Raw genomic sequence first — 81,028 nt, forward strand, 5'->3', positions numbered from 1 at the left:
AAGCTGGAATTGAAGAGCAAAATGCAGAAGTAGAAGAATTTATCGTGGATGAAATCATTACCTTTAAAGATGAAGAGACAGGTAGTGAAATCATTTTAATGCCAGCAGATTCTTATCAAATCACTACAATGGTTGATTATAATACGAAAGTATTAGGTACGCAAAATGCTAGTTTAGATAAATTAGAAGATTTTAAATCTGAAATTGCTTCCGCAAGAACTTTTAGTTTTTTACATGAGTTAGAAGCTCTTTTAGATCATGATTTAATTAAAGGTGGAGATTTAAATAATGCTATTGTATATGTAGATCAAGAGATTTCTGAAGATACAATGGTGAAATTAAAGAAAGCTTTTAATAAAGAAGATATTAGTGTAAAACCTAATGGAATCTTAGATAACTTAGATTTACGTTGGACAAATGAAGCTGCACGTCACAAATTATTAGATGTAATTGGTGATTTAGCTTTAATTGGAATAAAAATTAGAGGTAAAGTTATTGCAAACAAACCAGGACACGGAATAAATACGAAGTTTGCAAAAGAAATGGCAAAGAAAATCAAGATGGCAAAAAGAAATTACGTGCCAAAATATGATTTAAATCAGCCACCATTAATGGATATCCACCAAATTATGGATATTTTACCTCACAGACAACCATTTTTACTAATTGATAAAGTATTAGAGTTGTCAGATACACATGTTGTAGCAATGAAAAATGTTACAATGAATGAAGAGTTCTTTAGAGGTCATTTCCCAGGAGCACCAGTTATGCCAGGAGTTTTACAAGTTGAAGCTATGGCACAATGTGGAGGAATCTTAGTATTAAGTACAGTTCCTGATCCAGAGAATTACTTAACATATTTCATGAAAATGGATAATGTGAAGTTTAAACAAAAAGTATTACCAGGAGATACTCTAGTTTTCAAAGCAGACTTAATTACTCCAATTCGTAGAGGAATTTGTCATATGAAAGCAGTAGGGTATGCAAATAATAAAGTAGTTGTCGAGGCTGAATTAATGGCTCAGATATCTAAAATTAAATAAAGAAAGAAATGAATCAGCCATTAGCATATGTTCATCCGGGAGCAAAAATTGCAACGAATGTAGTAGTAGAACCATTTACTACAATACATAATAATGTAGAAATAGGGTCAGGAACATGGATAGGCTCTAATGTTACTATTATGGAAGGTGCTCGAATTGGTAAAAATTGTAGAATTTTTCCAGGAGCAGTTATTTCTGCAATACCACAGGATTTGAAGTTTGAAGATGAAGAGTCACTTGCAATAATTGGAGATAATACTACGATTAGAGAATGTGTTACAATTAATAGAGGAACAAATGCTTCAGGTAAGACAGTTGTTGGAGAAAATTGTTTAATTATGGCTACAGCTCACATAGCTCATGATTGTGTTATAGGAGATAATGCTATTATTGTAAATGGAGTTGCATTAGCAGGACATGTAGTTGTTGGAAAACACGCTATTATTGGAGGATTAGCAGCAGTACATCAATTTATTCACATTGGTGAACACGCTATGATTTCAGGAGGTTCTCTTGTAAGAAAAGATGTGCCACCTTTTACTAAAGCAGCAAAAGATCCATTATCATTTGTAGGGATTAATTCTATAGGATTAAGACGAAGAGGTTTTTCAACTGAAAAGATTCGTGAAATTCAAAATATTTATAGAATTTTATATCAAAGTAAATATAATAACACACAGGCTCTTGAGAAAGTTGAAGCTGAAATGCCTGCTTCTTCAGAAAGAGATCAAATTATAACTTTCATTAGAAATTCTCAGAGAGGAATTATGAAAGGATATATTGGAAATAATTAATTAAATTAAAAAAACTTAAAATAAGATTATGGCTACTACGTCGGATATTAGAAATGGATTATGTATTAAATTTAACCACGATACATATAAGATTGTTGAATTTCAACACGTAAAACCAGGAAAAGGACCAGCTTTCGTTCGTACTAAATTAAAAAGTTTAACATCAGGAAAAGTAATTGATAATACTTTTTCAGCAGGTCATAAAATTGATGAGGTAAGAGTAGAAACTCGTAAATATCAGTATTTATATGCTGAAGGAGATACTTTTAACTTCATGAATGTAGAAGATTATAATCAAATTACTTTAGAGAAAACAGCTTTAGATGCTCCTCAATTATTAAAAGAAGGAGAAGTTGTAACTGTAATTGTTAGATCTGAAGACGAATTACCATTAGCTGTGGATATGCCTCAGTCTGTAATTTTAGAAGTTACACACACTGAGCCAGGAGTAAAAGGAAATACTGCTACAAATGCTACAAAACCAGCAACTGTTGAAACTGGAGCAAGAGTAAACGTTCCTTTATTCATCAATGAAGGAGATAAAATTAAGATTGAAACTGCAAAAGGTACTTACCAAGAGCGTATCAAACAATAAAACTTCTTTTGTTTTATGAAATTTAAAGAAGTACAAACTTTAGAAAAGATAGCCTCAATTATTGAGGCTTCTTTCGTTGGTGATGCATCCTTTCCTGTAGAAGGAATGAATGAAATTCATGTTGTAGAACCAGGGGATATCGTATTTGTGGATCATCCAAAATATTATGATAAAGCTTTAAATTCTGCTGCAACAATTGTTTTAATCAACAAAGAAGTAGAATGTCCTGAAGGAAAAGCACTTTTAGTTTCAGATGATCCTTTCCGTGATTTTAATAAACTTACCAAACATTTTAATCCATTCATTGCTGCAACTGCTGCGGTAGCTGAGTCTGCTCAGATTGGAGAAAACACAGTTATTCAACCAAATGTTTTTATTGGGAACAATGTGAAAATTGGAGAAAACTGTTTGATTCATCCTAATGTTACTATTTATGACGATGCTGTTATTGGAGATAATGTTACAATTCATGCAGGAACTGTTCTAGGTAGTGATGCTTTTTATTATAAAAATCGTCCTACTGGATTTGATAAATTAGTATCTGGAGGAAATGTTGTTATTGAAGATAATGTAGATATCGGAGCTGCTTGTACAATTGACAGAGGAGTTACTGCAAGTACTACAATTATGGAAGGAACTAAGATTGATAATCAAGTTCAAATTGGACATGATACCATTATTGGTAAAAAATGTTTAATTGCCTCTCAGTGTGGAATTGCTGGATGTACAGTTTTAGAAGATGAAGTTGTACTTTGGGGACAAGTAGGAGTTGTTAGTGGAATCCGAATTGGGAAAGGAGCTGTTTTATTAGCTCAAGCTGGAGTTTCTAAGTCCATTAAAGGAGGTGTCGTTTATAACGGTACACCTGCTAGAGAATCTAGACAATACTTAAAAGAACAAGTTGTTGTAAAACAATTAGTGAAAAATAAATAAAAAAAAGAGGCTGTTTTAAAGATTACAGTCTCTTTTTTTAATTGCTATATCTTCGATTTTTAAAATATTTTAGTCTAAATTATAAAGTAAAAAGATACTTTTGTGAAAAATAAATTTTTAAGATGAAAGAAAATAAAGAAGTACAGGAGTATTTAGACAAAGCACCTAATAATTTTAAAGAGATTCTACTTAGTTTAAGAGAATTAATCTCGAAAGAGGTAGAAAATGCAGAAGAAAACTATAAATGGAGTAGACCTGTTTATACTAAAGAAAAGGATGTTTGTTATTTAACTTACACAAAAAAACATGTAACTTTTGGTTTCTTTGAGTTTGAAAAAATAAAAACAAATATATCTTTAATAGAAGGTACAGGGAAATCTATGCGACATATAAAGCTTAAAAATTTATCTGACATAGAAGATTTTCAAATCAAAAAAATATTAAAAGAATTGATTTCATAAAACAGAAAGCATCTTTTTAGGATGCTTTTTTGTTTAAATAAAACCTTTTTCTAGAATTTTCGATTACAAACTCTAAAGTATAACTTGATGTATTGTATTTATCAAGATCAATTGTAATTTTATTATATCCTTTAATATAGATGTATAAAACTTCAATTGAAGTGTCAGTATCTCCTATATCTTTGGTTTCTATTTGTTTTATTTTATCCCATGAGAAAAAATCATATTCTTTAATAAAAATACCTTTATCATTTATAATTATTTGAACAGAAGAATCGAATTTTAATTTTCTATAATAAATAATAGAAATTAAACCCAATACAGAACTTGAACTTAAAATTACTTTAAGAATAAAACTATAATTCAAGTTAGAAATAAAATTTAAAATCACAATACACACAATTACTGGTATTAGATAGATGTTTGATTTTGCGAAGTATATTTTAGTTTCTAAAGGTGCTTTTTCGTTAACTTCTATTGGGTGCTTTTTTATTTTTTCCTTATTTCTTATTAAATTTTCAAGGATTAATTTTTCTTTTTTAGTTTTGATTTCAAGCTTTTCAGAAAAACTTCCTCTTTTAGGTATAATCTTATGTTTAAGAGCTTTTTCTTCTAGTTCTTTAATGTTGTCAATATTTGAAAATGCCCAAATTTTCCATTTTGTAATGATGAAATAATAATACAATAACGAATTAAATATGGTTAAAAATCCTCCTATAATGTAAGTCCATTCTGGTAAATTATTTGTATTTATAAAGATTGAAACTAAAATAAATGTTATAATTCCAATTATTGATGATGTAACATTAACTTGATAAAACCCTTTTTTTATAGCTTGGTCAATAGTAATTTTATTTTTCATTTTATTTATTGATAAAATCTTCAACTTTTATAGTTAATTCAATTCCATAGTAATTACAATTTTCAAACATAGCATTTTTTAGTTGACAATCTTTAAATTCAATACTTTCAATGGAACAATTTTGAAACTTTACATTTTCTAGATTACTATTTTCAAAATCACAACATTTTAAATTACATCCTTTAAAAATAGAATTGTTAAAATTGCAATTTTGAAAAACAGTGGAGTGAAACCATGAATTCTCAATTCGTATATTTTCAAAAATTAAATTATTGATTTCACTTTCTTCCATATCTAGATCACAGAATAAATGTTGACCTGAATTGTATTTATTTTCAAGAAATTTCATTTTAAATTTATTTCCTGTTTATTTCATAACAAACACAATTTTCAATTTTTGGAAAATCTTTCAATTTAGAATGTTTGAATTCTAAAATTTTTTGCATGCCAATTTTTTCCATAACAGCAATTGAAGGTTTGTTTATCATTGGAGCAGTAGAAATGATTTTCTCTAATTCTAAAACATCAAAAGCATACTCCAAACAGCGTTTTGCACCTTCTGTAGCATAACCTTTATTCCAATATTTTTTATCTAAACGCCAACCAATATCCGTGCAAGGAGTAAATTCAGCTTCATAATCTTGATAACATAAGCCAATAAATCCAATAAAATTCCCAGTTTCTAATTCATCCACAGCGAAATAGCAATAATTTCTCTCCTTATACATTTTCTGCATTCTCTGGATAAAATTTTGTGTTTGTTCAAAAGTTACTGTTGCAGGAAAAAATCGCATTACTTCGGAATCAGAATTAATTTCAACCATTTTTTTAATATCTGAATCTATCCAATTTCTAAAACCTAATCTTTTAGAATGAAAATCGTATTTAGAGTTGTAATTCATTATTTATTATAATTTTGTTAGCAAATATAATTATATAAGAAAAAGTAGTGTTAAATATAAATTATTTGATATCAAATATATTTTAATACAAATAAAAGAAAAAGATTGAAAAATGGAAGAAATTAAGTTTTATGCTGAAAATCAGCAATGGGGAGAATTTTCAAATTTCTCTTTATATCCAATAAAATGGAAAGGAAAAGTTTGGAAGACTTCAGAGCATTATTTTCAAGCTCAAAAATTTGAGGATAAAAAATATCAAGAAAAGATTAGAAATGCTATTTCACCAATGAAAGCTGCGGAATTAGGAAGAACACGAAAAGTGAAAATTCGAAGAAATTGGGATAAAATCAAAGATAATGTGATGTATGAAATAGTTTTTGCAAAGTTTTCTCAACATGAGGACTTGAAAGAAATTTTACTTTCTACAGGAGATTCTAAAATTATTGAACATACAGAAAATGACTCTTATTGGGGAGATGGAGGAGATGGTTCTGGAAAAAATAAACTAGGAAAGATTTTAATGAAAATTCGTGAAAATTTGAAGTAAAAAAATAAACCAGTATTTAAATATAAAAATACTGGTTCAAAATATCATCTATTCTTCAATATGAGTTATTTCGATTTTTTCAATTTTTACAGCATTCTTATTAGGTTTAATAACATAACCAAGTTTTATAGAAAGTATTTCAATAAATGAAGCGCCAAGGAAAATAATTTGTGAAATATAGTAAACCCAAACCATAATCAGAGCTAAAACACTCGCAGTTCCAAATGCTGAGGTTACATTACTGTGCCCTAAATAAAATCCAATACCAATTTTACCAACCATAAAAAATACTGCTGTGAAAATTCCACCGTAAATAGCAATTTTCCATTTTATTATTGCATCACCAAGGAATTTGAACATAATAGCAAAAACTAAAACCAGTACTATTGGAGAAATTAATTGTTCAATAATTAGAATTTTTCTCAAATATTTTGGAAGATGTTCTATAAAACTAGTCAGAATACCTCCCAGAGCTGTACTTACCAAAATGATAAAAAACAAGCTGATTAGAACTATAATAGAACCAAAATGAAGTAGAATATAATTTAGAATACTATTTTTTGGCTTCGATTTGATGCTCCAAATACTATTAAAAGAATTATGAATTTGAGAAAACAAACCTGAAGCACTCAGAGCAAGTGTTACAAATCCGATAATTGCATTTAGAATGTTATTATGAGAAGTTTGTTGATTTTTAATGAAATCTTGAATTTGTAAAGAAGCTTTTTCACCTAAAGTATTTTGAAGTTGTTCAAATATTTCTCCGTTTACAGCTTTTTCTCCAAAGAATATTCCTAGTACAGATGAAATAATCATTATCATCGGAATTAAAGAAAAAACAGAATAATAAGCTAGAGAAGCTCCTTTTTGAAACGTATCATTGTTTAAAAAATGCTGAAAAACATCTTTTATTAATTTTTTCATTTGCTAAATATTTTGGTCGAGCAAAATACGAAAAATAAGCGTTTTTCTTTAATTAACAGAAATATTAAATTTAATCACATTTTTTATATAAAAAAACCTCCAAATTATTATTGAAGGTTTTGATTTATATATTTTTAAAAAGATTAGAAATTAATGACTTCTCCATCTTCTGGAATTATAATTTCTACATTTTCTTCTTTTGCTTTATTTCTCATCATATCTCTTGTAGTCATACAATGATCTAAGGATTCCATATGAACAGTAATAATTTTTGCATTTGGTGCTTTTTTTGCAACTTTTACTGTCGCCTCTTCATCCATTAAAATTTTATATTCACCCATGAAAACTGCTCCACCAGAATTTGTGACTATAATATCAGGATTAAATTTTTCAACAGTTCCTTCAACCACATCATCCCATAAACAATCACCAATAATATAAATAGTCGGTTCATCTTTAGCTTGTAAAACAAAACCTGAAACCACACCTAATTTATCCAATAGTGCTTCTGGCCCGTGTACACCATTAGTTCTACTTATTGTGATTCCATCAAAATCCATAACACTATCTATTTCATGAACATTTTTAAAACCAGCATCTTTTACCATTTTTTCATCACTTGGTTGCGTAAAAAAAGAAAGAGTTTTATTTAAAACTTCCATTGCTTTTGGATCAAAATGATCTGGATGCGGATGTGTCAAGAAAATAGCATCAATACCTTCAGTAATTTCTTCAATTGGCATTGGTAAATCAACGGTTGGATTTAGATTTTCATCTGGTTTTACAAAAGACATAAAACTATTTACAGATGAAAACATCGGATCAATTAACAATGTTTTCCCTGCATAATTGATCTTTAAAGTCGCATTTCTAATTAACTGTATACTAGTGTTTTTCATGATTAATTGTTTTCTTTAAATTAAGATTTAATATTTAAATATCTATAATGCAAAGTTTTAAAAAAGTCCTAATTTGATGCTTACCAATTAATTTCTTAAAAATACCAATTTGATAATTATACTAGAATAAACCTTAATTAACCTCATCAATTTCAAAAGAAATAATAGAAATATTGTCCGTAATAATATGAAATAAAATAGGGTTACAACAATTCTCGCAATCTTCAATATAAGATTGATCTTTAATAGAAAGGTCTACAAGAATGGAAACATTTTCCCAGCAATATGGGCATTGAAAAAAATATTCTACCATGAGATGAAATTTTAATTTGGTTTAAAAATAAAGCTATATCAATAATATTTTAAATTATAAAATTAAAGTTAAAAGTTTTATTATCAATTTATTAAGTTTTATTTTAGAATAGTAAATTTCTGAGGATGAAGGCATATTTAATTTTGTTTTTTGTGGTGATGTTGTGGGGTTTAAATTTTCATTTTGGGAAAATTATGCTTCAAGACGTAAATTTTATTGAAGCCGGATTTTGGAGATATATTTTTGGAGTTCTAGCCTTACTATTTTTTACTATTAAAAAACTTCCCACTTTATATACTATCAAAAAGAAATTTTGGGTCATTTTAGGTATTGGTGCTTTTGGTATTTTTGGTTATAATCTTTTTTTCTTTTTAAGTTTAATAAAAGGGTCAGCGATGAATGCTGCTTTAATTATCAGTTTGAATCCTGCAGTAACACTTATTCTTTCAACCATTTTTCTTAAAACAAAACTTCGATTTAATCATATAATTGGTGTTATCATTGCCTTTTCTGGAGCTTTTTATCTAATCTTAAAAGGAGATATAAATAATCTTAGCAATATTCATTTTACAATTAGCGACATTTATATTTCAATAGCTTGTGTCATTTTTGCTAGTTATCATGTTTCTGTTAAAAAATACGCAGTTGATATTCCAAATAAGCATTTTACACTTCTGACAAATTTCGTTTGTTTATTGGTGCTTATTGTAGTTTTACCATTTTATGGTGAAAATTTTACGTTCCCCTATAAATTTTCTTTTTGGTATTCAGCGGTAGGAATAGGAGTAGTGGGAACTGCAATTACTTATTATTTATGGAATTATGGAATCGAATTGGCCGGAGCAGATAAAGCTGGTATTTTCTTGAATTTCATACCTCTTTCAACAGCTTTTTTCGGAATATTTTTTCATGAAAAATTATATGAATATCATTTAGTCAGTGGGTTAATTATTCTTGGAGGTTTATTAATTATGAATATTAAGCTCAGAAAAAGAAAAAACTTAAGACAAAAAATAAAAGTTTAAACTCAAATTTCTTCTAAATAAATTAAGCTTATGTGTGGAATTACAGGATTTTGGAAATCAAAAGTGTTTGAAGGAAATGAAAGGAATACGATTCAGAAAATGACAGAAACTTTACATCATCGAGGACCAGATGGAAATGGTTTTTTTGTAGATGATCAGAGTAAAATAGCAATGGGACATGCTAGACTTTCAATTATTGATTTGCATTCTGGAGAACAACCAATTTATAGCAATGATAAAAATTTGATTCTTACAGTTAATGGAGAATTTTATGATTATAAAAGAATTCGTGTGAATTTAAAATTAGAAGGTTTTGATTTTACAACGAAAAGTGATAGTGAAATTGCTTTGCCACTTTATAGAAAAAATGGTTTAGATTTTTTAAAAGATTTAAGAGGAGAATTTGCTTTTGCTTTATTTGATAAAAAAGAAGAAAAATTAATTTTGGTTCGAGATCGTTTTGGTGTAAAACCTTTGTTTTACCATATTAACGAAAAAGGAATTTATTGGGCTTCAGAAATGAAAACGCTTTTTGAAAACCCCGATATTTCTGCGGAATTTGATGATGAAGCTGTTCTACATCAATTAATGCAAACCATGGTACCAGGAACAACTCCTTATAAAAATATTCAAGCTCTAGAACCTGGACATATGTTAATAATTCAGAAGAAAAATGATTCTTTTGAAATTAAAAACAAAAAGTATTGGGATTTAGATTTTCCAAGAGAAAAAGACAGAGATTTAAGTAAAAGTGAACAATATCACATCAAAAGAGTTCAGGAAGAATTGGTAGAAGCTGTTTCACTTCGTTTGGAAGCAGATGTTCCTGTGGGTTGTTATCTTTCAGGAGGAATTGATAGTTGTGCTATGCTTGGATTGTCGTCTTATATTCAACAATCGCCAATAAAAGCTTTTACGATTAGTTTTGATAATCAAAATTACGATGAGACAAAAATTGCTGATGAAATGTCGAAATCTGTAAATGCAGATCAAGAACATATTATTTTAAAAGCCGAAGATTTATACGAAGATAATTATATAAAAACTCTCTGGTATTCCGAACGAACTTTTTATAACACATTGGGAGTTGCAAAATGGCATATGAGTAAACGTGTGAAAGAATGTGGTTATAGAGCTGTGATTACAGGAGAAGGTTCTGATGAATTGTTTGGAGGTTATGCACAATTTAAGCGAGATATGTTTTTACATTCAAATGATGCTCATAAGAAAGAATTTATGCAAAAAATGGATAGTTCCAATAAAATTTTTAAAGGAGCAATTCTTTCTGATGAAGATGTTCATCATCCGTATATGGATTCTGTTTTAGGATTTACTCCTTCATGGATTCAGCCTTGGGTGCAAACATTGCATTTGGTTGAGCCTTTATTGAGTCAAGATTATTTATATAGAATTAAGGATTATGATCCGATAATTGGAATAACAGATAAAATTGATACTTCTGAAACAAAAGGAAGACATGTTTTAGATATTGCACAGTATACTTGGAGTAAAACGATGTTGGAATGTCAGATTTTAAATTGGGGAGGAGATAGAGTAGATATGGCAAATTCTATGGAATCTCGTCCAGCATTTTTAGATCATCATTTGGCTGAAATGGCAAAAGAAATTCCACCAGAAATGAGGATTAAAGGAAATATAGAAAAATGGGTGTTAAGAGAAGCTGTTAAAAATGTAATTCCAGAAGTTTTATACAAAAGAGAAAAGTTTGCTTTTATGGCACCACCAGCACATACAGATTTAAAAAAGAAAGCAGAATTATTTCAGCTAATTAATGAGTTTTTAGATGAAAAAACAATCAAAGAAGTAGGTGTTTTTGATGTGAAAAAACTTCAGAATTTTATTCTTCAATATAAAAATGATCATGATCCCGTTTCTTTAGTTCGAAAAGATGCTTTAATCAATCATATTTTAGGATTACATATTTTATATAGAATGTTTGTGAAAAAAGAGGTTTTGTTTTAAAATAAAAAACTGTTTCAAATGAATGAAACAGTTTTTTAAATATAAATTATAATTCGTTAGAATCTTCTTTTTGTCCGTTTTGCATCAAGAAAGATTTTAAGAATCCGTCAATGTCTCCATTCATTACAGCATCTACATTTCCAGTTTCGTGTCCAGTACGAACATCTTTCACCAATTTATAAGGATGCATAACATAGTTTCGAATTTGAGAACCGAAATCAATTTTCATTTTTCCAGCTTCGATTTCACTACGCATTTCTCTCTGTTTTTGTAACTCAATCTCATAAAGTTGAGATTTCAGAAGTTTCATCGCTTTTTCACGATTTTCAAGCTGCGAACGAGTTTCAGAGTTATGAATAATGATTCCAGTAGGGTGGTGGGTAAGAATTGCTTTTGTTTCAATTTTATTTACACCTTGCCCTCCAGCACCTCCTGAACGAGCAAATTGCCAAGAAATATCTGCTGGATTAATATCAATTTCAATACTTTCATCTGCTAAAGGATAAACATAAACAGAAGCAAAAGAAGTATGTCTTTTCGCATTGGAATCAAAAGGAGAAATACGAACTAAACGATGCACACCGTTTTCACCTTTTAAATAACCAAAAGCAAATTCACCATCAAATTCAAGAGTTACTGTTTTTACTCCAGCAGTATCTCCTTCTTGGTAGTTTAGCTCTTTTACTTTAAATCCATTTTTCTCTCCCCACATAATGTACATACGCATTAACATCGAAGCCCAGTCGCAACTTTCAGTTCCACCAGCCCCAGCAGTAATTTGTAGTACAGCACTTAAACTATCACCTTCCTCAGAAAGCATATTTCTAAACTCTAAATCTTCTAGCGATTTTAAAGTATCATCATATTGTGTTTGAATTTCTTCTTCTTCTACATCACCCTCTTTATAAAAGTCATATAAAACAGCTAAATCTTCCAAAGAGGATTTAACAGCTTCATAGTCAGTAACCCATTTTTTCTTAGAACGAAGCTCTTTCATAAAAGCTTCTGCCTCCTTCGGATTGTTCCAAAATTCAGGGTTTGCAGTTCTTTCTTCATCATTCGATATTTCGATTAATTTTTTGTCAATTTCAAGGTAAGTTTTTAACTTGCCAACTCGTTCTTGTATTTTCTGTATGTTTTCGTTTGTAATCATAAGAATTGTATAGAACTACAAAAATAACTTTTCATAACGATATTATGCAAATAAATTTAATAAGTGACACTGTCACAAAACCAACTTCTGAAATGTTGCAAGTAATGATGCAAGCAGAAGTAGGAGATGATGTATTTAAAGCAGATCCTTCTGTAAATCAATTAGAAGAAAAAATAGCTAAAATGTTTGGAATGGAAGCTGCTTTGTTTTTTCCTTCAGGAACTATGGCAAATCAGGTTGCAATAAAAATTCATACACAGCCAGGAGATCAAGTTATTTGTGATAAATGGGCGCATATTTATAATTTTGAAGGAGGAGGAGTTGCATTCAATTCAGGTGTAACTTGTGCATTGATTGATGGAGATAGAGGAATGTTTACGGTAGAACAAGTTGCAGAAAAACTTCATAATGATGGAAATATTCATTTACCACAAACTGCACTTGTTGCAATAGAAAATACTACTAACAAAGGAGGTGGAGCTTGTTGGGATCTAAAAGAAATTGAGAAAATCAAAGCTTTTTGTGATGAAAATGATTTACCATTACACTTAGATGGAGCAAGACTTTTTAATGCAATTGTTGCTACAGGAGAATCTCCAAAAACTTTCGGGAAATTATTTGATACAATTTCTGTTTGTTTATCAAAAGGATTAGGAGCTCCAGTTGGTTCTTTATTATTGGGGACTAAAAAAGATATTCAAAGAGCACTTCGTATTCGAAAACTATTTGGTGGAGGAATGCGTCAAGCTGGATATTTAGCAGCAGCGGCAATTTATGCTTTAGATAATCATGTAGAAAGATTAAAAATAGATCATGATAGAGCAAAGCAAATTGGAGAAGCTTTAGCCAAAAATCCTTTAATCAAAAAAGTAGAACCAGTTGAGACTAATATTGTAATTTTCTATGTAAATGATTCTATCTCGGATAAAGATTTTACAAAAAAGCTAGAAGATGAAGGAATCCTAATCGCTTCTATGGGGGAAGGAAAATTACGAATTGTAACACATTTAGATATAACTGAAGAAATGTTTAACAGAATTATATCTATTATAGAAAATCTTAAATAAAAATTATGAGAAATGATATAGCAACATTCGGAGGAGGGTGTTTTTGGTGTCTAGATGCCTATTTTAGACAAATAAAAGGAATTGAAACAGTAGTTTCTGGATATGGTGGAGGAAATATTATAAATCCTGCCTATAGAGAGGTTTGTCAAGGAACAACTGGACATGCTGAGGTAGTGCAATTAACTTTTGATACTTCAATAATTTCATATCAGGATTTATTAGAAATCTTTTTTGAGATGCATGATCCTACTACATTAAATCAGCAAGGATATGATAAAGGAACTCAATATCGTTCTGTGATTTTTTATCATAATGAAGAACAAAAAAAGGAAGCTGAAAATTATATTCAAAAATTAACTGGAGAAAAAGTTTTTGAAGACCCAATTGTAACAGAAGTTTCTCCATTTAAAAATTTCTTTAATGCTGAAAATATGCATCAAGATTTTTACGAGTTAAATCCGGAAGTGAAGTATTGTCAACTGATAATAAGTCCGAAAATGGAAAAGCTTAAAAAGAAGTTTGATGGTAAATTGAAATAAAGTTTATTTTATAAAATATATTTTAAAAGGCTTTTTCAATTTGAAAAAGCCTTTTATTTTTCTTCTTTCTTTCCTCTATCATTTATATACTTTCCTACAATTACAGCAGTAATTATTACCATATAAAACTGACCTGATAATCCTAATAACATTGTCGCCTTTTGAGCTATAGTAGTTGAAGGAACAATATCTCCATAACCTATTGTTAGTAAAGTTATAAAACTAAAATAAAGTAAATCTTCAGCACTAGAAGCTGCATTGTTGGCAGTAATAACTACAGCGTCAAAAGAGTTTGGGTTGTAAATTTCTAAAATTAGAAAAATAAAAAAACCGACTAAACCTAATGAAATGTACCCACTCATTACACCTAGTATAACATTTTTACTTACAGTTTGTTCGTTCCAGATTTGTCGTATAATTTCTATAGTAAAGAATGAATAGATTAAAAAGAAAATCAATAAACTAGACAAACCTTCACCACGTTCATCATCTTCAAAGAAATTATTAATAAATAAAAACAAAACGACAAACCAGAGTAAATAAAATATTTTTGCTCCTCTTTTTTGTCTTGCAATTAGATTAATTCCAGAAATAAGGTTTAATAAGAAAAATAAAGTAGTAAGTTGATGAGAATTTCCTGTTTGAGATGGGAAAAATAAATTACTGAATAAGCTTAATATGATTGTGAAAAAATAAATTTCATATCTATATTGTAATAACCAGTGATTTAATGCTTTTAAAATTTTCATATTCAAATATAAAAAAACACTCTAATTAAATAGAATTAGAGTGTTTTAATTTTATTCTTCTTTATAATGAACTTTATATAATATACTATAAAGTGATGGAATGAATACTAGCGTAATAATTGTTCCGAAAAGTAAACCAACCATAATAGTAACAGCCATTGGTTCCCACATAGCTCCTCCACCTAAATAAAGCGGGATAAGACCAAGAACCGTTGTAAACGCAGTAAGAAGAATTGGTCTAAACCTTTGTAAACAAGCTTCTACAATTGCTTTTTGAGCTTCTAAGCCATTTGCTAATTCTATTTCAATTCTATCAATTAATACAATGGCATTATTAATTACAATTCCTGCTAGAGAAATTACTCCTAAGAAAGCCATAAATCCAAAACTTGATCTGAAAACGATTAATCCAATTACAACTCCAATAATTCCAAGAGGAATAGTTGTTAATACCATAAAAGTTTTACGGAATGAATTAAACTGAATAATTAACAGAATTAAAATAATAAACCCAGAAAGAGGAAGGTATTTTACTACAGCTCCCATATTTTCAGCAGTATTTTTAGCATCTCCTCCTAATTGATACGAATATCCATTTGGCCAAGTTTTAGTCTGTTCTTTTAGCCAAGGAGTTACAGTTTCCATAATTGCAGCAGCATTTGCTGTTTCTGTAATTTCAGATTGTACATTAATAGTTCTATTTAAATCTAAACGTTTAATTTTTGCATATTGCCATTCTGGAACTATGGAAGCAACTTCTAAAAGCGGAACACTTTTTCCAGAATTTTGCGCATAAACATTAAGAGTTTCTAATAGAGACAAAGATAATTCTTGCCCTTCATTACTTCTCATAATAATTGGGATAGAAGTATTTTCTTCTCTATATTCTCCTGTTTGATATCCATCTAAAACTGTTTGTAATGAAGTAGCAATATCTTGGTTTGTAATACCAGCTCTTTGTGCTTTGTTTTGATCAATATCAATTACAAACTTTTTACTTTGTGGACCCCAATCATCTTTTACGTTTTTAGTTCCGTTAATAGAAACTAATTTATCTTTAATTGTCTCTGAAATTCTTGCTAATTCATCTGGATTTTCTCCTGAAACTTTAATTTCAATAGGAGTTCCACCTCCACCAGCTCCAAGAGGACCTACTTTAATATCAGCATTTGGATAAGCATAATAGCAATATCTATCTAATTTTTCAATTAAATTGAAGTTTTCTTCAAAACTAGAAGTGTTTACAAGCATGTGCGCATAACTTGAGTTTGCTTCATCTGGTGAATAACCTAAATCATAAGATTCTGGACCTTGACCAACAAATGAAGACCAACTTGTAATTCCTTTTTTACGAGAATCATTTACAAGAAGTGAGTCAATCATGTATTGCTCTAATTCTTTAACTATTTCTTCTGTTCTTTCAATTTTAGTTCCTAAAGGTAAATTAATATCTACAGTTATTAGATTTCTATCACTATCTGGGAAGAAAATGAAAGGGATTTTTGTGAATCCAACTAATGAAAGGAAAAATAGAACTACAATCGAAATAATCACTTTCCATTTATTCTTAAGAGCTAAAATGATATAAGTATTGTAATATTTTTTCAATGCTCCAATAAATTTATCAAAGAAACTCTCTTTAGCATCTTTTTTTATTTTGATAAATAAATAACAAAATAAAGCAACTACTGTAAGTGCTATAATCCAAGATGAAAGTAAAGCAATTGTGATAACCACGAAAATTGGCCCTACAATATCTCCCATTGTAGATTCTGCTAGGAAGAATGATAAGAATGCAGCAGAAGTTGTTAATGTTGAAATCAATAAAGGAATTATTAATTCAGAACTAGATGAAATTGCAGCGTCTTTTGCAGACATTCCATCTTCCATTTTTACAATGATGGATTCACTTACCACAATGGCGTTATCCACCATCATACCCAGAGCCATAATAAGTGCAGCTAAAGTAACCTGATTTAGACCTATATTGATTAATCCCATAATCATTAATGTCATGATAGTTACAATTGGAATCAAACTAGCAATGATCATTCCTGTTCTAAACCCAAGGAAGATTAACATTACAGCTAATACAATCACGATAGATTGTACAAGATTACTCATGAAATCACTAATCTTATCTTGAATATAAGTATCAATTGAAGAAACTCTGACTATATCCAAACCAATAGGAAGTTTATCTAAATTAGTTTCAATCAACTGATTTACACTTTCTCCAAGTTTAATTACATTTGCTCCTTCTTTTAATGAAATGTGTAATGATATAGCATTTTTTCCATCAACTGTTACAATTTGGCTAGGAGGAGTGATATATCCTCTAGTTATTTTGGTAATGTCTTCTAAGTTTACAACAACACTACCATCACCAACAGGAATTAATGTTTTTCTGATATCATTTACAGAATTAAAATTTCCAGTTGGCTCTAAAATAATTCGTTCATCTTCAACATTGATTTGACCTCCTGAACTTAAAATATTTGTACTTTGAATGATGCTTTGAAGTTTATTGGAAGTTAACCCATACTCTTTCAATTTTGCATTATCAAATTCAATAAAAACTCTTTCTTCTTGAGAACCGCCAAGCTCAACTTTTGCAGCATCAGGTAATTTAATTAGTTCATCTCTTAAATCATCAGCATAATCCTTCATTTCTGCATAAGAAATACCATCACTTACTAAACCTAACGAAATACCGTAAACGACACCAACATCATCATCTTTTAATTGAGGGTTAACACCTTGTGGTAAATCATTTAAATCAGCTAGTTTTCTTCTAAGACGATCCCAGACAGCTTGTAGTTTTTCTGGTTTTACTTCGTCTTTTAGAGTAACTGACACTACAGAAAGCCCAGTTCTAGAAGTACTTGAAACTTCTTTTAATTCTGGTAATTCTTGTGATACTTTTTCAATTTTATCTGTAACAAGTTCTTCAACTCTTTGAGGGCTAGCCCCAGGAAAAGAGGAAACTACAGTTGCAACACGTACTGTATATGGAGGCATACTATCTCTAGAAAGAGATTGATAAAGTACAAGCCCCATAATTATTATGGTGAAAAGAACCGTAAATGTGATTCTATTTCTATCTATTGAAAATTTTGTAATATTCATAAGCTTGAATAATTTTAGTCAAGTAAAACTTTTTGACCATTAAGTAATGTTTGTAATCCTGCTGTAGCGATTTTATCTCCAAGTTTTAATCCGCTCTTGATTTCAAAACCTTCAGCAGTTAACTCTCCAATTTGGATATATTTCTTTTCTGCTATTCCAGTTTTATCATCATCTGATTTAATTAAGAAAACAAAATTCCCTTGTCCATCTTTACCAACAGCATTAATTGGAACTACCAAAACATTTCTATCTGTATTTGTTTCAAAGTCAAAAGTTACTTTTGCAACCATTCCAGATTTAATATCTTTTACAGGATCTAAAATTTTTACTTTAATTGGATAAGTAGAAGTATTTTGATCAATAGCTGGTGTTATTTGAGAAACAACTCCATTGAAAACTAATCCTTCTAAAGATGGAAATGAAATAGATACTTCCATATTCATTTGCATTTTGTTAATTACATTTTCTGGAATTCCTAAACGTACTTCCATATCACCACCTGCATTTAATACTGCAATTAATTTTCCAGCGCTTACAGTTTCATCTTTTTCAGCTTCTTCAGAAATAATAGTTCCATCAAAAGGAGCATAAATAGAAGCATAACTAATTTGTTTCTTTTGAATATCTACACTTCTAAGTGCAGATTGATAGTTTGCTTTTGCACTAGCGTATCCATTTTTAGCATTTTCATATTCACTTAATGAAGTTGTTCCTTTTTCATAAAGTGTACGAGTTCTATCAAGAGTAGATTTTGCTGTATTCAACGCAGATTTAGAGCTGTTAAGAGAAGCTACTGCTTGCTCATAAGCTAATGTTGTTTCAGCATTATCAAGTTTTGCTAAAAGTTCTCCTTTTTTAACCTTTTGACCAGATTTTAAATTATAATAAGTTATAATTCCTGAAATACGGAAACTTAAATTTACTTCTTTATTATTTCTAGCAACACCATCAAATGTTCTAGTTCTTTCACCTCCAATAAATCCAATTTCGGTGAATTTTACAGGTCGAACTCTTTGTTCTGTCTGAACTTTTTCATCATTACCGCAAGAAGTAAAAGTGAAAATTAGTCCTAATAATATGATAAATATTGATTTTTTCATTTTTTAATTATTTTGTTAGATAGTCTTCGATTCTTTTGAATAATTCGTTGTTTTCTTCTTTTGAATGTAATAAGATATAATAACTAATTAATCTTTCTAATTGAATTGAACTTAAAAGATAGTTATATGTAGCATTTGCTTCTGCTTGTTGTGCTTGAATATAGTTTTGCTGAGCATCAATCAAAGTTGGAATTGGAATTGCTCCATTTGTATAAGCAATTTGGTTTAATTCTAAATTTTCTCTAGCAGATTCAGTAGCAACATGAGTTAACTCAATATTTGCAATTTGATTAATAATATCTGTAACAACAGTATTTACATTTTGATTGATAGTAAGTACAGTATTATCTCTATTTATTGATAATTGCTCTAATTGAACTTTTGTTTTTTGTCTATTTAAATCTCTTTGCGTTCTATCAAAAATTGGTAACGTAACATTAACAGCTACATTATAATTATTAGTAGGGATAACAAATCCAGGAGGAGGAGTAGAACCTTTTCCACTTCTATCAATATCATAATTATACTCTGCTTGTAATCCGAATGTAGGAAGGAATTTTGATCTTTGATATAAACTAGCATTTCTTTCGGAAGCTTTAATGTTATAATCTAAAGATTTTAACTCTGGTGCATTTTTTAAAGCTTCCTCTACGATGAAATCCACAAATTTTTTGCGTGATATAGGGTCGTCTAAAATACCTTCTAATTGTTTGTATTCATAAGACTTAAATAAACCTTTACCAAAATCAGCATCAGAAATATCTAATTCTGTTTCTATTGGAAGATTTAAAACTTGATTCAGTGCAAAAACAGCTTGTTTTAAAGTATTTTGCGCAGTAATTAAATTTAAAGTACTTGTTGCAATCTGACTTTTCCAACGAAGAACATCAGTTTTACTACTTTGTCCTGCATTATAATTTTGCTCAGCAATTTGTAAATTCTTTCTTGTTAGTTTTAAATTTTCATTATTAATATTTACAGTTTTTCTTGCAATTAAAACATTAAAATAAGCTTGACTTGCTTGAAAAACAGCATCTAATTCAGAAGAATTAAATGTCTCTTTTTGGGCTTTTAATAAATATTTTTGAATTTTAATTCCTGCAGATGCTTGCTCAGAAAAAATAACTTGTTCTAATGTGAATTTACCAGAAGTGTAAAATTCGGGATTTTGACCTTGTGTGTTTTCAGCTAATTTAGGATCTAAATAAACACTATTTGCAGAAGCAGAAGCTTTCGGGAAATAATTTGAAATGGCTAAATCCACCTCTTTGTCTTGAATATCAATATCTTTTGAACTTGCTTTTAAAGAAAGATTTTCATTAATTGCACGCTGCATGATTTTTAATAAATTATACTTTTCTCCAGTTTCAAAAGAATCTAATTCTCCATATAAATTTGCTTTTGCTAAAGTTGTATATTTAAGGGAAAGATTAATTTTTGAAGCAGTTTCTACATTAATTGTTGGTTCAGAATTAAAGTTTAAAAGTACAGGCAGATTAGATGGATCTGTACCATCCACTATAGATTCAATATCTAGAGATAATCTTCTGTAAATTTGCTCTGCATTTTCTTCTGTAGAATCTGACATTAAAATTCCATGCTCAATTCCATTCCTTCCTGTAGAAGCAAAAGAAGGTAATTTTCTTTCAATTAATAAATCTGCAATCTCTGAAATTTCATTGTCAGAAAGATAATAACCACCTGTAAGATAAACTGCGTCAATTCCAGAGTGATTTTTAATTTGATTTAAAATATCATCACCGTTCGAATATGACATCAATTCATAAGTCGAATTTGTGTTTTTAAAATATTCATCTAATACTTTTCTTATTGGTAAGATATCAGAAACTTCTTTTTCTACAAGAATACCAATTTTTTTAAAAGGATAAACTTCATGAAAAGTAGTTAAATCTCTTTTATAAGATTGTGGAAGAATAAGATAAGTTAGATTATGAACACCAGATGTGGCTTTTTTTTCAGAAACATCAATGAAGTCTTCATTTACCATACCAAATATAATGGTTGGTTTAGCATAATCTTCTTTTAAATACAAAAGGTAGTTATTAATAAGACCAGAAACGATAATGATGTCTACTTCAGGATTATTTACTAAGCTTTCATAATTTTTCTCGGCTTTATTCCAATCAAAATTATTCTGTAAACTATACTTATCATCAAAAATGATATTTGCATCATTGCCCACTACGGCTTTTACTTCTTTCTCAAACTTAGAAATATGTTCCTGAGAATCTCTTGTAGTTGTATCACTTAAAAAACCAATAGTGATATTTTTCTTTCTTTGAGCATAACTTGTAGTGAAGATACTCAATAAAAGAGTTAAAATAAAGAGTGATTTGAAATTCATTTTCATAAAATTAGTTATAGTATTTAGTCGTAAGTTAATTATTTTTCTTAAAATTTATTTAACATATCTCAAGCTTATCTGAAAAAAATAACTGTTTTCAGGTTTTAAATCTATATCTCCTTTTGTGAAAGTAGACCAAGAGATTTTTTTAGCTAAAGTATATCCAGTAAATAAATTGATCTTTAAATCTTTGTAAATGCTTCTTTCATAACTTGGCCCAAAATTTACTCGAGTATAATTTAAATTATCTAAAACGGTTTCTTTTGTACTTATATTAAACTGGCTACCATTAATTGCAGCTAATAGACCTACAGTATTATTTTTATTAAACTGATAAAATTCTCCAATTATACCAGGGAAAATAACAACTGTTTTCCATTTGTTTTTTACGTAAGTTAATTGTAAAATTGGGACAACAAGAGGCTGTCCAAATCTTGTATTATAACTTAATCCAAATCCATAATTCAAGTTTTTACTAACTTGTTTTGTTGCAATCGCAGATGCTTGAAGAATGAAATCATCAGATTTTAATTCTCCATTGAAGTCAGAAGCAAGAGTTGGTGAAACAAGCGCAGTTATGGTCCAATCTTTTTTTAATCTTTTAACCAAGCCTAAGTTATAACTAATAGAATAATAGTTTTCAGAAGTTTCATTAGTAAAAGTAGTATTGAAATTATAAACAGGTTTCATGTTTACGTATGAAATTCCATTAATAAGGATTGTTTTTTTGTCTTTAGAAACAATTGGATAATTAAAGTTTATCCTATATTCTTCAATTCTGATTTTATCATCTTTAACTTGTGAAAAGTCAGATTTTATTTTTGCTCTTGAAAAATTAGTATAGCTGACACGAAATAATTCAAATTCATTAAGTTTCTGTTGAGAAAAAACAGAAGTACAAAATAAAATTAATAAAAGGGTGATTGTTTTTTTCATTATATTTGATATTATGACGCAAAAGTATTAAAATATTTAAAAAATTACATGATATTTATCAAAAGCACAAAAATAGTATTGTAAATTTATGTTAAATTACGGATATAATAAAAAATGAAAAACATTGATACTCTTTAAAGTAAGTTTAAAAATCTAATTTTTGTCTTATAAATTGATTTACTGTTTTTAACGCTTTTTTATGATTATTGTTTTTCCAATCAGAATTTTTAGAAATAATTAAACCATCATAATTATCAATTTTTAAATCATCATTGTTATTAGTTATTTCTTGATAAAAACTTACAATTTCTTCGGATTTATTGTTTTTTGTGTTTGTCTGAATAAGGATAGGAGGAAGTAGCTTACAACAATTTTCGGAAATTTTTATGTTTGAATTACTTGAGTATGGAGATGAAATAATTAGAGCTCCAGGACTTTCATTTTTAGAATTGATAAGGTTTACCACCGAATTAAAAGCAATTTCACTACCTTTCCCAATACCATAAAAAACGATATCATTCAATTTATAGCCATCATCTAATAAATACTTTGTTATATTCAAAGAATTGTAAACTGAGTTTCTAGAAGTATCATAATTTTGTTTAATACAAATAATTCTCATTTTAGTTTTATGAGCTAAAGGAATGACGTTTTTTAAAGAAGAAAAAATGTTTTGATCTCCATGCACATAGATAATAGCTTTTTTATTATCCAACCATTTATGAGGTCTTACTTCAAGGATTTTTGTATCATATATATGATTTACAGAAATTTCAGGTTTATATAAATCTAGATAATTACGATTAATACCTAAACTTTTATGCACATAACTCTCCTTGAAAATAATTCTTTTAGGAATATTTTTAAAAGGTAAGTTCTCGATATTAGTTGGAATCAAATGATTGCTATTTACGATAGAACTCGTTCTTGAATTCATCACTATAACTTTCTCTGAAGAATTTTTGCAGCCTATAAGTAGTAATGTCAATACTATAATAAATGTAGTTTTTAAATCCATATCATCTTCTCTAAAAAACATTAATAAAAACAACATAAAATCGATTGTTAATAATTCAAATAAAACATGTTAAGAACATTGTTAATAAGTTTGATTATTAGCTTGATTTTCTATTATGAAATTACGAAATTTATTTCTAATATGTAAGAAATTGCTATAAAACTCTTAAAAATAATAATATATGATTGTTAATTTTTAATTCCTTTAATCTAAATATTGAGCTTGTTTTTATTAAGTATTTTTCAAATTTATGTTATAATAATGATAAATAAGATTTAAAAGTTAAAATATTGAATATTATGTATTTAACTGTTTAAGCTCTTTTTTGAAATAATATTATGTTTAATAGAAAAATAGTTTTTTACTTATTTTTAGAAAACTTTATAAACAATTTTAGTACTCAAATTTGATTTTGTCAAATTCATTTAATTGATGGAGTAGTAATGTTTTTTATTCACATTATTATTGAAAAAATATTAGTTATGTAATTGTGGTTATCTTGCTTAAGTGTAAGATAATCAATTGGTTAAAACTGTAATTTTAATCTAATTTTTTGGATGAAATAGTTTTTTTTCGTACTTTGAATAGAGAAAAATAAACCAAAAAAACCATTCATTATGATAAGACAAATAAACAGTTACAGAAAAGACACTTTAGTTTATGAAGTGAATAATTTACCTACAAATAATGACCTCATTAGAATAAAAAATGCTATACTACACAAAGAAAAAATGCATGAAAGTGTAAATCTTTTTTTTAGAATAAATTCAAAAGACTCGTTAATTTTAAGGTATTTAGAGAAATTCAAAATGGATTTAAATAAAATAGATATTATTAATAAAGTAGTTTATATAACTAAAAGAAACTCTTCTAAGATTTCAAATAACTCAATAGCTATTTTTGCTGAAAAGTATTTTAATGAAAAAGAAGTGAATAAAGCTTGGAAATGGGTAGAAAGTGAATAAAAACTAATTATATAAAATTTGAAATCTAAATCAGACACATCTACTATAAAAACGACTTTAGGATATTTATTTGGAATTTTATCAACACTTTTTTGGGCTGGTAATTTTATCGTTGCTAAAGAAGTTCAAGAAGTCATTAACCCCCTTGTATTAAATTATTCTCGATGGCTAGTCGCTTTTGTAGCAATCACACCTTTTAGTTTTCATCTTTTCACAAAAAAGAATTTCAATTTAATAAAATCAGATTTCAAGACTTTATTAATAATTTCTATAACAGGAGTTTCTATATTAAATTCCCTTATTTATTTAGCAAGCCAATCAACATCTGCTATAAATCTATCGTTGATTGAAACATTTTATCCTATTTTTTTAATTATTCTTTCTATAATATTTTTAAAGTATAAAATCAAATTTGTTGGTTTTGTAGGAGTAATTATCACAATCATTGGTATTGCTATTCTTATCTCCAATGGATCCATTGAAAATATTATTAAATTAAAATTCAAAATTGGTGACATATATATGTTACTTGCTTCTTTTTCTTTTGCGATTTATACTATCTTTTTAAAACGTAAAAATCCCGAAATTACAAACCATCTGGTGATTTATGTTACCATAGTGATTGGACTTTTAGTCATGACACCTTTTTATTTTTTAGTGGATAGTGAAGAACGAAATCTTGTCTTCGATGAAAAATACCTTTATTATATATTATATATAGGAATCGCTGCATCTCTTTTAGGATATTATCTTTGGGTAAAAGCCATAGAGTTTATCGGAATTATTAAAACGTCATTACTTTATTATTTAATTCCTGTTTTCAGTAGTTTATTGGCAAATATTATTCTTCATGAAAAAATTACTTTAATTGATTTGGTAAGTATGGTTTTAATTATTTCTGGTGTTTATATTTCAACAAGAAATAAAATGATCAATGAAAATAAAGAATAAAATTTGCTCTAGAATAAATTAAAAAATCAATAAAAAAAGACTTTGATTTCGATTTTCAATAAAGAATATTTAATAAATTTTGATAAAAATGTAAATAATTCATTTTGTTCCATTATTTCATTATTAATAAAAAAATCTTTTCAATTCATTTTGTAAAATGAATTCACATTAAAAATAACATATCTACAACACATTAAACTTATCATTGATTTTACGAAAAATCGTCTATTTGATAGGCTTTTTACCCCTAAAAAATGAAAATTTAATATTAATTTTGCTGAAACATTTAGAGTACGATTTACATGGAGTTAAGACATATTTCAGATTTACAAAAGATAGTAGATTTACACCCAGAAAAAAAGAAATTAGTGTTATGTGCAGCTGGTGATGAGCATGCTTTAGGAGCTGTTATCGAAGCATATAATAAAGGGTTAATCGATCCTATCTTAGTTGGAAAAAAACTAGATATTGAAAAAACCGCTAAGGTTTTCAATTTTGACTTATCAAATGTAACAACGCACTACGAAAGAGATATTCAAGCAATTGTAAAAAGATCTGTAAGCTTAGTTACAACTGGAGAAGCAGATATCTTAATGAAAGGAAAACTTTCTACAAAAGAATTACTTTCGGGTGTTTTAAATAAAGATTGGGGATTAAAGACAAAACGTTTCCTTTCACACTTCGCAATTTTCGAAATTCCAGAATATCATAAATTATTAGGAGTTACGGATGTAGCTTTCAACATTGTTCCTGATTTACAAGCAAAAATTGAAATTGTAAACAATGCAGTAGGATTTGCTAGAAAATTAGGTGTTGAAAAACCAACTGTTGCAGCTTTAGCAGCAGTAGAAATGGTAAACCAAAAAATGCCTGCTACAACAGATGCCGCTTTACTTTCAATTATGCAAAGAAGAGGGCAAATCAAAAACTGTATTATCGATGGACCTTTAGCTTTTGATAATGCAATTAGTTTTGAAAGTAAAGAATCAAAAGGATTAGGAGGGCCAGTTGCAGGTAACGCAGATATTTTATTAGTTCCAAATATTGAAGCAGGAAATATGCTTTATAAATCATTTGTATTCTTTGCAAATGCAAAATTATGTGGTATCGTATTAGGAGCACCGTTCCCAATCGTACTTACATCAAGAGCAGATTCAGAAGAAACTAAGTTTAACAGTATTTTATTAGCAGCAGCTTCAACATCAAAATTATAATGGAAAATAAAGGTATTTTAGTAATAAATCCAGGTTCAACTTCTACTAAAATTGGAGTTTTTGAAAATGATCAATTAGTTTTTGAAAAAAACATTCATCATAACAATGAAGAAATTGAACAATTAAACACAATTGAAGATCAAATTTCTTTTAGAAAAAATATTATTTTTTCAGTTTTAAAGGAAAACAATTATGATGTAAACAATCTTGCTTTAATCATGGCAAGAGGTGGACTTTTAAAACCTGTTTTATCTGGAGTTTATCATGTAAATGAAACAATGTTACACGATTTAAAACATGCTCCAAAATTTCATGCAAGTAATTTAGCTGGATTAATAGCTAATGAGATTGCTGAAAAACAAAACATCAAAGCATATATCGCAGATCCTGTGGTTGTAGATGAACTTTCAAACTTAGCTCGTTTTACTGGTCATCCAGAATTTTCTAGAATTTCTATTTTTCATGCTTTAAACCAAAAAGCTGTAGCTAGAAAATATGCTGCTTCTATTGATAAAAAATATGAAGATTTAAACTTAATTGTTACGCATATTGGAGGTGGAATCACAGTTGGTGCTCACGAAAAAGGAAAAGTGATTGATGTAAATCAAGGTTATGATGGTGAAGGGCCTTTCTCACCTGAAAGATCTGGAACTGTACCTTCTGGAGATTTAATCAAAAAAGCTTTCAGCGGTGAGTATACTGAAAAAGAAATGCATGAAATGATTGTTGGTAAAGGAGGAGTTTCAGCTTACCTTGGAACAAACAACATGATTGAAGTAGAAAATAGAGTAGAAGCTGGTGATGAAAAAGCTACAGAGGTTTTAGAAGCAATGTGTTACCAGATTTCTAAAACTATCGGAAGTATGGCAGTTGCATTAAAAGGTAATGTAGATGCAATTTTAATTACTGGAGGTGTTGCTCATAGTGATTTTGTTACTGCAAAAATTGAAGAATACACAAAGTTTATTGCTCCAAATTCTGTTTTTCCAGGAGAAGATGAATTAGAAGCTTTAGCATATAATGGTAGTTTAATTCTTCAAAACTCAATTGAAATTAATACATATCAATAAAAATATTAGAATTCTAAGAATTTAGAATTGAAGATTTTCATTTAAGGTTATAGCTCATTTGTACCATATTGGCTTTGGTGCAAATGAGCTTTCTTTTTTTGTTTAATTTTTCTTTTTAATAAAATCTGCGAGATATTTTGCATCTTTAGCAACTCCACCTAAGGTTGCAGATCCTCGTGTATGCATCCAAGGAAGTCCTATAAAGTACAATCCTTCCATATTACTTACACCTCTAAAATTATTTGGATATCCTTTATCATCTAAATCTAAACCTTCAATCCATTTAAAATTTGGTTTATATCCTGTTGCCCAAATAATATTTTTGATTGTAGAAATTTTTCCTTGTTCAAAAATAATTTCTTTACTATTCGCATCATTTGTTCTACCTTTAGACGTAACATTTTTTCTAGATAAAATTTCTTTCACATCTGTTCCAATTACCGGTTGAGGTAATGAACTAATTTTTTTTCCGATCCAACTATATTTAGTGAAACTTAAAAAACCAATTAAGGTGAACCACCACCAAAGTGTTTTTCCTAAAAATTGTTGAGGTATTGTTTTTACATTTGTATTACCTGAAAAATAGACATTTCTTGAGCTATCTCTTGAAACTTCATCTAAAATTTGATAACCTGAATCTCCTGCACCAACAACTAAAGTATCTCCCTCTTTAAGTTGATGCACCCCTTTATAATAATTACTATGCATTTGAAAAACATCTTTTGATATTTTAGTATGGCATGCAGGTGTAAAAGGAATATGAAATGGTCCTGTTGCTATAATAACATTTTTGGCTTCAAAAATTTTAGCATCAGATTTAATAAGATATTTGTCTCCAGATTTTGAGACAGCTGTTATCAAAGTGTTTAATTCAAGTGGAATATCAAATTTCTTCACATACTTTTTAAAATATTCACTTACTTCGAACTTTGTTGGATAATGACCTTTTGGAGCATCAAATTTTAGTCCTGGTAAATGATTGTATTCTGTTGGTGTAAATAATTTTAACGAATTCCATCTATTTAACCAAGAAGCACCTATTTCTTTTTCACCATCAATAACAATAAACTTTTTATTCATTTGTTTTAAATGATAAGCCATTGCTAATCCTGCTTGTGCTCCACCTATGATAACATAATCTAACATTAATCTTAATTTTAGTTTGAAGCCTGCAAAGGTACTTACAAAAACTCTATTAGCTTGTAAGTTTTATTAGTTATTTTTAAATATTTAAGAAATTAATGAAAAATGTTATTATAAATACAATATGTCTTTTAAAACTTTTCAATTTATGATATATTACTCTTTTGTTAATAATAATATTTTTTGCACTTTTTTAGAAAATAGAATAACTCAAAGCATAGTAAATTGCCATTAAACCTGAAAAAATAGCACTTGCCAAAAATCTATAGGTAAGTTTGATTTTGTTTTGAATTAAATAATTCGCCAAAAGTGAAAGTGGAATATTTCCAAGAAAAGAATAAAATCCGATTAAAAATAAATGCCAAGTTACATCTTGAATTTTTCCACTAAATAATTCTATAAAAAACAAATGTCTCGTAATCCATAAAGGATTAAAATAAGCAATAGCTAGTAAAGTTTTAAAAATTGTTGTTTTTCTTTCTGAAAAGTTTTTAGTTTTTTTTTCAATCCATGCAAAATAATTTGGAATTTCGGCTGCATACAAAGTTGCACCTATAAACATAATTCCAAAAAATCGCAACCATGAAAAGTTATCTAAAATCAAAGCTGCGATAGAATCTCCAATGCTATAAACCAAAGCACCACGAACAATATTATATTTTGTGTAAATTACTTTGATGGATTTTTTTGTTTTAAAGGTTCATATAAACTCATCAGTACTTTTTCTGGTGTAAAAGGCGAATGAAATTTTAAATCATAATTATTATTAAAACTTTCAATAGCATTTTGAATCGCAAAATAAATCCCAATTCCATACATCAAAGGAGGCTCTCCTACAGCTTTTGATTTATAAATTGCTGCCGAATCATTTTCTGTTTCTAGAGCTTTTACTTTTATTTCTTTTGGAATTGAAAACAAATCGGGGATTTTATAAGTTGAAAGACTATTTGAAAGTAATCGTCCGTTTCCATTATAAGAAATTTCTTCTGAAGTCATCCATCCAATTCCTTGTACCAAACCACCTTCAATTTGACCTAAATCCACATCTTCGTTCATAGATTTTCCAAAATCATGAACAATATGGACTTTATCAATTTCATAAATTCCTCGTAAACAATCTACTGTAACTACAGAAATTGCTGTTCCATAAACATGGTAAGAAAACGGATGTCCTTTTTCTTTTTCTCTGTCGAAATTAATTTCTGGAGTAATATAATGTCCTTTTTCAGATAATTGCGCTCTTTCTTTTAAAGCTAATTCAATCAAATCTTCCCAGACAATAGATTTTTGTTTACCTTTAATTTCATTGCTTTCAAAAAATAAATCTTCTTCTTTTTCATCAAGATGATTTGCCGCTATTTTCTTCAAACGATCTTTAATCAAATTACATGCTTGTAGTAACGCTTTTCCATTTAAATCTGTAGTAGAACTTGCAGCAGAAGGCGAAGTATTTGCAACTCTCGTTGTGTTTGTGGATTCAATTTTAATTTTTGAAGTATTTAAACCAAATTCTTTTGCAGCAATCTGAACAATTTTAGTATTCACACCTTGTCCCATTTCAACAGCTCCAGTACTAATTCCAACACTTCCATCTTGATAAATATGAAGTAAAGCTCGTGCTTGATTCATAGAAATAACAGTGAAAGAAATTCCAAAAGCAATAGGCATAATGGAAATTCCTTTTTTGAAATATTTTTCTTTTTGATTAAAATTCTCAACTTCTTTTTTCAACGAATCAAAATCAAAAGTTTTTGTAGCAATATCCCAGCATTTTTTAGTTTCTACTTTTTTAGCTTTTTGTCCATAATAAAACGAATCGTTTTCTTGAATTAAATTTTTATACTGAATTTTTTCTTTAGAAACTCCAATTTCATTTGCTGCTTTTGCAATAGCACTTTCTATCACAAACATTCCCTGAGGCCCTCCAAAACCTCTAAAAGCTGTATTTGGAGGTAAATTTGTTTTACAACTATAAACACTGGTTTTTACATTTTCTATAAAATAACTATTTGTAGCATGAAACATTGTTCTTTCTGCTACAGCCAAAGATAAATCTGTTGCAGCACCTGAATTTTGTAGATATTTTGCTTCAAAAGCTTTTATTTTTAAATCTTTTGTAAGTCCAATTTTAAAAGTAGATTCATACGGATGTCTTTTTCCTGTCATGTATAAATCATCGTGTCGATTTAATATAATTTTTACTGGAATTTTCAGATGTTGAACAGCAACAGCAGCCATCGTGGACCAAGCAGTTGCCTGATCTTCTTTTCCACCAAAACCACCACCAAGTCTTTGCACGTCTACTTCAATTTTGTGCATCGGGATTCCTAAAACTCTAGAAACAATAACTTGAATATTTGTAGGTGCTTGTGTAGAAGCAAATATTTTTAATCCATCATTTTCCTGTGGAATAACATAACAACCTTGAGTTTCTAAATATAAGTGTTCTTGTCCGTTAGAAAATGTTTTTCCTTCAAAAATAAAATCACAATTCTCAAAAGCTTCCTTAGTATTTCCTGAACAAAAATGACGAGGTTTTCCTAAAATCATATTTTTTTCATAAGCTTCACTTGCGGTTGTGATTGCTTCCTCTTCTTCAATATTTATTTCAATTAAATTTCTTGCTTGTCTGCCCAAAAATTCACTTTCTGCTACAATCAGAGCAATAGGTTGTCCACAAAATTCGACTTCATCTTTTGCCCATAATTCTTCATCTTGAACAACTTTTCCTATTTGATTTTCACCAGAAATATCTTTATAAGTAAAAATTCGAACAACACCTTCTGCTTTTTCAGCTTTAGAATAATCAATAGAAATAATTTTTCCTTTTGCAACAGATGAGGCAAATACAATTCCATGAAGTGTATCGCTTCTTGTAATCATGTCATCTATATAAATTGATTTTCCAGTAACATGTGTCCAACTATCTTTGTTTTTCATGAAAATAGATTTTAAAAAATGAAAGGAGTTAAAGTCATAAAATGAATTTTGACTAATTGTTTTGCTAATAATCTTTTATAATCAGAACTTCCTCGCACATCGGAAATTGGTGCAATCTCTTGATCAAGTATTTCTAAAGCTTCTTCAAAAAGTGAAAAAGTAAGTTCTTTATTTAGTAAAAAATCAATTGTCTTTTTTGTGTAAAATGGAACCGGAGCAACACCACCTATACTTAAATGTATTTCTTTTATGAATTTGTTTTCCAATTCAATTTGCATCGCAGAATTTACACTTGCAATATCTAAATGTGTTCTCTTGGAAACTTTTTCAAAATGAAAATCAATTGGTTTTTTAGAAATCGGAAAAGAAATGAAAGTAATTATTTCTTTTGGAAGTAAATCCAAGGTTTTGTATCCTAAATAAAAATCTTTTAGAAGAATTTCTCTTTTATTATTTGGAGATTTAATGGTAAGTTTTGCATGAAGAGCAAGTAGGATAATTACAACATCTGCAATAGGAGAGGCGTTTACAATATTTCCTCCAATTGTTCCCATATTTCGGATAGGAGCAGAGGATATTTTTTTAAAGTAAACTTCTAAACTTGGAAAAAGTTCTTGTAATTGTTCGTTTTCCAAAAGTTCACTCATTGTCGTTTTCGCATCTAAAATACAGTGATTATTTTCAAATTGGATTTTTTCAGAATTTTCAAAATGTGTAATTAAATGCAGATCATTTTTCTTCAAATTATCTGCTTGTTGCACATATAAATCAGTTCCGCTTGCAACAATTTTATATTTATGAGTGGATTCTTTTTTAATTTTCGGAATTTCACTTAGTTTTTCTGGAATTTCTTTTAAATATCCTGGAACAAAACCTTTTGAAATTAATTCTTCCAAACTTGTTGTCGAAGTAGTTTTTTCTTCAATTGCATCCGCAGCTTTTTCTATAGATTTATACCCAGTACATCTACAAATATTTCCGCTAATGCTATCTAAAACAGTAGAAAGTTTATGTGAATTATGTTGTGGTTTTTGCAAAACATATCCAGAAAGAGAAACCACAAACCCTGGAGTGCAAAAACCACACTGAGTTCCTTGATGATTTACCATTTCTTGCTGTGCAATATTCAAAGAATTTTCTGGAGTTAAACCTTCAATAGTCAAAACATGTTTTCCATGAACATTTCCGAGTGGAGAAAGGCAAGAAGTGATATTATGATATTGAACTTGATCATTTTTTAATTCTCCAATCAAAACGGTGCAAGCTCCACAATCTCCTTCTCTACATCCTATTTTTGTTCCTTTTAAGTTTTGATTTTCTCGTATAAAATCTAGAAGTGTTTCTCCAATAAAAGTATCTGTTTCAATTTTTTTATTATTCAAAATAAATGAAATCATAAATTGTTTTTGTTTGATTATTAAAGGCTCATTTAAAATAATCAAACTATTTGTCAATTCAAAAAGAAGAAGTAGAAAAGTGTTTTTTCAAAAAAGATGTGAATGAAATTATTTGAAAATAATTATCTTCGAAAAATAAAATAATGATAATATGAATCTGAAGTTTTTAAGTGCTTTATTATTTGTCTTGATATTTATGATAAGTTGGTCAATTTTATATTTCTTTTTTGATCAAATACATAATAATTTTAAAGGAGCAATTTCTGGAGTTATAGCAATAATATTTGCTCCAAAAATAATAAAAGCAGAATCGCAATCTGGAAGAGTTATACAAATAAAATGGATATTTTTGAGTAAAGTAATCAGTCTGAAAAAATAAAAAACCTAAACCAATTAAGGTTTAGGCTTGAAATCATTAATTACTTACAATTATGATAAATATCTTTTAAGGTCTACTTCTGCAATTTGATAATGAGATTCATGTTTTACAACTTCTCCATTTTTGATAATCAACATTTGCGGAGATTGATGAATTACATGAAAAATTTCAGCAATTGCGTTTGAAACACTTCTGTGTTGTAATAAATCTAAATAATAAAAATCTGCTTCTTTATAATCAGATATCGACCTTTCAAATTGTCTTAACACTCCACGGCTCACACCACATCTTGTACTGTGTTTAAAAATAACTACAGGTTTTTCTTTCGAAATTTCCTTAATTTCATCCAAGGTTTTTAAATCTCTTAATTCTTTCCAAGGCGAAGGTTTATTTTCTCCCGCATTATTAGTATCTGTACTTTTAAATATATTTTTTAAAATTCCCATTTTTTTAGTTTAATATCTTGGTCGACAAAAGTATTCAAAAATTACAGAACATTACGTTTAGGTTAAATTAAAGTATGTTCAATTATTTATTAAAGTTTTAGTAATCGTTTAAATTATTTGTTTGTTGTGATAAACTTAAAGTGTTATGTGGTTTTGGTAATTTAAGACGGTTTTTTTTGTTGAATAATAGAATATTAATTTTTCTTTAGGAGTTTAAAATAATTAAAAATAGTACTTTAAATAAGGATATTTTAAACGTTATATTTTTTTTGATTATAAAATGAATATGAGGTTTTTAGTATGTAAGATTTTGATTTTTTAAAGATTTATTTCATGAAAAATAAAAGAATTAATACCGATTTACCCCTAAAGTTTGATGTACATTCGAAAGAAAAAAACAAGTTTAAGAAGAATCAATTATTTCTTTTAGAGAAAATAAAAGAGAATAAAGAAATATTAAAAAGTCTTATAAATCAACATGTTTTTAGTTGTAATCAGTTTGATAGAGATATTCTTTTACAATTATTTAGACTTTCTATTTTACATGAATTATATCCAGAGAAATTCATAAATATTTTAAATGATAAAATTCTGATTTCTGCTTTTTATGAGCCAAGTACCCGTACAAGACTTTCTTTTGAAAGTTGTTGGAATCGCCTAGGAGGAAATGTAATTTCTATCACAGATGTCAAAACTACCGGAATTGGAAAAGGTGAGAGTTATTCTGATATTGCTACTATGATGAATAATTATGGAGATTGTGTTGTTTTAAGAGATGCAGATTTTAGTGTGATTATTAAAATGATGGGAGTTTCAAATATTCCTATCATAAATGCAGGGAATGGGTTATACGAGCATCCGACGCAAGCTTTGGCAGATTTGTATGCGATTTTTAAATGGAGACCAGATTTAATTGAAAAAGAAGTCGAGAATCCAATTCATCTTTGTTTAATCGGAGTTCCTTCAAGAATGCGTACCGTACGAAGTTTATTAAAACTCTTAGCGAATTTCCCTTCAGCGTTTAATAAAATCACCATAATTGTGAATATTCATGAAACTAATATTTTTTCGGATCATCAATATGAAGAATTAACGGAAAAAGGATTAAAAATAGAAGTCAAAAATGATTTAAATACTGTTTTGCCAAAAGCAGATTTAATATATATAAATACCATTACCTGGGAAGATGATTCGATGAAGGAATATGGCGCTAATTTTAAATTATCCATAGAATCTCCTTTAAAAAAAGGTGCAAAAATTATGCATCCTTTAGCTAGAAAAGGGGAGTTGTCAATCGATTTGGATCATACATCTTATAATCATTATTTTGTTCAAGCGAAAGGAGCAGTTAGTGTTCGGTGCGCATTATTGAGTTGTGTAATGAATGTAGCTTTTTAACTAAGATCAAAAAAATAGTAAAAAACCTTATTCATTTTAAGTATAAGGATTTCGTTTTTTTATAGAATTAAAATTCAATAAATGATAGAAAACTACTCTTGAATATTTAGGTTTTTTAATAATATTTCCTTTGGAAAATCAACAGCAAGTTCTGTAGAGATTTTACCATTATTCTTACCTATTGCAACCAAAAAATGAAAATAAAATTTTTCATCTTTTTCAAGCGGAGGGACATTCATCTTTAAACCTGAATCTACAATATCTGTAAAAGTCTGATACAAAAGTTCTCCATTATCTAGTTTTTTATAATCTAATTTATCTTTAAACCTTTTTGGAATCCAATCTTCATTTATTGCTCTATTTTTCATTACCTCACAATCTTCTGTACCGATATTTAAAGTGAATTCATCATTTTCAAAACAATAGGAATCTAAATGTTGTCCGCAATCTGGTCCAGAATAAATTCCTTCGGTATTTTTATCAATTAAACATTTAAAATCAAGTTTTTCATTTGAATGATTTATTTTCCAAATTCTAAAAATCCACCCTTTTGAATCCAAAATCTTAAAATCAGTCAAATCCATCCAATCCTTGATTTCTTGAAATGCGATAATTTCAATTTTATGTGCTTTTGTATGAATTAAAAAACGGTTTTCCTTTTTCTCAATTTTAATGTTGATCTCAGAAATAGAAAGGAAAACTCTTCCGAGTATTGTTTGAAATGAATCTATAGGTTTCATCATAATTGTAAAGAAACTTTAATTAAAAAGCAGCTTATAATTTATCTTTTGAATTTTTCCACCAATCTAACCATCTGTTTTTGGCAGTTTCAAAATCAACAATATAAATGATTTCATTTTCTATATAAAATTGCACTTCATGATCTAGGGGCTGTAAATAATATCCTCTAAATTGTATATCATTATTAATCAGATCATTTAAAAGATAGGAATGAGTAGAAGATCCATTATACTCTGTAGAGTTTGGATCATCTATAGATATGAATTCATAAGAAGGACTATTGTAAAAGTAATTATCATAAACAGTTTGCTCTATTTGGATATTATGAGGAAAAAGAATCTTGATTTTTTTTAAGTAGTTTATGTAAAAATATTTGTAAAAAGAATCATTTTCCAACTTGATACTTTTAGGTGATTTAAAATGAAACACTTTCTTACCAATAAAATCGGGGATATTTTGATGATTAAATGGATTATTTTTGATATCATATCTAAACAAAGCATTTACTAGATGCCAATCTTTTGATTTAGTAGTTTTTAATTTTTTTACAATGTATTCTATATCTACATCCCATGAATCTTTGACTAATAAATCCAAAATTGAATGTAATAAACTCTCATTTTTCTCAATTTCGAAAAGAAACAAAAGTGCATTTCTTGCTTTTTCATTTTTAAAGTCAAAAGGAAAAGCAATATTTTCGTTTCCAATTAAATTCAAAGTATAAATAACACCTAGTTTAGCCTCATGTTTTTTTGTTTGTTTATAAAAATTTAGCAGAGGTTCAATTGCTTTTTCTTCATAATTTGCAATTGAAAACATTAAATCAGTATAACCGATATAATATCCTTTACCTGTAAATTCAAATTTCCAATCTTTTTCAAATTTATAGATTAGGTCATTTAAACTTGTAATTGTATCTAACTTTGCTTTCTCAGAATCTCCCTCAAATAATTTATGATGTTTTATAGATTTTAAATATTCATTTTGATCATCAGAAATTTGAGAAAAAATGGCAGAGAAATTAAATAAGCATAAAATAAATAATAAATTTTTCATAGAATAGTTTTTGCTAATTTAATATTCTTCTTCTAATCTCTCTAATACTTTCTTAAAAAACAAAACTGCATCATTAACATTATTCACTTCAACTTTAATTTTTGCATTTTTCCAAAAAGATAGTTTTTCTGCAAGCTTAGCTTCTATAAATATTTTATTATCAAAAGCAGCAAAAGAAATTAATTTCTCTGAATGTAATTCATCTTTTTCAATAATAATCAAATGATTCATAGAGGTATGTCCAAAGAAAGTTCTTGAAGGAAATTCTTCATTGATTTTTTCAATCAAATCAAGCATAAGTTGATTCGAACTATTAGTCCTTTCATTATCCTCTTCTGATATTTTATAAAATTCTTTAAAAGATATTTGATTCTGAAATGTAGCTTTTATTAATGGCATTTTTTTGTTTTATGATTTAATAAAAAGATGAATTTGATCCATCAAAATGTTTTTTGAGTGCTTCAAATTCATCCAATTATAAAAAGAATTATTAATTGATTTTTCTTCAATTTGTCCATTTTTTATTTTAAACAAATGTGGAAACCTTTGATATTCTTCGAAATTATAAAAAGCTTGTGAAATAAATTCTTTATCAAAAGAAGAATCAATTTCTTTTCCATTCAAATAAATAATCTCCACATTTTTTGGTAAAAAAGGAATCAGATTCTTTTCAATATAATTCTTAGAATCTTTCCTGTTATTATAGCAAAAGAAACTTTTTCCTTCTAACTCTTTTAAATTATTAGAATACTTTTCTACGAAAGTTTGTTGTGAATTTGGATTAGATTCAAACAAATCAATAAAATAAAAGATAATTAAAATTGGAAGAGAGGAAATAATAATGAATACAATCAAGATAAATGTTAATTTTTTTTTTCATTTTACTTGTTATTTAATCTAAATTGTCCATTATTTTTTTTACATATAACTCATAACCTTTTAGAATCCTATGTAGTTTTTGTCCCATAAATAGCATATTATAAGCATAATCAACTTTTTTAAAAATATCTAAATTTGAAGGCTCAGATATTCTAATTTTCATTATGAAATTTTCACCCTTTTCATTAGTCTCTGTATTAAAATTTAAATGTTCATTTGAAAAATGTATAAATCCACTCGTATTTGAATATATTAGTCTAAATCCAGGATATAGTAGGTTAAGTTTCTCAGAAAGATAAAAATCAGTCATTTTATTTCCTTCAACATCTTTAATAGAATTTAAACGTACATTATTTGTGATTTTATTATAAAAATCTACTTTGTCATTAACAAGAGCTAATGCATATGCTCTCATACAACAATCAGCTTGTAATCGAATTAGGTTATTTGCTGTAATCCAGTTATTATTATCTACTAAAGTTCTAAAACCTCTATTTAATTCAATTGCTCTATGAATGATTGAAAAAATGTAATGACTAGGTTTAGCAAATACTTTTTCCTTTGTTTCTAATTCAAAAATAGAAGTAGCAATTTTATTTAAATTATTACTGTTTTTGTCAATTGCTTCATAAATTAAATTTAAATCTTCAATTGTTACATTTTTATTAATCTCTTGTTTATTCATAATTTTTTAAAAATTTTATTTTTATTAGTCTTTCTACAACCTCGGATCCACCATTTCACTTTCCATAGCTAAAATTCCGAAAACTCTTTCATGTGTTTTTCTTAAAGGTTGTTTTCTTACAAAATGTTTTAAAGCATCTATTCCCAAAGAAAATTCTTTTCTGGCTAAAGTTCTCTTTTTGGTCAAACCTCTATTTTTTAAACGTTTTAAGTTTTCTTGCAAATCATATTCTGGCCCGTAAATGATTCTCAAATATTCTTTTCCTCTACACTTTATAGCAGGTTGTAAAAACTCATTTTTATGATAAGCGATAAAATCTAAAGGTTTTACCACAAATCCTTCTCCTTTTTTATTGGTCAAATCTTCCCACCAAGCAATTGCTTTTTCAATATCTTCTTCCTTTGAGGTATCTACAATTTGGAATTTTGTTTTCAGCATAATTTTCGGATCCGCATGACAAATTTTCGCAATAGCTTTCATGTGCCACAAATGTGTTTTGTCATCATAGGTTTTTCCTTCTGTTGCCAAAATATGAAACGGAGCCAATTTAAAATCATCCAAATAAGTTACATCCCAACAATAATTTTGATACGAAGAAATGTATTTGTCAATTGCTTCCGATTTATGAGAAACTTTCTCTAAAACAGCATCCAAACCTTCGATGTTTCTATCTTTTGCTTTTTCCAATTGTTTTAAAGTTGCATTCAAAGATTGTTTCGCAGCACTTCCAACAGCCGAATATTGATTTTTCAATAAAAGCTGTGCTTTTGCCGACCAAGGCATCAATTCCGCATCCAAACAAACCCAATCAGTTTCAAACTCTTCCCAGAAATTCGCTTTCGTCAAAACTTCTGAAATTCTATAAATAAATTGTTGCTCCAAAGTTTTATTTGAAAAGAAATTTCTACCAGTTCTAGTATAGCAAATCCCAGGATTTTTAGAATCTATTCCAAAACGTTTTTTCACGACAGATGTATCTTTACAAATCACCAAAATTGCTCTCGAACCCATGTGTTTTTCCTCACAAATAATCTTCGAAACACCTCTTTTCTGATAATATTGAATCGCTTCTTTCGGATGTTCTAAATATTCTTCCAAATTACTCGTAGCACAAGGCGACATGGTAGGTGGTAAATAAATCATCCAACGTGGATCAATTCCCCAACGTGTCATAGTTTCCAAAGCAGGAATTGCATTTTCTTCCTTGATTAAAATATTGTTTTGTAATTCTGTATCGATATATTTTTTCCCTAAAAGATTATCAATTTCTAAAATTTCATCATTCATTTGTTGCGAAGAATTCTCAGTTTCATCCACATCAAAAGGTCTTGAAGGTTCGCAATACATTTCTTTCGCAGGAACAGAAACCAATTCCGATTCTGGATAACGAAGCGCAGTCAATTTTCCACCAAAAACACAACCTGTATCTAAATCCATTGTATTATTGAACCATTCCGCATTTTTCACAGGCGTATGACCATAAACAACTTTCGCTTTTCCACGATATTCCGAAGCCCAATTATAACGAACAGGCAAACCAAATTCATCAATTTCTCCAGTAGTTTCACCATACAAACAGAAAGTTCGCACTTCTCCAGAAGTTCTTCCATGCATTTCTTCTCGTAAACCAGCATGCGAAACCACTAAATTTCCATCATCAAAAATATAATGACTTGTCAAACCGTAAATAAATTCTCTGATTTGCTCTTTAAAAGCGTCTGTTTCATTTTCTAACTGTTCTAAAGTTTCTTTCAGTCCGTGTTTGGTTTGTACATTTCTTCCTTCCAGTTTTTTCTTCAATTTCACATCATGATTTCCAGGAACACAAAAAGCATTTCCATTTTTTACCATGCTCATTGCAAGTTTTAAAACCGCAGGAGAATTCGGACCTCTGTCCACCAAATCACCAAGGAAAATCACTTTTCTGTCTTCAGGATGTGTAACTTTTATTCCGAAATTTTCTTCATCTTCAGGATTGATTTCTATTTGATAATTTAGTTTTTCTAAAAGTGAAATCGTTTCATCATAACAACCGTGAATATCTCCAATAATATCAAAAGGACCTTTGAATTCTTTTTTGTCATTATATAATTTATCTCTAGAAATTCCTTCAATTTCATTGACTTCTTCTTCTGTTTTGAATTTATAGATTTTTTTAAAACCTTCTTTTTTCAAAAACTTTAAAGAACGTCTCAAACTACGTTTATGATTTCGAATCACATGATTTCCGAAATCACGATCTTCTCTAGTTTTATTTCTTTGTATCGAAACTTCTTCTGGTAAATTCAAAACAATTGCCACAGAAAGTACATGATGTTTTTTAGCAATTTTCAATAAATTCTTTCGAGAATCCGAATGTACATTTGTTGCATCAATGACCGTTAATAATCCTCTTTTCAAACGCTTTGAAACAATAAATTCTAACAATTCAAAAGTTTCTGTATTTGCGTCCATCGTGTTTTCTGCATTGGATACCATTCCTCTACAAACATCTGAGGATACTATTTCATATTTTTCAAAATGCTTTTTGGCAAAAGTACTTTTTCCAGCACCTGACGCTCCTATTAATATGACTAAAGCATTCTTTGGTATATTTATTTTTTTCATTTTTCTTTTCTTAATTAATTTTCAACAGTGGCTGAGGTTCTCGAAGCCACATCCGATTTCGACTCCGCTCAATCTCCGAGTTTTTTTCTGGTGGCTGAGCGAAGTCGAAGCCACATTTTTCTTCTGGCGCAAGTTTGAAACTTATCACTAATTGTAACACACCCCTTAATCCCCTCTCGAGATGAGAAACTTATTGATTCCGGTGGCTGAGGTTCTCGAAGCCACACTTTATTCGTCCAAACTAAAAACCCCCATTTGAGAAGAAGCTCCAACTTTCTCATCAATTTCTCCAATAGGAAAAAATTCTACTTCATAATTATATTTTTCAGCAACTTTTTCAGCCCAATTTTCAAATTCATTTCTTGTCCATTCAAAACGATGATCATTATGTCTGAATTTTCCATTTTCCAAACCTTCATATTTGATATTGTATTCTTTATTTGGTGTTGTTAGGAAAATTTTCTTAGGTTTTGCATGTTCAAAAATTGCTTTTTCAAAATGTTCCAAACGACTTTCTTCCAAATGTTCAATAACTTCTACAATTGCAGCAGCATCATAACCCGAAAAACGAGTATCTTTATATAAAAGGGAACTTTGAAAAAGAGAAATTCTTTCCAATTGTCTGGAATTTAATTTATCAAAATAGATTTTTTCTTTAGCAAAAGATAGTGCGTTAAAAGAAACATCTGTTCCAGTGATTTTTTTGAATTGTGGTTCTTTGATTAATTTCTTCAATAATTTTCCTTCTCCACAACCTAAATCAATTACGCTTGAAACATTACTTTCTTTCATTTTTCTCAAAACAACATCTAATCTTTCTTGATGTAAAGTCTTTTTACGAATTTTTTCTTCTTTCGAAATTTCCTCCGATTCTTCCTCCGAATCTTCTTCTAAAATCTGATACATTTTATTTTGTAAAGATTTAAAACCAAGAAAATATCTATTTGAAATCAAATCTTTCAAAGGATGATTTGGAAGCCAGTTTTTTCCTTTTTCTAAAAGTTTTTTCACTTCTGCTTCACCAACATAATAATGTTTGTCAAAATCTAAAACAGGAATTAAAACATAAAGATGTGTCAACAAATCTTGAACTGTAATTTCATTTTTTAAAGTCACAGAATAATATTTACTTTCTCCCCAATTGGTGAATTTTTCATCTAAAATATGTCGTTCGATTTCTAGAGAATAGCCAAGAGGTTCAAACAAATCATGAATCAATTTCTCACCACCTTTAGGAGCAGAAACTACAGAAATTGAAATTTCAAAATTGTATTTTTTTGAAACTAACTCGGGTTTATTATTACATTTCCCATTTAAAGCAGTAGAAAACATTTTAATAATTGCCGAACTCAAAAAAGAAGAAGCGATATAAGGTTTGTCGTTTACATATTGTTGAAGTGAGAAACCTTTTCCAGAAAGATTTCTTTTTCCACGAACCATTTCAATCGGATCGATATCCAACATTAAAGCGATTGTAGTCTGCTCTTTACTTACTTCAGGATAAAAAACGTGCGTTTTTCCAACAGTGATTTCTGAAGTTTGAAATTTATCAGGATGTTTGTGAAATAAATAACTTATTTCTTCTGCATTTTCATCTTTAGCTGTTATCGTTAATAACATAATTCTTTATTTTTTGACAAAGCTAAAGACGAAGTGTGCAGTCTTTTTGCGTAGTTAAAAATTACTATTTAATATTTTTTCACTCATAATTTTTAAACTTTTATGAACCCTGTTATTTTAATTGTTAAAAAATATCGATAATGTTATATTTGTCGAAAAATCAAAAAAATGTCAGAAATAAGATATCTAAAAGGAGATGCTACTTCACCACAAGCAAAGGGAAATAAAATTATAGTACATATTTGTAATAATATTGGCGGTTGGGGGAAAGGTTTTGTTTTAGCAATTTCTAAAAGATGGAAAGAACCCGAAATTGCTTATAGAAAATGGCATCGAGAAAGAGCAAAAAATGATTTTGAATTAGGAAATGTTCAATTTATTCAAGTAGAAAAATATATTTATGTTGCGAATTTAATTGGACAACAAGGAACAAAAACTGGAAGTAAAGGAGTTCCCGTTCGTTATGAAGCTATAGAAAAAGGTTTAGAGAAAATCGCTCTTTATGCAGCAGAAATTGATGCTTCGGTTCATATGCCAAGAATTGGTTGTGGTCTTGCAGGTGGAAAATGGAATAGGATAGAACCTTTAATAAATAAAACTTTAATTGCCAATAACATCAAAGTAACAGTATATGATTTTGATTAAGGTCAATTTATTTTTTTAGATAGATTTCTTATTGAAGCTATTTAAGAATAAGGGTTTAATTTTCAATCAGTTAAATATTCATTTTTTTCTTGATAAAAAAACGAACCAAAAAAATCAAGACTTGTATTTTTAAAATCAAAAATCTACGAAATTTGAAAAAGACGAAAAAAACTCGCTATCACTCAGACAGTTTTTCGTCTATTTTTTTTCAAAATTCTTGATTTTTACAATTTTAAAAATAGGTCAATTAAATTTCGGTTAACATTTTAAATTCATAAAAAATAGTATAACTATTTAGACATCAGATTATTGAAATAATATTGAAAAATGCTTTTAAAACAACTTCATTAATTCAAACGATTTGATCAAATAATTAAAAAAATAAAGTCGAAAAATAAAGTGATTTTGCTTAGTTAAATTTTTTACTAAAATAGCTGAGAACCATTTTTGGATTTTAAAAAATGACTATTTTTAATAATAAACTTCTTTATTTTCTATATTTTTAAACCAAAAATCAAAATGTTTAGGAATTTCAGTTATTTATTATTCTTGTTTGTCTTCGTTAGTTGTTCTACAAATATTCACATAAACAGTAAGATTAATTCCAATATTGAAATCGTTGATATAAGTTCAAAACAATTAAAGTTCATGAAAAAATATTCCAAAATGAAATCTCATGATTGGAGTAATTTAATGTTGGATTCTATCTACAAACCACACTTTAATGTTCTAGAACCGTATATCGGAAATGAAAGAGAATTTCTAGATTGGATGCATTATGAAAGAGATTATATTTTAAAACAAACAAATAAAAAAGACAACTCAAATCTGATTGAAAAAGTAAAAAAACAATTGTATCAAACGTCTTTAGAAATGCAAAACTTCACAAATTATCCGATTTATGGAAAATGGGTTGTTTTGTTCGGATCTGGAACAGTAGATTTGGGAGGTTTTGATGATGGAACTATGCTGATTGATCTTACACATGATTCTAATAAAAATTTGGACCATATCTTCAAAATGTTACCTCATGAAATCAATCATCAGATTTATAGTAATTTTTTAAAACAAGATGAAAATAAAGTTTTACATCGAATAATTGGAGAAGGATTTGCTTGCTATGTTTCGTATAAGTTTAATAAAGAAAAAAATCCGATTTACGAAGAACTAATTTTTACCAAAAAAGAATATGAGTTTTGTAAAAAGTTTGAAAAAGGAATACTACATATTTTAAAGAAAAATTACAAATCCAATGATGAGGATAAAGCAAAACAATTGACGGATAGAGAACATCATTATTTAAATATTTATCCTGGAGCTTTGGGATATTATATAGGTTTCAGAATTATTGAAGAATACGTGAAAATTCATGGTGAAGACTCTTGGCGAGATATTTATCAGATGAAACCAATGGAAGTTTTAAGGAAAAGTAAGATTATAGAAATTGAATAATTTTAAACAAAAATTTAATATTAGAGCATAATTTTTTGTTGAATAAAAACGTAACTTAAAGTTTGTTAAATTAATGTAAATCAGTAAGTTGTGTTTTATGAGAAATGTTGTGATAGTGAATGATACGTGGACTTTAGTGAATGGGATTTCTACAATTTATCTTAATTTATTAGAAGAGTTTAAGAAGCAAAAAGATATCAATTTTATTTTTGTTTACCCAAGTAAAGAATACGAAATTAACTATTTAGAACAAAATATTATTGAATGTGGTTTAGCATTAAAATTTAAACTAAAAATTCCTTTTTATAAAGATATTACGCAGGGAGTACCAAGATTTAAATGGTATTCTTTTTTGAAAAATAAATTTGGAGATATAGATATTATTCATCTTGCTACTCCAGGAATGATGGGGGTTTATTTTGCGAATGTTGCAAAGAAAAGAGGAATTCATACTACAGGTTTTTATCATACTTTTATGCCTTTGTTTGCTAGAAAATATATGCCAAATAGTTTTCCTTTTCTCAAAAATATGGCTTATAATATTTTTAAAAAAATTGATCAAAAAGTGTATGGAAATTGTAAAGAAATTTTTTATCACACTGAAGAATCAAAAGAATATTTAAGTACTTTTTTGAAGGATAAAAAATATATACCTGTTACAGAATTTATTCCTACCCAAAAGTTTTTAGCATACAATCAAAATAACACGAAAGATATCAATCAAGAAAAAACGATCACTTTTGGATATATTGGTCGATTGGCTAAAGAAAAAAATATTGAACAAATTGTAAAATTAGAATCTTCATTTAAGAAAAATAATATCCGATTTGTTTTTATTGGTGATGGCCCAATGACAACATATATTAATGAAAATTCTGAGTTAGAAGTAACCGGTTTCTTGAAAGGAAAAGCACTTTTTAAACAAATACAAGAGTTGGATTTTAATGTAATTCCAAGTGCAACAGATACTTTAAATATGACTTTGTTAGAAGCTGCAACACAGAATGTTCCGTCTATTGGCTTTAATAATTCTGTTCCGAGTAAATTAATCGAAAAATATAATTCTGGATATACTTATGATTGTTTTAAAAATCCTACTTGGCTAAAAGATTTTAGAGAAGAAGTTTCACAAGAATCTTATACTAAATTACAGCAAAATTGCTCTAATTTAGTACAAGATGTTGATATTTCTAAAGGAAGTGAAAAATTATTACAAGTTTGGAGAAAACCAAAACCTAAGATTGTAAAATTAGCTTAGATTTTTAATATATTTTTTAAATGTTATTTTTGTTCTCTAAATACTAAAAATGACAAAAGAAGAAAAAGATCTATGGAAGAAAATTGTAGATTTTGAATTAGATGATCCAGATTCAGATTACAATTTTACAGATAAACTTTGCCGTGAAAATAATTGGACTTATGATTTTGCAATTCGTGCTATTTTAGAATATAAAAAATTTATTTTTCTGGTTTGTATTTCGGATTTTCATCTAGCACCGTCAGATGAAGTGGATCAAGTTTGGCATTTACATTTGTTGTACACATATTCTTATTGGACAGAAATGTGTAAAGAAATTTTGAAAAGAGAAATACATCATGGCCCAACAAAAGGCAAAAATGAAAAAGAGCATTTTACAGATTTATATGAAGAAACGAAAGAGAGATATCGAGAGGTTTTTAAATTTGAACCACCAATAGATATTTGGCCAAGCAGTCAGGATCGTTTTCATTATATACATTTTGTAAGAGTGAATATGCATAAGAACTGGGTTGTTCCAAAAAAAATATTTGAAAAAAAATGAAGTTATTAAAAGAGTTAAATAGTACAGAAACCCTTTTCTTAATGAATCCGAACAAAGTATCTCTAAAAGATTTATTGAAATATACTTTGATCGATTTAGTATACAAAGGAGTTTTAGAAATTAAAATTGTAAGTAGAAAAAGTCATCCGTCTGATAAATATGTAAGAAATTATGTATATGTGAAAAGAGGTGTAAATTTTGAAAATTATAAAAGTTTAAGCTATGAAAGAAGGTTTTTAAAATATTTTGATGATGAATATTTTGAGAAAATGCAAATTCGTTCTTATTTAAAAGCAATTCATAAAGGTATAGATTCTGATGTGGACTTTAAGTCTGAAATTCAAGAATCTGAAAACTTGAAAAAGTATTTTGGATCGTTTAAAATTAATTTATTTGGATTATACTCTTATTTTATAAGAACTAATGATGGTTTTAAAAAATCTGAAATTATAGATAGAGAACTTAAAAGATTAGAGAAAATCATTAAAAATCCAAAAGATCATGTTTCTGATGATTTGGCAGCTTGTTTGTTAGTTGGTGCAAATATTTTACTTATCGAAGATTTTGATCAAGAATTATTAAATAATTTTCACGAATTCATTAGCTTAAATTCTGTTGACTCTAATCTTGGAAATATAGATATTGATTTACTTTTTACTTCGTTAAATGCTATAACATATAAAAATGTTGGAATTTATTTTTCAGCTGGATGTTCCAGTGGAGGTTGCGTTAGTGCTGGATGTGGAGGCTGTTCAGGTTGCGGAGGCTGTGGTGGTTAAAATTATAAAAAAACTCTCTAATTTCTATTAGAGAGTTTTTGGATTTAAAAACATATTACAAATCAAACTGACTTTTCATCATATTCATGTAAGTCGAGTCATCCATTTTTTTTCTTGCGTCTATAAGTTGCTCAGCATCGTTCCCAACTACATATCTCATTTGATCAGATTCGTCCATTGCAGCTTTGAATATCGTTTCTGCAACCAATTCTGCTTCTGAGCTACTAGAACCTAAACCACCAAAAGCTGTTAATATTTTCGTAGTAAATTCTTGATATTCTTCTAAGCTTTCATCCAGATTTAAATCAAAAGAAGTAGTAGCGAAATTTGTATTAATAACTCCTGGTTCGATTAATTTTACCTTAACACCAATTGCATCTAATTCATAAGAAAGGGCTTCCGACATTCCTTCAACAGCGAATTTTGATCCATGATAAAGCGTTCCTAATGGAAAAGTTATTTTTCCTCCCATAGAAGAAACATTCATAATGATACCAGATTTATTTTGTCTAAAATGAGGTAGTAATTCTTTTATAACCATTAGAGGTCCAATTATATTTACTTCCATTTGTCGTCTAATTTTTTCTTCAGATGAAGCTTCTAATAATCCGTAAGAACCGTATCCTGCATTATTTAATAAAACATCAATTTTACCAAATTTATCAATTCCATCTTTTACTGTTTTTTCTATCGTTTCAAGTTTGGTAACATCCATTTTAGAAACGAAAACATTTTCTAAACTATTTAATTCTACATCTTCCTCTGGATTTGTTCTAATTGTCGCAATTACATTCCAACCTTTTTCTTGAAAATATTTTGCAGTCGCTCGTCCGATTCCACTTGAACAACCTGTAATTAAAATTGCCTTATTCATTTTGATTATTTTTTTAATTATTAATTGATAAGACAAAATTATTGCAGCCAAATTCTTTTTTTGAACACAAAACACGGATAGTTGAACACAAAACGTGTTTTTAATTTTTTTATTAGACTAAAGGAACTTGTTTTTTTGTTTAATTCAACTCTCTATATTTATTTGGCGAAATTCCAGTTTTCGTTTTAAAAAGTCTACTGAAATAGTGAGGATAATTAAAACCAAGTAAAAATGCAATTTCAGAAACCGAATCTTCTGTAGAAAGTAAAAGATGCTTGGCTTTATCAATCAGAAAATCATTGATATGGTCTTTTGCACTTTTTCCTGTTTCTTTTTTTAATAAATCACTTAAATAATTATCCGAAAGATTTACTTTATCAGCTAAATAATGCACGGAAGGAATTCCTTTTTCAGCCAATAAACCAGATTTATAATAGTTTTTCAACATAGATTCCACTTCCGAAACAATGGATTTATTTTGTGTAGCTCTCGTATTGAATTGCCTTTCATAAAAACGCAAACAATAATTAAATAAAAGCTCTAATGAAGAAACAATTACTCGCTGGCTATGATTATCAATTCGCTCATTATATTCTTCTTTAATATTCTCCACACAATCCGTCAAAATCTTCTTTTCTTTATCCGATAAATGCAGCGCTTCATTTGCTTCATAAGAGAAAAAAGAAAACTCATCGATATGATCTCCAAGATGTGTTCCTCTAATCAAATCGGGATGAAAGTAAAGCATCCAACCATTTTCTGTATCAAATTCCATTTCAGATTTTGCAGAAACCACCTGACCTGGAGAAGTGAAAACTAAAACTCCTTCTTCAAAATCATAATTTCCTCTTCCATATTGAATTCCGCAAGAAGCACTTTTCAGACCGATATAATATAAGTCTAAAGTTACTTTTACATTCACCATTTCTTTGGTTATTTTCAGTTTAGAAACATCAATAATCGTAATCAACGGATGCTTTGGTTTCTCATAATCGAAAATTTCATGCATTTGCGTGATCGAATCGATTCTTAAAATTTCATTTGACATAATCCTTCTTTTTTGCATCTTACAAATTTCTTGCTTTTCGATGATTTTTTAAAACACAAATCACTTTTATGATTACACAAATTACAGAAAGATATTTTAAAGAATATTTTATTTTTTTAATTCCTTTTCATAAAGATTGTAAATAGAAAGTGGAAGTTTTTTCTCTCCAACTTTTTGAAAACCTAAATTTTCATAATAATTACAAAGTTTTGGGTTTTTAGAATCTGCATCTAATCTTAAGTATTTACAGTTCTCTTTTGTAGCTAAAAATTCGATGGATTCAATAATTTTTTGACCAAATCCTTTTCCATTAAATTCTTCTCTGATTACAAAAGAATGTATGTATTTTGCTTTTTCAATTTGTTTTCCCCAATACAATAAATCTTCGTTCATAATTCTAACCATTCCGATATTTTGCTGCATTGAATCGTAAATAAAGAAAAATTCTTTTTGATAAATTCCTTCAACTACCCAATTTATTTTTTCTTTCGGTGGATTTTTCCAATATTGCCAATGATCCACATTCTTTTTATCAATTTTTTCCGCAGATTCTTTAAATAATTCTAGGACTAGATTTAGTTCTTCTTTTTCTATTTGTTTAAAAGTAAAATTCATTGGATAAATATATTCTTTTTTTAGATAATTATTTTTATTAAAAACGTTGTTTTGGTTTGATTTTTGATAATCAATTTGTTAAAATATTGTATACTTAAAAATAGACTTGATGAAAACAAAAATACTTTTAATTATTTTATGTCTACCTTTTATATCAAGTTCTCAAACAGTCTCAAAATTTGAGAATTTTAATATCAAAACATTTAATGGAAGTTTTAATCATAAGATTAACAAAAGAAAAATTCCCCCAACAGAATTTCTTCAGAATATTAATCAAATATTTCATTTATCGGATGATTATAGTTTTCAATTAACTTCAGAGAAACAAGATAAACTAGGTTTTATACATCAAAATTATCAAGAATATTTTCATGGCGTAAAAATCGAGCATGGAATTTTGAAATTACATATTAAAAACGGAATTCTAAATTCAATAAATGGTAATATTTATGATTTAAAAGAAGCTAATTCCACTATGAAAATTTCAAAGAATAAAGCTTTAGAGTTAGCTAAAAATCATTTGAAAGTTACTTCACTTATTCAAGAATATCCTATAGAAACCGTTTATTTAAGAATTCAGGATCGAGAATCAGTTTCTTATAAACTAACACATAAAGTTCGTATAGATTCGAATAAACCTTTTGAAATGTGTTATGTATATATGGATGTAAATTCAGGAGATTTACTTCAAAAACAAAGTTTATATTATAATGAAGATATTGAAGGAACTACATACACTACTTATAACGACTCTCAAACTATTATATGTGATTCGCATAACGGTTCGTATAGGTTAAGAGAAGAAGAACGAAATATTGAAACCTATGATGGATCTAATGGGGAAGAATTATTATTAACTACAGGTTTAGTTGGAGCAGAAGATTTGGTAAATTCAACTCCAAATTGGATATTGTTTGGAGTGCAACAAACAGGAATGGATGTTCACTGGGGAGCAGAAAAAGCTTTTGATTATTATCTTGAAAAATTCAATAGAATAGGGTTTGATAATGAGAATGGAAAAATAAAACAATATGTAAATCCACCTCATTATCAAGAAGCTTTTGGAAATACGCAATTAAATGCGAGTGCTTATGGACCACCTTATAATTTTTTATTTTATGGAATGGGGAATGGGTCATCACATAAACCTCTTGTGTCTTTGGATATTGTAGGTCATGAATTTACACATTTAATAATAAGTAGTTTAGAAGACGAAGGTTTGATTTATCAAGGAGAATCAGGTGCTTTGAATGAATCTTTTGCTGATATATTTGGAACAATGATTGAATTTTATGCAGATGGAAATCCGGACTGGAAAATTGCTGAAGATATAAAAACTGTTTGGCCAGGTTTTTTTAGAAGTATGAAAAACCCAAAATTAGGTCAATATCCTGATACATATTATGGAGAAAATTGGCTAGATCCTAATAGTCCATTTGATTATGGAGGAGTTCATATAAATAGTTCAGTTCAAAATTTTTGGTTTTATCTGTTAAGTGAAGGTGGTTCTGGCGAAAATGATTTAAATGATTCCTTTACTGTAGAGGGAATCGGTATGGAAGATGCTGCGAAAATTGCTTATAGAAATCTTACAACATATCTTACGCCAAATGCAACTTTTTACGATTCTTTTTTAGGGTCACTTCAAGCTGCGGAAGATTTGTTTGGTGAAGATTCTCAGCAATATCAATCTGTTTATAATGCATGGTTTGCAGTAGGAATTTATGAAGGTATGAATGATGTATGTAATTCGGCAGGAGTTGTCTTGACAGAAGAAAGCGGTACATTATCAGATGGCTATGTTACTTATTTACCAAATACATCTTGTACTTGGTTAATTGCTCCTCCAAATGTAAATCAAATTACTCTAAATTTTACCGAATTTAATACAGAATCAGGGAAAGATATTGTAAAAGTTTATGATGGTAAAAATGCATTAGCTCCTCTTTTAGGTACTTTTTCTGGAGATGAAATTCCAGAACAACTTATAACAAGTCCTGGAAAAGGAAAAATGTTTATTCAATTTATAACAGATGATACTTCAAATTTTAGTGGTTGGACAGCGAGTTATAATACAGGATTAAATACAGAAGAATATAATTTTTCAAATAAAATCACTGTATATCCAAATCCTGTGGAAGATAAGCTAAATATATATTCAGAGATTAATGAAGTGGTAACATATAAAATTATTGATTTATATGGTAAGGAAGTTATTTCAAATAAAAATTTAGAATCAGGAAAAAATACAATCAATTTAGATAATATTTCATGTGGAGTTTATCATATTTTATTTAAGAGTAAATCTCAAAAGTTTTCAAAGAAAATTTTAGTTAAATAAAAATATGATTTTAAAAAAACCGAGATTATCGATCTCGGTTTTTCATTATTCTTTAATTCTTGTACAACGTTCTCCTCCTAAATATAACGGGTTTCCATATTCTTCGGACCAAAAACCATCTAATATATCTTTAGTTAAACAATGGTACACAACAGTTCCTTTATAAACCAAAAGATCTTCTCCAAAATAATGGAAATTGATAACTAAAATATTATTCTTAAAAAATCCTTCACCAAACTGTTCTTGTTCTCCAATTTGCCAATGTGCTTGAACTCTTCTTGTCTCATCTAGTTTTAATGTAAGAATTCCTTTGTAGCTGCTGTTAGTTCCGTCTTGATTACTTCCTTCTAATAAGTATTTTCCCTCTAATTGTTCTAATTTCATTTCAAATATAAATATCCACAAAGATACAGAAGTGCTGTATATTTATTAAAAAAGTATATTAAAGAGATGTTTTTCTTTTAACTTACTCCAAATTATTTCACTTCATTTTTTAAGTATTTGTAATTTTTTCATTCAAAAATAAAATTTAAAGTCATTTTGTCATAATATTAACGAATCTTCAAGACAAATTGACTTGTTTAGTTTGTAATTTTAAGTAGGAATACTATTTGACTAAGTTGTTTCGAATAAAAACACGGACTATGAATTTTAATAATTATACAATCAAATCACAAGAAGCCATTCAAAGAGCGCAATTATTGACGCAAGAGAATGGACAACAACAAATAGAAAATGCACACATTCTAAAAGCAATTTTGGAAGTGGATGAGAATGTAACAACATTTTTGTTTAAAAAACTAAATGTAAACGTTACACTTTTAAATCAAATATTAGATAATACAATTCAAAATTATCCGAAAGTTTCTGGAGGACAAGTTATGCTTTCTAGAGAAGCAAATAAAACATTGACCGAAGCTTCGATAATCGCTAAAAAAATGAACGATGAGTTTGTAACTATCGAGCATTTAATTTTAGCAATTTTAGATACAAAAGATACAACTTCTCAGATTTTAAAAGATCAGGGAGTTACAAAAAAAGACTTAGAAGCTGCAATTCAAGAATTGCGTAAAGGTTCGAATGTACATTCACAAAGTGCAGAAGAATCGTATAATTCTTTAAGTAAATATGCTAAAAATTTGAATCAACTTGCAATTGACGGAAAATTGGATCCAGTAATTGGAAGAGATGAAGAGATTCGTAGAATTTTACAAATTCTTTCTAGAAGAACAAAAAATAATCCAATGCTGATTGGTGAGCCAGGAGTTGGTAAAACAGCAATTGCAGAAGGATTAGCTCACAGAATTGTAAAAGGAGATGTTCCAGAAAATTTAAAGGATAAGCAAATTTATTCTTTAGATATGGGAGCTCTGATTGCTGGTGCAAAATATAAAGGAGAATTTGAAGAGCGTCTGAAAGCTGTTGTAAAAGAGGTAACTTCTGCGGAAGGAGATATTGTTCTTTTCATCGATGAGATTCATACATTAGTTGGAGCAGGAGGTGGACAAGGAGCAATGGATGCTGCGAATATTCTAAAACCTGCTTTAGCAAGAGGAGAACTGAGAGCAATTGGAGCAACAACTTTGGATGAATATCAGAAATATTTTGAAAAAGATAAAGCGCTTGAAAGACGTTTCCAGAAAGTTACTGTAGACGAACCAGATGTAGAAAGTGCGATTTCAATTTTGAGAGGAATTAAAGATAAATATGAAACGCATCATAAAGTTCGAATCAAAGATGAGGCAATTATTGCTGCGGTTGAACTTTCGCAAAGATATATTACGAATCGATTTTTACCAGATAAAGCAATTGATTTAATGGATGAATCTGCTGCAAAAATGCGTATGGAAATCAATTCTAAACCAGAAGAATTAGATGTTCTAGATCGTAAAATCATGCAGATTGAGATTGAAATTGAAGCAATCAAAAGAGAAAATGATTCGAAGAAACTTTCTAGTTTACAAGAAGAATTGGCAAATCTGAAAGAAAAACGTAATACCATCAATGCAAAGTGGAAAAGCGAAAAAGATGTAATTGATCAAATTCAGGCTGCAAAAGAAGAAATTGAACATTACAAATTAGAAGCAGAAAAAGCAGAGCGTGAAGGAAATTACGGTAAAGTTGCAGAGCTTCGTTATGGTAAGATTAAAGAAGAACAAGAAAAATTAGAAAAGCTTCAGAAAGATTTACAAGAAAATCAAGAGAAAGCTTTGATAAAAGAAGAAGTTACAGCAGATGATATTGCTGAGGTTGTAGCAAAATGGACTGGAATTCCTGTACAGAAAATGTTGCAAAGTGAGCGAGAAAAGCTTTTAAATCTGGAAGTAGAATTACATAAAAGAGTAGTAGGGCAGGAAGAAGCAATTGTTGCTGTTTCGGATGCTGTTCGTCGTTCTAGAGCTGGATTACAAGATAATAAACGTCCGATAGGTTCTTTCTTATTCCTTGGAACAACAGGAGTTGGGAAGACGGAGTTGGCAAAAGCGCTTGCAGAATATCTTTTTGATGATGAAAATGCATTGACAAGAATTGATATGAGTGAATATCAAGAAAGACATGCGGTGAGCAGATTGGTTGGAGCGCCTCCAGGGTATGTTGGTTATGATGAAGGTGGACAATTGACGGAAGCTGTTCGTAGAAAACCTTATTCTGTGGTTCTTCTAGATGAGATTGAAAAAGCGCATCCGGACACGTTTAATATTTTATTACAAGTTTTAGACGAAGGAAGATTGACAGATAACAAAGGAAGATTGGCGGATTTCAGAAACACGATTATCATTATGACATCGAACATGGGAGCTGAAATCATTCAAGAAAACTTTGAAGATTTAGATATGAATAAGCGTGAAGCTGTTACAGAATCTACAAAAATAGAAGTTTTAGGATTGTTGAAACAGCGAATTCGCCCAGAGTTCTTAAACAGAATTGATGAGGTGATTATGTTTACGCCATTAAATGAAAATGAAATTTCGGAGATTGTTGGATTGCAATTAAAAGGAGTTTCGAAACTTTTAGCGCAGAAGAATATTAAGCTTGAAGTAAGTGATGAAGCTTTAAAATCGCTTTCTGAAAAAGGATTTGATCCGCAATATGGAGCAAGACCTGTAAAAAGAGTGATTCAACGAGAAGTTTTAAATGAACTTTCTAAAGAGATTTTAGCTGGAAAAGTAACTGGCGAAAGTAAAATTATGTTAGATGCTTTTGATGATAAATTGGTTTTTAGAAATGTAGAGTAAAAGAGAGATATATTAAGTAATAGTTTTTAGTTAAGTTTGGGAAAAGAGGTCGTTTTTAATGACCTCTTTTTTTGTTTATTATATTGAATTGTTATCAAGTTTTCCTTCGATTAGTCTTTCGTATATTGATAAAATATCTTTTGGTAGTTTATTATTTGTATAAATATGATTTTCATTTTCCATAGATATATTATCTTGTTCTATTACGATTCTTAAACATTCAGAAATTATATACCAAGCAATGTTTTTATTGTTGAAATCTGCAATAGGTTTAGCAGTATATGGTAAACCTGTAAATTTACTTAGATTAAATTCCTCTGTTCTCCATTGACAGTAATCTAAAAATATTGGAACAATCCTAAAACTTTTATCTTTTTTATATCTTTCAAAGGCTGGTTTAATTTCATATTCTTGAATATAAGGTGTATTCATAAAATTAGGGCTAACCATAAAGCAAATAATATCAGATTCATCAAAATGTTTTTTAATTTCAGCACTCCATTCTGAACCTGCTTCTAATTCACTACAATACCAATCGGATACTTTTCCATTTAGATGAAGTGCACTCAAATGCTTTTTAAATTCATGTATATATTTTAAATCTTGTTTTGAGTAAGAAATAAATATCTTTTTCATTTTATTTTTTTGTGATAAATGTTTTTTGAAATCGCTTAATTTTAAGTTTTTATTATCATACTTAAAATTTAAAATATTTTGTTTTTGATATTTTAAAATTTCTTCTAATGGAGCAAATTCGTTATGTATATTTGGAACTAATTTAGTGTAATCATAAAAAACACTTTCATCTTCAATATAATCAATAATGGAATTGAAAAAATCATTAGATTTATTATTGTTTTGTTTATATATATCAACAAAACATCCATTTTCAGATATTATAAACTTAATTAATATTATTTCTATATTTCTTTTTAAAAGAATTCCGTTTTTCCAAAAATAGTGGCTAATTTCATTTTTAAACTTGTTAAATATATCAAATATGAAACTTTTATGTATATATCCTTCATATTTATATTTAACATTTGGGAATTTTTCTTCGTCTAAAAACATATTAATAGAATCATCTGGTTCTTTTGGTAAATATAAAGGAGCTATAAAGTTTTTAGTATTAGGTTGTTTGAATAATATTTTTTTATCAATTAAAAATACTATTAAATCAGTATAATTGATTTTATTTGAATATATACCAATATTTGAATTTAAGATTTCTTTTAAATTATTTTCTTTAATAACTCCATTATATTCAGGGAAATATTCTATTGTTTTTTGTAAAATACTTAAGATTGTACTCCTTTTGATAACGAATCTATCATTAAATGAAATATTTAATTTTAAACTTTTTTTATTGAGGATAATTTTGTCTAATTGAATTCTTGTCGAAATATTTTTTAAACCTTTATATAAATTTAAAGTTCTATTATTATCAAAAAAATGAATAATTACACTTAAATCTAACAAATAGACAATGAAATTTTCTATTTGTTCATTTGTAATATCAGATTTATTTTCCTTGCATAATAAAATAAACTCATTTTTATCAACAATAATTTTGTTACTTTTTAATATTCTATTTTTTAAAGTATTATAATAGTTTTGAATTGGTGTTGAACTTATTTCAAGATGATTAATATTTTGAAATAATAAGTCTTTAAAATGATTTGTATTTCTGTAATTTTTTATAGAGAAGTTTGTAAAATCAAAAATAAAAGGAAACTTATCAAATAATTCTGAATGATTTAGATGTAGAATATTTTTAATAGATGAGACTTTGTTTTGAACTACAAGTGTATTAGATTTAATTTTAGATTTAACATCTGTTATTTTATTAACTCCTTTTTCTTCATTTGTTATTTTATCATAATCATAAAGAGCTATATTAGTTTGAAATTCTTTCTTTTTGAAATAATAGAGAATAGAATCGAGCCAATATTCTAAAGGGAAGTCAACAGTAAATGATTCTTTTATTTTGCCTTTATATTTCTGTTTTAAAGGTCTACTATCATTATATTTATGTGTTTTTTTATCCCATAGAAGTATGAAAATAGAATTTGGACTATAGATTAAATGATGTGTGTCATGGTAAAAATCATGGCCACCAATATCAAAGAGGTTTATTTGATATTCAATATTTTTTTTAGGAATTTTTAATTTTATTTGGAATTCTTCTAACCATAAAGTAGTTTCAATATCTTTTTTATATTTTTTGTTTTTAAGATAATTTGCTAATGTTGATTTACCTACTTCACTATTTCCTATTAATATAACTTTAATTTCTCTAATATTATTGATTTCTTCTTCTTTTAGATTAGAAATTTCATTTAATTGCTGTAAGATATGTTTTGAGCTTTTATCAATTAAACTTGACGTGAAATTATCTAACAAATTATCAGCGATATTAATAGTATTAATATTCCATCTAGAGTTTTTAATTCCAATTTTATAAATCAAATCGATTAAAGGTTTAACATCCTTTATTTTATTGCTATGTAAATCTAGTGTTTTTACATTAGGTATAAATTTTACAAAATCTAAATTTTCAATTTGATTGCTACTTAAATTTAATTCCTCCAATTTTTCCATTGTAGAATTAAAATCTAAATTTTTAATATTATTGTTATTTAAATAAAGTGTTTTAAGTTTTTGTAACCCTTCAAAACTTGGAATTTTTTCTAATTCGTTATTGCTAATATTTAAATATTCTAGGTTTTCAAGACCATTTAAAACTTCAATATTTTGAAAATTGAATTTATTCCAGTCTTTATTTTTCCAATCACCTCCTAAATGTAATTTTTTAAGTTTAGATAGATTTTTAATTTCTTCTGGAATATTACCACCTAACATATTTATTTCTTGAAAATTTCCTATTTTATTGTGTGTCCATTTGTTATTTTCATATTTAGCACTTTCATTACACAGCTGAAGTTCTTCTAAAAAATGTTTTGTTTCAAATATTTCAGGGATTTCATAAAGACTTGTTAAATTGCAACTAGAGAGAGGTAAGTATGTTCCTTTATTGTCAATACATACTTGAATAAATTGTCTAATTTTTGATAAATAATCACTGAAATGATTGAAAATGATTTTAAATAATCTTTTCTTAAATAATACACTATGTTCATCAAATAAATTGATTGAAATAACTTCTCTTAATTTGTTTTTATAAAAAGAATTTATTTTAAAAGATATGTTAGTATCTTTTTCATTATTGTGAGAAAATACAATTGTGTTATTAAGATTAATTTTTTTGTCTAGTAAAAATGATTCGTTTTCTAATAAATAATTATTTCCATCTATAATAAATATTAAATCATGATTATTAATATATTCTTCACTTAATCTATCAAAGCTTTCAAAATAAACATCAAAATCAGTTGTTGATAAAGAAAAATCAATTCTCCATTTTTCTTTTAATCTAATGTTATTTTCATGATTACTTTCTAATACCTTAAATTCAAAGTCTTTATTTTTAGAAAATAAATCAGGTATATAAAAAAATGAGTTTAAATTATTATTATTTGAAATAATCCATAATCTTCTTTTAGAAGTTATATGTGTAATTTTTGGTAATGACATTATTTTAATTTATGAATGAGTAAATGATAGATGTAATTATTATTAATAATCCAAAAAATACTCTGAAAGTTTCAGAAAATATAGAAGAAATCCAAGTGTTTTTTTCTTTATTATATTCAGAAACATTCATGTTAAAATCGATATCATTCTTTTTTTTAGCAACAGTTTTATATAAACCTCTATACTGTCTTTCTTTTGAAAGAAAATAACCGTCTAAAATCCAAAAAAGAATAATTATCAAATAAGAAACATAAAATAATTCCTTTTCAAATTTTCCAGATGCTATTAGAGCAAAAAGAGCTGAAACTAAAGTTACAACCCAACCTTTAATCATAAATGAATTTGAATTCATTCTCGCAATAACGTTTTGAATAAACTCTAAATGTTTTCTTTTATCTTCTTCCATTGTATATAATATTTTTATTTTCACAAATATAATTTTATATAGTTAATATTTGAAAAAATGAATAATATAAATGTTAATAATTTATGTTTAAATATTGAGTTTTGTCTATTTGAAAATAAAAGGTTGTAAAATATTATTCCCAGAAATAATCTCAATATATTTACACAATGAAATATAGAATAGAAGATGAAAATGAATTTTGATATTGATAAAATTGTAAACTATTTACAAAAATATACTTCAGATTTAGAAGATTATTACCAATGGTCGGTGAGTTTGAAATCTTTATATAAAATAGTAGAACTTGGAGTTATTTCCAAAGAAAAAGCTTTAGAGTTAGATGCTTTAAAACCTTATGAAAAAGAAGTGCAGTTAAAAGCTATTTTGCAACCAATTTTGCTGGAATCGTATCAAAATAATTTTCCTTTTTTCCAAGAATTAGGAATGTGGATTGTACGAGATTGGGGTGGAATCAGAGCTGCAAAAATGGAAGATACGATTGCAACGGTAAAAGATGTTTTAGAGAAAAACAAAGCGCCTTTTAAAAGAGTGGCGAGTTATTCGAAGGTTTGTACATTTATGAATCCAAATAAATATTTGATTTACGACTCGAGAGTTGCCTATTCTCTAAATTGGATTTTACTTTCTCAAAAGGCTGGAACTATTTATTTTCCGATTCCAGAAGGTAGAAATTCCAAAATGTCAGCATTTGATATGAAAGTTCTGATTCGTTTGAAGCATAAAGAAAATTATCAAGTAAACTCGATTTCTGAAATTGATAAACGTTTTATTTTGAACCGTGACAAATCATTATTTATTCCACAAAACGAAGCTTATAAAGAAATGTGTCAATTGGTGAAAGAAATCAGTTTGAAACTTTGGAATACAGAAAAAGCAGAGAAATTATATTTTACAGAAATGCTTTTATTTTCTATCGCAGATTCTTTTGTGATTGAAGATATTGTGAATTCGGATTTGTTTTAAAATGAAATATTAATTAAAAATCAATTCCCCTCTTGAGAGGGGCAAGGGGTGTGTTAAAAAATCAAAAAAGAGAAAAACAACTTCAAGAGCCTGAGTCACCAGTTGATATCTTAAAGATTGAGGAACTCGAAATCGGATTTTCATTTGAACGAAAACTGAGATTTGTAAAAAATAAAAAACTATGAGATTATATTTTAAATGTTCTGATTGTGGAAACGAAAGTCCATTCCCTTATTCTGCAAACGATAGAGTAAGTTTAGCACAAGAACATAATTTGCAGAAGATTTCTTGTCAACATTGTTCTAAGGTTTCTAATTTTGATTATAAATTAGATTCAATCAAAGCCGAAAAAGGTAAAACAAATAAGATTATTATTTTATTACTTTTTGTAATTTCAATTGTTGGAGAATATTTTTATTTCAAAACTTATTACCGTTCAGATCTAGAATATTCTATGCAAGGTTTTATGTTTGGAGCAATTCTGATTTTAATTGTACCCGTTGCAATTGCTAGTATTTTAAATAAAATAGAAGAAAAGAAAATTAGAACTTTTAATAATTATAGAACTGGGCATTAATTAAATTTTGGAGTTTTACTTTTGAATAATAAGATTTGTTTTTGGTAAATTAGACTTATTATGATTCATTTTTGTATTAATATTTACAGATTGTCAAATTCCTCTTTCGAAAATATGGTTTTCAAGTTCTTTAATTTTTCTCAAAAATCGAAGATTTTCTTTGTCTTTCATAATGAGTGTAGTATTTTAATTACGTTAAGGAATTCTGAATCCTTGTAAGAATTTTAGTAATTAAAATACGGTTTTTTGACCTTGTTGTCAAAAAAACACCTTTTATGAAAGTGTCCTTTTTTGGTTCGTTTTTTGGACAAGCAAAAAATGAACAAGAACGTGAATAAGACAAAAAAGTTTACTGTGTTACTAGAAATTTATTAGAATTTAGCAGCCCTGACTTTCAAAGATGGTTAAAGGTGTGTTTAAAAAATAATTAATTATGAATATAGTTTGTTTTGATATCGGAACTACCAATTTGAAAGTGGTTTCTATTTTGAATGATAAGAGTTTAAAAAAGACTTTTACAACAACAAATCCAGAAAAAATTATAGATGTATTTTGTGCAGAAATTCATTTTGATAAAATATTAATTACAGGAACAGGTTCGAATAAAATTGAAAAGAAAGGCAATTATATTTTTATTAATGAGTTAGAAGCTAGTGCACATATTGCAAAAACAAAAAGTTTGGATTCTTGTATTATTGTAAATATTGGTACAGGAACTTCTTTTGTTAAATATGAAAAAGGCGAAACAACGCATTTGATCGGAACAGGAATAGGAGGCGGGACACTTCTTGGACTTTCGCAAAGATTATTAGGAACCAATTCTAGTTTTGAAATAGAAAAGCTTGCAGAAAATGGGAATCTGAATGAGATAAACATCACAGCAAATGATTTGTTTGAAGAATCATTTAGTTTTTTGAAAGGAGATATTACGATTTCAAATTTCGCTAAAAACTCTACAGAGACAAATAACCTAGCAATTGGAATTTGTAGTTTGGTTGCTGAACCAATTGTTTCCATTTTAAAAGCACACTTGGAAAATATGGATTCTAAGAAAGTTCTTTTTTGTGGCGGAACTACCGAAAATCAATCAATACGTTTAATTCTTGAAAAATATTCGAAATTATTTGAGTTTGATTATCACTTTTTAGAAGATCCGATTTATGGAACTTGTTTGGGAGCGATTTCTTTGTGTCAAAGTAAATAAAACTCATAGAAATAAACTGTGAGTTTACAAGATTAAATTAAATGTTCCAAGAATTAATAACTTCAGTCATAGTTTCTTTATTTTCCTTGAATTGACTAAATCGACTACCATTTGCACCAGAAGGATGAGGGAAGCCTTTTAAAATTATATTATTATTCAATTTATTTTCTGAAGCTAGTTTTTCAAGAATTTCTCCCACACTTTTCCCAAGAGGAATGATAAGTTTATTTTCAAAATTACTTAATTCAGGAACTAAATTTGAATTAATTGAATTCCATAAAAATTTGTTTTTCACAGGTGAAGGAGAAGATCCAGTATAATTTTTTCCATTTTTAAAGATAGGATATTTTAGAGCAGAAGTTGAATGAAGTAATCCTCTGTTTATTCCAAAAAGACCATCACATGAAATTAAATTTAGTCTTTTATTTAGACCTATTTCATCAAGCATTGAGATTAGATTTTTTCGCATAGGTCCAGCAAAACTTGAGTTTGATTTTACATCTTTCAAAGCTTGTTCATCACTTTTTTGTTCATGATGAGAATTTATAAAGGAATAAAAAGCTTTTTCCATTTGACTTTGTCCAGATGTTATTCCTATAATAACAACTTTTGCATTTTTATTGATATAATCAAAAGGAGCATAATACATTTCCAGATTATTCGTCGGGAAACTAGCCATCAAATATTTCTCATTTTTAAAATAATCTTTTTCATATTCCTCTTTAAAGGACTCTTTTTTAATTTCTTCTAAGTATTTCATTTTAGTTTTTTTATCAAAAACATATTTAATTAAAGATGTTTCTATTTTATTCTTTTTTTAAAAGAAAAGTTAAACTTATTTAATTCGTTTAAGAACTCCAACCCTTTTTACAGTTATCCCTTTACTAGTTTTTACAGGATATTTTTTATCATCATGTTTTTCAAGAGTATCATCAAACAAAAGATCTTTTCTAAACATTTTTCTTTTTGCAATATTAAAATCAGAAATTAAAGAATCAGAAATTTTGATAGTTCCACTTAGTTTCTCTGAAGTATCACTTTTTCCATTCATAAAAACAACATTTCCTTTTATTTCACCAAAAATTTCCCAGTTATTGTTCTTATTTTCATAATTGAAAATACTTATATAAGTACCATTATTTGGTCCTCCACTATATCCAGTAGAATTATAAGAAGTTACTCTCTCTGGAAATTCAATACGAACAATTACTGTATCTGTTGTGATTAATTTATCTTTGTAATATTCTTTTTCAATAAATTCATAATTACCAATAATTCCACTTTTCTCTACAATTGATACTTCTGGTTCTTTTTCAAGGTTATTTGGTTTAGAATCACAAGAGATAAATAATAAGAAGTTTAAACTTAAAAATAAAATACAACTAGTTGTTGATAATATATGTTTCTTTTTCATATTTGGTTTAAATTTTATGAAAGCAAAAATATCTATTTTATTTAAATTTATATTCTACTTTTTTAAATTCTATCATCGTTTCTCTTTAAAGTTGTTAAAAAAATAATTATAAATATTTTTTTTAAGATAAAAATCTATATTTGCCAAAAATTAAGAATACATAAAAATTTAACATGTTAAAGAAGATTTTATTCGCTTTGTTTGTGATGTGTTTTGCATTTACAACAAAAGCACAAGAAAAAACAGACTCCTTATTAGTTCGTACAGATGCAGATTCACTTGCAATTACTTTAGAAGAGTATGCCGCTTATGAAAAAGCTTTAGATAGTATCGTCAAAGGTTTTACATATGAATACGGTGAAGTAGAGTTATTAAACGGAAAAGTTTTGGTAAATGTTCCAGAAGGGTTTATGTTTTTAAATGCAAAAGATAGTAAAACAGTTTTAGAAGATATTTGGGATAATCCGCCAACAGATGACCCTAGTTTAGGAATGTTATTTCCAAAAGATATGGGACCTTTAAGTGTTGATCCAAATTCTTTTGCTATTGATATAACTTATAGTGATGAAGGTTATATTTCAGATGAAGATGCAAAAGATATTGATTATACAGATTTAATGAAAACTTTAAAGCAAGATACTGAAGATTGGAATGATGAGAGAGTAAGCCAAGGTTATGAAAAAATTCATTTAATAGGATGGGCATCAGAACCATATTATGATGCAATTAATAAAAAATTACACTGGGCACAAGAATATAATTTTGAAGGAGGTGAAACGAATATTTTGAATTATAATATTCGTGTACTTGGGAGAAATGGTTATTTAAATTTAAATGTAATTGGTGATATGGCCGTATTGCCAAGTGTTAAAAAAGAAATCAATCCAATTATTGAAAACTTTAATTTTACGAGAGGAAACACTTATGCAGAACATGATCCAAGTATTGATAAAGTTGCTGCTTATGGAATTGGAGGTCTTATTGCAGGAAAAGTATTAGCTAAAACAGGATTTTTTGCACTTTTGCTAAAATTTTGGAAAGTGATTGCAATTGCAGCTGCTGGAGGATTTGCTGCTTTTAGAAATAAGATTTTTGGAAGTAAAGATGCTTAATTCAAAATTTAAATTTATTGAAATAATTTTAAAAAAAATAGGTTGTTGAATGAAGTAATCTATTTTAATAAAAAACAAAAAATTAAAATGAAAAATTTATTACTTATACTCTCAGGTCTATTATTTAGTATTTCCTTATATGCTAAATCTGGAAAAATAACTATTTCAGGTCAAGTAGAAAATCAGAAAGATCAAAATATAAGAGTTACTAAACTAAGTGGGCAACCTTTATTTACAGCAGAATTAGATGAAAATGGGAATTTCGATATGAAATTCAGGATTAAAAATGAAGGTTATTATAGACTTAAATATAATCGAAAATCATTTTTCATTTACCTTTATCCAAAAGATGATTTTTTTGTAAAATTTGATGCGAATGATATTGAAAATACATTTGTTTTTGATGGAGCTGGAGCAGAACGAAATAATTATCTTGCAGAAAAACAAAATGCAGAATTTAAGCTAAAAGATAATATTGAAGCTTTCTACAAAGTAACAGGAGAAGAATATCTTAAGAATCTGGAGAATTTAAAAGAGATGCATTTAGCTTCACTTGAGAAATCCAATGTGGAAACATTTTTTATTGAAAGTGAAAAAAAGTCCTTAGAATATGAATATTTAAATGCAATAGATGAATTTAAATCAAGTTATAAATATTTATTTGGTGAGGATATAGTGCTATCTGAAAATTTTTATCAACCAATAAACAATTTTAAAATAAATAGCTATAAAGATTACAACAAGCAGCCTTATTTTAGATTTTTAGTAAATTCTTATTGGGAAAAGCAAATTGAGAATACTACTAATGTTTCTGAAATGCTGAATGTTTTACGTCAGATTCCAGAAAGAGAAGTTATTAGTCAATTGGTATTGAATTTCTACTATAATATAACTCCAGAGAATGATCGAGCTCAGGATTATCTGGAATTAGTTAAAAAAGTAACAAATAACCAACGATATATTGAAGCTTGTGAAAATAAATATAAAGAGATAGTAGGTGACAATAAATTGAGAAAAGGGGATGTTTCTCCTAGTTTTAGTTTTGAATCTATTGATGGAGAGATTGTAAATTTATCTGATTTTAAGGGTAAATATGTTTACATTGATGTTTGGGCAACATGGTGTGGACCTTGTTTAAAACAAATTCCATATCTAAAAGCTTTAGAAGAAGAATATATAGATAAAGACATTGTTTTTGTTAGCATATCGGTGGATAATCTAAAAGATAAAATTAATTGGAAAAAAATGGTTAACACAAAACAACTTAGTGGAGTGCAACTTTTTGCCGATAAATCTTTTGATAGTGAATTCATGACAGCTTATGGAGTTGGTTCTATTCCTTATTTTATTTTGATTGATAAAGAAGGAAAAATAATCGATACTAAAGCTCCGCGACCTTCCCATGATAAAACGATGGAGTTGCTAGATGAATTATTAAAATAAATTAAATATGAAACCCGAGTTTTTAGCTTGGGTTTTTTTAGTTATATACTCATACTTGGCGGCTGAGCGTAGCCGAAGCCTAGTTATTTATAGTTTTAATTTCCTCAAAAAGATTTAATTTTAGTAGGCATCAATAAAAATATTTTATGAAAAAAGCTTATGCTTATATTTTAGAATGTGCTGATGGTTCTTTTTATACAGGAAGTACTATAGATTTACCAATGAGGTTTGTACAACATCAAAATGGAGAAGGAGCAAATCATACTAAAAAGCGTTTACCAGTAAAATTGGTTTATTTTGAAGAATATGATAGAATTGATTTAGCATTTCAATGAGAGAAACAAATTCAAGGTTGGGGAAGAAATAAGAAGAAAGCTTTAATTGAAGGTAATATGAAAGAGTTACATATTTTGGCTTAGTGCCAGAATGAAAGTAGGGCTTCGACTCCGCTCAGCCACCGCTCAAACACAGAAGAATTTGAATAAAAAATAAATATTAATTAGATTTCAAGTCATTGAGCGGAGTCAAAATGCCGATTGCTATTGGCTTCGACTCCGCTCAGTCACCAGTAGAATTACATAAAATTAGTGAATGAGTGGAACATCAAACGGAGGCTGAGCGGAGCCGAAGCCACATCATTTCTCATTCCTTTAGCAATAAACCAAAAAAAACCCGAGCTAAAACTCAGGTTTTTCAATATATATAAATATAAAATTACTTTTTATCCTCTAACCAAACTCTTGCGTTTACAAAAGCTTCTAGCCATGGAGTAACTTCATCTGTGTTGTTTGGATAGTAACCCCAGTTCCAAGAGAAAGTAGAACGCTCTAAGTGTGGCATCATCACAAGGTGACGACCATCTTTTGAGTTTAACATTGCTGCGTTATAGTCAGATCCATTAGGGTTTGCTGGGTAACCTGTAAAACCATATTTTGCTGGAATCTGGTATTTGCTTTCTTCTTTTGGTAAATGGAATTTTCCTTCACCGTGTGCTGCCCAAATTCCTAGTTTAGAACCAGCTAAAGATTGAAGCATCACAGAATTATTTTCTGCAATCTCCACAGATGTAAAGATACTTTCGAATTTGTGCGAATCGTTGTGTAACATCTTAGGTTTTTCATCATGCTCTGGGTTGATCAAACCTAATTCTACAAATAACTGACATCCGTTACAAACTCCTAAAGAAAGTGTATCCTCACGCTTAAAGAAATTATCTAAAGCTGTTTTTGCTTTTTCGTTGTATAAGAAAGCTCCAGCCCATCCCTTCGCAGAACCTAATACATCTGAGTTAGAGAACCCTCCAACTGCTGCAATGAATTGAATATCTTCTAACGTTTCTCTTCCAGAAATTAAATCCGTCATGTGTACATCTTTTACATCAAAACCTGCCATGTACATTGCGTTTGCCATCTCTCTTTCCGAGTTAGAACCTTTTTCACGGATAATTGCCGCTTTGATTCTTGGTTTTGTAGCATCAATTTTAGGACGTTTTCCTGTAAAGTTCGCTGGGAATTTATATGCTAATGCTTGATTCTTATAGTTTTCAAAACGCTCTGTAGCTTTTTGCGCTCCAGATTGCATTTTGTCTAATAAATAAGAAGTTTCATACCACTCATCACGCATTGCAGAAACAGATAAGTCTAAAGTAGTTTCTCCTTTTACAATTGATAATGTCTCACTGTTACCAACAGCCTTACCAATCGAATAGAAATCTACATTGTTTGCTTCTAAAACAGAAGAAACATAAGCAGCATCAGTCGTTTGAATTAAGATTCCACTATTTTCAGCAAATAAGATTTTCACTAAATCTTCTTCTTTAATTCCGTTTAAGTTGATTTCCGCTCCAAGTAACACATCAGCAAAACACATTTCTAATAAAGCAGTAATCATACCTCCAGCAGAAATATCATGTCCAGCAGTTAATTTTCCTTCTTTGATTAATTGTTGAATTGTGTTGAAAGTAGAAGTGAAATAAGAAGCATCTTTAATTGTAGGAACTTCATTTCCTAATTTGTTTAAGATTTGTCCGAAAGAAGAACCTCCTAATTTGAAAGCATCTTTAGAGAAATCGATATAGAAAATTTCGTTGTTTTCTTCTTTAGAAAGAACAGGCTCTACTACTTTATTAATATCGCTACATTCTCCTACAGAAGAAATAATAACCGTTCCTGGAGCAAGAACTGTTTCCCCTTTATATTTTTGTGCCATTGAAAGTGAATCTTTTCCTGTTGGAATATTGATTCCTAATTCAATTGCGAAATCAGAAACACTCTTTACAGCTTTGTATAATCTTGCATCTTCACCTTCGTTTTTACAAGGCCACATCCAGTTTGCACTTAAAGAAACAGATTTTAAGTTTTCTTCTAAAGGTGCCCAAACAAGATTTGTCAATGCTTCTGCGATAGAGTTTTTAGAACCAGCTTCAGGATTAATTAAAGCACTTACAGGAGCATGACCAATTGAAGTAGCAACTCCTTTTTTTCCTAAATAATCTAAAGCCATTACACCAACATTGTTTAATGGTAATTGTAATGGTCCAGCACATTGTTGTTTTGCAACTTTACCAGTTACACAACGATCAACTTTGTTTGTTAACCAATCTTTACAAGCAACTGCTTCTAATTTTAAAACTTGTGAAATATATTCTTCAATTTTTGAAGCATCGTAAGAAGCTTCTGCATAGTTTTTCTCAACAGTTACATCATTCATGATAGTTTTAGGAGAACTTCCGAACATATCTTCTAAATCTAAATCCATTGGTTTTGCACCCGTTTTTTCAGATTCAAAAGTAAATTTATGATCATCTGTTACATTTCCTACATCATAGAAAGGAGCTCTTTCTCTGTCTGCAACTCTGTGTAAAGTATCAATATCTTTTTTATTGATTACTAATCCCATTCTTTCTTGAGATTCGTTACCAATTAATTCTTTAGCAGAAAGTGTTGGGTCTCCAACAGGAAGATTGTCCATGTTGATTTTTCCTCCAGTTTCTTCTACTAATTCTGATAAACAGTTTAAGTGTCCACCAGCTCCGTGATCGTGAATAGAAACAATTGGATTTTCATCACTTTCTACCATTGCACGAATAGCATTTGCAGCACGCTTTTGCATTTCAGGATTCGAACGTTGGATTGCATTTAATTCAATTGCATTACTGAATTCTCCCGTATCTGCAGAAGAAACAGCAGCTCCACCCATTCCAATTCTATAATTATCTCCACCTAAGATTACGATGCTATCATCTTTCTTTGGTGTATCTTTTAAACTTTCTTGTTTTTTACCATATCCGATTCCCCCAGCTTGCATGATTACTTTATCGTAACCAATTTTCTTTGCATCTTCTTCATGCTCGAAAGTAAGTACAGAACCAGTAATTAATGGTTGTCCAAATTTATTTCCAAAATCAGATGCTCCGTTAGAAGCTTTGATTAAGATATCCATTGGTGTTTGGTATAACCATTCTCTTTCATCCATTGCTTTTTCCCAAGGACGATTTTCTTTTAAACGAGAATAAGAAGTCATATAAACCGCAGTTCCAGCTAAAGGAAGTGAACCTTTTCCACCTGCAAGTCTATCTCTAATTTCTCCACCAGAACCTGTTGCAGCTCCGTTGAATGGCTCTACAGTTGTAGGGAAGTTATGTGTTTCTGCTTTTAAAGAAAGAACAGAATCGATTTCTTTAGTTTGGTAGAAATCTGGTTTGTCAGCACTTTTTGGAGCAAATTGTTGAATTTTTGGTCCTTTAACAAAAGCAACATTATCTTTATATGCAGAAACAATTCCGTTTGGATGTTGTTTTGAAGTTTCTTTAATTAATTTGAATAAAGAAGTTGGCATCTCTTCACCGTCAATTACAAAAGTTCCGTTGAAAATCTTGTGACGACAGTGCTCAGAATTTACTTGTGAAAATCCGAAAACCTCAGAATCTGTTAGTTTTCTTCCAATTTTTTCACTTAAAGATTCTAAGTACTCAATCTCTTCTTGGTTTAAAGCTAAACCTTCTTGATCGTTGTAAGCAGCGATATCTTCAATCTCTAAAATAGGCTCAGGAGTTACATGAACTGTAAAAATCTCTTGATCTAAATTGTGATATTTTGCTTCTAACATCGGATCGAAATCCTCATTTTCTTCAACAATTTTATACTCTTCAATTCTCTCAATTCCATGAATATCCATGTTTTGAGTAATCTCTACAGCATTTGTACTCCAAGGAGTTACCATTTCTTTTCTAGGTCCAACAAAAAAACCTTCCAAAGAAGGTTCCGTCATATGTGTTGCATTACCAAAAAGCCATGATAATTTTTGAATAGTGTCGTTGTTGATTTCTGCTTTAGATTCTAAAGCGAAGATAGAATTGTTATTTGATTTGAAAAAAACAATCATTTTATATTCTTTAGTTGTGTTGGTTATTAAAGGCCAAATTTAAATAAATAATTAGATAATTTACTATAGAAAAATGAATAATATTTTTACACAAAAAATGTGGAAAACTTCTAGGATTATTCCTATTTTTGCTTGCTTTTTTAATTAGAATTAAGACGAATAATTTAGATGAAATATAAACTGTTAAGCAATACGCAATTTAAACCTTTTGCAAAGGAATTTCAGCAATTTTTGAAAAATGAAAAGATTTCAGAAACGGAGTGGGATGTGGTAAAAGAGAAATTTCCGACAAAAGCAGAAGAATTTAGCGATTTGATTTGGAATAAAATTTTAGATAATACTTTTTATTTAGAACACATGGGAGAGAAAACAGTGAATGTTTTTTTCTGTGATGAAGATGTTTTATCAAGAATTATGATTCAAGTGAAAGTTGCTGAGGTAAATCTTTTAGAACCAGAAGGAGTGAAGTGGTTGTTTTTAAATATTAAAGACGAAGAAAAGGTTGCAGTTTTTCAAGGAAAGAAAAAGTACGATGCAGAAAGAAACATAGAGATTTACAACATGGTACAAGCCGGTTGCGAAATAACTAAAGGAAAACTTTTTAAGCAAGTTTGTAAGATGATATAAATTAAAAGGCTGTTTTTTAGACAGCCTTTTTTTATGCTTTTAAATCAAAAGGTTCTCTTTTCACAGAAGGTAATTCCGTTTTTGGATTATCTATTTTTTCAAAAATAACATCCATAAAATATTTATCAGAATCTGTGAAATATTTTTTAATTCTAAAACCTGAGTTTTCGGCAATTTGCTCTATTTGACTCAAATGAAACTTATGATGTGGACTTATATAAATTGGCTCAAAATTTTCAAATGAAATTTCTGTATCCTTAATTTTAATTTTTTCTCCTTTTTTCTTAATTAATTTTGTAAAAGCTTCTCCTGTTTCATTATCATAATCGAAAAAATGGATAAAATCTTCCTTTTTAAAATCTGTTTTTAAAGTTTCGTTTATTGTATTTAGCGCATTAAAATAAAACAAATCATTAGGTGGAGTTTCGTATGCATTTCTTACGATGTGCGTTTTTTTATTCAAATCAAAACCAATAACCACTAGATCGTTTTTGTTTAAAAGATGATTTAGGTTATTCAAAAAATCAAAACGTTTTCTTGCTGTCATATTTCCAATCGTAGCTCCAAACCACAAAATAATATTTCGTTTTTCTTTCCGATTTGGAATTTTTTCTATACCATTTTCAAAGGAATTATTTATTGGATTTATTGGAAATGGGAATTTTTTCTCATGAAACTTTTGTTCATAATATTTTAAGATACTTTCGTTGATATCTATCGGAATAAATGTGATCTTTTCAGCATAGTTTTGCCACACGATTTCATCCAGAATTATATTTGTTTTTATTCCATCACCAACACCAAGTTCAATTATATTGATTTCTTTTTCAGAACTTTTAAATTTATCAATAATGTTTTTTTTGTTCTGTTTTAAAATAGAAACTTCTTTGTTTTTTAAATAATATTCGGGAATTTTTGTTTTCTCGGCAAAAAGTTTTACCCCAATATCATTATATAAAAATTTTGGGTAAAAGAATTTTGGGTCGCTTTTAAGACCTTCTAATATTTCGGTTTCTTTAGTTTTTGTATTCGCTTTCATAAAAATATTCTATCCATGAAACTAGGCGAAATATGTTCCAAAGTGAACTGTCATTTTAATTTTAAGTTCTTTTTAACTTTTTTTAGAGAAATCTACATTAGTTATTTTAAAATAATATGTTTTGGAATAATAATAGTGTGAGATTTTAAGTTAAAATAAGGTTTATTGTTTTATTAATTGTTAAAATTGCAAAATATTTTAAAATACATATAAATGAAAAAAATTACATTACTGCTATGTCTTATTTTGAGTTTAGTTAGCTCAAAAATGATTTCTCAAAATTATAAAGTGACGGTTACAGATCCTCATAAAGCAAAATCTGGAATAATTGGGAAATATGGTTTTGAAAAAATTGGCGAAGGAAAATTTTTTACAATTGTAATAACAAAAAAAGGATTTGAGTTTACAATTTTTCAAGGAAAGAAAGTTGTTTTTAGTAAAGATTTAGCTAAAAAGAAAAAAGAAGTTATATTAACTTATGTTGAAGAAGGTACTAAAAGACATGTGTTTACGACTACTTTAGTTGGGAAAAGACAAATATTGACTTGTCATTCTTTTGATTATGAAACAAAAGAATTAACATCTAAAGAACTAGGTGATTTTGGAGATAAAACAAAGAGTAATATCTCAATTTCTTCATCAAAAAATAATAAATATTTACTTTTCCTTTCTGCTCAAAAAAATACGAAAGAAAAAAAAGAAGAAATAGTTGCTGATATTATCGATATTGAAAATATTAAGTTTAAAACAAATAAAATATTCTTTTCTAGAAAAAGAAAATCTCTTGGAGATTTGAGAATGAATACACCTTATGTTGATAATAATGGAGATGCTTATGTTTTAGTTGAGAAGATTCATTCTGCTTTAGATTTTAGAAAAAATAAAAAAGCAAAGAACAAATTGACATTATACAAAATAAAAGATAATGATGTAGAAAATTCATCATTTGAATTTAAAGAGAATTTTCATTTTGCGCATAGATATGGAGATCCAACTTTTGCGATTTTTGGAAAAGGTAATGAGATTATTTTAAGTTCTTTTGCTACGAATATTAAGAATGAATTACATATTGGAGGTTATTTTTCTTTAGTTTACTCAAAAGATAATTTAGAATTAAAAAAAGAAGATTTTCAACTTGTTTCGGATAAACTTTTAAAAGAATTTTATGGAGAAGAAAAGCTTTCTGAAAAAGAGAAAATTAAAGTTTCAGAGAGATTTTTAAGTTATTATCTTAAAAATACGATGATGGATAATGATGGAAATAAATATATTGTTGCAGAAGGAATTTTTACTGATTTTGTTGGAGGTACTTCTTATTATTTTCAATCCAACTTGATCGTGATGAAAGTAGGACCAGATAATAAATTAATTTGGTCTGATATGATTTATAAAACCGAGCATAAATCTACTCATGATGCTTACTTGAAAAATAATAAATTTCATATCGTAATTCAAACAGATGGTTTAATTGAAGGTGATGTGGAAAAATACAGGTTCGGAATGCATCCTCCAAAACAAGAAAATATTTATGTATTGACTTATAATGAAGACGGTTCTGTAATGCCACAAAGAATAATTAAAAATAAAAAAAGAGGTCAATATTGCCCATTTGAAGATAATGTTCGTAAGGAAAACGGAGTTTTTACAATGGAGAATACTAATTCGAAAAAGCTACAATTAGTTATTATAGAATAATAAATTTTATTTTGTGAATAAATAGAGTCAATACTTTTTGTATTGGCTTTTTTATTGTATTTATATTATAATTACCAAAAAAATATGTTTTTTAAAATATAAGTATTTGCTATTTTTAACCCATAAAATTGAAGTATACTATTATATATAATTAATAATCAAAATGAATTGTAAAAATTGCACTGAAGAATTGCATCAAGATCATAATTATTGTGCGTCGTGTGGGGCGGAAGTTGTAAACGAAAGAATATCGTCAAAAAGATTGATGAGAAGATTTGCAAATGATTTTTTCGGATTTGACAATAGATATTTAGTAACGTTAGTTGCTATGACTATTCGACCAGGCGTGATTCTTTTCGATTATCTTCACGGAGTTCGTAAAAAATATGTAAATCCATTTACTTTTCTTGCAATTGGTTCTGCAGTGACGATGTTGATAATGAATGAATATTCGCAATATTCTATAAATGATTTTCAAAATCTTTTTGGTAGTTCAGCAGTGAGTGAAAGTTCTGAAGCTGGAGCAGTTTTTAGTCAATCTGCGGTAGAGAATTCTATCAAAATTCAAAAATTGATTATGAAATACTTTAATTTCATTACGTTTTTGATTCTTCCATTCTATGCTTTTATTGCTTATTTGGTTTATAGAAAACCGTATAATTATGCCGAACATTTGGTGATCAACTGTTATATTCAAGGTTATTTGTTTTTATTGACTTTAATTACTTTTCTTTTAGGTTATTATGTCAATCCTTTAATTAATAGCTTTAGTTTTATTATTGCGCCTATTTATTATTTATACACTTATGGGAAATTGTACAAATATGGGTTTTGGAAAACTATTTTAAAATTTCTTTTATTTTTTGCTTATATGATAGGGTTTACAATAGTTTTATGTTTTATTATGATTATTGGAGGTATCTTGTATGCAAAATTATTTATGTAGAATTATGAGTTTTAAAAGAAGAAAAGAGATAACACAATTTTTAATTACATGTGTTTTCCTTACAATTAGTTTTTTGGTTTTAAGTTTTGATAATAAAGAAGAAAGTAGTTCTGAAAATTACTCAAAAGTCAATATTGTAAAAATGGAGATGACTCCCGAAGAAAAAAGAGGTGAAGAACTTTTTAATAAAAATTGTGTGGTTTGCCATAAAATAAATAGTGCTTGTAGTATGTCTTATATTAAAAAATTACCAGATAATAAATTTAATTTAAAAGCTAAAAGTCATCAAAATTTGAAATTTTCAAATGAATAAAACTCAAAAAAAAGGATTGCTAAGTTTTACGTTGATTATTCTTTTTTTAATTTTTAACAAGATGATTTAAATAAAAAATGTTGACAAAAGCTGTGAAAATTTATAAAAGATAATTATTATGAAAACAAAAGTTTTATTTCTATTTTTCATTATTTCATTTACTGGGTTTAGTCAAAGATTGGATATAATTCAGTATAAATATCTTAAAGTTTCTTTTTATTCAGATTATAATTTTGATGAAAAAGATACTTTAAAAAATGATATAGAGGTTTACACTGTAAACGATGAAAAACAAGTGAAGAAAATAGGCGCAAATTATTTTAAATTAAATTATCACTCAGATTTAAAATTAAAAATAAAAACTGGGAATGAAGTTTATATAGTTGATTTAGAGGTGTATGATTTAGATGCTAATTGTGATGTTTTTGATGTTAAAATTAAAATAGATCCTTCTAAAGATAAAATTATAGTTTATGATCATATGAAGTATTCAAGACCATGGAAGTCTAGAAGGTATTACATTTCCGAAAATAAGATTTTTACAATATATGGTTCTTCAGATGATATGAAAGATAAGATGAAAGAAAAAAATATAAACGATTATGGAATTATTGCAATAACAGGAACTTATGCATTTTTGTTTAGAGATTCTTTAAAAAATATTTATTATTCTATATTATATCTAGAACACGACAAAGAATTTAATGATATTCTTAATGAAAATGAGCCTTTTGTTGGTATGAAATTAGAGAAAGTTCTTCCTTTGGTTTTTACTCGAGAAGGTGAAATAAGAAGATCTTTGGAATATTCAAAATAAATAATCATATTAAAATGAAAAGAGTACTACAATTTTCTAGTTTTTTAATACTATTTACAATATTTCTAAGTTGTGAAAATATCAACACTGATGAGAGTTTGAATGGAAATAATTTAAATTTTGTTGAAAGTAAATATGGTGCTTTTGATGTCTCTAAAGAAATTGAAATAAATAGAGATAATATTAAAGAATTATATGAATATCAAAATAGAATTATAGAAAATTTTCCAGAAATAAATAAAGGAAAAACCATTGTAATTCAGGAATATGTGAAAGATATTTCTAACCATAAAAGAATAGTTATTTGGTTAAAATATTATGAATCTGATTGGTTAGTTTTTGATAATATTATCTTTAATATAGAAGAAATAAAATTCTAATGAAATGATGATTAGAATTTCTCAAAATTTTAATATTTATGTTTTTAAAAAAATGTTTTTAAAGTATCGCATTCGAACCCGATTGAATGTTTTCGATGCATTAAAAATGACGAATATTACTTTCAAATTTAGTTTGCTTCTTTGTATTCTTCTCTCAAGTTGTGCATCAATTAAGAAAGATCATGTGTATTCAGATCAATTAGATAAAGTCTCTTTTTTAGATGGAGAGAAAAAATCTAGAAATGTTAGAGAAAAATACCATAAAGATATAGAAGAATCTAGAAAAGACACTATTCAGAAACAGTTTAAAAGTAAGGAAGAAGAATATAATTATTATAATAAAAGGATATTTTCTAAAACTGAAAATAGAAAAAAATACAAAAAACACAAAGGGAGAATCTATAGGGAGAATAAAAGTAAAATTAATTATTCTTGGGGTAGAAAATTTTTTATTAAAGATTTTAAAAATGCAGATAAATATAAAATAATATTCAGTGAAGGTTTGGTTTCTCCAAAGTTAATCGGAAATGATTTCGAGGTTCTTAATGTAGAGGAATTTACTCATAACATGTTAGATTTAAAGATAAAAAGGTTTCGATTAGCTTTGGCTAATGAGAATTTTGTAGGGAATAATGATTATTATATTGAATTATATAATGAGAATGCAAATGAAAAAATGAAATTTGAAGATTTTATAAAAGGTGCTGAATTAGTTTTTCTTTCAAAACCATATTTTCAAGAATTCTCACCTGAATGGAATTCGGATAAATAAACTAGCAACTTTATAAGATTACATTTAATAAATATTATCACGTTTGATTTTGTATAAAAGCATACAGATTATCAATTTCCTCCTGACAGGGGTTAGGGGGTGTGTTTTAGACGAAACAAAATTCCCTCTTAAGATTTTAAACGTGATAATGTTTAAAAGAAAAATAAAAATGAGAAATAAATTAATACTTTTTATTGGATTATTTACATTTTGGAGTAGTTTATCTCAAAATGATTATGAGTCAACTTATAAAAAAATTGATTCCCTTCGAATATTGTATCTAAAGTCCGATTATTTTTTTAAAGAAGCAAAAGAAAAAATTTCTCCGAAATACATCTGGTTTCAAGAATATAATAGTACAATTTTTTTAAGAACATTTCGTACTTATGATAATGTTTACACCAAGAAACTTAAATATCTCTATCAGATAAGTTTATTATTTGAAGGTAAAGAATTAAATGAGGATAAACATTATTTATGCAGAAAGGTGATTGAAGAAGTATATTGCGATTATGTTGTATTTACAGAGAATGATGAACATGGATACTTTCCTGAGCCATTAGTTTATGATTATATAACCGATTATTTAAGTAAATGGTTTATTTATATTATGAGCGAACGATTAAAATCTAGATCTTTTGAAGATATTTTTGAAGAAATGAAAAAAAATAATTTTAAACCAATACCAAGTGACTTTTATTGGAAAGCCCAGACCCTGTGAATATTTTTAGTAAGAAAACTCTTTTGAGAAGAACGGAAGATGTAAAGTTTAAAGGGGAAAAATATTTAAAATGAAAAAGAATCTAAAAACCAGTTTAAAAACAATAGGTATATTATTTTTTGTTTTTCTAGGAATTACTTCTTGTAAAACCAAAAAAGATTATTTCTACGGTGACGGAATTAATGGGGAAGTATATTATAAGGATACTCAATGTTCTTATTCTCATGTTTCATTTTGGAAAAAAAGATCTAATGATGAAAGCTTCAAAAATTGCATGAAATATAAATATTCCTTTACAGGGAAAGAGATTAGGTATGTAAAATCTTATATATTCGATTCTAATGAGGGAAGCCAAAAGAAAATGAATATTAATATCTATATGATAGATGAGGGACAATTTGTAAATACTGATGGATATGGAATCTATTATGCTTATAACTCAAATAGCGGATTTTCTTCTTTTTACTTTTTAAGAACAGAACACGAAATTTTCTTTTTTAGTTGTAAAAATATTAATAAGATTGAGGAACTATTATTCAAAAGTGAAAAAATAGATTTTAGTCTTAAAAATAATATACTTAAGTATATAAAGAAAAGATGTCAAGAAGAAGGTTTTCAAAAATGTACACATTGTGTGTGAGTTTATTTTAATCACAACCTTTGCAAGGGTTGTGATTATATGTATAATGAATTTAATGCATACAAATAGTTACTTTCTTGAAAAGAATATTAAAGAAATCAAAGAATCTTTAACGAGTAATCAACAAACCTTTATAAAATTAAAAATGAATAAACCGTTATTGCTATTATTATATTTAATTAGTTTTATAGGATATAGTCAAAGAACATTTCAAAAATATTTAATTAAGAGTGATACATGTAAAATAGGAGAAGTTTATCTTAATAAAAATGAGGATTATACCGAGGAAACAAAATATTTAGGAGATATTTACGATGAAAAAAATATTAAGTATAGTGTCTTTTTAGACATTTTTAATATAACTGGTAAAGGTGTATCAAGGTTAATTTTATATTCAAAATCAAAAAGTTATTCTTATAGATTAGATATGCCTTCTGATGCTCCATTTAAAATTTCAAATAATAGGTTTTATTTTTATAAAGATGGAATTATGAAAACAAAAAAATTAAATTTAACGCATCCAGAATTAATTTGTTTTGATGGTTGTTTCGATTTAGAGGAATTTTATTGCGAATAAAAATAGTTTATTCCGCCACACGCCCTCGAATGAATAACGAAAGACGCTAGCGACCGATTGTATCGCTTGTAGTACCAGTAAATTGATAATTATATTGATGAATGTAAAAAAGATAATTTTGTTTAGAAATGAAAAATTTAATTACGAAAAAATCTAATGAATAAAAAAATATTTATAACTATAATTTTATTAATAATTAATTTCCTTGTTTTTTTTGTTACAACGGGAATAATTACTTCCTCTCATAATATAGAATTGGGGGTGAGATTGTTTTGGGGGTATTTTTTGATTTTTTTGATTTTCATATCTCTAATTTTTTTGATTTTAATTTGGACTCCAATTAGAAGATGGTGTTCGCGTTTTTGTAAAAAGAAGATTTAAACTACTTGTGTAAATCTAAATTTATAATATTATTGCCGTTCAGCACTCGAAAAATTGGGCGCCAGCGTGGGGGGAAACCCATTAAAAGAAGGCTTTGATAAAGATGGACTTCCTGAACCTGTAGTTGGAACTAGAGGTTCAGGTGTAAATGGTAAAGCACTCGCTAGAGGTACTGAACAAAAAATATTTCAAGAAAATATTGATAAATTTGGATGGGATGGTCAAGCTAACGCACAAAATCCTGTAGGTCCTTCTAATGGTTCAATAGATAAATATATGGATGCTGCTGGAGTTAAATATGATCATAAAACAAGATAAAATAATTTAAAAATATGAGATGGTCAAAAAATAAATTAATAGCATTAAAATTAAGAAATGGAAAATATTCTTTAATTCAATTACTAGAAAGAAAAGGGTATATTATTGTTTATAATCTTTTTCAAAATACACCTATATTTGAAAATATAATTTTAAGTAAAGAATTAATCTTATTTAAAACTTTTGTGATCCATAAAGAATTTTTGAGATTAAGCGAAATAGAGGTTGTTAAAAGTATTACCCCCTTAAGTGTAGTATATCCAAGTTTTCCATCAAAATTAATTAATAGAGGCAGTGGATTTAGAAAGATTAAATTATGGCAACACACAGAGAATGAAGTTGAAATAGGATTTACTGGTATAGGGAATAATCTTCTTGCAAATGTAATAGAACCAGGCAATACAGAATATTCTTCTATAAAAATTGAAGAATATGAGTTGTATAAAGAATATGAGTTAGAATCTTTAAGATCTTATCCTGAATTAAATGAAAGAATTTTGCTTTGTAGTGAATTAGGTTATAATTTTGATCCTGTAAAAGAATTAGCTTTTAATAGAGAATTGGATATTATATGTAAAACATATATTGACATTATTAGTCAAAAAAAGAAAGTAGATTTTTATTATTAATCTGGTTTTCACTTCAAATATTTTTTTATAAACCTTTTCCCACCGCTCGTCCTCGAATGAATAACGAAAGAGGCTAGCGACCGATTGTATCGGGTTTAGTAACAGGGAATTGATAATTATGTTGATGAATTTATAAAAGATAATTTTGGTTTAGAAATGAAAAATAATAATGAAGAATAAATATATATTTTTAATATTGTGTATAATATATTCTGTGTATTCAATTTATAGAATTAGAATAATTTTAAAGGAAATGAAAACTTCAGAAAATAATATATTTAATTATAGAATGCTTTCTAGTCATATTTTAATACACGGCTTTTTCATAAAAAAAGAGTGATTCCAAAAAAATGATATTTTTGTTTCGCCAAAAATCAAAATACATCATGAAATCACTCAAAAAAACGAAATTAAAAGATACTATGAAGAATTGCAA

General features: G+C 27.9%; 76 protein-coding genes (1 of these 76 running past the window's edge). 41 read left to right on the forward strand and 35 right to left on the reverse strand.

From position 1 onward, the window contains the following. The 5 genes from I0K12_RS13360 to I0K12_RS13380 all read left to right on the forward strand — a co-directional run. On the forward strand, positions 1–1,043 hold the 3' portion of the coding sequence (locus I0K12_RS13360; RefSeq protein WP_196888629.1) for a bifunctional UDP-3-O-[3-hydroxymyristoyl] N-acetylglucosamine deacetylase/3-hydroxyacyl-ACP dehydratase. It extends 349 nt beyond the left edge of the window; only the last 1,043 of its 1,392 coding nucleotides appear in the window; its start codon lies beyond the left edge, outside the window; it ends in the stop codon at positions 1,041–1,043. Between the two features lie 8 nt (positions 1,044–1,051). After that, positions 1,052–1,837, forward strand: a complete 786-nt coding sequence (lpxA, locus tag I0K12_RS13365; RefSeq protein WP_196888630.1) for an acyl-ACP--UDP-N-acetylglucosamine O-acyltransferase — start codon at positions 1,052–1,054, stop codon at positions 1,835–1,837. Between the two features lie 28 nt (positions 1,838–1,865). Next, positions 1,866–2,432: an elongation factor P gene (efp, locus tag I0K12_RS13370; RefSeq protein ID WP_196888631.1), complete on the forward strand. Its 567-nt coding sequence runs from the start codon at positions 1,866–1,868 to the stop codon at positions 2,430–2,432. Positions 2,433–2,447: 15 nt separating this feature from the next. Beyond that, complete coding sequence (locus I0K12_RS13375; protein ID WP_196888632.1) at positions 2,448–3,365, forward strand: UDP-3-O-(3-hydroxymyristoyl)glucosamine N-acyltransferase; 918 nt, start codon at positions 2,448–2,450, stop codon at positions 3,363–3,365. Positions 3,366–3,487: 122 nt separating this feature from the next. Then, the gene (locus I0K12_RS13380; RefSeq protein WP_196888633.1) at positions 3,488–3,826 is read left to right on the forward strand and encodes a DUF1801 domain-containing protein; all 339 of its coding nucleotides are present in this window, start codon (positions 3,488–3,490) and stop codon (positions 3,824–3,826) included. A gap of 16 nt (positions 3,827–3,842) precedes the next feature. Here the strand turns inward: I0K12_RS13380 and I0K12_RS13385 are convergent, their stop codons facing one another. From I0K12_RS13385 to I0K12_RS13395, 3 genes are read right to left on the reverse strand one after another with little or no spacing between them, the layout of a single operon-like run. After that, complete coding sequence (locus tag I0K12_RS13385) at positions 3,843–4,688, reverse strand: hypothetical protein (RefSeq protein WP_196888634.1); 846 nt, start codon at positions 4,686–4,688, stop codon at positions 3,843–3,845. Between the two features lies 1 nt (position 4,689). Further along, on the reverse strand, positions 4,690–5,037 hold the full coding sequence (locus I0K12_RS13390; protein WP_196888635.1) for a pentapeptide repeat-containing protein: 348 nt from the start codon (positions 5,035–5,037) through the stop codon (positions 4,690–4,692). A 7-nt stretch (positions 5,038–5,044) separates the two neighbouring features. Then, positions 5,045–5,590 (reverse strand): GNAT family N-acetyltransferase, encoded by a 546-nt coding sequence (locus I0K12_RS13395; RefSeq protein WP_196888636.1) that lies wholly within the window; start codon positions 5,588–5,590, stop codon positions 5,045–5,047. A 112-nt stretch (positions 5,591–5,702) separates the two neighbouring features. On the opposite strand from I0K12_RS13395, the gene I0K12_RS13400 reads away from it, so the two are divergent. Continuing rightward, complete coding sequence (locus I0K12_RS13400) at positions 5,703–6,137, forward strand: NADAR family protein (RefSeq protein ID WP_196888637.1); 435 nt, start codon at positions 5,703–5,705, stop codon at positions 6,135–6,137. 48 nt (positions 6,138–6,185) lie between these two features. Here I0K12_RS13400 and I0K12_RS13405 read toward each other — a convergent pair whose 3' ends face one another. The 3 genes from I0K12_RS13405 to I0K12_RS13415 form a co-directional block, all read right to left on the reverse strand. Further along, complete coding sequence (locus tag I0K12_RS13405) at positions 6,186–7,061, reverse strand: YihY/virulence factor BrkB family protein (protein WP_196888638.1); 876 nt, start codon at positions 7,059–7,061, stop codon at positions 6,186–6,188. A 143-nt stretch (positions 7,062–7,204) separates the two neighbouring features. Further along, positions 7,205–7,960 carry an MBL fold metallo-hydrolase gene (locus I0K12_RS13410; RefSeq protein WP_196888639.1) on the reverse strand — a complete coding sequence of 252 codons (756 nt, stop codon included), beginning with the start codon at positions 7,958–7,960 and terminating at the stop codon, positions 7,205–7,207. 133 nt (positions 7,961–8,093) lie between these two features. Beyond that, positions 8,094–8,273, reverse strand: a complete 180-nt coding sequence (locus tag I0K12_RS13415; protein WP_196888640.1) for a CPXCG motif-containing cysteine-rich protein — start codon at positions 8,271–8,273, stop codon at positions 8,094–8,096. A 125-nt stretch (positions 8,274–8,398) separates the two neighbouring features. Between I0K12_RS13415 and I0K12_RS13420 the strand changes: the two genes are divergently transcribed. Both I0K12_RS13420 and asnB read left to right on the forward strand, forming a co-directional pair. Then, a complete protein-coding gene (locus I0K12_RS13420; RefSeq protein WP_196888641.1) occupies positions 8,399–9,298 on the forward strand; it encodes a DMT family transporter in 900 nt (299 codons plus the stop codon). Between the two features lie 30 nt (positions 9,299–9,328). Continuing rightward, complete coding sequence (asnB, locus tag I0K12_RS13425; RefSeq protein WP_196888642.1) at positions 9,329–11,281, forward strand: asparagine synthase (glutamine-hydrolyzing); 1,953 nt, start codon at positions 9,329–9,331, stop codon at positions 11,279–11,281. Positions 11,282–11,327: 46 nt separating this feature from the next. Here asnB and prfB read toward each other — a convergent pair whose 3' ends face one another. Then, entirely contained in the window at positions 11,328–12,434 is a 1,107-nt protein-coding gene (gene prfB, locus I0K12_RS13430) for a peptide chain release factor 2 (protein WP_196888643.1), read from the reverse strand. Positions 12,435–12,478: 44 nt separating this feature from the next. On the opposite strand from prfB, the gene I0K12_RS13435 reads away from it, so the two are divergent. Further along, positions 12,479–13,501: a threonine aldolase family protein gene (locus tag I0K12_RS13435; RefSeq protein ID WP_196888644.1), complete on the forward strand. Its 1,023-nt coding sequence runs from the start codon at positions 12,479–12,481 to the stop codon at positions 13,499–13,501. Positions 13,502–13,506: 5 nt separating this feature from the next. Then, positions 13,507–14,040 (forward strand): peptide-methionine (S)-S-oxide reductase MsrA, encoded by a 534-nt coding sequence (msrA, locus tag I0K12_RS13440; RefSeq protein ID WP_196888645.1) that lies wholly within the window; start codon positions 13,507–13,509, stop codon positions 14,038–14,040. Positions 14,041–14,093: 53 nt separating this feature from the next. Here the strand turns inward: msrA and I0K12_RS13445 are convergent, their stop codons facing one another. The 6 genes from I0K12_RS13445 to I0K12_RS13470 all read right to left on the reverse strand — a co-directional run bounded on the left by I0K12_RS13445 (position 14,094) and on the right by I0K12_RS13470 (position 23,373). Continuing rightward, on the reverse strand, positions 14,094–14,789 hold the full coding sequence (locus tag I0K12_RS13445) for a potassium channel family protein (RefSeq protein ID WP_196888646.1): 696 nt from the start codon (positions 14,787–14,789) through the stop codon (positions 14,094–14,096). 51 nt (positions 14,790–14,840) lie between these two features. After that, on the reverse strand, positions 14,841–17,918 hold the full coding sequence (locus I0K12_RS13450; protein WP_196888647.1) for an efflux RND transporter permease subunit: 3,078 nt from the start codon (positions 17,916–17,918) through the stop codon (positions 14,841–14,843). A 14-nt stretch (positions 17,919–17,932) separates the two neighbouring features. After that, positions 17,933–19,018 (reverse strand): efflux RND transporter periplasmic adaptor subunit, encoded by a 1,086-nt coding sequence (locus tag I0K12_RS13455; protein WP_231372764.1) that lies wholly within the window; start codon positions 19,016–19,018, stop codon positions 17,933–17,935. Positions 19,019–19,025: 7 nt separating this feature from the next. After that, entirely contained in the window at positions 19,026–21,383 is a 2,358-nt protein-coding gene (locus tag I0K12_RS13460) for a TolC family protein (RefSeq protein ID WP_196888648.1), read from the reverse strand. A gap of 54 nt (positions 21,384–21,437) precedes the next feature. Beyond that, positions 21,438–22,319 carry a DUF6268 family outer membrane beta-barrel protein gene (locus I0K12_RS13465; RefSeq protein WP_196888649.1) on the reverse strand — a complete coding sequence of 294 codons (882 nt, stop codon included), beginning with the start codon at positions 22,317–22,319 and terminating at the stop codon, positions 21,438–21,440. A gap of 145 nt (positions 22,320–22,464) precedes the next feature. Next, positions 22,465–23,373, reverse strand: a complete 909-nt coding sequence (locus I0K12_RS13470; RefSeq protein ID WP_196888650.1) for a hypothetical protein — start codon at positions 23,371–23,373, stop codon at positions 22,465–22,467. A gap of 581 nt (positions 23,374–23,954) precedes the next feature. On the opposite strand from I0K12_RS13470, the gene I0K12_RS13475 reads away from it, so the two are divergent. The 4 genes from I0K12_RS13475 to buk all read left to right on the forward strand — a co-directional run bounded on the left by I0K12_RS13475 (position 23,955) and on the right by buk (position 27,537). Then, positions 23,955–24,302 (forward strand): STAS/SEC14 domain-containing protein, encoded by a 348-nt coding sequence (locus I0K12_RS13475; protein WP_196888651.1) that lies wholly within the window; start codon positions 23,955–23,957, stop codon positions 24,300–24,302. An 18-nt stretch (positions 24,303–24,320) separates the two neighbouring features. Continuing rightward, entirely contained in the window at positions 24,321–25,253 is a 933-nt protein-coding gene (locus tag I0K12_RS13480; protein ID WP_196888652.1) for a DMT family transporter, read from the forward strand. A 302-nt stretch (positions 25,254–25,555) separates the two neighbouring features. Continuing rightward, complete coding sequence (locus I0K12_RS13485; RefSeq protein ID WP_196888653.1) at positions 25,556–26,467, forward strand: bifunctional enoyl-CoA hydratase/phosphate acetyltransferase; 912 nt, start codon at positions 25,556–25,558, stop codon at positions 26,465–26,467. Continuing rightward, positions 26,467–27,537, forward strand: coding sequence for a butyrate kinase (gene buk, locus I0K12_RS13490; protein WP_196888654.1), 1,071 nt, complete (start codon positions 26,467–26,469; stop codon positions 27,535–27,537). Before I0K12_RS13485 ends, buk begins: the two co-directional genes overlap by 1 nt. Positions 27,538–27,639: 102 nt before the next feature. On the opposite strand, the gene I0K12_RS13495 is transcribed toward buk, so the two are convergent. From I0K12_RS13495 to I0K12_RS13510, 4 genes are all read right to left on the reverse strand, one after another. Next, a complete protein-coding gene (locus I0K12_RS13495) occupies positions 27,640–28,683 on the reverse strand; it encodes a flavin-containing monooxygenase (protein WP_196888655.1) in 1,044 nt (347 codons plus the stop codon). Between the two features lie 190 nt (positions 28,684–28,873). Beyond that, a complete protein-coding gene (locus I0K12_RS13500; protein ID WP_196888656.1) occupies positions 28,874–29,317 on the reverse strand; it encodes a hypothetical protein in 444 nt (147 codons plus the stop codon). Between the two features lie 32 nt (positions 29,318–29,349). Then, on the reverse strand, positions 29,350–31,620 hold the full coding sequence (locus tag I0K12_RS13505; RefSeq protein WP_196888657.1) for a xanthine dehydrogenase molybdopterin binding subunit: 2,271 nt from the start codon (positions 31,618–31,620) through the stop codon (positions 29,350–29,352). Positions 31,621–31,631: 11 nt separating this feature from the next. Then, positions 31,632–33,017 (reverse strand): FAD binding domain-containing protein, encoded by a 1,386-nt coding sequence (locus I0K12_RS13510; RefSeq protein WP_196888658.1) that lies wholly within the window; start codon positions 33,015–33,017, stop codon positions 31,632–31,634. A 151-nt stretch (positions 33,018–33,168) separates the two neighbouring features. Between I0K12_RS13510 and I0K12_RS13515 the strand changes: the two genes are divergently transcribed. Then, entirely contained in the window at positions 33,169–33,396 is a 228-nt protein-coding gene (locus I0K12_RS13515) for a hypothetical protein (RefSeq protein ID WP_196888659.1), read from the forward strand. A 50-nt stretch (positions 33,397–33,446) separates the two neighbouring features. Here I0K12_RS13515 and ytxJ read toward each other — a convergent pair whose 3' ends face one another. Continuing rightward, positions 33,447–33,842 (reverse strand): bacillithiol system redox-active protein YtxJ, encoded by a 396-nt coding sequence (ytxJ, locus tag I0K12_RS13520; RefSeq protein WP_196888660.1) that lies wholly within the window; start codon positions 33,840–33,842, stop codon positions 33,447–33,449. Positions 33,843–34,175: 333 nt separating this feature from the next. Here ytxJ and I0K12_RS13525 point away from each other — a divergent pair, with 333 nt between their 5' ends. After that, on the forward strand, positions 34,176–35,240 hold the full coding sequence (locus tag I0K12_RS13525) for an aspartate carbamoyltransferase (RefSeq protein WP_196888661.1): 1,065 nt from the start codon (positions 34,176–34,178) through the stop codon (positions 35,238–35,240). Positions 35,241–35,332: 92 nt separating this feature from the next. Here the strand turns inward: I0K12_RS13525 and I0K12_RS13530 are convergent, their stop codons facing one another. The 7 genes from I0K12_RS13530 to I0K12_RS13560 all read right to left on the reverse strand — a co-directional run bounded on the left by I0K12_RS13530 (position 35,333) and on the right by I0K12_RS13560 (position 42,828). Then, positions 35,333–35,983 carry a hypothetical protein gene (locus tag I0K12_RS13530; RefSeq protein ID WP_196888662.1) on the reverse strand — a complete coding sequence of 217 codons (651 nt, stop codon included), beginning with the start codon at positions 35,981–35,983 and terminating at the stop codon, positions 35,333–35,335. Between the two features lie 31 nt (positions 35,984–36,014). After that, positions 36,015–37,037: a hypothetical protein gene (locus I0K12_RS13535; RefSeq protein WP_196888663.1), complete on the reverse strand. Its 1,023-nt coding sequence runs from the start codon at positions 37,035–37,037 to the stop codon at positions 36,015–36,017. Positions 37,038–37,055: 18 nt separating this feature from the next. Beyond that, positions 37,056–37,436: a hypothetical protein gene (locus I0K12_RS13540; protein ID WP_196888664.1), complete on the reverse strand. Its 381-nt coding sequence runs from the start codon at positions 37,434–37,436 to the stop codon at positions 37,056–37,058. A 9-nt stretch (positions 37,437–37,445) separates the two neighbouring features. Continuing rightward, positions 37,446–37,892 (reverse strand): hypothetical protein, encoded by a 447-nt coding sequence (locus tag I0K12_RS13545; protein ID WP_196888665.1) that lies wholly within the window; start codon positions 37,890–37,892, stop codon positions 37,446–37,448. Positions 37,893–37,929: 37 nt separating this feature from the next. Then, positions 37,930–38,601, reverse strand: coding sequence for a hypothetical protein (locus I0K12_RS13550; protein ID WP_196888666.1), 672 nt, complete (start codon positions 38,599–38,601; stop codon positions 37,930–37,932). 33 nt (positions 38,602–38,634) lie between these two features. After that, positions 38,635–41,208, reverse strand: a complete 2,574-nt coding sequence (locus tag I0K12_RS13555) for a polynucleotide kinase-phosphatase (RefSeq protein WP_196888667.1) — start codon at positions 41,206–41,208, stop codon at positions 38,635–38,637. A gap of 228 nt (positions 41,209–41,436) precedes the next feature. Further along, positions 41,437–42,828, reverse strand: coding sequence for a 3' terminal RNA ribose 2'-O-methyltransferase Hen1 (locus I0K12_RS13560; protein ID WP_196888668.1), 1,392 nt, complete (start codon positions 42,826–42,828; stop codon positions 41,437–41,439). Between the two features lie 168 nt (positions 42,829–42,996). Between I0K12_RS13560 and I0K12_RS13565 the strand changes: the two genes are divergently transcribed. The 5 genes from I0K12_RS13565 to I0K12_RS13585 all read left to right on the forward strand — a co-directional run bounded on the left by I0K12_RS13565 (position 42,997) and on the right by I0K12_RS13585 (position 47,506). Beyond that, entirely contained in the window at positions 42,997–43,473 is a 477-nt protein-coding gene (locus I0K12_RS13565; protein ID WP_196888669.1) for a macro domain-containing protein, read from the forward strand. 648 nt (positions 43,474–44,121) lie between these two features. Further along, on the forward strand, positions 44,122–44,925 hold the full coding sequence (locus I0K12_RS13570) for a DUF2268 domain-containing putative Zn-dependent protease (RefSeq protein WP_196888670.1): 804 nt from the start codon (positions 44,122–44,124) through the stop codon (positions 44,923–44,925). A gap of 97 nt (positions 44,926–45,022) precedes the next feature. Continuing rightward, entirely contained in the window at positions 45,023–46,183 is a 1,161-nt protein-coding gene (locus tag I0K12_RS13575) for a glycosyltransferase (protein ID WP_196888671.1), read from the forward strand. A gap of 49 nt (positions 46,184–46,232) precedes the next feature. Beyond that, positions 46,233–46,727 carry a glycine-rich domain-containing protein gene (locus I0K12_RS13580; RefSeq protein WP_196888672.1) on the forward strand — a complete coding sequence of 165 codons (495 nt, stop codon included), beginning with the start codon at positions 46,233–46,235 and terminating at the stop codon, positions 46,725–46,727. After that, positions 46,724–47,506, forward strand: a complete 783-nt coding sequence (locus tag I0K12_RS13585; protein ID WP_196888673.1) for a hypothetical protein — start codon at positions 46,724–46,726, stop codon at positions 47,504–47,506. The genes I0K12_RS13580 and I0K12_RS13585 overlap by 4 nt, the downstream gene beginning before the upstream one ends. A gap of 55 nt (positions 47,507–47,561) precedes the next feature. Here the strand turns inward: I0K12_RS13585 and I0K12_RS13590 are convergent, their stop codons facing one another. From I0K12_RS13590 to I0K12_RS13600, 3 genes are all read right to left on the reverse strand, one after another. After that, entirely contained in the window at positions 47,562–48,380 is an 819-nt protein-coding gene (locus tag I0K12_RS13590; RefSeq protein WP_196888674.1) for an SDR family oxidoreductase, read from the reverse strand. A gap of 139 nt (positions 48,381–48,519) precedes the next feature. Next, positions 48,520–49,428 carry a helix-turn-helix domain-containing protein gene (locus I0K12_RS13595; RefSeq protein ID WP_196888675.1) on the reverse strand — a complete coding sequence of 303 codons (909 nt, stop codon included), beginning with the start codon at positions 49,426–49,428 and terminating at the stop codon, positions 48,520–48,522. Positions 49,429–49,536: 108 nt separating this feature from the next. Then, the gene (locus tag I0K12_RS13600; protein WP_196888676.1) at positions 49,537–50,043 is read right to left on the reverse strand and encodes a GNAT family N-acetyltransferase; all 507 of its coding nucleotides are present in this window, start codon (positions 50,041–50,043) and stop codon (positions 49,537–49,539) included. 109 nt (positions 50,044–50,152) lie between these two features. Between I0K12_RS13600 and I0K12_RS13605 the strand changes: the two genes are divergently transcribed. Continuing rightward, positions 50,153–52,384: a M4 family metallopeptidase gene (locus I0K12_RS13605; RefSeq protein WP_196888677.1), complete on the forward strand. Its 2,232-nt coding sequence runs from the start codon at positions 50,153–50,155 to the stop codon at positions 52,382–52,384. Positions 52,385–52,429: 45 nt separating this feature from the next. On the opposite strand, the gene I0K12_RS13610 is transcribed toward I0K12_RS13605, so the two are convergent. Next, positions 52,430–52,768: a hypothetical protein gene (locus I0K12_RS13610; protein ID WP_196888678.1), complete on the reverse strand. Its 339-nt coding sequence runs from the start codon at positions 52,766–52,768 to the stop codon at positions 52,430–52,432. 260 nt (positions 52,769–53,028) lie between these two features. Here I0K12_RS13610 and clpB point away from each other — a divergent pair, with 260 nt between their 5' ends. Next, positions 53,029–55,620 (forward strand): ATP-dependent chaperone ClpB, encoded by a 2,592-nt coding sequence (gene clpB, locus I0K12_RS13615; RefSeq protein WP_196888679.1) that lies wholly within the window; start codon positions 53,029–53,031, stop codon positions 55,618–55,620. A 78-nt stretch (positions 55,621–55,698) separates the two neighbouring features. Here the strand turns inward: clpB and I0K12_RS13620 are convergent, their stop codons facing one another. Next, positions 55,699–59,214, reverse strand: a complete 3,516-nt coding sequence (locus I0K12_RS13620; protein WP_196888680.1) for a leucine-rich repeat domain-containing protein — start codon at positions 59,212–59,214, stop codon at positions 55,699–55,701. 4 nt (positions 59,215–59,218) lie between these two features. Further along, positions 59,219–59,644 carry a hypothetical protein gene (locus tag I0K12_RS13625; RefSeq protein WP_231372765.1) on the reverse strand — a complete coding sequence of 142 codons (426 nt, stop codon included), beginning with the start codon at positions 59,642–59,644 and terminating at the stop codon, positions 59,219–59,221. Between the two features lie 162 nt (positions 59,645–59,806). Between I0K12_RS13625 and I0K12_RS13630 the strand changes: the two genes are divergently transcribed. The 3 genes from I0K12_RS13630 (at position 59,807) to I0K12_RS13640 (ending at position 62,385) form a co-directional block, all read left to right on the forward strand. Next, the gene (locus I0K12_RS13630; protein WP_196888682.1) at positions 59,807–60,604 is read left to right on the forward strand and encodes a hypothetical protein; all 798 of its coding nucleotides are present in this window, start codon (positions 59,807–59,809) and stop codon (positions 60,602–60,604) included. A 181-nt stretch (positions 60,605–60,785) separates the two neighbouring features. Then, complete coding sequence (locus I0K12_RS13635; RefSeq protein ID WP_196888683.1) at positions 60,786–61,181, forward strand: hypothetical protein; 396 nt, start codon at positions 60,786–60,788, stop codon at positions 61,179–61,181. 433 nt (positions 61,182–61,614) lie between these two features. Beyond that, entirely contained in the window at positions 61,615–62,385 is a 771-nt protein-coding gene (locus tag I0K12_RS13640) for a hypothetical protein (RefSeq protein WP_196888684.1), read from the forward strand. Between the two features lie 37 nt (positions 62,386–62,422). Here I0K12_RS13640 and I0K12_RS13645 read toward each other — a convergent pair whose 3' ends face one another. Then, a complete protein-coding gene (locus I0K12_RS13645) occupies positions 62,423–63,145 on the reverse strand; it encodes a uracil-DNA glycosylase family protein (protein WP_196888685.1) in 723 nt (240 codons plus the stop codon). 75 nt (positions 63,146–63,220) lie between these two features. Further along, entirely contained in the window at positions 63,221–63,799 is a 579-nt protein-coding gene (locus I0K12_RS13650; RefSeq protein ID WP_196888686.1) for a hypothetical protein, read from the reverse strand. 173 nt (positions 63,800–63,972) lie between these two features. Between I0K12_RS13650 and I0K12_RS13655 the strand changes: the two genes are divergently transcribed. The 3 genes from I0K12_RS13655 (at position 63,973) to I0K12_RS13665 (ending at position 66,689) form a co-directional block, all read left to right on the forward strand. Then, the gene (locus tag I0K12_RS13655; protein ID WP_196888687.1) at positions 63,973–64,911 is read left to right on the forward strand and encodes a DUF2167 domain-containing protein; all 939 of its coding nucleotides are present in this window, start codon (positions 63,973–63,975) and stop codon (positions 64,909–64,911) included. 87 nt (positions 64,912–64,998) lie between these two features. Continuing rightward, on the forward strand, positions 64,999–66,354 hold the full coding sequence (locus tag I0K12_RS13660) for a TlpA family protein disulfide reductase (protein WP_196888688.1): 1,356 nt from the start codon (positions 64,999–65,001) through the stop codon (positions 66,352–66,354). 146 nt (positions 66,355–66,500) lie between these two features. After that, a complete protein-coding gene (locus I0K12_RS13665) occupies positions 66,501–66,689 on the forward strand; it encodes a GIY-YIG nuclease family protein (RefSeq protein ID WP_231372766.1) in 189 nt (62 codons plus the stop codon). A gap of 379 nt (positions 66,690–67,068) precedes the next feature. Here I0K12_RS13665 and purL read toward each other — a convergent pair whose 3' ends face one another. Further along, a complete protein-coding gene (gene purL / locus I0K12_RS13670; RefSeq protein ID WP_196888689.1) occupies positions 67,069–70,737 on the reverse strand; it encodes a phosphoribosylformylglycinamidine synthase in 3,669 nt (1,222 codons plus the stop codon). A gap of 168 nt (positions 70,738–70,905) precedes the next feature. Here purL and I0K12_RS13675 point away from each other — a divergent pair, with 168 nt between their 5' ends. Then, on the forward strand, positions 70,906–71,364 hold the full coding sequence (locus I0K12_RS13675; RefSeq protein ID WP_196888690.1) for a DUF6495 family protein: 459 nt from the start codon (positions 70,906–70,908) through the stop codon (positions 71,362–71,364). Positions 71,365–71,395: 31 nt separating this feature from the next. On the opposite strand, the gene I0K12_RS13680 is transcribed toward I0K12_RS13675, so the two are convergent. Then, positions 71,396–72,403 carry an L-histidine N(alpha)-methyltransferase gene (locus I0K12_RS13680; RefSeq protein ID WP_196888691.1) on the reverse strand — a complete coding sequence of 336 codons (1,008 nt, stop codon included), beginning with the start codon at positions 72,401–72,403 and terminating at the stop codon, positions 71,396–71,398. Between the two features lie 213 nt (positions 72,404–72,616). Between I0K12_RS13680 and I0K12_RS13685 the strand changes: the two genes are divergently transcribed. The 11 genes from I0K12_RS13685 (at position 72,617) to I0K12_RS13735 (ending at position 80,592) form a co-directional block, all read left to right on the forward strand. Further along, positions 72,617–74,098 (forward strand): hypothetical protein, encoded by a 1,482-nt coding sequence (locus I0K12_RS13685; RefSeq protein ID WP_196888692.1) that lies wholly within the window; start codon positions 72,617–72,619, stop codon positions 74,096–74,098. Between the two features lie 163 nt (positions 74,099–74,261). Further along, entirely contained in the window at positions 74,262–75,044 is a 783-nt protein-coding gene (locus I0K12_RS13690; RefSeq protein WP_196888693.1) for a DUF3667 domain-containing protein, read from the forward strand. A gap of 4 nt (positions 75,045–75,048) precedes the next feature. Further along, positions 75,049–75,357 carry a hypothetical protein gene (locus I0K12_RS13695; RefSeq protein WP_196888694.1) on the forward strand — a complete coding sequence of 103 codons (309 nt, stop codon included), beginning with the start codon at positions 75,049–75,051 and terminating at the stop codon, positions 75,355–75,357. A 118-nt stretch (positions 75,358–75,475) separates the two neighbouring features. Next, entirely contained in the window at positions 75,476–76,174 is a 699-nt protein-coding gene (locus I0K12_RS13700) for a hypothetical protein (protein ID WP_196888695.1), read from the forward strand. A 14-nt stretch (positions 76,175–76,188) separates the two neighbouring features. Continuing rightward, a complete protein-coding gene (locus tag I0K12_RS13705) occupies positions 76,189–76,554 on the forward strand; it encodes a hypothetical protein (RefSeq protein WP_196888696.1) in 366 nt (121 codons plus the stop codon). Positions 76,555–76,660: 106 nt separating this feature from the next. Then, positions 76,661–77,326 carry a hypothetical protein gene (locus tag I0K12_RS13710; RefSeq protein WP_196888697.1) on the forward strand — a complete coding sequence of 222 codons (666 nt, stop codon included), beginning with the start codon at positions 76,661–76,663 and terminating at the stop codon, positions 77,324–77,326. Positions 77,327–77,495: 169 nt separating this feature from the next. Further along, positions 77,496–78,047 (forward strand): hypothetical protein, encoded by a 552-nt coding sequence (locus I0K12_RS13715; RefSeq protein WP_196888698.1) that lies wholly within the window; start codon positions 77,496–77,498, stop codon positions 78,045–78,047. A 70-nt stretch (positions 78,048–78,117) separates the two neighbouring features. After that, positions 78,118–78,687 carry a hypothetical protein gene (locus tag I0K12_RS13720; protein ID WP_196888699.1) on the forward strand — a complete coding sequence of 190 codons (570 nt, stop codon included), beginning with the start codon at positions 78,118–78,120 and terminating at the stop codon, positions 78,685–78,687. Continuing rightward, positions 78,680–79,264 carry a hypothetical protein gene (locus I0K12_RS13725; RefSeq protein ID WP_196888700.1) on the forward strand — a complete coding sequence of 195 codons (585 nt, stop codon included), beginning with the start codon at positions 78,680–78,682 and terminating at the stop codon, positions 79,262–79,264. Before I0K12_RS13720 ends, I0K12_RS13725 begins: the two co-directional genes overlap by 8 nt. A gap of 447 nt (positions 79,265–79,711) precedes the next feature. Continuing rightward, complete coding sequence (locus tag I0K12_RS13730) at positions 79,712–79,963, forward strand: hypothetical protein (RefSeq protein ID WP_196888701.1); 252 nt, start codon at positions 79,712–79,714, stop codon at positions 79,961–79,963. Between the two features lie 14 nt (positions 79,964–79,977). Further along, positions 79,978–80,592 carry a hypothetical protein gene (locus tag I0K12_RS13735; protein ID WP_196888702.1) on the forward strand — a complete coding sequence of 205 codons (615 nt, stop codon included), beginning with the start codon at positions 79,978–79,980 and terminating at the stop codon, positions 80,590–80,592. The last annotated feature ends 436 nt before the right edge of the window (positions 80,593–81,028 follow it).

The organism is Aureivirga sp. CE67, from assembly GCF_015767245.1.
Lineage (GTDB): Bacteria > Bacteroidota > Bacteroidia > Flavobacteriales > Flavobacteriaceae > Aureivirga.

What these genes read in the sequence shown, in the direction of transcription:
- lpxA (WP_196888630.1), top strand. Translation starts at nt 1,052, where the DNA reads ATGAATCAGCCATTAGCATATGTTCATCCGGGAGCAAAAATTGCAACG.
- efp (WP_196888631.1), top strand. Translation starts at nt 1,866, where the DNA reads ATGGCTACTACGTCGGATATTAGAAATGGATTATGTATTAAATTTAAC.
- I0K12_RS13375 (WP_196888632.1), top strand. Translation starts at nt 2,448, where the DNA reads ATGAAATTTAAAGAAGTACAAACTTTAGAAAAGATAGCCTCAATTATT.
- I0K12_RS13380 (WP_196888633.1), top strand. Translation starts at nt 3,488, where the DNA reads ATGAAAGAAAATAAAGAAGTACAGGAGTATTTAGACAAAGCACCTAAT.
- I0K12_RS13385 (WP_196888634.1), bottom strand. Translation starts at nt 4,688, where the DNA reads ATGAAAAATAAAATTACTATTGACCAAGCTATAAAAAAAGGGTTTTAT.
- I0K12_RS13390 (WP_196888635.1), bottom strand. Translation starts at nt 5,037, where the DNA reads ATGAAATTTCTTGAAAATAAATACAATTCAGGTCAACATTTATTCTGT.
- I0K12_RS13395 (WP_196888636.1), bottom strand. Translation starts at nt 5,590, where the DNA reads ATGAATTACAACTCTAAATACGATTTTCATTCTAAAAGATTAGGTTTT.
- I0K12_RS13400 (WP_196888637.1), top strand. Translation starts at nt 5,703, where the DNA reads ATGGAAGAAATTAAGTTTTATGCTGAAAATCAGCAATGGGGAGAATTT.
- I0K12_RS13405 (WP_196888638.1), bottom strand. Translation starts at nt 7,061, where the DNA reads ATGAAAAAATTAATAAAAGATGTTTTTCAGCATTTTTTAAACAATGAT.
- I0K12_RS13410 (WP_196888639.1), bottom strand. Translation starts at nt 7,960, where the DNA reads ATGAAAAACACTAGTATACAGTTAATTAGAAATGCGACTTTAAAGATC.
- I0K12_RS13415 (WP_196888640.1), bottom strand. Translation starts at nt 8,273, where the DNA reads ATGGTAGAATATTTTTTTCAATGCCCATATTGCTGGGAAAATGTTTCC.
- I0K12_RS13420 (WP_196888641.1), top strand. Translation starts at nt 8,399, where the DNA reads ATGAAGGCATATTTAATTTTGTTTTTTGTGGTGATGTTGTGGGGTTTA.
- asnB (WP_196888642.1), top strand. Translation starts at nt 9,329, where the DNA reads ATGTGTGGAATTACAGGATTTTGGAAATCAAAAGTGTTTGAAGGAAAT.
- prfB (WP_196888643.1), bottom strand. Translation starts at nt 12,434, where the DNA reads ATGATTACAAACGAAAACATACAGAAAATACAAGAACGAGTTGGCAAG.
- I0K12_RS13435 (WP_196888644.1), top strand. Translation starts at nt 12,479, where the DNA reads ATGCAAATAAATTTAATAAGTGACACTGTCACAAAACCAACTTCTGAA.
- msrA (WP_196888645.1), top strand. Translation starts at nt 13,507, where the DNA reads ATGAGAAATGATATAGCAACATTCGGAGGAGGGTGTTTTTGGTGTCTA.
- I0K12_RS13445 (WP_196888646.1), bottom strand. Translation starts at nt 14,789, where the DNA reads ATGAAAATTTTAAAAGCATTAAATCACTGGTTATTACAATATAGATAT.
- I0K12_RS13450 (WP_196888647.1), bottom strand. Translation starts at nt 17,918, where the DNA reads ATGAATATTACAAAATTTTCAATAGATAGAAATAGAATCACATTTACG.
- I0K12_RS13455 (WP_231372764.1), bottom strand. Translation starts at nt 19,018, where the DNA reads ATGAAAAAATCAATATTTATCATATTATTAGGACTAATTTTCACTTTT.
- I0K12_RS13460 (WP_196888648.1), bottom strand. Translation starts at nt 21,383, where the DNA reads ATGAATTTCAAATCACTCTTTATTTTAACTCTTTTATTGAGTATCTTC.
- I0K12_RS13465 (WP_196888649.1), bottom strand. Translation starts at nt 22,319, where the DNA reads ATGAAAAAAACAATCACCCTTTTATTAATTTTATTTTGTACTTCTGTT.
- I0K12_RS13470 (WP_196888650.1), bottom strand. Translation starts at nt 23,373, where the DNA reads ATGTTGTTTTTATTAATGTTTTTTAGAGAAGATGATATGGATTTAAAA.
- I0K12_RS13475 (WP_196888651.1), top strand. Translation starts at nt 23,955, where the DNA reads ATGATAAGACAAATAAACAGTTACAGAAAAGACACTTTAGTTTATGAA.
- I0K12_RS13485 (WP_196888653.1), top strand. Translation starts at nt 25,556, where the DNA reads ATGGAGTTAAGACATATTTCAGATTTACAAAAGATAGTAGATTTACAC.
- buk (WP_196888654.1), top strand. Translation starts at nt 26,467, where the DNA reads ATGGAAAATAAAGGTATTTTAGTAATAAATCCAGGTTCAACTTCTACT.
- I0K12_RS13495 (WP_196888655.1), bottom strand. Translation starts at nt 28,683, where the DNA reads ATGTTAGATTATGTTATCATAGGTGGAGCACAAGCAGGATTAGCAATG.
- I0K12_RS13505 (WP_196888657.1), bottom strand. Translation starts at nt 31,620, where the DNA reads ATGAAAAACAAAGATAGTTGGACACATGTTACTGGAAAATCAATTTAT.
- I0K12_RS13510 (WP_196888658.1), bottom strand. Translation starts at nt 33,017, where the DNA reads ATGATTTCATTTATTTTGAATAATAAAAAAATTGAAACAGATACTTTT.
- I0K12_RS13515 (WP_196888659.1), top strand. Translation starts at nt 33,169, where the DNA reads ATGAATCTGAAGTTTTTAAGTGCTTTATTATTTGTCTTGATATTTATG.
- ytxJ (WP_196888660.1), bottom strand. Translation starts at nt 33,842, where the DNA reads ATGGGAATTTTAAAAAATATATTTAAAAGTACAGATACTAATAATGCG.
- I0K12_RS13525 (WP_196888661.1), top strand. Translation starts at nt 34,176, where the DNA reads ATGAAAAATAAAAGAATTAATACCGATTTACCCCTAAAGTTTGATGTA.
- I0K12_RS13530 (WP_196888662.1), bottom strand. Translation starts at nt 35,983, where the DNA reads ATGATGAAACCTATAGATTCATTTCAAACAATACTCGGAAGAGTTTTC.
- I0K12_RS13535 (WP_196888663.1), bottom strand. Translation starts at nt 37,037, where the DNA reads ATGAAAAATTTATTATTTATTTTATGCTTATTTAATTTCTCTGCCATT.
- I0K12_RS13540 (WP_196888664.1), bottom strand. Translation starts at nt 37,436, where the DNA reads ATGCCATTAATAAAAGCTACATTTCAGAATCAAATATCTTTTAAAGAA.
- I0K12_RS13550 (WP_196888666.1), bottom strand. Translation starts at nt 38,601, where the DNA reads ATGAATAAACAAGAGATTAATAAAAATGTAACAATTGAAGATTTAAAT.
- I0K12_RS13555 (WP_196888667.1), bottom strand. Translation starts at nt 41,208, where the DNA reads ATGAAAAAAATAAATATACCAAAGAATGCTTTAGTCATATTAATAGGA.
- I0K12_RS13560 (WP_196888668.1), bottom strand. Translation starts at nt 42,828, where the DNA reads ATGTTATTAACGATAACAGCTAAAGATGAAAATGCAGAAGAAATAAGT.
- I0K12_RS13565 (WP_196888669.1), top strand. Translation starts at nt 42,997, where the DNA reads ATGTCAGAAATAAGATATCTAAAAGGAGATGCTACTTCACCACAAGCA.
- I0K12_RS13570 (WP_196888670.1), top strand. Translation starts at nt 44,122, where the DNA reads ATGAAAAAATATTCCAAAATGAAATCTCATGATTGGAGTAATTTAATG.
- I0K12_RS13575 (WP_196888671.1), top strand. Translation starts at nt 45,023, where the DNA reads ATGAGAAATGTTGTGATAGTGAATGATACGTGGACTTTAGTGAATGGG.
- I0K12_RS13580 (WP_196888672.1), top strand. Translation starts at nt 46,233, where the DNA reads ATGACAAAAGAAGAAAAAGATCTATGGAAGAAAATTGTAGATTTTGAA.
- I0K12_RS13585 (WP_196888673.1), top strand. Translation starts at nt 46,724, where the DNA reads ATGAAGTTATTAAAAGAGTTAAATAGTACAGAAACCCTTTTCTTAATG.
- I0K12_RS13590 (WP_196888674.1), bottom strand. Translation starts at nt 48,380, where the DNA reads ATGAATAAGGCAATTTTAATTACAGGTTGTTCAAGTGGAATCGGACGA.
- I0K12_RS13595 (WP_196888675.1), bottom strand. Translation starts at nt 49,428, where the DNA reads ATGTCAAATGAAATTTTAAGAATCGATTCGATCACGCAAATGCATGAA.
- I0K12_RS13600 (WP_196888676.1), bottom strand. Translation starts at nt 50,043, where the DNA reads ATGAATTTTACTTTTAAACAAATAGAAAAAGAAGAACTAAATCTAGTC.
- I0K12_RS13605 (WP_196888677.1), top strand. Translation starts at nt 50,153, where the DNA reads ATGAAAACAAAAATACTTTTAATTATTTTATGTCTACCTTTTATATCA.
- I0K12_RS13610 (WP_196888678.1), bottom strand. Translation starts at nt 52,768, where the DNA reads ATGAAATTAGAACAATTAGAGGGAAAATACTTATTAGAAGGAAGTAAT.
- clpB (WP_196888679.1), top strand. Translation starts at nt 53,029, where the DNA reads ATGAATTTTAATAATTATACAATCAAATCACAAGAAGCCATTCAAAGA.
- I0K12_RS13620 (WP_196888680.1), bottom strand. Translation starts at nt 59,214, where the DNA reads ATGTCATTACCAAAAATTACACATATAACTTCTAAAAGAAGATTATGG.
- I0K12_RS13630 (WP_196888682.1), top strand. Translation starts at nt 59,807, where the DNA reads ATGAAAATGAATTTTGATATTGATAAAATTGTAAACTATTTACAAAAA.
- I0K12_RS13635 (WP_196888683.1), top strand. Translation starts at nt 60,786, where the DNA reads ATGAGATTATATTTTAAATGTTCTGATTGTGGAAACGAAAGTCCATTC.
- I0K12_RS13640 (WP_196888684.1), top strand. Translation starts at nt 61,615, where the DNA reads ATGAATATAGTTTGTTTTGATATCGGAACTACCAATTTGAAAGTGGTT.
- I0K12_RS13645 (WP_196888685.1), bottom strand. Translation starts at nt 63,145, where the DNA reads ATGAAATACTTAGAAGAAATTAAAAAAGAGTCCTTTAAAGAGGAATAT.
- I0K12_RS13650 (WP_196888686.1), bottom strand. Translation starts at nt 63,799, where the DNA reads ATGAAAAAGAAACATATATTATCAACAACTAGTTGTATTTTATTTTTA.
- I0K12_RS13655 (WP_196888687.1), top strand. Translation starts at nt 63,973, where the DNA reads ATGTTAAAGAAGATTTTATTCGCTTTGTTTGTGATGTGTTTTGCATTT.
- I0K12_RS13660 (WP_196888688.1), top strand. Translation starts at nt 64,999, where the DNA reads ATGAAAAATTTATTACTTATACTCTCAGGTCTATTATTTAGTATTTCC.
- I0K12_RS13665 (WP_231372766.1), top strand. Translation starts at nt 66,501, where the DNA reads ATGAAAAAAGCTTATGCTTATATTTTAGAATGTGCTGATGGTTCTTTT.
- purL (WP_196888689.1), bottom strand. Translation starts at nt 70,737, where the DNA reads ATGATTGTTTTTTTCAAATCAAATAACAATTCTATCTTCGCTTTAGAA.
- I0K12_RS13675 (WP_196888690.1), top strand. Translation starts at nt 70,906, where the DNA reads ATGAAATATAAACTGTTAAGCAATACGCAATTTAAACCTTTTGCAAAG.
- I0K12_RS13680 (WP_196888691.1), bottom strand. Translation starts at nt 72,403, where the DNA reads ATGAAAGCGAATACAAAAACTAAAGAAACCGAAATATTAGAAGGTCTT.
- I0K12_RS13685 (WP_196888692.1), top strand. Translation starts at nt 72,617, where the DNA reads ATGAAAAAAATTACATTACTGCTATGTCTTATTTTGAGTTTAGTTAGC.
- I0K12_RS13690 (WP_196888693.1), top strand. Translation starts at nt 74,262, where the DNA reads ATGAATTGTAAAAATTGCACTGAAGAATTGCATCAAGATCATAATTAT.
- I0K12_RS13695 (WP_196888694.1), top strand. Translation starts at nt 75,049, where the DNA reads ATGAGTTTTAAAAGAAGAAAAGAGATAACACAATTTTTAATTACATGT.
- I0K12_RS13700 (WP_196888695.1), top strand. Translation starts at nt 75,476, where the DNA reads ATGAAAACAAAAGTTTTATTTCTATTTTTCATTATTTCATTTACTGGG.
- I0K12_RS13705 (WP_196888696.1), top strand. Translation starts at nt 76,189, where the DNA reads ATGAAAAGAGTACTACAATTTTCTAGTTTTTTAATACTATTTACAATA.
- I0K12_RS13710 (WP_196888697.1), top strand. Translation starts at nt 76,661, where the DNA reads ATGACGAATATTACTTTCAAATTTAGTTTGCTTCTTTGTATTCTTCTC.
- I0K12_RS13715 (WP_196888698.1), top strand. Translation starts at nt 77,496, where the DNA reads ATGAGAAATAAATTAATACTTTTTATTGGATTATTTACATTTTGGAGT.
- I0K12_RS13720 (WP_196888699.1), top strand. Translation starts at nt 78,118, where the DNA reads ATGAAAAAGAATCTAAAAACCAGTTTAAAAACAATAGGTATATTATTT.
- I0K12_RS13735 (WP_196888702.1), top strand. Translation starts at nt 79,978, where the DNA reads ATGAGATGGTCAAAAAATAAATTAATAGCATTAAAATTAAGAAATGGA.